Origin of the sequence: Kribbella sp. NPDC023855 (assembly GCF_040639475.1) — a bacterium.
Taxonomy (GTDB): Bacteria; Actinomycetota; Actinomycetes; order Propionibacteriales; family Kribbellaceae; genus Kribbella.
On the sequence record NZ_JBFAAA010000004.1, the window covers coordinates 680,690 to 793,784 of the forward strand.

At 67.6% G+C, this 113,095-nt stretch carries 102 protein-coding genes and 3 pseudogenes (2 of these 105 cut by a window edge); 53 read left to right on the forward strand and 52 right to left on the reverse strand.

Translation table 11 applies throughout. From position 1 onward, the window contains the following. The 3 genes in view from AB0F51_RS18455 to AB0F51_RS18465 are tightly spaced (at most 28 nt apart) and all read right to left on the reverse strand, a layout consistent with a single transcriptional unit that may run on beyond the window. On the reverse strand, positions 1–318 hold the start of the coding sequence (locus tag AB0F51_RS18455) for an FAD-binding oxidoreductase (RefSeq protein WP_360281303.1). The gene continues 1,089 nt to the left of window position 1, outside the view; the window shows 318 of its 1,407 coding nt (coding positions 1–318); the start codon lies at positions 316–318; its stop codon lies beyond the left edge, outside the window. A gap of 28 nt (positions 319–346) precedes the next feature. Continuing rightward, complete coding sequence (locus AB0F51_RS18460; protein WP_360281305.1) at positions 347–1,723, reverse strand: TrpB-like pyridoxal phosphate-dependent enzyme; 1,377 nt, start codon at positions 1,721–1,723, stop codon at positions 347–349. Positions 1,724–1,734: 11 nt separating this feature from the next. Beyond that, positions 1,735–2,229, reverse strand: coding sequence for a thioesterase family protein (locus AB0F51_RS18465; protein ID WP_360281307.1), 495 nt, complete (start codon positions 2,227–2,229; stop codon positions 1,735–1,737). Positions 2,230–2,547: 318 nt separating this feature from the next. Between AB0F51_RS18465 and AB0F51_RS18470 the strand changes: the two genes are divergently transcribed. The 15 genes from AB0F51_RS18470 to AB0F51_RS18540 all read left to right on the forward strand — a co-directional run bounded on the left by AB0F51_RS18470 (position 2,548) and on the right by AB0F51_RS18540 (position 18,015). Next, entirely contained in the window at positions 2,548–3,045 is a 498-nt protein-coding gene (locus AB0F51_RS18470) for a 4'-phosphopantetheinyl transferase superfamily protein (RefSeq protein ID WP_360281309.1), read from the forward strand. Beyond that, positions 3,042–4,001 carry an ACP S-malonyltransferase gene (locus AB0F51_RS18475; RefSeq protein WP_360281311.1) on the forward strand — a complete coding sequence of 320 codons (960 nt, stop codon included), beginning with the start codon at positions 3,042–3,044 and terminating at the stop codon, positions 3,999–4,001. The genes AB0F51_RS18470 and AB0F51_RS18475 overlap by 4 nt, the downstream gene beginning before the upstream one ends. Then, the gene (locus tag AB0F51_RS18480) at positions 3,998–4,753 is read left to right on the forward strand and encodes an SDR family NAD(P)-dependent oxidoreductase (protein WP_360281313.1); all 756 of its coding nucleotides are present in this window, start codon (positions 3,998–4,000) and stop codon (positions 4,751–4,753) included. Before AB0F51_RS18475 ends, AB0F51_RS18480 begins: the two co-directional genes overlap by 4 nt. A gap of 60 nt (positions 4,754–4,813) precedes the next feature. After that, positions 4,814–5,101: a phosphopantetheine-binding protein gene (locus tag AB0F51_RS18485; protein ID WP_360281315.1), complete on the forward strand. Its 288-nt coding sequence runs from the start codon at positions 4,814–4,816 to the stop codon at positions 5,099–5,101. Next, a complete protein-coding gene (fabZ, locus tag AB0F51_RS18490) occupies positions 5,098–5,625 on the forward strand; it encodes a 3-hydroxyacyl-ACP dehydratase FabZ (protein WP_360281317.1) in 528 nt (175 codons plus the stop codon). Before AB0F51_RS18485 ends, fabZ begins: the two co-directional genes overlap by 4 nt. A gap of 11 nt (positions 5,626–5,636) precedes the next feature. After that, a complete protein-coding gene (locus tag AB0F51_RS18495) occupies positions 5,637–6,659 on the forward strand; it encodes a glycine cleavage T C-terminal barrel domain-containing protein (RefSeq protein WP_360281319.1) in 1,023 nt (340 codons plus the stop codon). Between the two features lie 27 nt (positions 6,660–6,686). Continuing rightward, complete coding sequence (locus AB0F51_RS18500) at positions 6,687–9,179, forward strand: beta-ketoacyl-[acyl-carrier-protein] synthase family protein (protein ID WP_360281321.1); 2,493 nt, start codon at positions 6,687–6,689, stop codon at positions 9,177–9,179. Positions 9,180–9,259: 80 nt separating this feature from the next. Beyond that, the gene (locus AB0F51_RS18505; protein WP_360281323.1) at positions 9,260–9,598 is read left to right on the forward strand and encodes a hypothetical protein; all 339 of its coding nucleotides are present in this window, start codon (positions 9,260–9,262) and stop codon (positions 9,596–9,598) included. Beyond that, on the forward strand, positions 9,598–10,356 hold the full coding sequence (locus AB0F51_RS18510; protein ID WP_360281325.1) for an SDR family NAD(P)-dependent oxidoreductase: 759 nt from the start codon (positions 9,598–9,600) through the stop codon (positions 10,354–10,356). The genes AB0F51_RS18505 and AB0F51_RS18510 overlap by 1 nt, the downstream gene beginning before the upstream one ends. A 31-nt stretch (positions 10,357–10,387) precedes the next feature. Next, entirely contained in the window at positions 10,388–12,208 is a 1,821-nt protein-coding gene (asnB, locus tag AB0F51_RS18515; protein WP_360281327.1) for an asparagine synthase (glutamine-hydrolyzing), read from the forward strand. A 10-nt stretch (positions 12,209–12,218) separates the two neighbouring features. Then, on the forward strand, positions 12,219–12,452 hold the full coding sequence (locus AB0F51_RS18520) for a ferredoxin (RefSeq protein ID WP_360281329.1): 234 nt from the start codon (positions 12,219–12,221) through the stop codon (positions 12,450–12,452). A 22-nt stretch (positions 12,453–12,474) separates the two neighbouring features. Further along, positions 12,475–13,752: a hypothetical protein gene (locus tag AB0F51_RS18525; protein ID WP_360281331.1), complete on the forward strand. Its 1,278-nt coding sequence runs from the start codon at positions 12,475–12,477 to the stop codon at positions 13,750–13,752. Next, on the forward strand, positions 13,749–14,951 hold the full coding sequence (locus AB0F51_RS18530) for a carotenoid oxygenase family protein (protein ID WP_360281333.1): 1,203 nt from the start codon (positions 13,749–13,751) through the stop codon (positions 14,949–14,951). Before AB0F51_RS18525 ends, AB0F51_RS18530 begins: the two co-directional genes overlap by 4 nt. 133 nt (positions 14,952–15,084) lie before the next feature. Beyond that, complete coding sequence (locus tag AB0F51_RS18535; RefSeq protein WP_360281335.1) at positions 15,085–17,514, forward strand: LuxR C-terminal-related transcriptional regulator; 2,430 nt, start codon at positions 15,085–15,087, stop codon at positions 17,512–17,514. A 36-nt stretch (positions 17,515–17,550) separates the two neighbouring features. Further along, positions 17,551–18,015: a hypothetical protein gene (locus AB0F51_RS18540; protein ID WP_360281337.1), complete on the forward strand. Its 465-nt coding sequence runs from the start codon at positions 17,551–17,553 to the stop codon at positions 18,013–18,015. Positions 18,016–18,023: 8 nt separating this feature from the next. On the opposite strand, the gene AB0F51_RS18545 is transcribed toward AB0F51_RS18540, so the two are convergent. Next, entirely contained in the window at positions 18,024–21,674 is a 3,651-nt protein-coding gene (locus tag AB0F51_RS18545) for a hypothetical protein (RefSeq protein ID WP_360281339.1), read from the reverse strand. Then, the gene (locus tag AB0F51_RS18550) at positions 21,674–28,441 is read right to left on the reverse strand and encodes a DUF6603 domain-containing protein (protein WP_360281341.1); all 6,768 of its coding nucleotides are present in this window, start codon (positions 28,439–28,441) and stop codon (positions 21,674–21,676) included. Before AB0F51_RS18550 ends, AB0F51_RS18545 begins: the two co-directional genes overlap by 1 nt. 225 nt (positions 28,442–28,666) lie before the next feature. Here AB0F51_RS18550 and AB0F51_RS18555 point away from each other — a divergent pair, with 225 nt between their 5' ends. Further along, positions 28,667–31,945 carry a S8 family serine peptidase gene (locus tag AB0F51_RS18555; RefSeq protein WP_360281343.1) on the forward strand — a complete coding sequence of 1,093 codons (3,279 nt, stop codon included), beginning with the start codon at positions 28,667–28,669 and terminating at the stop codon, positions 31,943–31,945. A 42-nt stretch (positions 31,946–31,987) separates the two neighbouring features. Here the strand turns inward: AB0F51_RS18555 and AB0F51_RS18560 are convergent, their stop codons facing one another. After that, positions 31,988–32,863, reverse strand: a complete 876-nt coding sequence (locus AB0F51_RS18560) for a LysR family transcriptional regulator (protein WP_360281345.1) — start codon at positions 32,861–32,863, stop codon at positions 31,988–31,990. 71 nt (positions 32,864–32,934) lie between these two features. Between AB0F51_RS18560 and AB0F51_RS18565 the strand changes: the two genes are divergently transcribed. Both AB0F51_RS18565 and AB0F51_RS18570 read left to right on the forward strand, forming a co-directional pair. Beyond that, entirely contained in the window at positions 32,935–34,134 is a 1,200-nt protein-coding gene (locus tag AB0F51_RS18565; protein WP_360281347.1) for an MFS transporter, read from the forward strand. Between the two features lie 18 nt (positions 34,135–34,152). Further along, the gene (locus AB0F51_RS18570) at positions 34,153–34,941 is read left to right on the forward strand and encodes an alpha/beta fold hydrolase (RefSeq protein ID WP_360281349.1); all 789 of its coding nucleotides are present in this window, start codon (positions 34,153–34,155) and stop codon (positions 34,939–34,941) included. Positions 34,942–35,191: 250 nt separating this feature from the next. Here the strand turns inward: AB0F51_RS18570 and AB0F51_RS18575 are convergent, their stop codons facing one another. Next, on the reverse strand, positions 35,192–35,785 hold the full coding sequence (locus tag AB0F51_RS18575) for a TetR/AcrR family transcriptional regulator (protein WP_360281351.1): 594 nt from the start codon (positions 35,783–35,785) through the stop codon (positions 35,192–35,194). Between the two features lie 83 nt (positions 35,786–35,868). On the opposite strand from AB0F51_RS18575, the gene AB0F51_RS18580 reads away from it, so the two are divergent. Beyond that, complete coding sequence (locus AB0F51_RS18580; protein ID WP_360281353.1) at positions 35,869–36,630, forward strand: SDR family oxidoreductase; 762 nt, start codon at positions 35,869–35,871, stop codon at positions 36,628–36,630. 56 nt (positions 36,631–36,686) lie between these two features. On the opposite strand, the gene AB0F51_RS18585 is transcribed toward AB0F51_RS18580, so the two are convergent. Beyond that, positions 36,687–37,208 (reverse strand): nuclear transport factor 2 family protein, encoded by a 522-nt coding sequence (locus tag AB0F51_RS18585; protein WP_360281355.1) that lies wholly within the window; start codon positions 37,206–37,208, stop codon positions 36,687–36,689. Positions 37,209–37,323: 115 nt separating this feature from the next. Between AB0F51_RS18585 and AB0F51_RS18590 the strand changes: the two genes are divergently transcribed. Next, on the forward strand, positions 37,324–38,247 hold the full coding sequence (locus AB0F51_RS18590; protein WP_360281357.1) for a LysR family transcriptional regulator: 924 nt from the start codon (positions 37,324–37,326) through the stop codon (positions 38,245–38,247). Here AB0F51_RS18590 and AB0F51_RS18595 read toward each other — a convergent pair. The 8 genes and pseudogenes from AB0F51_RS18595 to AB0F51_RS18630 all read right to left on the reverse strand — a co-directional run bounded on the left by AB0F51_RS18595 (position 38,232) and on the right by AB0F51_RS18630 (position 47,058). Continuing rightward, positions 38,232–39,122, reverse strand: a complete 891-nt coding sequence (locus tag AB0F51_RS18595) for an SDR family oxidoreductase (protein ID WP_360281359.1) — start codon at positions 39,120–39,122, stop codon at positions 38,232–38,234. The two genes, AB0F51_RS18590 and AB0F51_RS18595, sit on opposite strands and share 16 nt — an antisense overlap. A gap of 122 nt (positions 39,123–39,244) precedes the next feature. Next, positions 39,245–39,745: pseudogene (locus AB0F51_RS18600) on the reverse strand (family 43 glycosylhydrolase); the annotation flags it as partial. A gap of 13 nt (positions 39,746–39,758) precedes the next feature. Continuing rightward, positions 39,759–40,052 (reverse strand): annotated as a pseudogene (locus tag AB0F51_RS18605) (RICIN domain-containing protein); the annotation flags it as partial. Then, entirely contained in the window at positions 40,049–41,470 is a 1,422-nt protein-coding gene (locus AB0F51_RS18610; protein WP_360281361.1) for a family 43 glycosylhydrolase, read from the reverse strand. The pseudogene AB0F51_RS18605 and the gene AB0F51_RS18610, both read right to left, overlap by 4 nt. Positions 41,471–41,481: 11 nt before the next feature. Next, a complete protein-coding gene (locus tag AB0F51_RS18615) occupies positions 41,482–42,843 on the reverse strand; it encodes a glycoside hydrolase family 43 protein (protein WP_360281363.1) in 1,362 nt (453 codons plus the stop codon). 95 nt (positions 42,844–42,938) lie between these two features. Further along, positions 42,939–44,864 carry a S41 family peptidase gene (locus AB0F51_RS18620; RefSeq protein WP_360281365.1) on the reverse strand — a complete coding sequence of 642 codons (1,926 nt, stop codon included), beginning with the start codon at positions 44,862–44,864 and terminating at the stop codon, positions 42,939–42,941. 33 nt (positions 44,865–44,897) lie between these two features. Beyond that, entirely contained in the window at positions 44,898–45,704 is an 807-nt protein-coding gene (locus AB0F51_RS18625; protein ID WP_360281367.1) for a uracil-DNA glycosylase family protein, read from the reverse strand. Between the two features lie 85 nt (positions 45,705–45,789). Further along, positions 45,790–47,058 (reverse strand): amidohydrolase family protein, encoded by a 1,269-nt coding sequence (locus tag AB0F51_RS18630; protein WP_360281369.1) that lies wholly within the window; start codon positions 47,056–47,058, stop codon positions 45,790–45,792. A 371-nt stretch (positions 47,059–47,429) separates the two neighbouring features. On the opposite strand from AB0F51_RS18630, the gene AB0F51_RS18635 reads away from it, so the two are divergent. The 3 genes from AB0F51_RS18635 to AB0F51_RS18645 all read left to right on the forward strand — a co-directional run bounded on the left by AB0F51_RS18635 (position 47,430) and on the right by AB0F51_RS18645 (position 50,453). Further along, positions 47,430–48,653 (forward strand): glycoside hydrolase family 6 protein, encoded by a 1,224-nt coding sequence (locus AB0F51_RS18635; protein WP_360281371.1) that lies wholly within the window; start codon positions 47,430–47,432, stop codon positions 48,651–48,653. 67 nt (positions 48,654–48,720) lie between these two features. After that, positions 48,721–49,659 carry an ABC transporter ATP-binding protein gene (locus AB0F51_RS18640; RefSeq protein WP_360281373.1) on the forward strand — a complete coding sequence of 313 codons (939 nt, stop codon included), beginning with the start codon at positions 48,721–48,723 and terminating at the stop codon, positions 49,657–49,659. After that, positions 49,656–50,453, forward strand: a complete 798-nt coding sequence (locus AB0F51_RS18645) for a hypothetical protein (RefSeq protein WP_360281375.1) — start codon at positions 49,656–49,658, stop codon at positions 50,451–50,453. The genes AB0F51_RS18640 and AB0F51_RS18645 overlap by 4 nt, the downstream gene beginning before the upstream one ends. Here the strand turns inward: AB0F51_RS18645 and AB0F51_RS18650 are convergent. The 6 genes from AB0F51_RS18650 to AB0F51_RS18675 all read right to left on the reverse strand — a co-directional run bounded on the left by AB0F51_RS18650 (position 50,450) and on the right by AB0F51_RS18675 (position 54,615). Continuing rightward, positions 50,450–50,803 (reverse strand): hypothetical protein, encoded by a 354-nt coding sequence (locus AB0F51_RS18650; RefSeq protein ID WP_360281377.1) that lies wholly within the window; start codon positions 50,801–50,803, stop codon positions 50,450–50,452. The two genes, AB0F51_RS18645 and AB0F51_RS18650, sit on opposite strands and share 4 nt — an antisense overlap. After that, entirely contained in the window at positions 50,803–51,699 is an 897-nt protein-coding gene (locus tag AB0F51_RS18655) for an RNA polymerase sigma-70 factor (RefSeq protein WP_360281379.1), read from the reverse strand. The genes AB0F51_RS18650 and AB0F51_RS18655 overlap by 1 nt, the downstream gene beginning before the upstream one ends. Positions 51,700–51,716: 17 nt before the next feature. Next, positions 51,717–51,962 carry a hypothetical protein gene (locus tag AB0F51_RS18660; protein WP_360281381.1) on the reverse strand — a complete coding sequence of 82 codons (246 nt, stop codon included), beginning with the start codon at positions 51,960–51,962 and terminating at the stop codon, positions 51,717–51,719. Continuing rightward, positions 51,959–52,711 carry an SDR family oxidoreductase gene (locus AB0F51_RS18665; RefSeq protein WP_360281383.1) on the reverse strand — a complete coding sequence of 251 codons (753 nt, stop codon included), beginning with the start codon at positions 52,709–52,711 and terminating at the stop codon, positions 51,959–51,961. The genes AB0F51_RS18660 and AB0F51_RS18665 overlap by 4 nt, the downstream gene beginning before the upstream one ends. Before the next feature lie 105 nt (positions 52,712–52,816). Next, positions 52,817–53,959 (reverse strand): ATP-binding protein, encoded by a 1,143-nt coding sequence (locus tag AB0F51_RS18670; RefSeq protein WP_360281385.1) that lies wholly within the window; start codon positions 53,957–53,959, stop codon positions 52,817–52,819. A gap of 2 nt (positions 53,960–53,961) precedes the next feature. Next, positions 53,962–54,615, reverse strand: a complete 654-nt coding sequence (locus AB0F51_RS18675) for a response regulator transcription factor (protein ID WP_360281387.1) — start codon at positions 54,613–54,615, stop codon at positions 53,962–53,964. Between the two features lie 160 nt (positions 54,616–54,775). Here AB0F51_RS18675 and AB0F51_RS18680 point away from each other — a divergent pair, with 160 nt between their 5' ends. Next, entirely contained in the window at positions 54,776–55,267 is a 492-nt protein-coding gene (locus AB0F51_RS18680) for a hypothetical protein (protein WP_360281389.1), read from the forward strand. Positions 55,268–55,327: 60 nt separating this feature from the next. Here AB0F51_RS18680 and AB0F51_RS18685 read toward each other — a convergent pair whose 3' ends face one another. Then, on the reverse strand, positions 55,328–56,095 hold the full coding sequence (locus tag AB0F51_RS18685) for an SDR family oxidoreductase (protein WP_360281391.1): 768 nt from the start codon (positions 56,093–56,095) through the stop codon (positions 55,328–55,330). Then, on the reverse strand, positions 56,092–56,898 hold the full coding sequence (locus AB0F51_RS18690) for an alpha/beta fold hydrolase (protein ID WP_360281393.1): 807 nt from the start codon (positions 56,896–56,898) through the stop codon (positions 56,092–56,094). The genes AB0F51_RS18685 and AB0F51_RS18690 overlap by 4 nt, the downstream gene beginning before the upstream one ends. A 106-nt stretch (positions 56,899–57,004) precedes the next feature. Between AB0F51_RS18690 and AB0F51_RS18695 the strand changes: the two genes are divergently transcribed. Then, positions 57,005–58,330 (forward strand): PLP-dependent aminotransferase family protein, encoded by a 1,326-nt coding sequence (locus tag AB0F51_RS18695; protein WP_360281395.1) that lies wholly within the window; start codon positions 57,005–57,007, stop codon positions 58,328–58,330. Between the two features lie 116 nt (positions 58,331–58,446). Here AB0F51_RS18695 and AB0F51_RS18700 read toward each other — a convergent pair whose 3' ends face one another. Both AB0F51_RS18700 and AB0F51_RS18705 read right to left on the reverse strand, forming a co-directional pair. Further along, a complete protein-coding gene (locus tag AB0F51_RS18700) occupies positions 58,447–59,382 on the reverse strand; it encodes a hypothetical protein (protein WP_360281397.1) in 936 nt (311 codons plus the stop codon). Between the two features lie 112 nt (positions 59,383–59,494). Next, on the reverse strand, positions 59,495–60,049 hold the full coding sequence (locus AB0F51_RS18705; RefSeq protein ID WP_360281399.1) for a CGNR zinc finger domain-containing protein: 555 nt from the start codon (positions 60,047–60,049) through the stop codon (positions 59,495–59,497). 95 nt (positions 60,050–60,144) lie between these two features. On the opposite strand from AB0F51_RS18705, the gene AB0F51_RS18710 reads away from it, so the two are divergent. The 4 genes from AB0F51_RS18710 to AB0F51_RS18725 are packed head-to-tail and all read left to right on the forward strand — an operon-like array spanning position 60,145 to position 62,874. Further along, a complete protein-coding gene (locus AB0F51_RS18710; RefSeq protein ID WP_360281401.1) occupies positions 60,145–60,612 on the forward strand; it encodes a VOC family protein in 468 nt (155 codons plus the stop codon). A 20-nt stretch (positions 60,613–60,632) separates the two neighbouring features. After that, positions 60,633–61,544, forward strand: coding sequence for a pyridoxamine 5'-phosphate oxidase family protein (locus tag AB0F51_RS18715; RefSeq protein ID WP_360281403.1), 912 nt, complete (start codon positions 60,633–60,635; stop codon positions 61,542–61,544). Continuing rightward, positions 61,544–61,735 (forward strand): ferredoxin, encoded by a 192-nt coding sequence (locus AB0F51_RS18720; protein WP_360281405.1) that lies wholly within the window; start codon positions 61,544–61,546, stop codon positions 61,733–61,735. Before AB0F51_RS18715 ends, AB0F51_RS18720 begins: the two co-directional genes overlap by 1 nt. Next, entirely contained in the window at positions 61,735–62,874 is a 1,140-nt protein-coding gene (locus AB0F51_RS18725) for an FAD-dependent oxidoreductase (protein ID WP_360281407.1), read from the forward strand. The genes AB0F51_RS18720 and AB0F51_RS18725 overlap by 1 nt, the downstream gene beginning before the upstream one ends. 4 nt (positions 62,875–62,878) lie before the next feature. On the opposite strand, the gene AB0F51_RS18730 is transcribed toward AB0F51_RS18725, so the two are convergent. Beyond that, on the reverse strand, positions 62,879–63,421 hold the full coding sequence (locus tag AB0F51_RS18730) for a CGNR zinc finger domain-containing protein (protein WP_360281409.1): 543 nt from the start codon (positions 63,419–63,421) through the stop codon (positions 62,879–62,881). A 79-nt stretch (positions 63,422–63,500) separates the two neighbouring features. Here AB0F51_RS18730 and AB0F51_RS18735 point away from each other — a divergent pair, with 79 nt between their 5' ends. From AB0F51_RS18735 to AB0F51_RS18750, 4 genes are all read left to right on the forward strand, one after another. After that, positions 63,501–64,706 (forward strand): MFS transporter, encoded by a 1,206-nt coding sequence (locus AB0F51_RS18735; RefSeq protein ID WP_360281411.1) that lies wholly within the window; start codon positions 63,501–63,503, stop codon positions 64,704–64,706. 56 nt (positions 64,707–64,762) lie between these two features. Continuing rightward, positions 64,763–65,347, forward strand: a complete 585-nt coding sequence (locus tag AB0F51_RS18740) for a TetR/AcrR family transcriptional regulator (protein ID WP_360281413.1) — start codon at positions 64,763–64,765, stop codon at positions 65,345–65,347. A gap of 39 nt (positions 65,348–65,386) precedes the next feature. Then, a complete protein-coding gene (locus tag AB0F51_RS18745) occupies positions 65,387–65,932 on the forward strand; it encodes a carboxymuconolactone decarboxylase family protein (RefSeq protein WP_360281415.1) in 546 nt (181 codons plus the stop codon). A gap of 98 nt (positions 65,933–66,030) precedes the next feature. Then, a complete protein-coding gene (locus AB0F51_RS18750) occupies positions 66,031–66,408 on the forward strand; it encodes an HPP family protein (RefSeq protein ID WP_360281416.1) in 378 nt (125 codons plus the stop codon). A gap of 8 nt (positions 66,409–66,416) precedes the next feature. Here AB0F51_RS18750 and sigJ read toward each other — a convergent pair whose 3' ends face one another. Beyond that, complete coding sequence (gene sigJ / locus AB0F51_RS18755; RefSeq protein WP_360281418.1) at positions 66,417–67,352, reverse strand: RNA polymerase sigma factor SigJ; 936 nt, start codon at positions 67,350–67,352, stop codon at positions 66,417–66,419. A 126-nt stretch (positions 67,353–67,478) separates the two neighbouring features. On the opposite strand from sigJ, the gene wrbA reads away from it, so the two are divergent. Next, positions 67,479–68,093, forward strand: a complete 615-nt coding sequence (gene wrbA, locus AB0F51_RS18760; protein WP_360281420.1) for an NAD(P)H:quinone oxidoreductase — start codon at positions 67,479–67,481, stop codon at positions 68,091–68,093. 82 nt (positions 68,094–68,175) lie between these two features. Beyond that, positions 68,176–69,165, forward strand: coding sequence for a helix-turn-helix domain-containing protein (locus AB0F51_RS18765; RefSeq protein ID WP_360281422.1), 990 nt, complete (start codon positions 68,176–68,178; stop codon positions 69,163–69,165). Positions 69,166–69,472: 307 nt separating this feature from the next. Here AB0F51_RS18765 and AB0F51_RS18770 read toward each other — a convergent pair whose 3' ends face one another. The 3 genes from AB0F51_RS18770 to AB0F51_RS18780 all read right to left on the reverse strand — a co-directional run bounded on the left by AB0F51_RS18770 (position 69,473) and on the right by AB0F51_RS18780 (position 72,639). Further along, entirely contained in the window at positions 69,473–70,453 is a 981-nt protein-coding gene (locus tag AB0F51_RS18770; RefSeq protein ID WP_360281424.1) for an LLM class flavin-dependent oxidoreductase, read from the reverse strand. Positions 70,454–70,519: 66 nt separating this feature from the next. Beyond that, positions 70,520–71,707 (reverse strand): MFS transporter, encoded by a 1,188-nt coding sequence (locus tag AB0F51_RS18775; RefSeq protein WP_360281426.1) that lies wholly within the window; start codon positions 71,705–71,707, stop codon positions 70,520–70,522. Continuing rightward, complete coding sequence (locus tag AB0F51_RS18780; protein WP_360281428.1) at positions 71,704–72,639, reverse strand: NAD(P)/FAD-dependent oxidoreductase; 936 nt, start codon at positions 72,637–72,639, stop codon at positions 71,704–71,706. The genes AB0F51_RS18775 and AB0F51_RS18780 overlap by 4 nt, the downstream gene beginning before the upstream one ends. A 91-nt stretch (positions 72,640–72,730) precedes the next feature. Here AB0F51_RS18780 and AB0F51_RS18785 point away from each other — a divergent pair, with 91 nt between their 5' ends. Beyond that, the gene (locus AB0F51_RS18785) at positions 72,731–73,357 is read left to right on the forward strand and encodes a helix-turn-helix domain-containing protein (protein ID WP_360281430.1); all 627 of its coding nucleotides are present in this window, start codon (positions 72,731–72,733) and stop codon (positions 73,355–73,357) included. A gap of 3 nt (positions 73,358–73,360) precedes the next feature. Here the strand turns inward: AB0F51_RS18785 and AB0F51_RS18790 are convergent, their stop codons facing one another. Further along, a complete protein-coding gene (locus AB0F51_RS18790; RefSeq protein ID WP_360281432.1) occupies positions 73,361–74,251 on the reverse strand; it encodes an NAD(P)-dependent oxidoreductase in 891 nt (296 codons plus the stop codon). A 74-nt stretch (positions 74,252–74,325) separates the two neighbouring features. Here AB0F51_RS18790 and AB0F51_RS18795 point away from each other — a divergent pair, with 74 nt between their 5' ends. Continuing rightward, entirely contained in the window at positions 74,326–75,273 is a 948-nt protein-coding gene (locus tag AB0F51_RS18795) for an NADP-dependent oxidoreductase (protein ID WP_360281434.1), read from the forward strand. On the opposite strand, the gene AB0F51_RS18800 is transcribed toward AB0F51_RS18795, so the two are convergent. The 7 genes from AB0F51_RS18800 to AB0F51_RS18830 all read right to left on the reverse strand — a co-directional run bounded on the left by AB0F51_RS18800 (position 75,260) and on the right by AB0F51_RS18830 (position 84,314). Further along, positions 75,260–75,667 carry a nuclear transport factor 2 family protein gene (locus AB0F51_RS18800; protein WP_360281436.1) on the reverse strand — a complete coding sequence of 136 codons (408 nt, stop codon included), beginning with the start codon at positions 75,665–75,667 and terminating at the stop codon, positions 75,260–75,262. The genes AB0F51_RS18795 and AB0F51_RS18800 overlap by 14 nt on opposite strands. A gap of 30 nt (positions 75,668–75,697) precedes the next feature. Then, positions 75,698–76,417: a respiratory nitrate reductase subunit gamma gene (narI, locus tag AB0F51_RS18805; protein ID WP_360281438.1), complete on the reverse strand. Its 720-nt coding sequence runs from the start codon at positions 76,415–76,417 to the stop codon at positions 75,698–75,700. After that, complete coding sequence (narJ, locus tag AB0F51_RS18810) at positions 76,414–77,115, reverse strand: nitrate reductase molybdenum cofactor assembly chaperone (protein WP_360281440.1); 702 nt, start codon at positions 77,113–77,115, stop codon at positions 76,414–76,416. The genes narI and narJ overlap by 4 nt, the downstream gene beginning before the upstream one ends. Beyond that, entirely contained in the window at positions 77,112–78,761 is a 1,650-nt protein-coding gene (gene narH, locus AB0F51_RS18815; protein ID WP_360281442.1) for a nitrate reductase subunit beta, read from the reverse strand. The genes narJ and narH overlap by 4 nt, the downstream gene beginning before the upstream one ends. Beyond that, positions 78,761–82,477, reverse strand: a complete 3,717-nt coding sequence (locus AB0F51_RS18820) for a nitrate reductase subunit alpha (protein ID WP_360281568.1) — start codon at positions 82,475–82,477, stop codon at positions 78,761–78,763. The genes narH and AB0F51_RS18820 overlap by 1 nt, the downstream gene beginning before the upstream one ends. 35 nt (positions 82,478–82,512) lie before the next feature. Further along, complete coding sequence (locus AB0F51_RS18825) at positions 82,513–83,748, reverse strand: MFS transporter (protein WP_360281444.1); 1,236 nt, start codon at positions 83,746–83,748, stop codon at positions 82,513–82,515. 128 nt (positions 83,749–83,876) lie between these two features. Then, on the reverse strand, positions 83,877–84,314 hold the full coding sequence (locus AB0F51_RS18830) for a universal stress protein (protein WP_360281446.1): 438 nt from the start codon (positions 84,312–84,314) through the stop codon (positions 83,877–83,879). 182 nt (positions 84,315–84,496) lie between these two features. Between AB0F51_RS18830 and AB0F51_RS18835 the strand changes: the two genes are divergently transcribed. Further along, positions 84,497–85,303, forward strand: a complete 807-nt coding sequence (locus AB0F51_RS18835; RefSeq protein WP_360281448.1) for a universal stress protein — start codon at positions 84,497–84,499, stop codon at positions 85,301–85,303. Next, positions 85,293–86,012 (forward strand): universal stress protein, encoded by a 720-nt coding sequence (locus AB0F51_RS18840; RefSeq protein ID WP_360281450.1) that lies wholly within the window; start codon positions 85,293–85,295, stop codon positions 86,010–86,012. Before AB0F51_RS18835 ends, AB0F51_RS18840 begins: the two co-directional genes overlap by 11 nt. Here the strand turns inward: AB0F51_RS18840 and AB0F51_RS18845 are convergent. Next, the gene (locus tag AB0F51_RS18845; protein WP_360281452.1) at positions 86,002–86,775 is read right to left on the reverse strand and encodes a carboxylesterase family protein; all 774 of its coding nucleotides are present in this window, start codon (positions 86,773–86,775) and stop codon (positions 86,002–86,004) included. The genes AB0F51_RS18840 and AB0F51_RS18845 overlap by 11 nt on opposite strands. A gap of 7 nt (positions 86,776–86,782) precedes the next feature. Next, entirely contained in the window at positions 86,783–87,454 is a 672-nt protein-coding gene (locus AB0F51_RS18850; protein WP_360281454.1) for a hypothetical protein, read from the reverse strand. Positions 87,455–87,591: 137 nt separating this feature from the next. Between AB0F51_RS18850 and AB0F51_RS18855 the strand changes: the two genes are divergently transcribed. Continuing rightward, a complete protein-coding gene (locus AB0F51_RS18855) occupies positions 87,592–89,655 on the forward strand; it encodes a histidine kinase (protein WP_360281456.1) in 2,064 nt (687 codons plus the stop codon). Then, on the forward strand, positions 89,652–90,302 hold the full coding sequence (locus tag AB0F51_RS18860; RefSeq protein WP_360281458.1) for a response regulator transcription factor: 651 nt from the start codon (positions 89,652–89,654) through the stop codon (positions 90,300–90,302). The genes AB0F51_RS18855 and AB0F51_RS18860 overlap by 4 nt, the downstream gene beginning before the upstream one ends. On the opposite strand, the gene AB0F51_RS18865 is transcribed toward AB0F51_RS18860, so the two are convergent. The 3 genes from AB0F51_RS18865 to AB0F51_RS18875 all read right to left on the reverse strand — a co-directional run bounded on the left by AB0F51_RS18865 (position 90,220) and on the right by AB0F51_RS18875 (position 94,482). Beyond that, a complete protein-coding gene (locus tag AB0F51_RS18865; protein WP_360281460.1) occupies positions 90,220–92,742 on the reverse strand; it encodes a YfhO family protein in 2,523 nt (840 codons plus the stop codon). The two genes, AB0F51_RS18860 and AB0F51_RS18865, sit on opposite strands and share 83 nt — an antisense overlap. Further along, complete coding sequence (locus AB0F51_RS18870; RefSeq protein ID WP_360281462.1) at positions 92,739–93,701, reverse strand: glycosyltransferase family 2 protein; 963 nt, start codon at positions 93,699–93,701, stop codon at positions 92,739–92,741. The genes AB0F51_RS18865 and AB0F51_RS18870 overlap by 4 nt, the downstream gene beginning before the upstream one ends. A gap of 172 nt (positions 93,702–93,873) precedes the next feature. After that, positions 93,874–94,482 (reverse strand): hypothetical protein, encoded by a 609-nt coding sequence (locus tag AB0F51_RS18875; RefSeq protein ID WP_360281464.1) that lies wholly within the window; start codon positions 94,480–94,482, stop codon positions 93,874–93,876. Between the two features lie 103 nt (positions 94,483–94,585). Between AB0F51_RS18875 and AB0F51_RS18880 the strand changes: the two genes are divergently transcribed. Beyond that, entirely contained in the window at positions 94,586–95,275 is a 690-nt protein-coding gene (locus tag AB0F51_RS18880; protein ID WP_360281466.1) for a hypothetical protein, read from the forward strand. A 143-nt stretch (positions 95,276–95,418) separates the two neighbouring features. Further along, positions 95,419–96,393, forward strand: coding sequence for a hypothetical protein (locus tag AB0F51_RS18885; protein WP_360281468.1), 975 nt, complete (start codon positions 95,419–95,421; stop codon positions 96,391–96,393). Positions 96,394–96,491: 98 nt separating this feature from the next. On the opposite strand, the gene AB0F51_RS18890 is transcribed toward AB0F51_RS18885, so the two are convergent. After that, entirely contained in the window at positions 96,492–96,926 is a 435-nt protein-coding gene (locus AB0F51_RS18890; protein ID WP_360281470.1) for a hypothetical protein, read from the reverse strand. A 621-nt stretch (positions 96,927–97,547) separates the two neighbouring features. Between AB0F51_RS18890 and AB0F51_RS18895 the strand changes: the two genes are divergently transcribed. From AB0F51_RS18895 to fusA, 3 genes are all read left to right on the forward strand, one after another. Further along, positions 97,548–98,057, forward strand: a complete 510-nt coding sequence (locus AB0F51_RS18895; RefSeq protein WP_360281472.1) for a SigE family RNA polymerase sigma factor — start codon at positions 97,548–97,550, stop codon at positions 98,055–98,057. A gap of 11 nt (positions 98,058–98,068) precedes the next feature. After that, positions 98,069–99,091: a hypothetical protein gene (locus AB0F51_RS18900; protein ID WP_360281474.1), complete on the forward strand. Its 1,023-nt coding sequence runs from the start codon at positions 98,069–98,071 to the stop codon at positions 99,089–99,091. A gap of 454 nt (positions 99,092–99,545) precedes the next feature. After that, positions 99,546–101,603, forward strand: a complete 2,058-nt coding sequence (gene fusA / locus AB0F51_RS18905) for an elongation factor G (protein WP_360281476.1) — start codon at positions 99,546–99,548, stop codon at positions 101,601–101,603. 52 nt (positions 101,604–101,655) lie between these two features. Here the strand turns inward: fusA and AB0F51_RS18910 are convergent, their stop codons facing one another. Continuing rightward, positions 101,656–102,441, reverse strand: coding sequence for a TIM barrel protein (locus AB0F51_RS18910; protein WP_360281478.1), 786 nt, complete (start codon positions 102,439–102,441; stop codon positions 101,656–101,658). Positions 102,442–102,679: 238 nt separating this feature from the next. On the opposite strand from AB0F51_RS18910, the pseudogene AB0F51_RS18915 reads away from it, so the two are divergent. Beyond that, positions 102,680–103,393 (forward strand): annotated as a pseudogene (locus AB0F51_RS18915) (DUF6624 domain-containing protein). Here AB0F51_RS18915 and AB0F51_RS18920 read toward each other — a convergent pair. Next, positions 103,359–104,165 (reverse strand): phosphatase PAP2 family protein, encoded by an 807-nt coding sequence (locus tag AB0F51_RS18920; RefSeq protein ID WP_360281480.1) that lies wholly within the window; start codon positions 104,163–104,165, stop codon positions 103,359–103,361. The pseudogene AB0F51_RS18915 and the gene AB0F51_RS18920 sit on opposite strands and share 35 nt — an antisense overlap. A gap of 193 nt (positions 104,166–104,358) precedes the next feature. Between AB0F51_RS18920 and AB0F51_RS18925 the strand changes: the two genes are divergently transcribed. Together AB0F51_RS18925 and AB0F51_RS18930 are read left to right on the forward strand one after the other, a co-directional pair. Continuing rightward, entirely contained in the window at positions 104,359–105,282 is a 924-nt protein-coding gene (locus AB0F51_RS18925) for a lysylphosphatidylglycerol synthase domain-containing protein (protein ID WP_360281482.1), read from the forward strand. After that, the gene (locus tag AB0F51_RS18930) at positions 105,279–105,911 is read left to right on the forward strand and encodes a hypothetical protein (protein ID WP_360281484.1); all 633 of its coding nucleotides are present in this window, start codon (positions 105,279–105,281) and stop codon (positions 105,909–105,911) included. The genes AB0F51_RS18925 and AB0F51_RS18930 overlap by 4 nt, the downstream gene beginning before the upstream one ends. 202 nt (positions 105,912–106,113) lie before the next feature. Here the strand turns inward: AB0F51_RS18930 and AB0F51_RS18935 are convergent, their stop codons facing one another. Beyond that, complete coding sequence (locus AB0F51_RS18935) at positions 106,114–106,401, reverse strand: DUF6343 family protein (protein WP_360281486.1); 288 nt, start codon at positions 106,399–106,401, stop codon at positions 106,114–106,116. A 212-nt stretch (positions 106,402–106,613) separates the two neighbouring features. Here AB0F51_RS18935 and AB0F51_RS18940 point away from each other — a divergent pair, with 212 nt between their 5' ends. Further along, positions 106,614–107,243, forward strand: coding sequence for a protein-L-isoaspartate(D-aspartate) O-methyltransferase (locus AB0F51_RS18940; protein WP_360281488.1), 630 nt, complete (start codon positions 106,614–106,616; stop codon positions 107,241–107,243). Between the two features lie 75 nt (positions 107,244–107,318). Here the strand turns inward: AB0F51_RS18940 and AB0F51_RS18945 are convergent, their stop codons facing one another. Beyond that, positions 107,319–107,744: a DUF1801 domain-containing protein gene (locus AB0F51_RS18945; protein ID WP_360281490.1), complete on the reverse strand. Its 426-nt coding sequence runs from the start codon at positions 107,742–107,744 to the stop codon at positions 107,319–107,321. 131 nt (positions 107,745–107,875) lie between these two features. After that, positions 107,876–108,724: an aminoglycoside phosphotransferase family protein gene (locus tag AB0F51_RS18950; RefSeq protein WP_360281492.1), complete on the reverse strand. Its 849-nt coding sequence runs from the start codon at positions 108,722–108,724 to the stop codon at positions 107,876–107,878. A 192-nt stretch (positions 108,725–108,916) separates the two neighbouring features. Between AB0F51_RS18950 and AB0F51_RS18955 the strand changes: the two genes are divergently transcribed. Then, a complete protein-coding gene (locus AB0F51_RS18955) occupies positions 108,917–109,300 on the forward strand; it encodes a hypothetical protein (protein WP_360281494.1) in 384 nt (127 codons plus the stop codon). Beyond that, complete coding sequence (locus AB0F51_RS18960) at positions 109,297–110,589, forward strand: caspase family protein (RefSeq protein WP_360281496.1); 1,293 nt, start codon at positions 109,297–109,299, stop codon at positions 110,587–110,589. Before AB0F51_RS18955 ends, AB0F51_RS18960 begins: the two co-directional genes overlap by 4 nt. On the opposite strand, the gene AB0F51_RS18965 is transcribed toward AB0F51_RS18960, so the two are convergent. After that, positions 110,576–111,352: a hypothetical protein gene (locus AB0F51_RS18965; protein ID WP_360281498.1), complete on the reverse strand. Its 777-nt coding sequence runs from the start codon at positions 111,350–111,352 to the stop codon at positions 110,576–110,578. The two genes, AB0F51_RS18960 and AB0F51_RS18965, sit on opposite strands and share 14 nt — an antisense overlap. Further along, a complete protein-coding gene (locus tag AB0F51_RS18970; protein ID WP_360281500.1) occupies positions 111,352–112,308 on the reverse strand; it encodes a hypothetical protein in 957 nt (318 codons plus the stop codon). Before AB0F51_RS18970 ends, AB0F51_RS18965 begins: the two co-directional genes overlap by 1 nt. 171 nt (positions 112,309–112,479) lie before the next feature. Here AB0F51_RS18970 and AB0F51_RS18975 point away from each other — a divergent pair, with 171 nt between their 5' ends. Next, on the forward strand, positions 112,480–113,095 hold the 5' portion of the coding sequence (locus AB0F51_RS18975) for a PRC and DUF2382 domain-containing protein (protein ID WP_360281502.1). 149 nt of this gene lie beyond the right edge of the window; only the first 616 of its 765 coding nucleotides appear in the window; its start codon is at positions 112,480–112,482; its stop codon lies beyond the right edge, outside the window.

Here is a 113,095-nt window from a genome sequence, read left to right on the forward strand (position 1 = left end):
GGTCGGCCCATCAGGGCCGGCCGGATCGACGCGGACACCGCGCATCAGCGACAGGTCGACGAGCGCGCCGCCGTCACAGGTGCCGTGCCCGGCGACGCTGTGGCCGCCACCGCGGATCGCGACGGGCAGGCCGTTGTCGCGCGCGAACTGCACGGTCTTCACCACGTCGGCGACGCCCTGGCAGCGGGCAATCAGCGCCGGCCGGCGGTCGATCATGCCGTTGTAGACCCGCCGGGCGCTGTCGTAGCCGGGATGGTCGGGTAGGACCAGCTCACCGCGAAGAGCCAGGTCCAGCTGGTCGGTCGGTAGCTGACTCATGCGAGAGCCTCCCAGAACGGTCTTGGTGTCAGCGGGGTGAGACGACGGGGAGCTGGTTCAGGAAGACTTCCAGCTGCTCGTCGGACAGCTCGTCGTCGGTGATCTCTCCGGCCTGGAAGGCCGTGTAGGCGCCGAGGTCGAAGTGCGCATGGCCGGTGACGAGCACCAGAATCGCCCGCTCTGTACCGGTTTCCCGGCAGCGGATGGCCTCGTCGATGCAGGCGGCGAGACCGTGGGTGGCCTCGGGCGCGGGCATGATCCCTTCGGTGCGGGCGAACCTCAGGCCGGCCGCGAAGCATTCGGTCTGCGGCTTGGCCACCGGCTCGATCAGCCCTTTGTGGACGGCGTACGAGACGAGCGTCGAGACACCGTGGTAGCGCAGTCCGCCGGCGTGGATCGCGGCGGGGACGAACGAGTGGCCGACCGTGTACATCTTCATCAACGGCGTGAGGCCTTCCATATCGCCGTAGTCCCAGGCATAGCGGCCACGCGTCATGGCCGGGCAGGCGGTCGGCTCGACGGCGACGACGCGGAGGTCGCGGTTGCCGGTCAGCTTCTCGCGCAAGAACGGGAAGGCCAGGCCGCCCATCGACGAGCCGCCGCCGACGCAGCTGATCAGTACGTCGGGATAGTCCTCGGCCAACTCGAACTGCTTGAGCGCCTCTTCGCCGATGACGGTCTGGTGCAGCAGGGTGTGGCCGGCGGTGCTGCCGAGCGCGTAGCCGACGCTCTCGTCGGCGAGGGCAACCTCGACCGCCTCGCTGACGGCCAGCCCGATGCTGCCGAGCGGCTTGCTGCCGGTTGGCTCGGCTGCCAGCGCCTTGCGGCCGACCTCGGTCTGCGGGGTGGGACTGCGGTGCACGGTCGCGCCGAACGCCTCCATCATCGTTTTGCGGTAGGGCTTCTGGTCGTACGACGCACCGACCCAGAACACCTCGCAGTCGACGCCGAACTGGGCGCAGGCGAAGGCAAGCGCGGAACCCCACTGGCCGGCGCCCGTCTCGGTGGTGAGCTTCTTGATGCCCTGAGCGGCGTTGTAGTAGACCTGCGGTACGGCGGTGTTGACCTTGTGCGAGCCGGTCGGGCCGAGACCTTCGTACTTGTAGTAGATGCGGGCCGGCGTCTGGAGATCGCGTTCGAGGTTGCGCGCGCGGTACAGCGGGCTCGGCCGGAACATCCGGTAGACGTCGCGCACTTCGTCGGGGATGCCGATGAACCGCTCGGTCGAGCCGTCCTGGCGAAGGAGCGCGGCCGCCGACAGCGAACCCATCTCGGCGGCCGACATCGGCTCGTGGGTACGCGGGTGCAGCGGCCGCGGCGGCCGCTCGGGCAGGTCCGCGACGAGGTTGTACCAGTGGGTGGGAATGTCTTTCTCGTCCAGCAGGTATTTGATCTGGCCGCTCATCGTCATCCCTGTCAGCCGGCGGTCTCGGTGGTGACAGCCAGTGGTCTCGCGGGGTTTCCCTGCCGGACACGTTGGCTGTCGAGAAATGCCTCGAACTTCTCGTGGAAGGAATCCGGCGCCCGCATCCGGAGACCCTTTTTCAGGTCGACCAGCGCATGGCCGGACTTCGCCTCGGCAATCAGCTGTCCGCCTTTTTTGCGGTAGATCTCGTAGAAACAGTCCAGCCGCGCCGTCGGGGTCGTCGCCCAGGTGCGGATGAGCAGGTCGTCGAGGTAGACCGCGGGGCTGTGGAAGCGGATGTGGAACTCGGTGGTGGTGATCTGGTAGTTCCAGTAGTCGACGCCGGCCGCCAGTGCGAAGGCTTCCCGGCCGAGGTCACACCAGGCCATGTAGTTGCCGTAGTAGGCGTGGCGCTGCCCGTCGCACTCCGACCAGCGCACCCGGGCGGCCGTCTCGACGTACCCCCAGCGCATCACCCGAGGTGCCGTCTCTACCCAGCGGGGCATAGGCCGTCATTCCTTCCGTTCGGTGTTCACGGCGTGACCCAGGCTGCTGTCCCGCAGATGCGGGTGTCAAGGCGTCTGAAGCCAAGTAGCTGATTACTGCTATACCGCGGGTGATAGATATTTCAATTGTCATTCGCGTCGGGCCGAGAATGCCGGGTCTCGCATTTCCCATGGCTGGGATCAGCTAATGCCGGAGAACTCCTTGACAGCTCAGGTTCTGCATTCGTAGCGTCGGCGCCGACTGACCGGAATATCTCCGGCGTCAATTCTTTGCTTACCGTCCGAGCAGCACAACAGGTGTTTGTGGGGAGCTTCGTCATGAGTCGTTCGACTGCCGTGGCAGCGGTGGATGAAGTGCTGACGGTGGCGCGGGTACCGGCCGGGCAGTTGTGGGGCGCCGGCGTCGACGTCATCGACCACGACCGCTTCGCGCTGGCTTTCCGGCGTACCGGTCCTGCGTTGTTGCGCCGGGTTTTCGACGACAGCGAGCGGTCCGGGACGGACTGGTCGCGCGACGGCGACGAGCTGACCCGGCTGGGTCGCCTGTTCGGCATCAAGGAGAGCGTCATCAAGATCGCAGGTGGTCTCCCGGCCGGTGCCGGCTATCGCTCAATCGTGGTCGGGAAGCCTGGCGACGACGGCGTCCGGACGATCGAGTTGCGCGATGCGCTCGCCCGCTGGGCCAGCCGCGAGCAGGTGAAACTGGTCGGTGGTGTGCTGCCTGCAGGACAGGTGCTGCCGACAGGCACGCCACACCTCGACCTGTGCTGGGCCGCCGCGACGTGTGCGGAGACCGGTGCGGGGGAGCGATGGTGAGCACCAGAGCGGGTGCGCGCAACCTCGCGTTCGTCTTCCCCGGACAGGGAAGTCAGCGGCCTGCGATGGGCCGGGAGCTGTCCCGATGTGGTGACGAGGCCCGCGCGCTGATCGACCGGGCGGAGGAGCTGTCCGGCGTACCGGTCGGTGAACTGATGACGCGGGCGGACGCGGCCACGCTGGCCGATCCCGAGATCGCGCAGCTCACCATCTTCGTGTGGTCGAGTGTGCTGGCGGCCGAGCTCGCCACCACCGGGCTACGTCCGGATGTGGTAGCTGGGCACAGCCTCGGTGAATACCCGGCGCTGGTCGAGGCCGGCTGCCTGAGTTGGGAGTCGGCGCTTGCGCTGGTGGCACGCCGCGGCCGGGCGATGGCAGAGGCCGCGCGCCGACAGCCGGGCGCGATGGCTGCTATCGCCGGCCTGTCGCTGGAGCAGGTCACCAACCTCTGCCGGCAGTTCTCGAACAAGCGGAACGGTGCGGTCCTCGTCGTGGCGAACTTGAACGCGCCCCGCCAGGCGGTCATCTCCGGGACCAGCGAGCAGGTGGACGAGGCAGCCGAAGCAGCGCGGTCCGCGGGAGCGTTCCGGGTGAAGCGGCTGCCGGTCGGTGGCGCGTATCACTCGCCGCTGATGGCCGAAGCCGAACGAGAGCTGGCTCCGCTGGTAGCGGCAGCTGACCTGCGCCCGCCGCGGGTGCCGTTCGTATCGAGTGTGACCGGAAGTGTCGTCGATGACATCGAGCGGTACCGCCGGGTGCTCGCGACCCAGATCACTCGCCCGGTGCGCTGGGCGGACACGGTCGAGAGGCTCGGCCGGCTCGGCGCGACAACGTTCGTCGAGGTGGGCCCCGGACGGGTGCTCAGCGGGCTCGGCCGGAACATGCTGCGAACCGCCGAACATCTCGCCGGAACCGAAGCCCTCGGGACCCTCGTCGCCGCGGGGCAACAGCTATGAGTCCGACCAAGAGCATGGACGGACAGGTCGTTCTGGTGACCGGGGCGACGAAGGGGATCGGGCTGGGCATCGCGACCGGCCTGGCCGAAGCCGGCGCCAAGGTCTTGCTCAACTACCGCCGCGACACCGAGCAGGCCAAGGAGGCGCTCCGCCAGGTGCGCCTGCACCAGGCCGACGCCGAGCTGGTCCAGGCCGACATCGCGCAGGCGGCCGAGGTCGACAAGATGTTTCGCCAGCTCCGTGCGGATCACGGCCGGCTGGACGGCCTGGTGAGCAACGCCGGGATCGCCAATGACGGCTATGCCCTGATGATGGGCGAGCAGAAGTGGCGCACCGTCGTTGACACCAACCTCACCGGATCGTTTCTGGTCTGCCGCGCGGCCGCGCGGCTGATGGCCTCCCAACGGTCCGGCGCGATCGTCGCGGTCGCCTCGACCAGTGGCGTGAACGCGCCCGAGGGGCAGGCGAACTACGCCGCGTCCAAGGCCGGCCTGCTCGCGCTGGTCCGGGTGCTGGCCAAGGAGCTCGGCAGCCGCGGCGTACGGGTCAACGCGGTCCTGCCCGGTTTCGTCGACACCGCGATGACCCGGTCGATGCCGCAGAGCCAGCTCAAGGCCTTCGTCGATCGCGTGCCGCTGGGCCGGATCGGCGCACCCGGGGACGTGGCGCCGGTGGTCCGGTTCCTGCTGAGTGCCGAGGCGGCGTACGTGACCGGAGCCTCCGTCGTGATCGACGGCGGCCTGACCTGCTGAGCCACTCAGCCACTGACGACCGACATCCCGACGACTGGAAAAGACGACAGGAGAAGCCAGATGGTGGCAACGCTGGAAGAGACCAAGCAGGCGGTCAAGGCCCGCCAGGAGCTGTGCGGCGAGATGAAACACCTGCTGGTGGACAGGCTCGCCCTCTCGGTCGACGCCGACATGATCGGTGACGACCAGCCGCTGTTCGGGCGCGGGCTGGAGCTCGACTCGATCGACACGCTCGAGCTGGCGATGGCGGTCGAGGAGAAGTTCGGCGTGGTGATCACCGACGACGACACCGAGAGCCTGCTCTCGCTCAACCGTCTCGTCGACCACGTGGTGGCCAACCGATCATGAGTGCCCCGGCCGCAGAGCGGCAACAGACCGCAGTCCAGGCGGGCGACGGTCAGCCGGCCAGTCTGTCCGCGGACGACATCGCCCGGCTGCTCCCGCATCGGTACCCGTTCTTCCTGCTGGACAAGGTGGTCTCGGTCGAGCCGGGCGTTCGCGCGGAGGCGATCAAGAACATCACCTCGTCCGATCCGGTGCTCGCCGGGCACTTTCCGGGCCGGATGCTCTATCCCGGTGTGCTGCTGGTCGAGTGCGTGGCCCAGCTCGCCGCGGTGATCTACGGCAGTGCGGCGGCCTCGCGGGCCACTGGCGAGCTGGTCGCCGACGTCGCGGACCGGGTCGGCTACCTGGCCGAGATCAAGCAGGCGAAGTTCCTGCGCACGGTGCTGCCCGGCGACCAGGTCGTCATCCGCGCGCACACCGGACCCCGGATGGGCAGCTTGATGTCGGTGACCGGACAGGCGTCGGTCGGCCGTGACGTCGTGATGACGACCCGGCTCGTCGTCACCGAACGGAACGAAAGCGAATGAAGGAGAGCACGATGCAGAACGTCTATTCCGGCACCGACGCAGAGTACGAGCAGCTGCGCGGCGCCTGCGGTCTCGTCGACTACACCGGCGTGGGCCTGATCCGGGTCGGCGGCGCCGAGGCGGCCGCGTTCCTGGGCCAGGTCTCGACCCGCAGCGTCGACTTCCTGCTCGAAGGTCAGATCTCGGCCTCCCTGCTGCTGAAGCAGGACGGCACGGTGCTTGCGGAGGCACTGATCCATTGCCGCGACGCCGACTATCTCGTCGAGGTGTGGCCGGCGCAGGCGGGCGCGGCGGTGGAGCACCTGACCGCGGCAGCGGCCGGCGGGTCCCACGACGTGACGGTGCAGGATGTGTCCCAGGAGTTCCGGGTCTTCGGCATCGAGGGGCCGCAGTCGCCGGCGATCGCGCAGAAATTCCTGCCCTTCCCGATCTCGTCCCTGTCGTACGCCAGCTTCATCACGTCGACGTGGCGCGATGATCTGGAGCTGCTGGTGAGCCGCTCCGGCGTCACCGGCGAGTACGGCTACAAGCTGCACGTGCCGGCCGCTGCCGGGGATGGACTGCGCGAGCACCTGCTCAGCCTCGGTGCTTCCGAGGTCGGACTCGACGCGGTGGACATCTGCCGGATGGAGATGCGGTTCGCGAACCTGGAGCGGGAAGCCGACGGAGCAACGCCGTTCGAGGTCGGCCTGCAGTGGATGGTCGACTTCGGTCACGCGTTCACCGGTCAGGAAGCCCTGACGGAGCAGTGGAAGGCCGGACTCGACCGGCGCCCGGTCTGCTGGCTCGCGGCCGACGGGCTCGAGGCGGCCCCCGAACGCGGTACGCCGCTCACGATCGACGGTGAGCAGGTAGGAGCCGTCACGCACGCGGTCTACTCACCGCGCCTCTCCCGGGTGATCGGTACCGCGCGGGTCGAGTCCGAGGTGGCGGCGGCCGGGATCGACTTCACGCTCGACGAGCTCAACCACCCGGTCCAGACCGTCGCCGCGCCGTTCCTCGTCGCGACCAGCTTCGGCGTACCGCTCGAGTAGCGGCAGCAGCCGCAGGAGGAGTAACCCATGAACACTACGGGGGTCAGCCCAGCCGGTGAGCCGGCACCGCCGACAGCCGTCGCCATTACGGGCGTCGCGATGACGTGTGCGCTCGGAACGGGCACCGACGCCGTCTGGACCGGAGTACGCGATGGTGCGACCGGGATCGGGCGGACCCGCCGGCTGGACACGTCGACGTTGAGTTGCCAGTACTCCGGTGAGGTGGCCGAGATTCCGGTACCACCGCAGCGGGGCCGGGGCCGGGTCGACCGCGCGATCGGTATGGCGCTGGGCGTGGCGGCCGAGGCCATCGAGCATTCCAAGCTGGACATCGCCTCACTCGATCCGTACCGGATCGGTATCGCGATGGGTACGTCGGTCGGCGGCCTGGACGCGGGGGAGCAGTACCACTGGGAGCTCCTCCGCGGTGGCGGGCGAGTAGAAGCGGCGTCGAGACATCACCTGCTCACCTATCCGCTGTACACCTCGACCGATGCGGTGAGCGCGGCCTTCGGGCTCAAGGGGCCCAAGGTCGTGATCTCCAACGCGTGCGCGGCCGGGGCGAACTCGATCGGCTGGGCGATCGACGCGATCCGCGACGGCCGGGCCGACGTGATGCTGGCCGGTGGCGTGGACGTGCTCGACATCCTCTCGCTGGCCGGATTCGACAGCCTCAAGGCGCTCGACGGCCAGCCCTGCGCGCCGTACTCCCGCAGTAGCGGCCTCAACATCGGCGAAGGCGCGGCCATGCTGGTGCTCGAGTCCGAGCAGGCCGCAAGGGCCCGTGGTGCGCAGGTGCTCGCCTACGTTCTCGGCTACGCGCTCAGCAGCGATGCGCACCACGCAACAGCACCGGATCCGGTGGGTAGCGGTGCGTTGCGCGCGATGCGGCGAGCGTTGGAGCAGGCCGGCTTCGAGGTCGGCGATGTCGACTACGTCAACGGCCACGGCACCGGTACGCCGGCCAACGACAGCGCCGAACCCAAAGCCGTCGCCGCTCTCTTCGGCGAGACAGGCATTCCGCCGATGAGCAGCACCAAGTCGCAGGTCGGGCACATGCTGGGTGCGGCCGGGGCGCTGGAGGCCGCCGTTTGTGCGATGGCGTTGCGCGACCAGGTGCTGCCGCCGACGGTGAACGTCGACGAATCAGTAGTACAGGACAGTGCCGCGGCCAAGCAGGGCCACGACATCGTGCCGAACCGGTCACGGCCGGCGGAGCTTGACGTCGTGGTGTCGAACTCGTTCGCCTTTGGTGGCAACAACTGCGCGCTCGTGCTGGGTCGTTCGCCCGGCAAGGCGCCGGTCCGGCCCGACCGCCGGGTGGTGCTGACCGGCGCCGGGGTCGTCTCGCCCATCGGTCTGGGACGCGACGGGTTCATCACCGCGCTGAAGGACGGCAAGGTCGGGATCGCCCAGGCGACGAGCATCGACACCAGCCAGGCCGCGAGCAAACTCACGGCCGAAATCACCGACCAGGACTACCGGCGCTGGATCAATCCGGCGTACGCGCGCCGGCTCGACCAGCTGGGGCTGCTCGTCCTGGCGGCGACGCGGAGCGCCTTCTCCGACGCGGGCTACCAGATCACCCGGCAGAACTCCGCGCAGGTCGGCATGGTCTTCGGTACCTTCACCGGGCCGCTGGAGACCGTGGCGCAGCTGACCGAAACGATCGGCAGCGAAGGTCCGCACCGGGTCAACCCGCGCCTGTTCCCCAACTCGGTGATGAACGCGGCGCCCGGTCACGCCTGCCTTTCGCTGCAGATCAAGGGCCCGCTGTCGACGCTTGCGATCGGCACCGCGTCGGGCATCGCCGGCCTCGGCTACGCCGCTGACCTGGTACGCCGCGGCGAAGCCGAAGTGATGGCCGCAGTCAGCGCGGACGAACTCACGCCTCTGCTCCATCTCGGCTACGACCACTTGGGACTGCTCTCGTCTGACGTGGTGCGCCCGTATGACCGCGACGCCAGCGGATGCGTGATCGGCGCGGGCGCGGCAGCGCTCGTGGTGGAGTCGCTGGAGCACGCGCAAGCGCGGGGAGCGACGATCCTCGCGGAGATCCGCGGCCACGGCGGTACCGGCGACGCCTACCGGGTCGCGGGCAACGACCCGTCCGGCGAGGCATGGGCACAGAGCCATCGCAACGCGCTTGCCCACGCGGGCCTGACCGCCGGCGACGTCGGTGTCGTGTACGGCGACGCCCGAGGTACGGCGGCCATCGACCAGGCCGAGGCGAATGCGGTCGCGGCCGTGTTCCCGGCCGGCTCGACGCGGCTGGCCAACCTCAGTGGGCAGGTCGGTCACATCCACTCCACGACAGCACTGATGTCGGTGCTCAGTGCGGTGGAGAGCATGCAGACCGGCTGGGTTCCGCCGATCAACGGGCTGCGCGATCCGCTGCCCGGTCTCGAACCGTACGTCGGGTCCGACCACGATCCCGCCGGCCGGGCCGCGCTCGTGACGGCGGCCAACTGGGGCGGTACGTACGCCTCGGTGCTGCTGACCCCCTGGCCGTCGCAGTGAACCCGGCCGGCGCCCACCACCGTCTCGATGGTGATCTCGTCGACGACTCGACGGCACCAGCAGTCCTTCAGGTGTCCGCGATGCAGGCGCCGACGGACCCGGGCTGGCGGCAGTTGGTCAGCCCGGCCGAGCTGGCGTACTGCCTCGACCTCGAGTTGGTCGGTGAGCACGTGGCGGCTCGGTTGGCGGCGAAACGTGCGGTCGCCGAGGCGCTGCGCTGGCCCGGACCGGTGCCGTGGTCCGGGATCGAGATCCTGCGGATGCCACCTGGCAGACCCGCGGTCCGGTTGAGCGGTGAGGTCGAGCAGTGGCGTCGCCAGCTCGGGTTGCCGGTGCCGCGGGTCTCTCTCAGCCACGCCGCCGGGTACGCCGCTGCGCTCGCCTGGCTACCCGCCCGGCGTGACGCGGAGGACCGCTGATGTCGTCGACACGGCTGGCGGGTCGGGTTGCTCTGGTCTCGGGTGCGGCCAGCGGTATCGGCCGGGCCGTGGCCGAAGTACTGGTGAGCGCGGGCGCCGGCGTCGTACTGGGCGATATCGACCGTGGGCGGTGCGAAGCGGTGGCGAAAGAGCTTGCCGCCGATGACCTGCCGGGTCGGGTCGTCGCGACCGAGCTGGACGTCACCGACGCCGCAGCCTGGTCCCGCTTCACCCGGACCGCACGCCGGTACTTCGGCTACCCCGACCTGCTGGTCAACAACGCCGGTGTGCTCGGGATCCACGGCCTGGAAGGCGTCACCGAGGCCGAGTGGAACCACGTCGTCGATGTCTGCCAGCGCGGCACCTGGCTGGGGTTGCAAGCAGCTGTGCCGTCCATGCATCTGGCAGGACGCGGCGCAATCGTCAACGTGTGCTCGGTATTCGGGCAGATCGGTTCCGGCGCGGCTTTTGCGTACCACGGCGCCAAGGGCGCGGTCGCTGCGATGACGCGGGCGGCGGCCGTCGAACTCGCCGCTTCCCGCATCCGAGTCAACGCGGTCTCGCCGGGCATGGTCGAGACGCCGATGACCACCGGCCTGCCGGAGCAGTTCGTCAGCGACTTCGTGGCCGCCACACCGATGAACCGGATGGCGACACCGCACGAGGTCGCCGCTGCCGTGCTGTTCCTGCTGTCCGACGACGCGTCGTTCATCACCGGGACCGACCTGCTGGTCGACGGCGGATACGCGGCCCGATGAAACCCATGACAGAACCAGGGAGGTCGTAGCCATGTGCGGCATCACCGGATGGGTCGACTGGGAGCGGCGCCTCGCCAGCGAGCCGGCCGTCCTCGAGGCCATGACCGACACGCTCGCGTGTCGTGGCCCGGACGCGGGCGGGACCTGGCTCAGCGAGCAGGCCGCGATCGGTCACCGCCGGCTGGCCGTCATCGACGTGGAAGGTGGAGCGCAGCCGATGGTCGCGCACCGTCAACCGGGTGGCCGGCCGGTCGTCCTCACCTTCAGCGGCGAGGTGTACAACTTCACCGAGCTGCGCAGCGAGCTTCGGACCCGTGGCCATCACTTCGCCACCAGATCGGACACCGAGGTCGTACTCCGGGCGTATCTCGAATGGGGCGCGGACTGCGTCGAGCGCCTGGAGGGGATGTTCGCGTTCGCGATCTTCGACGACGAGACCCAGCGACTTCTGCTCGCCCGCGACCGGCTCGGGATCAAACCGCTGTACTACTACCTCTACGCCGAGGGCATCGTCTTCGGTTCCGAGCCGAAGGCACTGCTGGCTAGTCCGGTTTTCGAAGCCGCGCTGGACGACCAGGGCGTGCTCGAGTTGTTCGCGATGTTCGGCACGCACACGCCGGGCAGCGGCGTACTGCGTGACCTGCGCGAGCTGCGGCCCGGGACGTTGCTGGAGTTCGACCGCAACGGCGTCGAGGCTCGCGCGTACTGGCGTCTTGCCAGCGCCCCGCACACCGATGACCTCCATACCACGGTCGAGACGGTTCGCGGGCTGCTCTCGGACGCGGTGACCCGCCAGCTGGTCTCCGACGTACCGCTGTGTGCTCTTGTCTCCGGTGGTCTCGACTCCAGCCTCATCGGGGTGATGGCCAGTCGGGCGACCGGGTCGCTGTCCACATTCGCCGTCGACTTCGCGGGAAGCGCCACCGACTTCCGGGCGGACGCGAACCGGCCGACCCTCGACGCGCCGTACGTCCGGACCCTGGTCGAGCAGATCAAGTCGGAGCACACCGATGTCGTGCTCGAGGTACCGGATCTGCTGGGCACCTTCGAGCGCGCCACCCGCGCGCGGGACCTGCCGTGCCTCGGTGAGCTCGACGCTTCGCTTTATCTGTTGTTCGAAGCGATCGCCGGCCGCTCGACAGTCGCGCTGTCCGGTGAGTCCGCGGACGAAGTGTTTGGCGGCTACGCGTGGTTCCACGACCAGCAAGCGGTGGCCCGGAACGGCTTCCCCTGGAACCTCGACGACACCGGCTTCGCCAACGTCCTGGCGCCGGGACTGAAGGAACGCTTGCGACCGCAGGAGTACGCGGCCGACCGGTACGCCGAAGCGCTCGCCGAGGTCCCGCGGCTGCCTGGCGAAGAGGGCCCCGACCGACGGATGCGCGAGGTGTCGTACCTCGCGCTGACCCGTTTCCTTCCGGTGCTGCTCGACCGCAAGGACAGGATGAGCATGGCGGTCGGACTGGAGGTCCGGGTGCCGTTCTGCGACACCCGGCTGGTCGAGTACCTCTGGAACGTGCCCTGGGCAACCAAAGCGATCGACGGTACGCCGAAAGGCCTGCTCCGGCGGGTCGCTGCCGGACTGCTGCCGCGCGAGCTTGTCGAGCGGCCCAAGACGATGTACCCGACCGCGCCCGATCCGCAGTACGACGCGGCCGTGCGTGCGGCGGCGCGATCGCTGCTCGACGGCGACTCGGCCATCGGGCCGCTGCTGGACGCCGAACGAGTCACGGCCCTCATCGACGGCGACAGCCGGCGTCCCGCGTGGATGCAGCGAATGGCCCTGGCGTACCTCACCCAGATCGAGCTCTGGCTGCGGCAGTACGAGGTGAAACTCATGGTCTCGGTGTGATGGAGGTCAGATGGCCAAGTGGAAGGTGACGGTCGACCAGGACGCCTGCACTGGAAGCGGAATGTGCCTCGGCGTGGCACCCGGACACTTCGAGTTCGGCCCCGACCGGCGATCGCGGCCGCGCGCCGAGCTGATCCACCCGGACGATGCCGCAGCCAGTGCGGCGGAGTGCTGCCCGATGGCGGCGATCACCATTGCCGACGCGGACTCCGGCCGGCAGCTCGTCCCCGAACCGGCCGAATGAGCCGGATAATCAGGAGGTTCCCGTGCGACCTGTTGTGATGCTCCTGCTGGGCACCCGGGGGATCCGGGTCACCGAAACCGTGCTGCAGTTGCGGCCGGTCGGCGATGTCGTGGTGGTCACCAGTGCCGGCATCCTCGATGCCCGGGCCGATCGGCTCGACGACGACCTGCCGGCCACCGTGGTGGTCGCCGAACACGGCGACGACCTGGTCGACCGTGCGGTGGGTTACGCGGCCGAGCACCGAGTGGACGGAGTACTGACCTTCTCCGACGACTTGGTCGAGGCGGCGGCCGTCGTTGCCCAACGGCTCGGTCTGCCGGGGCAACCACCCGAGACCATGGCGGCTTTCCGCGACAAGTACGTTCAGCGCGGTACGTTGGCCGCCGCTGGGGTTCCGACGCCGCGGTTCGCCCGACTCGCGAACGCGGACGACGTACCGGCGGCTTTGGCCGAGGTTCCGCTGCCGGCGATCCTCAAACCGACCCGGGGGAGTGGCGGCGCTCTGGCCTCCATCGTCACAGCGCCAGACCAGTTGGCCGACCGAGTGGCGGAAGCGTTCGACGATGCGGCCAGGGCCGGTGGAGCAGTGGACCCCGGGACCGAGTTCATCCTGGAGGAACTGCTGGTGGGCGACCCGGCCAGGGCGACACCGGGTTTCGCGCCGTACGTCAGCGTCGAGTCGGTCGCGGTCACCGGTGTGGTGACCCATCTGGCGGTCACCGACCGGTTCCCGACCGCGCCCCCGGTGCTGGAGACCGGCATGATGCTGCCATCCGGACTGGCTGCCCGCGAGCGAACCGAGGTGCTCGCGATGGCCGACCAGGCGCTCAAAGCATTGGGCTTCTCCTGCGGCCTCGCGCACACAGAACTGATGTTGACCGCCGACGGACCACGCATCATCGAGGTGAACGGCCGGGCCGGCGGGGCGCTGCCGTACCTCTTCCCGATGGTGTCTGGCGTGAACCTGATCGCCCGGGCAGGTCAAGCGGCACTGGGCATCGACAGCGGCGAACTGCCGTCGTTCACCGGGCACTCGGTGTTCGTCAGCCCGCAACACCCGGTCGGCGTGGAGATCGAGAAGGTCGAAGGCCTCGACGAGATCGCCGCGCTTCCGGCAGTCCGTGCAGTGATTCCCCTCTCGGTCGGGCCAGGTCGCACGGACGCGCACCGGGACACCCTCATCGCCGCGATCCTCGCCACGGTGCCGACGCCGGATGCTGCCGTCGAGGTGTGGCGGGAGGCGATGGCACTGGTCCGGCCGCAGTACGCCGGGTCGGCAGCTTCGGAAGTGACCGCATGACCGGACGGGACGCGACGGGCGCCGCGCCGTACGCGATCGGTTTTGCGGACCTCGACAGTGAGGTCAGCATCGACGAGCTGCCGGTGGAGGGCGAGCTGCCCGAGTGGTTGTCCGGCACGCTGATCCGCAACGGCCCGGCCCGGTACGGCGTGGGCAACGGCCGGTCGTTGCGGCACTGGTTCGTCGACACCCCCAACTACCGATCGGTGCGGGACCAGGGCCGGATCGGCTATCCCGAGTTCGCCACCGATCCGTGCGGCAGTCTGTTCAGTCGTTTCTTCACGCGTTTCTTCGGTGCTCCCGGTGTCAATCCGGTGGTCAACATCCAGCCGTTCGGTGAATCCGCGGTGGCCGTGACGGAAAGGCCGTTGGCGGTCGAGTTCGACCCCGCCACGCTGGCTACGCTGCGCGTTACCGGCTATCGCGACAAACTGAGCGGTAATGTCACTACTGCGCATCCGCACGCGGACCCGAACGACAATTCAGTGATCAACTATCTTTTGAAATTCGGCCGCCGCAGCAGCTATCAGCTGCACCGCCAGGAGGCCGCCCGGAGTGACCGGCGACTGATCAGTTCGGTCCCCGTCGACCAGCCCGGCTACATGCACGACGGCAGGGTTCGCGGGAGCTACCAAACCGAAGCCTGCTTCGTGTTTCACCACATCAATGCCTGGGACAACGAGGACGAGGTCGTCTTCGACCTCTGCGGCTACCCGGACGCGAGCGTGATCGACGCGCTCTACCTCGACGCGCTGCGCGAGAACCGTGGCATCCCGCTCGCCCTGCCGACCCGGTTCCGCGTGCAGCTCGCGAGCGGAACCGTGACGCGCGAAACCCTGAGCGACGAGCCACTGGAGCTGCCGAACATCGCCTACTCCCACCACAACGGCCGTCCGTACCAGTTCGGGTACGGCGCCGGCGCACGTGATCGTCGAGGGCTCAACTTCCTTGATCAGTTGGTGAAACTCGACACCCCGACCGGCGCCACCAAGAGCTGGTATCAGGACGGCTGCTACCCGAGCGAGCCGGTCTTCGTCCCGCGACCCGCGGCCGTCGACGAGGATGACGGCGTCGTGCTGTCGGTCGTCCTGGACACGAACGACACCACGTCATTCCTGCTGGTACTTGCCGCCGGAACCTTTGCCGAGCTGGGGTCGTGCTCACGTTCCGCACGCAATTCCGTTCGGATTTCACGGTAGGTATACCGGTCCGCCCGGGCATTAGTCCTTACTTGGCAGGAACGGCGGAGATCGATGCGATCGTGGCGTCTGCCAGTGGCCCGGCGTGCTGTTACCGTGCATATACGCCATATTCGGAAAAGCATGGGGGAACATGACCGGGGGGCGCAGGACAAGGAGCACGAACGGCCGTGACGAGGACCATCAGGTCAAGGGTTTGAAACATTCGCCGGCGATCAATTCGGGGACCGCGCTGCCGTGGGTGGTGGGTCTGCCGCCGCCGACACCGCTGGTCGGCCGCGACAGCGAACGCGCCGCGTTGCAGCGGATCGTCCTTGGCCCCGCCCGGCTCGTCACGCTGACCGGATCAGGCGGCACCGGCAAGACCCGGCTCGCGCAGGCCGTCGTCGGCGACGTGCGGTCGGGATTCCGCGACGGTGTCTGGCCGGTGGAGCTGGCCTCGCTGTCCGAGCCCTCCCAGGTCGCCGGCGCTGTCGCGGCCGCCTGCCGGGCCGCATCGGGCAGCGACACCCAGCCCGCGAACGATCTGCGCGATCGCCTGCGCGACCGCGAGCTCCTGCTGGTGCTCGACAACTGCGAGCATGTGGCCGACGGGGTGGCCGAGCTGCTGAGCTTCCTGCTCCCGGAATGTCCTGGCCTGACGGTGCTGGCGACCAGCCGGCAACCGCTGCAGATCTACGGGGAGCGGCTGTATCCCGTCCTGCCACTGCCACTGGTCAGCTCGCTCCAGGTGCCGCTGGCCGAGATCGCGGAGATCCCGTCCATCGCGCTGTTCGTGCAGCGGGCCCGGGCCGTCGTACCGGATTTCGCGCTGACCGCCAAGAACGTCGCCGACGTCGCCGAGATCTGCCGGCTGGTCGACGGTCTGCCGCTGGCGATCGAGCTGGCCGCGTCGAGGCTGCGGCTGTTCAGCCCGCGTGCGCTGCTGGCCCGGTTGCGCGACGGCATCGACATCCTGCGGCGCGGCCTCGCGGACGTGCCGCCGCGCCAGCAGACGATGCGGGCGACCATCCTGTGGAGTTTCCAGCTGCTGACCGAGCAGGAACGCAACCTGCTCACCAGCCTGGGGGTTTTCGTCGACGGCTTCAGTGTGGCCGCCGCGATGGCCGTCGGTGAACTGTCCCAGGAGGATGCGGAGAACCTGCTGGAATCCCTGCTGGACAAGGGAATGCTGACGACCTCGGTCGGCGTCGACGGCGAGCCCAGGTTCCATCCGCTGCACATGATCCAGGCGTTCTGCGTCGAACAGCTTCGGGAGACCAGCAACGAGGACGTCGTCCGGAGCAGGCATGCCGACTTCTTCCGTGGTGTGGTGGCCGAGGCGGAGAAGGAGCTCACCGGAGCTCGGCACGCGGCATGCGCGGCGCGGCTGGTCAGCGAGCTGTCCAACCTACGTGCGGCGTACCGGCATCTGCGGGCTCGTGGTGACGCGAACGGCGCGCTGATCTTCGCCACCGGACTTTGGCGGTTCATGTTCGGGCACGGCCGCCTGCGCGAGGGTCTGCAGCTCCTGGAAGATGCGCTCGCCGACGAGTCCGTCCACACGCAGGACCGCCGGTACGCCGACGCGTTGCACGCGGCCGGGACGCTCGCGGCGGCCGTCGGCGACTATCAGGCTGCTGAGGACTACCAGCGCCGGGCCGCGGAAACCTATCGCGGTCTCGGGCAGCTGGCCGGGCTCGCCGCGGCGGTCAATCACCTCGGCAACCTGGCCCGGATCCGCGGCGATTTCGCCGAGGCCCGCAAACTGTGCGAGCAGAGTCTCTCGCTCTGGCAGGGAGCCGAGGACCGTCGTGGTGCGGCGGTCGTGCTGATCGACCTGGCGATGATCTCGCTGAGTCGTGGCGACGTGGCGGCGGCCGACGAGGCGGTGAACTTCGCCTTGCCCCTGGTGGAGGCGCACGGCGACGAACGCAACACCCGGAACGTTCGCGCGCTGGCGGGTCTGGTCGCCTTCCGGCGCGGCGAACAGGAGGAGGCGGAGCGCACCTGCCGTGCTGCGGCGGCGGGCGTTGTCGACGTGGGCACGGACCCTGACACGCCGTTCGCGTTGGAGGCGCTGGGTCTGGTCCTGGCCGGTCGCAAACAGCCGGACACCGATCTGGCTGCCGTCCGCCTGCTGGCGGCGGCGAGCGCCATGCGTGCCGAGACCCACAGCTTCGCCTGCGCGGAGGTGCTCCCGTTCGTCGATCGCGCACTGCAGAACCTGCGCGGCCGGCTCGGCGATGTCGCGTTCGACAACGCCTGTATCGCCGGCAAGGCGCTGCCGCTCGGCACGTTGCTCGACGAAGAGGTCGGGGTGGTCGAAACTCCCACGCCGGCCGAAGCGACGGAAGCAGTTTCGGATCAGCAACTGGCCGATGCAGAGCTCGAGTCCGCTCTCACCGCCCGCGAACGCGAGGTCGTCGTCCTGGTCGCCGAGGGGATGACCAACCGCCAGATCGCCAGCACCTTGCAGATCTCGGAGTGGACGGCGATCAACCACGTCCGGCACGCGATGCGGAAGCTCGGGGTGCCGTCCCGGGTTCACGTCGCCCAGTGGGCCACCCGGCACCGGCTATGACAAGTTTCGTCGAATCTCAGTAAGGAGGCCACAACCATGTGGCATACCGTGTTCATCGTGCTGCACGCCACCGCCGGGGTGGTCGCGTTCGCCACCGGTTGCTTCGCGGTCCGGCGGCAGGGCTTGTTTCCTTACTACTTCTGGTCACTCGCGCTGCTCGACCTCTTCATGGTGGTCGCGGTCTCGATCGGCTGGCGCGACATGGGTACGGCGGCCCGGGTGGTGTTCTCCGGCCTCATCGTGCTGGGCGGCTACATGATGTGGCGCGCGATCCAGGCGTCGCGGACGCGTCCCTCGGCCGGCAACCCGCCGTCGGCGAAGTACCTGGACCACCTCGGCTTCACGCTGATCGCGCTGTTCGAGGGCTTCGCCATCGTCGCGGCCATCGACCTCGGCGCCCCCACCTGGCTGGTGGTCGCCCTCGCCGTCGGCGGCGTCCTCGCCGGCCACCTGACACTCAACCACCTGAAGTCCAGCCTGACCGTTCCCGAGGCCGCCTGACCGCGTGTTTAGGTAGGCACCTCGACGACTTCCTGCGTCTGCGCGCCGTCGGGGGCTCGGAGGACGAAGGTGATGACCATCGGGGGCGCCAGTCGGATCAGGATCTGGTACTCGTGCGGTGGGTCCTCAGTAGTCCGGACCGCCTGGATGATGTCGGCACTCGGGAACGGGCCCGTGCGGGTCGGCAGATCATCGAGTTCGAAGCGGGCGCGAACCGGTGGTGGCAGTGGGCCGATGGGGAAGGGGCGGCGGGTTCGTTGCGCCTGAATCGCCAGCACGTAAGGCGGTTGGGCTTCGACGTCCGCGTCCGAGCGCAGTCGCGCCACCACGCCACGACCGGTGATCGTGAAGACGTCGAGCACCTCTAGGTTCGGCGGTTCGGCGACGAAGGCCGGGACCGTGATCCGCTGTTCGGTGAGTCGGCCGAGCGGGTCGACCAGCCGTACCGAAACGTCGACCGGCTGTCCGCTGTCGGGCCGCGTGAGCCAGAGGCCGAGCGGAGTCCGGCCTGCCGCCCGCGGTCCGCGGACGAGCGCGACGCCCGGATCGGCGTTGGCCGGCGACGGCCCGGACACCGGTCCTTCCGGCACCTCTTGAAGCGCCACCGGATCGACGTCGACCACACCGGCAGCACCCTGTACTGCGACCGACACCCGATGATTGCCCAGAGCAACCTCACGGGCCGGGGCGGACGTGGAGGTCGTGACCCTGATCAGCTCACCCGTCCCGAGGGGAGTGGCCAGGAGCGGGGCCAGGTCGGGCGCGGTTCCGGGGAGGACTGTCACGGCAACTGGTTCGCAAGCAGTCGATGGCAGGCCGCGCACCGCTTCGACCGGAACAGTATCAACCGGTACTGCGACAGCGCGCACGAACCAGTCGTCCCAGGACGGAGCAAAGGCGCCTGTCCAGTTAGCCGTGTAGGTCAGCTCGCCGGTGACCGGGTCAGGCGGCTGCCCAGCACCGGGCGGAAGTGCCGGTACGACGGCGAACGCCGGTCCCATCGACTCGAACGATCGCGCGGCCACCTCGGAGCGGGTCCGGAACAGCCGGAACTCGCGGACCGGTACCCGGCTCGCCGAGGTCAGCGTGAGCGCGACGCTGCCGGCGACCCCGATGACCGAGCTGACGACGGGCGCCGCCGGCCGGCGCAGTCTGGGGGCAGCAACGGCCTGCAGGTGTTCGTGCGCCGGCGAGCCGCCTGGCCAGGCCGACTCGATGCCTGAGGTCGAGAGCGTCGTGACGGTGAACAAGTGGATGTCCGTCGACCCCTTCGGCAGGGCAACGTCAGCTTCGCGCGCCGATCCGGGCAGCACCATCAGCCGGCGGAAGATCGACCGGCGGCGGTCAGCCGAAAGAGCGTCGTACGAGTCCCAGAGTTGTTGGAGGCGGACGCCGGGCAGCGTGCCTTCGGCTGCTCTCGCCGGCAGACCGACGGACTGCCGAAGCGCAGTCTCCGCGATCTCCCAGACGATGATCCCCTTGTCTGTTTGAAGTTGGGCGCCAGCCGGGACGGACCAGTGCACGCGGGCATGCGAACAGCCCTGCGCATCGGGCGCGCTGCCCATCGGAACACCCGGCGGCAAAGGCGGCGGAATCGGCGCGACTGGCACAGGTGACGCGGCACTTGTGAGCGCGGGACTTGCCGCATCCGGTGTCAGGCCGGACGTGACTCCGATCAGTAGGTGAGACCGCGTCCACAGCGCCGCACCCCAGCGCGCCGTCGCCCCGAAGTCCAGAACTGGTATCGAAATCTGCAACCTGTACCGACGCCCTTCCTCACCCTGCGCGGACCCAGCCGGTACTACGTTCTCGCCAGCCGAATCCAGGTGCTCAACCTGTACTCCGGCGCCGCCCTGCAGCTCCTGACCCGCGAAGCTCAGCGACACGTCCCGCCGGAAACAACCAGCCGGCGCGGCACCAAAGGGGGTGACACCGGTCGGCGGCGCGCTGTTCGGCGACGTCATCGGAAACATGACCAGGCGCAGGTCGACCCCGACCGGCGTACGGTCTTCCCAACTCACCGCGAGCTCGACTTCGAGCGTGGCCGGGCATGACGTCGAACCGGTGAAGGTGGACCTCAATGCCAGCGCGATGATGCGCGGCCGGGGCGGTGCCGGTTCGTCGCCGGCATAGAGCGCGTCCTCCCACTTCGACCAGACGCCGAAGACGTCCTGCACCGCGACCGGATAGCCGGGATTGCGGCCGCCGCTGCCGATCGGGATCTCGGCGGCGGCATCCACGATGCTCGTCCGGCGGAAGTCCTCGTGGTTCTCCGGGCCATCGGGGACCGGTAAGAGCGGCCGGAAGTCGCCCGCGGGCCGCAGCGGCAGCAAGCACTCGGCAGTGGTGTCGGCAGGCGACTCGAAGCGAGCCAGCGATCCGCCCGTTCCCTGGCCCAGTGCCGCCGTCGCGGGCGGCCGGTACCACGAGATGCGGACGGTCTCGCGCCACGCCTGATCCGGTACTCCGGGCGCGACCAGCCCGTCGCGTACGGCCGCCACGTCGACCGGCGTCCGGGTGTTGGCATGCTGCGGGAAGGACGGGAGGTAGGCCGCCATCGTGACCGAACCCATCCGGTTGGGCGTGTCCGAGTACTCGGCGGTGACCATCAGGTCGTCAGCACCTACACCCGGCAGGTCGTGACTGCGTTCCTCCAGATAGCTCGTGCCGAAACCAAGACCGAGCGCCAGGAACGGGTCAGCACTCGCCGGGAGCGTCAGCAGGGAGAGCGACGGCAACTCGGCAGTGGCTGTCAAAGACGAGCCACTCGGGCCGTCGACCGGTCCACTGTCGAGGACGTTGTGCTGTTCGTACGGCGGAAGGGCCGGGCGGTAGATCCGCTCGATCCGGGGCAGGGTCTCGTTCCGGATCTCCTTGAGCAACATCTTGTAGTCCGGCGGAGCCCACAGTGGCGCAGTACGGCCGGTGGCTGTGACTGGGTACCAGCCGACCGGGGGACCGCCTCGCTCGAGTCGCTGCAGGGCTGCCTCGACCGGGTCGACCAGGTTGTCGAACAGCCCCTGCGGCCCAGTCTCGTACGACGTACCGGGCCAGGGGTCGTCCACCGGCAGACCTACTCGTTCGAGCGGCTTCCACTCGTCGCTCTCGAGCACCTGCTCGAGCAACTCGATCCGGAGGTCAGGGCTGTGGCCGTTGACCAAGAGCGCTCTCGTGCCACCCGGGCAGCGGACCACGAGTCTTACCCGAGCACCGTTGACGCTGCTGACGGCGGCCGCTCCCACAGTGGAGTCGAGGCCCAGACCGCCACCACGGGAGACCAGCAGTCCGACCGGGCGACCCGGGTCGATCGGGTCGCACTCGACCTCGACGTACGACGCGACTCTGCCCCAGAACAACGCGAGGCCGCCCTTGACTGGGAACTGGTCGAAGTCGGCTCGCTCCGGCTCGTCGTCCCGTCGCGGCCTCTGCCACACGATGAAGGGCTCAGCCGGTACGCCGAGCTCCTTGGCGCAGCTCCACCGCAGTTGGATCTCGGTGGGACGCTTCTCCCGGATGGTCTTCAGGTGCTCCAGCAGCCGGTCGTCGACCACCACGTGGTGCTGACGAATCTGCTGCAGGTGCTGCTGGGCAATGACCGGCCAGGGAACCTTGGCGGCCTCGGCCCGGAACCAGTAGGGCCAGGCGATTCGACGAGCCATCAGTCCTCCACCTCCCAAGGCGCCCGGTCCAGGGCGATCCGCAAGGCCTCGGCCCGCTGTTCCGGAGTACCGGCGAGTGCGTCACCGGCTAGTACGAGGTCCAGGCGCAGCTCGGAGCCGCGGGTGCCTGGGTTGAGCAGGACGACGGCTCTGGTGCCGCCGGCGCCCTTGACCAGCCGCGTAATGCTGGCTCTCGGTGGATCGCCGGCGGCAGGTGCGGCTGTGCTCGGCTGGAGCGACAGCCAGTCAGCTTCAACCGCAGCCCACCACTTGTGACCAGGTCCGGCCGACGGATCTGGTGGACCGGCAACAACAGTAGGCATCGGCCGCGAGCGCCACATCGACTCGCTGCACTCCACGACGACCGCAACCGGCTGCGGCACGGCGTCCCCGGACCACAGCACTTCCACAGCGGGATAGCGGGGCACTTGCGGTACGGCGAGCCCCGCGGCCTGGTACGTCGTATCGAGCACGGCACCGGCCGGCGCGACCGGCAGGGCGGCCAGAGCGGCGGGTGTGGGCACATGGCGGTGTGCGCGGGGTGCGAGCAGTACGAGCCTGGCCAGGTCCGACACGGTGTTGAAGCGGGAGGTAGTGAAGCCGACTCGGAATACGCGTCTGCCGTGAGCGTTGGCAGGTGCACCCTTCGGGACGGCTTCTATGTCGACCAGGTAGTCGGTGAGCGGCTGCAGGTCGTAGGGCAGTTCCAGGATCGTGCCGTGCGTGCTGCTGCCGCTGCCATCGGTGCAGGGCAGCTCGTCGAGCAGCTCGGTCACCGTCTGCTGCCATGGGGTCATCACTGCACCCAGGGCCGGTGTCAGGGCGCCCATCACTCCACCTTGGCCTGTCAGCTGATACGGCAAGGTGAGTGAGGCACCTGGCAGGCCGCCACCTGGCGGCTCGGGATGGAAGCCCGACGAGGCCTGCACGCTGACGCGCAGCTCCTCGCCGTACGCGTCGAACAAGGCGGTGACGTTCTGGGTGGCGAGTGCGATCCGGATCGGTTCGGCGCAGAAGATGCCGGTCTCGTTCATTGCCGGAGCAGTGGCCAGCAACCAGGGCCCGAGGTCGGCCGGTACCTCGTCCGGACCGTCCGCCGCGAACCGGAAGGTCCGTTGGGCCTCCTGCCCCCAGTTCTCCGGCTCGGTCGCCGGCGGCTTGTTCTCGCCGGCCACCGACTGCGCGCGGTACTTCACCGTGACCGTGTAGGACTCCGACGGCACGAGCAGCGCGACATCGGTCGGGTCCTGCTGGAGAGTGGACTCGAGCAGATCGCGATCGGTGGTGATGACCTGGCTGTCGTAGTCGAAACGCCACCGCTCGGCGGTGGTGACCCCGGCGGCGGCCAGCAGCCAGTACGGCGTACCGATCAGGGACTTCTCGCGGCGATCGGCACCAAGCTCCACTGCGGCGACACTGCCCGGTACGTCGACGACAACGCGACACAGCAACAGGTCGCGCTCCCCGGCGACGACCCGGGCAGCGATCCGGCCGGCGCGCTCGATCGGGTCCGCCCAGGGACCGGCCGAATCGGTCCACTCGCCCGGCAACGGGTTGCTCGAGGTCACCATGCTGTCCGGAGTCACCGGCTGCTGTGCGACCACCGAGCCGTCGCTCTTGCGGCAGGTGATGAACAATCCCTCGTTCAGCATCCGTTCGGACACCAGAAGCAGCAGCTCGAGAGACTCCAAACCGCCGTCGACGGTGAGCCGCAGGGTGTTGCCGAAGTCCGACGGCTTGAACCCGGTCTCCTCCCACACCTTCCTGACCAGCTCGCGTTCTTCCTCGGTGCCGTACGGCGCGGGGTCGGGTTCGTCACCCGAGGGGGAACGCAGGATCCGGCCCTGGCATCCCAGCGGCTTGTCGGAAAGCTCCTTGTCCCAAGCGGTTTCCACCCAGGCCGCGCCGACATCGGCCAGCGAAGTACCGGTTGCCAACAGGTCGACGACCTCCTGCAGGGCCTCGCCGTTCATCGGTAGCGCGGCGTTGCTGAAGGTCAACGGGTTGCCACTCTGCCAGACCTGGATCGAGTCGACCTGATCGATCCGACCGGTCGGACAGGGCACCGAGTCCCCGACGACGACCGCGGGATCCGTGCCCTGCAGGAGATCCGCGATGGGGTGATGGGTTCGCCAGGTCTCGGTGACCTCGAGCTTGGCGTCGATCGGCGTACTGCGGAAGTCGCCCGGCTGGTCGGGCCACGGGACGCCCGTCAGGCGCCAGCCGGCCGGACTCGGGCCGGTCGGCTTGTTGTCGAAGGTCCACAGCACGGGCGCGGGTCGGGCGGCATCGCTGCAGATGTGTCCCCAGCGGTCCTTCACCGTGGTGGTGAGGCTTTCGCCGTACGGGACGGCCCGTGGTGCGGGTGTTGGCAACCAGCTGAGCAGGGCAAGGGCGGGGTCGAGCTGGGACTGCCCGGCCGCACTGCGGGCCCACCACGTCGCCGGAGTCTTGCCCGCGGGTGGATCGGGTTGCAGATCCCCGGTCAGTTCGACGCCGGTGATCTGGAAGCGCCACCAGTTGTCGCCGTGGCGCTCCCAGGGATCGGCGCCGGCTCCGGACGTACCGCGCGCCTCGCCGCCGAGGATGATGTTGCCGGGTGCAACCATCGGTGCCGACTTGAACAGCACCACGGGAACCGCGTCCAGTGGCACGGTCGGTACCGGGTCTTCGGCCTTCGCGGCCGCGTCACCGAGGGCGCCGTCGACCGCTCGATCGGTGGCGCTGCCCTCGACCAGGGCAGGGGACCGGCTGACGAGTTTCACCCCGGCCACCAGTTCCGGCGGCGCGGGCGGATCCGGCGGACCGTCACCGATCTCCAGCTTGACGCAGCCCTCGATGTCGAAGAAGAAGAACTCGACCTTGCCGCAGACCCGGCCGGTGATGCTGGTCGTGTCGGTGTCACCGCGGCGGCCGACCAGCACGGTGAGCTCGGCCCGCGCCGAGATGCCGACGATCCACAGCCGCAGTTCGCCGCGGGCGTAGATCATCCCGCCCAGGCCGAACGGCTCGAACGAGATCAGCGCGTCGAACCCGGCCGCGACCTCGAAGTACAGGCCGATCGACTTGCTGCCCATCAGCACGCACTGCAGGTGGAAGCCGACCGCGATCGCCAGGCCGTTGGTGCTGATCGGCAGCTTCGGATTGGCCAGCGTGGTGCCGTCGCCGTGGATCATCAGATAGCCGGTGCCGCGGAAGACGTCGAGGATCGAGACCGTCACCGGGTCGGTGTAGGTGCCCAGGTCGATGAACCAGTTCTGTGCCTGCGACAGGTGGAAGAACGCGGTCACCGGCACCCGGATCTTCAGCAGCTTCAGGATGCTGTACTCCGCGACGATGCCGATCGTGATCGTGCCGCGGCCGAAGTCGAGATCCAGCACGGCCAGGAAGGTCGCGCTGCTCTGCGCCTTCAGCACCGGCGGCATCTTCAGCACGTCGGCCTTCATCACCAGCAACAGCCGCGGGCCGGGGACCTCGACCAGCACGATCCCCTTGAGATGAATGAGGAAGCCGCCCTCGGCGGTGCCGAGCATCATGCCCGCGGCGATCGCGAAGCTGCCCGGGTTGAGCTCCCAGCCCGCCGGGTGCATCACGTTGAACCCGCGGGCCGGCGTGAGTTGACTCTCCAGCCACTTCAACGCCGGTGCCTGTACGCCGGTCTGCTCGAGCCGGCGATAGTTGACCCCGACCCCGCCCAGGAACCCGAAGATCCCCAGACCCGAGTTGCCCAACGGCAACGGCACCGGGAACTCAACTTCAGCACCAACCAGTACTCCGGTCGTCCCGGCCCGGCTCTCCAACGCCAGTGTCGCGCTCGCACGCAGCCCGATGGACGGGAAGGTGAGATCGAAAGCGCCCTTGAACCCGAGGTCGGTGATCTCCAGGTAGCCAGTGCCGTGGATCGCGCCCGGGATGTCGAGGGTGGCGCCGAGCTTGGTGAGTTGTGGCGTCTCGAAGGCATCCAGCCGGAGGCGGACCCGGACGGTGTCCACGGTCACGATGCCGAGATCGACCCCGAGTCCCACCTCCACTTCCAGGTACGTCGGATTGAGCCGGCTCACCCGGACCCCGAGCACCCGGAGCAAGGAGTCCAGCGGGGGCGCGGCCATGAGCGACCCGGCCGGTACGTCGAGCGTGTAGCCGCGACTGGGGTCGAACACGGGCAGCGGCACGTACTCGACCGTCCCGTCGCCGTTGTCCTCGGTGTCCCAGGTGCTGCGGATGCCGACCGCCTGATAGCGGGTGACGATCGGCTTCTGCGGATCCACCTTGATGAAGCCGAGGTCGAACGAGAAGGCCGTCTCGAGATCGAGCAGGATGCTCACCTGGGTGGTCGTCGGGCCGCTACCGGTGGCCGGGTCGACGAGTCCATCGGTGACCACGAGTTGGCCGCCACGGAGTACGACGTACTGGGTCTGGATCTGGCCGCCGGCGCCGAGGCCGACCGCGGCGCTGCCGAGAACGACGAGTGGCACCAACTCGCCCGCGGTCGGGCTGGGCGGCGTGACCGCAGCCAGCAGCGGCGAGAGGGCGGAGACGGCGCCGAGGATGTTGAGGGCGGTGTTCGAACCGGCCGCTGCCCGCTCGACTTTGGCGAGGCCGTCGAGATCGCCTTGGATGGCGCGGAACTCGGCGCTCGTCTCCCACGAGGACCGGTCCTCGGCGACCTTCAGCCGGACCAGGAAGGTGCAGATTCCGTCGCTGGGGTTGGTTCTGGCCGGGAGTTCCTCGTCCGTGTGCTCGTCCAGCCGGGCTTCGGCCGCGGTGCGGACGTCGAACTCGCCGTAGATCTCCGCCCGCACGAAGGTGCCGCGAATCAGCTCGACCCGGACGCCGATCTTGCGGAAACAGTCGGGGACAAGTTGACGGGTTGGCTCGGGGTCGACCTCGGTGGTGGTCGCGGCCGCTGGGCGGGTCAATTCCGCGGTCACGGTTTCGGTGATCGGTGTTGCCAGCGCCGGCGTTGCCGTCGCCCGCCACCAAGACGGGGAGCGGGGCGCCGTGTCGCCATCGGCGGCATCTTGGCCGTGCGCAGTGCCGGGAGTCACGGCGGTGAATCCCAGTTCCGTTTTCAGCAACTGGACCATGGCATCCCGTCGCCGCTGGCTGAGCTCGAGGTTGTGCTCGACCTTGCCGGGATCGGTCGCACCCTCAAACGATGCGAAGCCCTCGACGACGAGTGGTGTCGACGTCGGGATCTGCGCCAGGCGGGCGCGCGAATCCGGGCCGAGAAACGGTTGCGCGTTCCCCCATTCCTGCTTGGACGACGCGGGGGAGGTGCGGATGTTGCCTTCGACGGTGGTCCAGTTGGTGCTGGGCGTACTGGGGAACTCGGTCGCCTTCGGATGGTCGAACAACATGTAGGCACTGAACGGTTCGATCGCGGCCGGCGTGACCGTCCTGGTGGCTGTCACCGCCACAGTCGCGCCGGCCGCCACCGGGATCTCGGCAGTGTCGCCGGTGGCGGAACCACCGGGCCATGACCAGGCGATGTCGCCGCCGTCGTCCGGACTCAACCTGACCGTCGCGTGGCTGGCCGTTTGACCGGTCACGACGATTCGGCGGCCGGTTGTGGTGACGGTTCGCGGGACGACTTCGCCACCTGGCGGGGGAGGCGGAGTGGCCGGCGCGGCGGTTGCCTTCCGGACCGTGATGGTCCTGATCAGCTCGTGCAGGCCGGCGTCGGTGACCTTGATGTCCAGCGTCATGGTCCCGGTGGCGGGGAGCAGGATGGTCCGCCGGTCGAGCGTGGTCGGGTCGCTCCCGTCGACGGTGACGCGATACGTGTACGGCGCGAGTCCGCCGCCGGCCGCGACGTACAGGGTCGCGCTGTCGGGCAGCTCGACCGGACTTGGTACCGGGTCGGTGTCGGGCACCGAGTACCACTCGCCGGCCGGACCCTGGAATGCCAGCCGGACCGTTGGCGACTGGCCGCGATTCACCACCTCGGCCTCGAAGAGTCCGGTCACGCCGGCATGCTGGCCGAGCCCAATCCAGAGGTCGCGAACGCCGGCACTGACCGCGAGACCTTCCAGCCCGGTCGGTGCGACGAAGAGCCTGACCTCGGGCAGGTACAAGCCTTGCCAGTCGGTCGGCTGCGTCCGCGCGTTCGCCGGTACGCCGGCCGGGCCGGCGTCGCCGGTCAGGTCGAGGGTGGCGCTCCGAAAAGCGAAGCCGACCACCTCGCCCGGACCGATCAACGCATGGGCCGGCTCCATCCTGATGAAGTCGAAGATCTGATCCTGCGGCGGCCGGCCACCGACCGTGCTGCTGAGCAGCTTCACCTCGAGTCCCTGCCCGGCGGGCCGCAACAGCCGGACTTTCAACGCAGGCAGGTGAAACCGGACGTCCGGGTTGGCCGGATCGGCGCGCAACTGTCCCTGGGCGTCGAGTTTCGCGCCGCGCAGGAACGGCAGCCGCGCGATCGCCCGCGGCGTCTCGAGGACCAGCCGCACGGTCCCGTCCGGATCACCACCCGGCGCGTCCAGGCGCAGGGCGAACTCGATGCCGACCCGCGGATCGGGGAACGTGATCGGCGTACCGGTGCTGTTCACCGCCGCCGGACTCCGGCTGAACGAGCCCGTCGCCGGGTCGAGACTGAGCGGCAGATCGCCGCCGGCGGTCGTCTTCCACACCCGCCAGGTGAACCCGTCGTCCTCGACGCGTTCTTCCTGGGTCGGTGTGTCGACGCTGTCCAGGACCGGCTCGAGCGCGTCGAGCGCGCCCCCGTTCTTCACCGACGCAGGAGTGTCATCCCAAAGACTCATCCGCACTTCCCCCCAAGAAAGCCCCCGGATATAGGACAGCAGGTCCCGGCTCCGGAGGAAACCCTTCGCGACCGGCGATCTTGCTCGCCGCTGCGTGACGGTGACGACACCCATGGTGACATTTGCATTGGGGTGTGATGCTTCGAAAATCCGGGCTCTTGCGCTACCTGACAGGGAGGTAGTCCACTGCCCCTAGGCCAATCGGCCAGGGGAGGGGACCGAATCATGACTTTGTCGGATACGCCTGCGCTCAATCGCAGGTCTCGCAGCAAGACGCGGCCAGTTGCCGTGCTCGCCGCCGTACTCGGGCTGGCGACCGCGACTCTCGTCGCGCTTCCAGGAGCGTCCGCGCAGCCAGGGGGAATCGACGCGGCGAGCCGGCCGGAACCGAAGTCCGACAAGGGCATCGGCGAGGCGGACCGGGCCAGGATCGCCGCGGCGCAGTCCGCCGGGAAGAAGACGGTGACGCTGCTGGTCGCCGCGGAGCCCGGCAAGCTGGCGAGTGCCGCCAGCCAGTTGCGCGCGCTCGGTGGCGTAGTACTGAAGTCCGATGGAGCTGTCGACTACCTCAAGGTCGAAATGCCGACCGGCAAGGCCGAGCAGGCTGGGCAGCTGAGCTCCGTCGAGGCCGTGGACGTCGATGGGCTGGTCCCGATCGACGACCCGCAGCCGGAGGGCGCCCAGCTGCCCACCCCGCAGACACCGCCCAGCGCGAGTACGCCGCGGATCAACCCGTATCTGCCGACCGGCGACACCCAGGCGGCGCAGTTCGCGCTGGCGAACCCGCAGTGGGACGGTCGCGGCACCACGATCGCGATCCTGGACTCGGGGATCGACCTCGACGTACCGGCGCTGCAGACCACGACGACCGGAGCGCTGAAGATTGTCGACTGGTACAACGCGAACTCTCCGACGTCGGGTGACGCCACCTGGATCACCACGACCGGACGATTCACCGGCAGCTTCACCTCCGGCGGCCGGGCCTGGATCGCGCCCGCGACCGGTGGGCCGTACGCTCACGGTCTGCTGCGTGAGGCAGCCGGGGAACTCGCCGCGGGCGAACTCGGTGGCGACATCGACCGCGACGGCGTGACCGCCGAGTCGATCGGCGTCCTGCAGGACCGCACCACCAAGCAGGTGTACGTCGACCTCGACCAGGACGGCGACTTCACCGACCAGACCCCGATGATCGACTTCAAGGTCAACCGGGACACCCAGTTCCTGGGCACCGACAATCCCGCGACCGCGGTCACCGAGCGCGTCCCGTTCGTCGTGGTGACCGACCGATCCGTCTACAACCCCAGCACGGACGCGGGCTCGGTCGTGAACCTGGGCATCGCCGGCGCGCAGCACGGCACTCACGTCGCCGGCATCACCTCCGCCAACGGCCTGTTCGGCGGAGCGATGAGCGGTGCGGCTCCAGGTGCGCAGCTGATGGCCGTCAAGGTCTGCCTGACCACCACGTCCTGCACCAGCAGCGGCCTGATCGACGGTGTCCTGTACGCCGCCCACAACGGCGCCGACGTGGTCAACATCTCGATCGGCGGCCTGCCCGGCCTGAACGACGGCAACAACGCCCGGGCGACGCTGTACAACCGCACGATCGACGAGTTCAACATGCAGATCTTCATCTCGGCCGGCAACAGCGGCGCCGGCGCGAACACGGTCGGCGACCCGTCGGTGGCGACCAACTCGATCAGCGTGGGTTCGTACATCACCCGGGCGACCTGGCTGGCGAACTACGGCTCCGACCCGTTGAACGACAAGGGACTGCACCCGTTCTCCTCGCGTGGCCCGCGGGAGGACGGCGGCTTCAAGCCGGACATCATCGCGCCCGGTTCGGCGATCTCCACCACGCCGCGCTGGCAACCGGGTGGCCCGGTGACCGGCACGTACACCCTGCCGCCCGGCTACTCGATGCTGAACGGCACCTCGATGGCAGCACCGCAAGCCGCCGGTGCCGGTGCGCTGCTGATCAGTGCGTACAAGGCGACCTTCGGCAGCCGGCCGACCGCTGCCGCACTGCGGAGCGCGATCCGTTCGAGCGCTGCCTATCAGCCGCAGCTCGGCGCTTACGAGCAGGGGACAGGCCTGTTCGCGGTGACGGCGGCCTGGGACCAGCTTCGCGCCGGACAGCGGCCGAACGCGATCACTACGTCCGTGCCGGTGAGCACGGTCCTCAGTGGCCAGCTGGCGACGCCGAACGTCGGTGTCGGCATCCACGATCGCGAGGGCGTCACCCTCGGGGTCAAGTACAACCGCACGTACACCCTGACCCGGACGAGCGGCGCGGCCAAGCCGGTACCGCACGACGTGCGCTGGGTGGGGAACGACGGCACGTTCAGCTCGCGGACGAAGGTCACGCTGCCCTTGAACGAGCCGGTCGACTTCGCAGTACAGGTCAATCCGTCCAGTCCCGGCGCGCACTCCGCCGTACTGCAGCTCGACGACCCGACCACACCAGGTGTCGACCTGCACACGATGAACACGGTGTTCGTGCCGAACGACCTCGTTGCCGCCAATGCGTACCAGTTCCAAACCAGCGGCACGGTCGGCCGCAACGCCACTCGGCACTACTTCGTCCGGGTGCCGGTCGGTGCCAGCGCGCTCAAGGTCGACATGACCGGTGGCGGGGACGCCGCGCGCGCGGGCCAGATCCGGTTCCTGCGGTACACCCCACAGGGGCTGCCGCTGGACAGCACCTCGAGCCTGAGCTGCTACGACCCGGACGCGGGCGCGGGCTGTGCCAACGGCACGGCGCACAGCCGGACTGTGGTGAACCCACAGCCAGGCGTCTGGGAGCTTGTGGTCGAGGCACGCCGTACGTCTGACGCACTGTCGGCGCCATTCGGGCTCTCGGCAACTGTTCTCAGTACGACGATCGCGCCGAACCCGGACGTGGTGCCGTCAGCGACCCTCGGTACGCCGCAGGTCCGCAACTACACGGTCACCAACCAGCTCGCCGCCTTCACCGGCCGGCTGGTCGGCGGGGGAGCGTTGGGCAGTACGCAGACCCAGCGTCCGACCATCGCGCACCAGGCGTCGCAGACCTTCGACGTCACCCTGCCGGCCGGAGTCACGTCGTACACGGTGCGAACCGGGAACGCATCCGACCTCCGGGCGGACATCGACCTGGTCGTCTCCCGCTGCGCGCCCACCTGCGTGACCGTCGGGTCCAGCGCCGGCGCAACGGCTGTCGAACTGGTGACGCTCACCAACCCGCCAGCCGGCCTCTACCGCTTGAGGATCGACGGCTTCTCAGTACCGGACGGCAGTACGGCGTACGACCTCGTCGACACCTACGTGTCTGCGGCACTGGGCAGCCTGACCACCAGCGACCCCGATGCCAACCATCCCTCCGGTTCCTCCTGGAACCCGACCGCAACACTGACCGCCACCGGTCAACCGGGTGTGGGCCGCAAACTCACCGGCACCCTGACCGTCCAAACCGACACCGGCGTCACCGTCGGCGCCGGAACCCTGGTCGTCGACACAGTCAACTAGGACGGCTGGCCTCCTGGCGCACCTCGAGCGCCAGGAGGTCAGTCATTGTTGCTGAGCCACGAAGTCGCGGAATCTCGAGGCGGCCGGTGACAGCTCCCGTCCCAGCCGCCACGTCAGTCCGATGTCGCGACGAGCTCTGACACCGGCCAACGGAACCGGAGTCGCACCACTGTCACTCCCGCGAACAGCTCCAGCAGGCAGTACTGCGACGCCGAGGCCGGCGCCGACAAGGCGGTCGATGGTCGAGAGGTCGGTGGACTCGAAGGCGATCGCCGGAGTGAAGCCGGCCGCTTGGCACAGCTCGTCGGAGACGCGGCGGAAGCCGAATCCCGGGCGAAGTCCGATGAACGGCTCGGCTGCCGCCTCTGCGAGCCGGACCCGCTTCCGGCCGGCCAGCGGATGGTCTGGTGGAACGTAAAGACAGAGCCGTTGGCGCTCCAGCAGGTGCCAGCCGAAGGTGTCCGGGGCCGGGCGGGACCCGGTGATGCCGAGCTCGGCTTCACCGGATTCGAGGTCGCGGACGATGTCGTGCGACGGCTCCTCCCGCAGAGCGAAGCGGATCCGGGGAGATGTCGTGCGGAACGATTTCAGCAGGTCTGGGACCAGTCCGGTGGCCACCGAATGGAGGAAGGCGAGCCGGACCGTGCCGGACTCCGGATCCTGCTGGGCGTCGATCTGCGACTTGGCCGTGTCGACGGCGGCGATGCTTGCCCGGGCCGCTTCGAGGACCAGCCGCCCAGCGGGGTTGAGCTGCAGGCCGCGGTGCTCGCGCTCGAACAGGCGCGCGCCGAACGCAGCCTCGACCCGGCGGAGCGATCGAGACAGCGTCGGCTGACTGGTCCCGAGAACAGCGGCCGCGTCGGTCAGGTGTTCGGTGTCCGCGAGCACGACGAACCAGCGGAGATCCTCGACATGCATGCGGATAGCGTATCGATCTTGCTCGCTTGCGACATTTTACGTATGCGGGAAGCTCTGACACCGTCCTGAGGGTGCAGACAATTGTTGCCCGCGGCTACCTGCCCGGCGAGGCCGGTTATCGGCGGCTGTCGGTCGCGTTGTTCGCGGCGGGGATGGCGACTTTCGCCATGCTCTACAGCACCCAGGCGCTACTGCCCGAGCTGGCTCGGGTGTTTCGGGTGTCGCCCAGCCAGAGCGCCTTCAGCGTGTCCTTCGCCACGATGGGTCTTGGGATCGCGCTACTGATCGCAGGTCCGGCCTCTGAGGCGCTCGGCCGCACCAGGCTCATGCGCTGGTCGGTGACGGCGGCAGCCGCGATCGCTGTCCTCTGTGCGATCGCCCCGGACTGGCAGACCCTGCTTGCGCTCAGAGGTCTGCAGGGCATCGCGATGGCCGGTCTGCCCGCTGTCGCCATGGCCTACCTGCGCGAGGAGGTCCACCAGGACAGCCACGCGAGAGCGAGCGGCCTCTACATCGCAGGCACGGCGGTCGGCGGCATGACCGGTCGCCTGGTCGCCGGCGGTCTCGCCGACCTCGGCGGTTGGCGCGTTGCTATGAGCGGCGTCGCCTTGCTCGGAGTCGTGTGCGCAGTACTGGTGGCCAGGTTGTTGCCGGACTCGCGGAACTTCGTCCGCTCGACAGGTGGTCGCCAGACCCTGCGGGTGCTCAGGGACCCGGCACTGCTCGCTCTGTATGGCATAGCGGCTACCGCGATGGGTGCCTTCGTCGCCGTCTACAACGCGACTGGCTTCAGGCTCGCCGGAGCGCCGTACGGGCTGGGGCCTGGGTTGGCCGGTCTGGTGTTTGGTGTCTATCTGGTCGGCTCCGCGGGGTCGGCCTGGGCAGGCAGGTTGGCCGATACGTATGGCCGACGCGCGGTCGTGCCGGTGGGCTGCCTGGTCACATTGGCCGGCGTGGGGCTCACTCTCGTCTCGCCGCTGCCCTTGGTCGTCGCTGGACTGGCGGTGATGACCGCGGGCTTCTTCGCCGTTCACGGCGTGGCCAGCGGGTGGGTCGCAGTACGGGCTCATGCGGGTGGTGGCGGTACCGGCCAGGCAGCAAGCTTCTACCTCTTCGCCTACTACCTGGGCTCCTCAGTCTTCGGCGGCCTAGCCGGTACTGCGTGGACGCACGCGGCGTGGCCCGGAGTCGTCGCGGAAGCGGGCACTCTCCTCCTCATCACCTTGCTCTTGGCGCTGCTCTTGAGACGTAGCGCCAAGCTGGCCAGGTGAGTGGTGCAGACTCGGGACATGCCAGAGTCGTTTGCCGTCGCTTCGGACGGGGTCAGGATCGCCTGCCAAGTGGAGGGGGCCGAGGGCAACGATCCGCCGCTGGTGCTGCTGGCCGGGCAGTCGAACAACCACCACTGGTGGGATCCGGTGCGCGACGACTTCGCTCGGCGTACGGTGACCATCGACTACCGCGGCACCGGCGCTAGCGACAAACCGGACGAGCCGTATTCGACACCAGGCTTCGCGGCAGACGCGCTTGCGGTTCTTGACCACCTCGGCCTCGACCAGGTCGACCTGTACGGAACGTCGATGGGCGGACGGGTCGCGCAGTGGTTCGCCGTCCTGTACCCCGACCGCGTCCGCGGTCTGATCCTCGGCTGCACGTCACCGGGGAAGGCCCACGGGTTCGAACGCAGCCCGGAGATCCGCCGAGCTCTCGGCCAGTCCGACCAGGCTGCCCGCGACGAGGTCTTGGCCGACCTGATGTACACACCGCAGTGGCGACGGGAACATCCGGGCCCATATCCGGTCCTGGGCGACCCTTCCATGCCGGCGTACGCCAAGGGCCGCCACCTAGTCGCAAGCAACACCCACGAGGCCTGGGCAGAACTCCCATCGATCAAGGCGCCCACCCTGATCCTGCACGGCACCGACGACATCTTCAGCCCAGCCGCAAACGCCCAACTCCTGGCCGACCGCATCCCCAACGCCCACCCCGAACTCCTCAACGGCGCCCGCCACGCCTACTTCCACGAGTTCCAGCCCATCGCGAGCCCGCTGGTCACCAACTTCCTCGACGCGCTCTGACTCACCCTGCAGACCCGAGCCGAGTCCCTGACCATCGGGCTCTTGTAGAAGCGTCAGCAGAAGGTCGGTGTGATGTCCTCGGGGGTGCCTGCTCTTCGGTCGTGGGTGACGCTTCTTCAGAGTCAGCCAGGATGTCGACCCAGACGGCGACGCGAGCGCATCCCGATCGATGTCGCACGATCGGTTGTAACCGCGCAGTCCACGTGCTAGCGCGGGCAGGCGATTAGGGAGAGCCTCGTGGACTGCCGTCTCAGGCGGAGGTGCGGATGTGGCTGTCGAGGATTGTCTTCGCGAGGGTGTGGTTGTGGGAGGCGGGGCCGGTGGGGCCTAGGGCTTGGACTGAGGCGTAGGCGCCTTCGAAGATGAGGGTCAGGTGGTCGGCTAGGGCGGACGGGTCTGGCACGTCGAGGGCTGCGGTCAGGGTGGCGAACTGGTCGCGGACCCAGCGCTTCATGGTGACGGCTTCCTGGTGGCTGGGGAGGGCTTCGTCCGGGAACTCCGTGAGGACCATCAGGAAGGGGCAGCCGCGGCAGATGTCCGGCTGGAGCATCACGGTCTGCGCCTCGAACAGGGCGAGGATCCGGGCTTGCGGGTCGTCGCCGCCGCTCTCGAGTGCGGTCTGGAACCAGTCGCGGTAGGCGACGTGGGCGCGTTCGACGTACGCCGCAATCAGGTCGTCCTTCGACGCGAAGAGCCGGTACAGGGTGGTCGGTGCGACGCCCGCTTCCGCGGCGATCTTGTCGACGCCGACCGCGCGGATGCCCTGCCAGTAGAAGAGTTCGTGCGCGACCTCGAGCACGTGTTCGCGCGTCTCGGCGGAACTGCGCCGGTGTGAGCCTGCCATGAGACCAGTCTAGCGATGTTAGGAATCGTTCCCTATCATCGAGTTTGTTAGGGATCGTTCCATCTTCGAGAAGGACCGGACATATGAGCTTGAACGGCAAGACGGCACTGGTGACGGGCGGCTCCCGCGGGATCGGCAGGGCGGCGGCTGTGCGACTGGCGGCCGAGGGCGCGCGGGTCGCAGTCCACTACGGCACGAATGAAGCGGCGGCGAAGGAGACCGTCGAAACCATCGTTGCCGCCGGCGGGGAGGCGTTCGCGGTCGGCGCCGAGCTCGGAGTGGACGGCGACGTCGACACCCTGTTCGAGGGACTGCAGGCGGGACTCGATGGCGCCGCCCTGGACATCCTGGTCAACAACGCCGCCGTCATCGACTACGCCGACAACATCCACGACGTGACCCGGGAGTCCTACGACCGGGTGATGGCGATCAACTTGCGCGCACCGCTGTTCATCACGCAGCGAGCGTTGCCGCTGATGCAGGACGGCGGCCGGATCGTGAACGTGTCGTCCGGCGTGACCTGGTTCGCCCAGCCGGAGATCGTGTACGCCATGACGAAGGGCGCGTTGAACGTCTTCACCCGCTCACTGGCCAAGACCCTAGGCCCGCGGCAGATCACGGTGAACACCGTGTCGCCGGGCATCACCGAGACCGACATGAACTCCTGGCTGCAGGACCCCGACTCGGCCGCGAAGGTCGCCGCAATGGTGGCCCTCGGCCGCCACGGCCAGTCCCCGGACATCGGCGACGTCATCGCCTTCTTCGCCTCGGACGACGCCCGCTGGATCACCGGCCAAACCCTCGAAGTCAACGGCGGCCTCTGGCTAGGCCCCAACGACCGCTGAGGCCCCAGGCCCCGTGGGTGGCCTCCCAGGAGAGGCCACCCACGCACGGCTCGGAGCTACTGGGCGAGACGGGTGGGGATGGGCGCCAGGGGATAGATCTTCCAGAAGAATGCGTCGGCGGCGTGTTGGTCGGCGGGGTAGTTGATGGCTTCGGCGATACGGCCTGAGTGGATGCGGAAGGCTAAGGCCCAGGTGAGGTCTAGGCCGGCCGGGGTGGTGCTCCAGCCGCGGTGGAGGTCGACTACCCAGTCGCCGTCGGCGGCCAGGAAGATGGGGTCGGCGCGGAAGCCGGCCTTGGCCAGCTGGGCGAAGAAGGCCAGTACTTCGTCGGCGCCGTGCTTGGTGCCGGCCAGGGGGTGATGTCCGGGGATCGTCCAGCGGATGTCGGGAGCGAAGTACTTGGTGCGGAGTGCCGCGAGATCGTTCGCGGCGTAGGCCTCGTAGTAGCCGCGGATCAACCGGACGTTGGGATGTTCGCGACCGTGCGCGCTAGCCGACGCAGTACCGGGGACGGCCAGGGCGGCGACAGTGGTGACAGCCGCTCCTCGCAGGAGGGCGTTGCGGGAGATCTCAGGCATCGGGAAAGCTCCTTGGATCACAGGGGGAGGACAACTTCTCGCTCCATCAGCAGACCCCGGCGGCGCGGTGGGCGTCCAATATCTGTGGTCATGCCATCAGGGCATGATGGAGTCCATGGATGTGGACACCCGGTTGCTGCGGTACTTCGTGGCTGTCGCCGAGGAGCTGAGCTTCACCCGCGCGGCCGAGCGGCTGTTCGTCTCCCAGCCGGCCTTGAGCAAGCAGATTCGCCAACTGGAGAACGAGTTGCGGACGCCGGTCTTCGTACGGACCAAGCGTGACGTGTCGTTGACCCCGGCCGGTCATGCTTTGTTGCCAGTGGCCCGGAAAGTACTCGACGTGTGGCAGGCAGGTCTGCGCGACACCCGAACGGCGGCGTCAACCGCAGCAAGGGTGGTGCGGGTCGGCTTCCAGGCGACGGCGGCCGGGCCGCTGACCACCGCTGCGCGGACGGAGTTCGCGCGCCTCCAACCCGGCGTGGTGGTGGAACCCAAGCGCTTCGACTGGGGTGGCGAGGCCGATGCCCTCCGGGATGGCCTCGCCGACGTCGCGTTCGTCTGGCTGCCGGCCGACACCAGCGGGCTGGATCTCGAGGTGGTGAGAGTCGAACAACGCATGGTGGGCATGGCCGCGGCCCACCACCTCGCCAACCAGGAAACGGTCTCCATCATGGACCTGCTCACCGAGCCGATCATGTGGACGCCGCTTGCCCCACGTCCTTGGGTCGACTGGTGGGCGGTCAATCCACGTCCGGACGGCTCCGAACCTGTCTGGGGACCACAGAACGCGAACGTCGAGGAAATGCTGGAAAACGTCGCCTCCGGCCTCGGCATCTGCATCTCCCCACAATCAATGGCCGCGTACTACGGCCGCCCCGACCTCGTCTGGCGCCCGATCCCCGACATCGAGCCACTCCGCATCGCCCTGGCCTGGCCGGAGACGTCCAGCAGCCAGTTGGTGGCTGCCTACGTCGAAGTCGTCCGAACGCTGGCCGAGGGGATGTCGGCTGACGGTGACGAGGCTCAGCCGGTCAGGTAGCCGCCGGAGGCGTCGACGTCGGTACCGGTGACGGCGCTGGATCGGTCGGAGCTGAGCCACATGACCACAGTCGCCATCTCTTCCGGGCGGACGATCCGCTTGATCGGGTAGTCTTGGGCGATCTGCTCGTAGGTCACCCCGAACGCTTCCGCGGCTCGGCGCAGCATGGGCGTGTCGACGGCGCCGGGAGCGAAGGCGTTGACGCGGATGTTGTCGGCGGCGTACTCGAGGGCGGCGACCTTGGTCAGTGATGCGACCGCGTGCTTGCTGGAGTTGTACGGCGCGATGGTGGCGAAGCCGACCTCGGAGGAGATCGACGCGGTGTTGACGATGACACCGCCACCCTGCTTGAGCATCTGGGGGAGCTCGTACTTCATGCCGAGGAAGACGCCGCCGGCGTTGGTGCGCCAGACGGACTCCATGTCGGCCATCGACTGCTCGTGCAGCCGGGCAGCCCGGGGACTCTCGATCCCCGCGTTGTTCACCGCCACATCAAGGCGTCCGTAGCGTTTCACGCAGGCGTTGACGAGTTCCCGTACTTCGCTTTCGTTGCGGACGTCGGCTCGCCGGTAGGTCGCCTCGCCGCCGGTCGAGCGAATACTCGCTTCGACCTTCCGCCCCAGCTGAACCCGGCGGCCGCAGAAGAACACCCGGGCGCCGGCGGCTGCCATTGCCCGGGCGGTCGCTTCGCCGATCCCCGAGGTCGCACCTGTGATGAGAACGGTCTTATCCGCGAACTCCTGCGCTTGCGGGTTCGAGCCGGCTGTTGCGGTCTGGGTCGCGGCCGGGAGTAGCGCGGCCGAACCGGCGGCTACTCCCAACGCTCCGATCGCCAGAGCCTGCCGCCGGGAATGCCGGGGGGCTGGTGAAGACACGATGGTGCACCTCTCGTCTGAGCCGGGGGCGAGCCAATTGCTCGATCGCCTCAACGAAATCAGCGGCACAATCCACCGTCCAATACCTCCCGTCATTCCCGTCAGGCATCACTCGTCAGGCATCACCCGATCGGCTCTCCCGACGGGGCTGCGAGCTGGGTGCCAAGGCGCACCGGCGTACCGAAGTTGGGTGTTCCGTCGGCGTTCCAGGTGAACTTCTGGGCGCGGGTCGAGCGGTTCATGTCGCAACCGCCCGAGGCGCTGTCGTTGGCGTGGTACACGATCCAGTCCTCAGTGCCGTCGGGCGACTTGAAGAAGCCATTGTGGCCGGGGGCAAAGACTCCGTTGCCGTCGTTGCGCTGGAACACCGGGTTCGGCGACTTGGTCCAGTGCGAGCGGTTGAGCGGGTCGGACCCGGTCAGGGTGAGCAGGCCGAGCTTGTAGTCGGGGCCCCAACAGGCGCTGGCGGAGTACACGATCATCACGCGGCCGTTGTGGTACAGCGGTTCCGCGCCCTCGTTGACCGGCGCGGTCTGCCGCTCCCACGCCAGTGTGGGTTGGGAGATGGTACGCCGTGCGCCGCTGATCGTGTACGGGTTCGACAGCGGGGTGATGGTCAGACTCTGGGTCGAAGTCCAGGACCTTGCCGCTGTGCCGGGACTTCAGCCGGTAGTACCCGCCACCCGAGTCCATGAACTGCCATTGCTGCCAGGCGCCGTCGTTGCGCGACCACTGCACGATCGGCGCGCCGTCGTTCGTGGCCAGGTTGTACACGTCCAACGCCTTGCCGCTGTTCTGGTTGACCAGGACATAGGAGGCGTTGGTGTCCACTGTGGCCGCCTGGGCGGCCTGTGGTGCGGCCACCGCGGCGGCGACGAGCACGACGGCGGTGGTGAGCAAGGCGGTTATACGCGTCATAGTGCTTCTCATTCCAGTACGAATGTGGCGTCGGAGCGGCCCTGCGCATCGGCTATCGCTTGCAGGTAGAGCAGGCCGCTGCTGTGCCGGATGTAGCGGCCGGGGAAGTTCAGAGACTCGTACGACGTGGCCGAGCTCGCCGCGAGGCCGGCGCGTTGGGTGAAGCTGGCGTCGTTTCGGAACAGCGTGCTGCCGTCGCTGCGCTCGACCCAGAGCTCGTTGTTGCGGTGACGCAGGTAGTAGCCGGGGAAGTTGGTCGACTCGAACGACACCGTGCCCGACCCGGCCAGACCCGTCACCTGCTTGAACTGCGAGTCGGCCAGCGGAGCCACGCTGGCTTCGAGCCGCGCGCGGTACTCCCAGTGCCGCACGAAACGCTCACTGTTGTACGACTTGAGCCGGACCGGTGTCGGGCCGTCGGCGACGGGGATGCCGAAGTCCGGTGAGCCGTCGGCCTTGTAGTAGACCTTCTGCACCCGGGTACGCCGGTTCGGGTCGTTGAGCGGGTCACCGACGATGTCGCGGTAGTTGCGGTCGTGGTAGACCATGATGTCGCTCTGGCCATCCTCGGACACCGTGAACGAGTTGTGCCCGGGCCCGTACTGACCGGTCTTGTCGTTGCTGGTGAACACGGGATTCGGGCTCTTGGTCCAGGACGCCGCGTTGAGCGGGTCCGACGAGGCCGACGCGGTCAGCATGCCGAGGCAGTAGTTCGCGTCAGTGGCACTGGCGGAGTACGTCAGGAAGAGTTTTCCGTTGCGCTGCAGGACTGCCGGCCCTTCCGCGACCTTGTACCCACGCGTCTCCCAGGTGAGCGTCGGCACTGCCAGTCGGGTCGCCGAGCCGGTGATCGTCCACGGGTTCGCGCCCATCCGGGCGACGTACACGTTGGAGTTGGTTGAGATCCCCGGCTCCTGCTGTGCCCAGGTCAGGTACCGCACGCCGTTGTTGACGAAGGTGGAGGCGTCCAGCGAGAAGGTGTCCCACGGCGTCGTGATGCGGCCGCGTTCCGTCCAGGCTCCGGTCAACGGGTTGGCGCTCGAGCTCTCCAGCACGTACATCCGGATCCGCCAGATGTCGTCGGCGCGGCCGGCCGCGAAGTACACGTACCACTTGCCGTTGATGAAGTGGATCTCCGGCGCCCAGATGTGGGCGCCCATCTCACCGCTGGAGTGCTTGCGCCAGATCACCGTCTCCGCCGCGGTGGCCAGACCTTGGATCGTGGTCGCGCGCCGCAGGATGATCCGGTCGTACTCCGGGACGGTGGCCGTGAAGTAGTAGAAGCCGTCGGTGTGTTTGAAGATGTGCGGGTCGGCACGCCGCTCCGCGATCGGGTTGGTGTTCCGCACCGCCGGCGTCGCGCTCGCCGGTGGGGTGGGCAGCACGGCAGCACAGGTGATCAGTAGCAGTACCAGTAAACGACGGATCATCGACTGTCCTCTCAAGCTAGCGGCGCGGAAAGGGTGAACGACGCGTCCCGCGCGAACGCCGCGTCGGAGGTACGCCAGTCGACCCGAACCTCGTAGTTGTAGTGGCGCAGGTAGCGACCGGGATGGGAGTAGGACTCGAAGCTGGTGCCACCGGCCAGACCGGCGCGGCCGCAGAAGGTGGCATCGCGGGCGAACACCGAGTCGCCGGAGTTGATGTCCAGCCGGACGCGGAAGGCGTAGTGGCGCAGGTAGCGGCCCGGGAAGTTCACCGAGCGGAACGAGTAGCAGTTGCCGTTAGCGAGTCCCGGCACGATGGTGAACGTCGCGTCCTGGCGAGTTGTGAGGCTGCTGGACGAGCTCACCGGCTCGACGTAGGCCAGGTTGTCGCGGTGCCGGACGTAGCGGTCGGGATCGCTGACCGAGCGCAGGGATCGGTTGCCCGTCGGTACTACGGTGCTGTCGCCGGAATCCTCCCGCAGTACGGTGAAGTGCCGCGCGACGCCGGACAGGCCGGGCAGTTCGACCTTGCCGCCGAAGGAGTTCAGGTTCGAGCTGTCGGCGTAGAAGTAGCGCTTCTGGCCGTACTGGTCGAAATAGATCCGCCAGCGACCGTCGGGGAGGCGGACGACCGCGGGTCCTTCCAGGCCGGCACCCCAGCCCGCCCAGTTGCCGGTGCCAACAAAAGTCCACGGGCCGTTCAACGAGGTGGCAGTGGCGTGCTCGATGTACTTCGTCGTCTCGTTCTTGAGGAAGTTGTGATAGGTACTGCCGACCTTGACCACGAAGCTGTCGATGAAGTTGGCCGGGATGCCGAGGGCAACGGGGCTGGTCCACGCGGACAGGTCGGAGTTCGTCGCGGTGATCCGGTACGGCCGGAACTGACCCGCGGTCCCCGCCGTGGACGCGGAGAAGATTACGTGCACGCTGCCGTCGGAGTCCTTGAACCACTCCGGCGCCCAAGTGCTGCCGGTGGCTCCGTTCAGGCCGACCCGGACGGTGCGCAGGAAGGTCCAGTTGACGTAGTCGGTGCTGCGGGCGAAGCCGATCGTGTCGCCGGTCCAGTTCGTCGTGTAGACGATGTAGTAGTAGCCATCGGTGTGCCTGATCACGCTGGGATCGCGGATGAGACCCGACGGCGGGGTGTACGCGTTCGCTCGGACCTGGGTGAAGTTGGTCGCGTTCGCCGAGTCGTAGACGTACATGTTCGACTCGCTGCTGTTGGTGAACGCCGTCATCAGGTAGTGCGGCGCCGGACCGGCGGCCGAGGCGACCGTGGGGACGGCGAGGATGCTCGCCACGGCGGCCAAGACGGTCGCGACCGCGGTCAGCGCGAACCGGCGGAAGCGGGCATGACGGGGTAGGGGCGGGTGCATGGCAGTAGATCCTTACGTTGGGGCGGCACGTAAAGTTAGCGCTAACATTCTGTTGGACAACAGGCCATCTGGCAATGGCCCCGGCGCAGCTGCTGCTAGAGGCGCTGCTGGGTGGCCGCGATCAGGGTCCCGCCGGAGTCGTAGCCTTCGATCCGGATGAGGTTGCCCGTGGTCGCGGGAATCGTGAGCTGCGTGGTGCCGTCGTCGGTGGAGGTGGTCGCGACCGGTCGGCCGTTGACGTAGACGTCGACGCCGGCGACGGCGGCCGTGGTGATGGTGAGTTTGCGCTTCTTGGTGCCGGCCGCGGCCGAGGTGAAGCGCAGTACCCGCGGTTGTCCTTGGGCGAGCAAGGCGCCGGCGGCGGCCATCAGGTCGGCGTTCTCCTCGAGGAGATCGCGCTTGGTGAGATCGTGCCGTGCGTCCGGTACTACGCCGAGGTCTTCCACCGGCTGGCCCATCCGGGTGCCGACCCGCAGGCAGCGGCGCAGCGCGACGCGCATCTGTACGCCTTTGGGGAGCGGCTTGAGTTCGCCGTCGGTCCACTCGGTGCGCAGTTCCTCGTGCGTGACAACGTTCGCGCCGCCGGCGCCGGTGTTGGCCTCGACCCCGAGCACCGGGCCGATCTGGTGGTCCTGGAAACCCGCGGCGAAGATGTCGCAGGCGCTGTAGCACTGCGCATCGGTCACCAGCACGACCGGACCTTGGTAGAGCTGCCCGACGCTGTTGACCACGTCGATCGGATAGAGCGGAAACGCCGTCGAGTACGCCGATCCGGTGGTGACCGACTCCTCGAGGGAAGCCTTCCATTCCTGGTAGTCGGCCACTGTGGTGGCGAGTCCCGTAGTACCGGGGGTGCTCACGAACTGGAAGGGCTCTGGCGTGATGCGGTGCGGGCTGAGGAACTGCAGCAGAAACTCCGCCGCGATCACGTAGCCACCACCGTTGCCGCGGACATCGAGTACCAGACCTTCGGACGGGAGGACGGACAGCAGACGGGCCACCTCGTTGAGGAAGGCGTTGATGTCCTGGTCCTGCATGTGGAAGGTGAAGATCCGGAGGTGCCCGAAGGTGCCACTCGGGGTGTCGACGATCCGGGCCTTGAGCTCGTCGGGTCGGCTGCTCGGGACCGGTCCGGCCGCGAGCGGTGGCGCAGTACGGGCCCTGGCGGCGCGGCCCTTTGCGCTGGTGGCGATAGGCGTTTCCGTCAGGGTGGCCGGGGCGAACAGCCGGCGCTTCATCCGCCGGGTCAGTTCGGTGCGCAGATCCATGCCGACCAGGTGATGGGCCGCGGCGTCGACGTCGGTCGGCAGTGAGGGCAGGCTTCCAGGGGTGGTCACCTCGGCGGCGGACTCGAAGACCCGCCACGGTGTCCGGGTCTCATGGGTCGACCCGTCGACCTTGTAGGTGACGTCGACCCAGTCCTCGTCGGGTGGCAGCGACATGTTGATCGATCGCAACGTCATGTTCTGCAGGCCTTGCGCGAGTTGGGCCGCCTTGTTGCTGCCGGCCTCGCGGGCGGCGTTGGCCTCGACGGCCAGGTGGATCGGCGTACCGTTCCAGTGGGTGACTTCGACGCCTGGCTCGAGTTGCGGGTCACCGGTGATGTGGTCGAAGGTCTTGGTCACCAGGTAGGCCGTGCGGCCGTTGTCGACGCAGCGCTCGAGGAAGATGCCGAGGAACGCGAAACCGGCGTACCGCGAGGGCAGGATGTAGTTGGTGTGCAGATCGTGCAGGCCGAGGAAGATCCGCTGCAACCGCGCATGGAACTCGGTTTCGGTGAGGTCGGCAAGCTGGTGCCGCAGGAGTCGGAGTGCCTGCAGCGGGTCGATGGCATGCATGGCGCGTTTCAGCGGCAGATGCGCGTAGACCTCGCCGATCAGGATCTCGGCCTGGCTCAGTACGATGCGGCGCTGGGCGTCGGTGAGCGGACCCTGCGCGATGTGGCGACGGAACTGCGGCATGGTGCGGACGGTGCCCAGGTCATGGTCCGCGGTGAGGACGACGGTATCGGGGTGGGACATGGCTGACCTCTCGTGAGTGGTCCGACCGGTGGCCTACGACCTGGGCGCTTGCCAGATCATCGTGTGGTCGAGGTCGGCACCGGAGCGTTCGATGGTGTTGTTGTGCCGGGGTGAGCCGGTGCGTCCCCAGCGGTCGTCGCCGATCCAGATCGGTTGCCCGTAAGGGAGGTCAGCGTGCGGGATCCGGGCGTAGTCGCTTTCGGTGAGCTTGACTCCGTAGTTGGGGCCGGTCTGGTCACCGCCGGGGTCCGGGGTGACAGCGGCGCGGGCGGCGGGGATCGCGGCAGCCCAGCGGGCGGCGAGATCGGCGGCGTCGTGTGCGGACGGGTGAGGGATTCTGAAGATCGGGACGTCAGGTGCGGTGTCCCAGAGCTTGAGGGCTGCCTGGGCGTTGCCGCCGAAGGCGATGATGGCTTCCAGCCGGGAGTCGGTGATCAGGTCGTAGAAGCGGTTGCGCCAGGCAAGCTGAGCCGGATCGGACAACAGCGGGCGTGCGCTGTTGGACTTGCTCGGATGGACTGCGAGGGGGAAGGCGTTGACCAGCGCGTAGTTGGTGGTCAACCCCAGTTTGGTCAGGAAGCCCTGGACCCGCTGGCCGGCGTCTCCGACCAGGGTGCGGCCGACGAGACGTTCGGTGGGTCCTGGGTCCGAGGCGATTCCGAGCACCTTGGCGGCGCCGTTGAGCCGGCCGCGGTAGAACACCGGGCCCCAGTCGTACCAGAACAGGTCCCGGTCTTCGGGGGCGATCGGTGGCAGCGCGGCGAAGTGCCGGGCGATGGCCGTGGGCGGCCCTTTGTCGAACTCGATGCTGGGTGGAGCGCCTGGGTCGAAGTCGAGCATGGTGGCCCCCTTGGTCACTGCTGTCGGTATGACCCACCAAGGGGGCGGTCGGGCAGGTCGGTGGTCTGGATGGTCAGGGTCAGGGTCAGGCGAAGATCGGGCCGACGGCGGGGTAGCGCGCGATCAGCTTGGCGCGCATCTCCGCGAGCCGGCGGGGTGGTCCGTCGGTACCGGCGTCCTCGGGGGAGCCGAAGCGGGTGTCGAGCAGCATCGGGCGTCCCCAGGCGGTGACCGGTTCGTAGGGGACCGGGGTGGAGATCTCGGCGATCCAGTCGGGCCGCCCGTAGATGATGTCTCCGCCGATCATCACCAGGTCGACCCAGGACGGGTACGCCGCAACCACGCTGTCGTACGGGTCGTCGAGGCGTTTCTGGATGATCGTCAGGTCGGCCGAGCGTCCTGCCTCGAGCGTTCCGAGTTTGTCCGCGAGGCCCGCGATTCCGGCAGCGTCGCTGGTGACCATCCGCACCAGGTCGTCAGGCTTCACCGTGACGCCAGGGGATTGCTGGAGGACCTGCCAGGCCACTTTCATTTCGTGCAGCAGGCTCGGGCTGCCAGACGGCATCCAGTCCGCGCCCAACGCGACCGGTACGCCGGCAGCCAGTACTGCGCCGATGTCGGTCGTCTCGTTGTACAGCCGCAGGTTGGACTGCGGTGACCAGACCAGCTTTCCACCCGCCGCGGCGAGCTGCTCGAAATGCACCCGAGCCAGAGCGGTCCCGTGAATGACCACGGTGGCAGGCCCGAACAACGGGGACGCGGTGAACTTGAGGAACTCGTTCACCGAGGTCTGGTTGGTTTTCTGCCCTTCGGCGAGATGGACGTAGTGCGCCTTGACCGTGCCGGTGTCGAAGATGCCTTTGCGGATGCTTTCGACGTCAGCGTCGTCGAGGCGGTCGAAATCCACCGTACTGCGAGCGATCTGGGTGCCGAAGATCCGCAGGTCGACGTTGCGCACCAGCGCCTCGGCCTTGTTCGGGTAGTCCTGCGAGGCACCCTGGATGGCGGTCACCCCGCCGACCACCGCGCGGACCTCCGCATAGCGAGTCATCGCGGTCTTGACCGACATCGACTTCCCGCCCGCGGTCAACACGGCCCACGGCTTCTTGATGAGCTGGTCGTACTCGTTGCTGTCTCGCCAGCGACCGCGGTTGACGTAGACGTTCGGTGGCTCCCAGGCGGCGAACACGTTGTACTCCGGGTGTCCGTGCAGGTCGATCATCCCCGGCAGGATCACGCCCCCGGTGTTGATCGCGTGCTGGACGTCGCGCGGTTTGGTCGAGCGCACGGCCACGATCTGCCCGTCCTGGATCACCACCCAGCCACGGGCCAGCGATCCGTCGCTCTTCAGCACCGACCCGCCAAGAGCTGTCGGCTGGGACGGGGTGATCTCCGCGCCCTCGAGGGGCCCGCCGGGCGCCGCGGCTTCGAACGGATCGCGCGTCCGTTGTCGTGTAGTTGGTCGGACAGGTCCTCGAACGGCACGTGGCACACCACGCCCGTACGCCTCGTCGAATGCGTCTCGCCCCGCCACAGCGTCCACCCCCCGGAAGATCTACCCCAGCATGCTCCCGTGCCGCCCCGGCAGCAACCACCAAGGACCGGTTGTCTGCAGGACTGCCGTCAACTTTGTTCGGACCTTGAAGGGTTTGTTATCCGGGTGTGATCAACTAGCGTTCGTGGCGGGCCGCGGGAAATCCGCCGCGCCTCGAGCTGGGAGATGAGATGTGGCTGCCTGACACCCGGCGGTCCAGGGCGGTGGTCGCGATTGCCGCCACCTGCGCGATCGCCGCCGCCGGCGTGACGGTCGCCTTGGCGAGAGGCGGTACTGCGGATCCGTCCGCCGGTACTACGCCTGCCGGTACCGGCGTCAACGGGCCTGGCGGATCAGGCCCGGTCTCGACCAGTGCGACGCCTCCGGTCAGCAAACCGCCAACCACCAAGCCGCCTGGCCCTTCAACGGCAGCGCCTTCGAAGCGACCGACCACGAAGACCACCGCGAACACCGCTAAGTCCACGGTGCAGCCCACCGCGACGCCCACCAGGAAGCCGCCGACGAAGCCGGATCCGGTCCCGCAGCAGGGCAATCCGCTCTCGCAGACCAGCGGCTTGTACGTCGACCAGGAATCCCAGCCGGCCTATTGGGTCGAGACGCATGCCGGCGACTCGCGGCGGACCACGATCAAGGCTGGGATCGCCGATCGTCCGATCGCGCGCTGGTTCAACGGTGATGGCGCGGATGCGTCCGATGCCCAGTCTTATGTGTCGGCGGCGTCGCGAGTCGGCAAGCTTCCGGTGCTCGTCTTCTACCACGTCCCGGAGCGCGGTTGCGATGGCGGCTCGGGTGCCGCTAGCGCAGCGGCGTACCGGTCGTGGATCGATGCGCTGGCTGCGTCGATCGGCAAGCGTCCCGCCGTCGTGATCCTCGAGCCGGATGCGTTGCCTCAGCTCGATTGTCTGAGCCCGGCGGCGCAGACCACGCGGCTGTCGCTGCTCAGCTATGCGGTCGATCGGCTGCGGACGTCCGCGCCGAACACCTGGACGTATCTGGACGCGGGCCACGACGACTGGACGCCGGCCGCCACGATGGCCAAGCGACTCCAGGCCGCCGGTATCGCACACGCTCGCGGGATCGCGCTGAACGTCTCGAACTACCAGTCCACAGCCCGCAACGTCAGCTACGCCCAGGCCGTCAACGCGGCGCTGGCCTCGGCCAAACACTTCGTCATCGACACCAGCCGCAACGGCAAACCGCTGAACGGCGACGACTGGTGCAACCCGACAGGCCAACGCATCGGTGTCACCCCTCGCGTGGGTGGCGCAAGCGGCCTCGATCTTCAACTCTGGGTCAAGCCGCCAGGTGAATCCGACGGTGACTGCGGCATCGGCACCGGCACCAACGCCGGCGACTTCAGCCCCGCCATCGCCATGAAGCTGCTGGGCCACTAGCCGATCTGCACAGAACCTTCGCAAATCGTCCGCACAATCTGACCAGCCGGGCTCTTAGGGTCGCCGCATGATTCAGGTACGCGGACTGACCAAGCGGTACGGCGAGGTGCTGGCCGTCGACGAGTTGAGCTTCGAGGTGGAGCCGGGCAAGGTCACCGGGTTCCTCGGGCCGAACGGGGCCGGGAAGTCGACCACGATGCGGATGATGCTCGGGCTCGACCGGCCGACTGCGGGGGAGGTGCTGGTCAACGGGCGGCCGTTCTCGGCGTACGCCGAACCGCTCCGTGAGGTGGGGGCACTCCTCGACCCGGGCTCGGTCCATCCCGGCCGCACCGGTCGCAGTCATCTCCGGGTGGCGGCACAGACGATCGGCCTGCCCAGGAGCCGCGTCGAGGAGGTGATTGAGCAGGTAGGTATCGAAGGGGCCGCGCGTCGGCGGATCAAGGGCTACTCGCTGGGTATGCGGCAGCGGCTCGGCATCGCGGCGGCGCTGCTGGGCGATCCACGGGTGCTGCTCTTCGACGAACCGATCAACGGGCTGGATCTCGACGGCGTCCGCTGGATCCGCGAACTGCTCCGTCGTCTCGCCGACGAGGGCCGCACGGTGCTGGTGTCCAGTCACCTGATGAGCGAGATGCAGCAGACGGCCGACCGGCTGGTCGTCATCGGCCGCGGCCGGTTGATCGCCGACGCGACCACCGAAGAGATCCTGCGCGGCCTGGGCCGGCGGCTGGTGCGAGTGCGCAGTCCGCAGTCCGGCGAACTGCTCGAACGACTGCAGGAGCGCGGCATCTCGGTGCAGCGGTGCGGCGACCAGGAGTTGGAGGTCGAGAATCTGGCCGCCGAGGAACTGGGCGAATTCGCTTGGCAGGAAGGCATTCCGCTGCATCACCTGTCCGATGCCGAGCAGTCGCTCGAGCAGGCCTTCATCGAGCTCACCGGCGACAGCGTCGAGTACCACGGTCGCAACGCTGTCGCCCGCACGACCACGGAGGTGGCGCCATGACGACCTTGGAACTTTCGAGCAACCGCGTGTCGGCCGGCCAGATCTTTCTCCGCACCTGCGCTGCCGAGTGGACCCGCCTGTGGACGGTGAAAGCCACCTGGTGGTTCCTGGCTGCGGCGGCCGCGATCATGATCGGGTTCGGCGCCATCGCCGGCTTCGAGGCGGGCAGCGATCCCACCCCGACCCCGGACGCCTCAGCCTGGCAAGCTGCGCACTTCACCGGCTTCCCGGCCCAGTTCGCATTTCTCGCGCTGGTCCTGATCGCGGTGACCGCGGACTACGCGACCGGTGGGATCATCCCCACCTTGCAGTGGACACCGCGTCGTACGGTCCTCTTCTTCGCTCGCACCGTCGTCACAGTAGGAACCGCCACCCTCGCCGGCATCCTGCTGGCGGTGGCCTCCGCTCTGGCGGCTTTCATCGCAGCAGGCCAGGTGCTCACACTGTCACTGGACGACGGCATCGACACCCTCGCAACCGTAGCCTTCGTCTTCGCAGCAGGAACGGGCCTGGCAGCAGGCTTGGGCTTCGTACTGCGCAACACGGCAGGCGGCCTGGTCGCGGTCTTCCTGCTGATCCTGTTGCTCCCACTGATCCTGCCCCAGTTCGGCTACGACTGGCTGACCACCGTCGCCGACCTACTCCCAGGCTCCCGCTCCATCTACCTCCTGACCGGCGAACCCAACGACCGAGGATTCACCACCACGTCCTCAGTCATCACCATGCTGACCTGGGCGGTTGCCCTCCTCCTCACCGGCTACGTACGCCTCAACCGAGCCGACGCCAACCGCTAACCGCTTTGGCCCGCCGGCCGGACCTGGTTCCAGGCGGCGAGTTTGGTCGGGTTGAGGATCAGCCAGAGGTGGGTGACTCGGAGGTCGGTGCCGTCGGCGCAGAGCACGGCCTGGGTCCGGCCGGCCCGGCGTACGACGATCGCTTGGTTGCTGTTGGCATCTTCCACGGACAGGTCCGCCCAGGGGGCGGTGCAATGCAGGGTCAGCAGCCGGGCGATCTCCGCGGCGTCGCGGACCGGATGGAGAGGAGCGGCGACATGCCCACCACCGTCGCAGACCAGTACTGCGTCCGGAGCGAGCAGGGGTTCCACCTGTCCGGACCGCAGGGCGGTGAGGAGCTGGTCGATCATCAGCTCACACCGGCGAGCTTGGTCGGGTTCATCTGCCAGTAGATCCGGTTGATGCCCTCGGGCGATCCGGCCACCGTGACCGCGGCGAAGACCGCTCCGTCGATGCTGAGCAGGCCCATCGCCTCACCGTTGACTGTGGTGAGCTCGACGTCGACACCAGCCCAGAAGCGGTCGGCGAAGGCCCGGTAGTACTTCGCGACCCGCTCGACTCCGTGCACGGGGATCCTGGAGGCCCGGACGAGCCCGCCGCCGTCGGAGTAGCTCGACACGTCTGCCGCGAACAGGTTCTCCAGCGCGGTCAGATCGCCCGACCGGGCCGCGCTGATGAAGGCGCTGAGCAGCTCGCGTTGCTCGGCCCCGCTGACCTGCGTACGGCGCTCGCCGGTGACCCGCTTGCGGGCGCGGCTGACGAGTTGCCGGACGGCGGGTTCGTTGAGCTGGAGAATCTCCGCGATCTGCGGATACGGGTAGTCGAACGCCTCTCGCAGTACGTACGCCGCCCGCTCGTTCGGCTTCAGCCGCTCCAGCAGGATCAGTACTGCGAACTCCAGCGCCTCGCCGCGTTCGGCTCCGAGGTACGGGTCGGCGCTGGTGTCGACCGGCTCTGGCAACCAGGGCCCGACGTACGTCTCCCGGCGAACCCGTGCCGACTGGACCGCGTTGATGGCCAGCCGGGTCGTGGTGGTGGCCAGGTACGCCGCCGGAGTCGTCACCGTGCTTCGGTCGCACGCCTGCCAGCGCAGCCACACCTCCTGGACCAAGTCCTCGGCCTCGGTGGCACTGGACAACATCCGGTAGGCGATGCCGAACAACCGCGGCCGCACCTCACCAAACACCCGAGCAGCCTCGTCGAGATCCGCCCTGTCTGCCGCGGCTCCAGCCGCCGGTTCGCGCATCGCCTCCAGCTCCTTCCTCAGCTGCCGTTCGGATGAGGCGTTTCGTTCTCCATCGCCTCGACCGCGCCGAGGAGGCTTCGTAGGGCTACCTGGTCGCGTTCCACCTCGGTCGGATCGACCAGCCACTCACTGACCGGCAAGACGCGGTCCGGTTCGCTTGCGGTGATCATGGCCAGGTCGAGTTCGACCTCGTGGTGCAACTCGTGCAGCATCTCCGGCCCCTGCGTGCTCCCAGGGTGTGGCGCGTCGCCCGGCGTGCTCATCGGCGCTCGTCTCCCTTGGCCCAATCGGCGTACCGGATGTGGCCGAGCTGCGCCTCGCCCTCGGGGACCAGGCTGCCGTCGAGCAGCTCCGAGCCGAAGTACGTAGCGTGCGGATCGGCAACCACCTCGCGGGGGTCGCCGTGCAGCGCGAGCGCCTCGCGGATGAACTCGTCCATCTGGTACTGCTCCGGCCCGGCGATCTCGAGCCGGCCGTTCAGCGGCGTACCGACCGCGACCTTGGCCACCGCGTCGGCCACGTCGTCGCCGGCTATCGGCTGGAACTTGACCGGCGCGATCCGGACCTCGGAGCCGGTGGTTGCCGCGTCCGCGATCCCGATCGCGAACTCGAAGAACTGCGTCGCGTGCACCAGCGAGTACGGCACACCCGACTTCTCGATCAGCTGCTCCTGGGCGATCTTCGCCGCGAAGTACCCGTTGTCGGGCAGTCGCTCGGTGCCGACGATGGACACCGCGACATGATGCCCCACACCGGCCTCGGCCTCGGCGGCCAGCACGTTGCCGGTCGAGGTGGTGAAGAACTCCATCACCGCGGCCGGCTCGAACGACGGCGAGTTCGACACGTCAACCACCACATCGGCCCCGACCAGCACCTCAGCCAGCCCCTCGCCGGTCAACGTATTGACCCCGGTGTTCGGAGCCGCCGCAACCGCCTCATGCCCGTGCGCCGAGAACCGCCGAATCAACTTGGACCCGATCAGCCCAGTCCCACCAACAACAACGATCTTCATCCCAGCCTCCTGTCCCACCGGCGGCCCACCGCCACCCGATCACCAACAAAGACAGAACAGCCCCGCCCCCTGTGACAGCCCCCGCGACTTTTTCTTCCCAGCCGATCAGAGGGGGCTTGGACGGGCGAACTCGACCAGGACGGTGAGGCCGCCGGTGGGGTTGGGGGTGGTGGTGAGGGTTGCGTTGTGGGCGGTGGTTATGGCGGCCACGATGGAGAGGCCGAGGCCCACGCCGTACTGGTTCTGAATGCGGGTGGTGTCTAGGCGGCGGAATGGTTGGAGGAGGTCGTCGACCTGGTTTGGGGGGATGATGGGGCCGGTGTTGGTCACGCGGATTGATGGGCGGCTGTTTGACTGGCCTGCCCAGATGTGGACCTCGCCGTTGTCGACGTTGTGACGGATTGCGTTGTCCACCAGGTTCTTGATCAGTCGTTCGATCAGCGGGGCGTCCCCGGCGGTGACGGTCGGGGTCAGGTCGGTCAGGACGCGGAGGTCTCTGGGTTCGGCGGTTCGTACGACGGTTTCGGCGACGGCAGCGAGGTCCACTGGCTCGCGTCGTTCGAGTCCGCGTTGGCTGCGGGCCAGTGTGAGCAGTGCCTCGATGATCGTCTCCTGGTGCTCGTTGTTCACCAGCAGTCGTTCGCAGGCGGCGCGCAACGCGGCCGGGTCTGGATCGGACAGGGCGACTTCGAGCAGGCTGCGTTCGAAGGTCAGGGGACTCCTCAGCTCGTGCGAAGCGTTGGCGACGAAGCGGCGTTGCGCCTCGAAGGCGTGCTCCAGCCGGGCGAGCAATCCGTCGAAGGTGTCGGCGAGGTCTTTGATCTCATCCCGCGGCCCCTTCATCGCCAGCCTCTGGTGCAGACTGCGCGACGAGATGTCGTTGGCCGTGACCGCCATCGCCCGCAACGGGCGCAGTACCCGGCCGGCCATCAGCCACGCCAGACCGGCCGAGACGAAGGCCATCAGCACCAGACCGATCCCGGACGCGACCCGGAACTGTCGCAGGTCCTCGGCCCGCTGCTCCGCGAGCCGACGCTGCAGGTCTGTGTCGGGAGCCGGTACTTCGGGCGCCGGAAGGCCTCCCTGTACTTCGATGGCCGGGGGAGACGGCGGATCGACATCCAGGCCAGGCAATGCGTGGACGACCAAGAGATACGTGACGAACAGCAGCGCAGCGCCGGCGGCTAGGAACAGCGCGCCGAACAGCATCGTCAACCGCAGCCGGATCGTCCAGCGAGGCGTGGTCACCTTCAGATCCGGTAGCCGGCTTGGGGAATCGTCTCGACGATCGGTGGCTCGCCGAGCTTGCGGCGCAACCGGCTGATCGTCACCTTCACCGTGCCGGTGAACGGATCGGCCGCCTCGTCCCACGCACGTTCGAGCAGTTCCTCGGCCGACACCACCCGGCTCCGGGCGGCCAGAAGCAACTCCAGTACGGCGAACTCCTTCGGGCTCAGGTCGAGCCGACGGCCGGCCCGGCTGGCCACTCGCAGGCCGGCATCCAAACGGAGATCTCCGTGCACCAGTACCGGCGGTACTGCGGGCTGCGAACGCCGGGCCAATGCGCGCACCCGGGCCACGAGTTCGGCGAAGGCGAAGGGCTTGGGCAGGTAGTCGTCCGCGCCGAACCTCAGTCCGTCAACCCGGTCCTCGATGGTCGCGGCCGCGGTCAGCATCAGCACTCGGCTGTCCGCCCCCGACGCCACAATCGAGCGGCACACGTCATCGCCGTGCATCCCAGGCAGATCGCGATCCAGCACCACCACCTCGTACCGGTTCACTGCGGTCCGCTCTAGTGCGGTCAGACCATCGCCGACCACATCGACCGCGAAACCTTCCCGGCGCAGGCCGACGGCCAACGTCTCGGCCAGATCGTGGTGATCCTCGACCACGAGCACCCGCATCGGCGGCTCCCTGTTCGGCGTACGGCATCAGGCGCTTTGCGTCCAGCATTCCAGACCACCCGGTTACACCGGCGTAACAGCGGACGTTGCGGCCCGGTAACCGGCCGGCCCGTTGACTTCTCGGTGTCAGGAGAACCCAACCAGCACAGGAGATTCACCGATGCCCACCGCACACTCCACTCCACCGAAGCACAGGCTGGGCGCGACCCTCGTGGTCGCCGCCGCGGCTCTACTGTCCGGCCTCGTGGTCGCTTTCGGGCCCTCCCTCGCCCAAGGCGCCAACGCCGGCCCCGCTCTCAATGGGCCGAAGCCTCCAGCAATTACGATCGGAACGGCCACCGGTACTACGGCCGAGCGGTCGGCCCAGGCCAAGGCGTTCACCGCCTGCATGCGCCAGAACGGCGTACCGGACTTCCCAGGTGTCACGGTCACGGCCAACGGCACCCTGCAGTTGGTGCCAGGCACCAACATCAACCCGATCTCGAAGACCTACCAGGCAGCAGCCCGCAAGTGCGCTTCAACCCTCCCGTCCGGTACGACGCTGCCGGCCGAACCGTCGCTGCCCACCCCTTCAGTCCCGGCACTCTCCAACCTGAACTGCACCGGAACAGCCTGCCCAGCCGCCCCCAAGCCCCCAACCATCCCGAACTAACCCTCGACCGGCCGGGTGCGCCACCCCTGGTACACCCGGCCGCCGCCGCGACCGAACTGTTCAGTCGCGGTGGACGAGGAACGGGGCGAAGCTCTGTGCCACTGGCATCAGTTCGATGGCGTTCACGTTGACGTGCCGTGGCTGCGAGGTGGCCCAGTGAACGGTCTCGGCGATATCGTCGGGGGTCAGCGGCTGCGTGCCGTCGTAGACGTTCGCGGCGCGCACCTCGTCCCCGCCGAAGCGAACGACGGAGAACTCGGTGCCGCCGCACAGACCCGGCTCGATCGAGGTCACCCGGACGCCGGTACCGTGCAGATCGCTGCGCAGGTTGAGGCTGAACTGGTGCACGAAGGCCTTCGTCGCGCCGTACACGTTGCCGCCCGGGTACGGGTAGGTGCCGGCCACAGAGCCGAGGTTCACCACGTGCCCGGTTCCCCGCTCCACCATCCCGGGCAGCAGGGCGCGCGTGCAGCGCACGAGTCCGGTGCAGTTGGTCGCGATCATCTGCTCCCACTGGTCGAGGTCGGCCTCCTGCGCCGGTCCCAGTCCGAGGGCAAGGCCGGCGTTGTTCACCAGGACGTCGACAGCGGCGAAGTCGGACGGCAGCTTCGCCACGGTTTCCACCACGGCCTCGTTGTCGCGTACGTCGAGGGCGACCGGCAGGACGGCCGGTCCGAGCTCGGCCGCGAGGTCGTCGAGCTTCTCGATCCGGCGCGCGGCCGCGATGACGCGGTGCCCGTCGGCAGCGAACCGGCGGGCGATGGCGGCGCCGAATCCGCTGCTGGCGCCGGTGACGAAGATGGTCTTGCGCGGATCCGTGGTGTTCATCGCTGCTCCAGCGACAGGAGGAAGGTGTCCAGCGCCGCGTTGAACTCGTCTTCGCGCTCCAGGTTCGGCATATGTGCAGCGCCCTTGATGATGGCCAGCGTCGAGCTCGGGAGCGTGTTGTGCATCAGCTCGGCGTCCGCGATCGGAGTGAAGTCGTCCTCGCTCCCGACGACCACCAGGGCCGGAACGGTGGCGCTCTTCAGCGTCTCGAGGTAGTCCGGCCGATCGGAGCGACCGCGCATTGCGGCGGCCGCTCCGGCGGATGGCGTCTGCTGCATCATCAGCATGACCTTGTCGGCCACCTCGGGCAGCCGGGCAATGTTGCTAGGCGCAACCATTTTGGTCAGCACCTCCTCGGCGTACGGGCCCATGCCCTCGGTCTCCAGCCGGTCGGCCAGTTGGCGCCGGGCTGTGCGGCTCGCCGGCGTCTCGGCCTGGGCCGACGTGTCGGCCAGGATCAGGCCGGTGATGCGCTCCGGAAAGAGCCGGTACGTCTCCATCACGATCTGGCCGCCCATCGACAGCCCGCCGAGCGCGAAGCTGCCGAGGTTCAGGTGATCGGCCAGGCCGATCACGTCGCGGGCGAACGTCTCGAACGTCGTCGTTCCCGGAACCACCGAAGTGGCCCCGTAGCCACGGAGGTCGGCTGCGACCACCCGGAGGCCCGGTCGGCCGAAGCGCTCTAGCTGGGGCTGCCACATGCTGCGGTTGAACGGGTGTCCGTGCACCAGGACGAGCGCCTGGTCGCCATCGCCCGCCTCGTCATAGCCGACGGTGATGTCGCCGATCGATGCTGTCGGCATCGTTTTCTCCTTGCTCCTGAGGGGACCGAGCACCACAATATGCACCGAGACGATTCGGATCAATGATAACTTTGATCTCGGTACAATCCTGGTTCAAGGAGCTGGCGTGACACAGGACTATGGGGACATCGCGGACTTGGTCGCTGCGGACATCACTGCCGGGCGGCTGCGACCAGGGCAACAATTGCCGACCCAGCGCCGCTTCGCGCGGGACCACGGGATCGCGGTCTCGACGGCCAGTCGGGTGTACAGCGAGCTCGTACGCCGCGGCCTGGTGGTCGGCGAGGTAGGCCGGGGGACGTTCGTCCGCACCGCCGAACCGGCGACCGATGCGCTGGCCGAACCGGCGCGGGCCACCGTCGACCTGGAACTCAACTTCCCGATCCTGCCCGGCCAGACGGAGCTCCTGACGTCAGGCATCGAAGGATTGCTCCGACCTGACGCTCTGGCCGCTGCGCTGCGTCCGGCCACAGTGAGGGGGACGAGCGAAGCGCGGGAGGCGACCGCTGCACTGCTGGCCCGGCCGCACTGGGTCCCGGTCCCGGAGGACGTCCTCTTCGCGGGGAACGGCCGCCAAGCGCTCGCAGCGGCCCTTGCCGCACTGGCAAAGCCAGGGGAGCGGCTCGGCGTCGATGCCCTGACCTACCCGGTCATGAAGACCATCGCCGGCCGGCTCGGCGTGACGCTGGTACCGCTGGCGATGGATGCCCATGGCGTCGAGCCTGCCGCCCTGCGGACCGCGGGTGTTCGCGCCGTCTACCTTCAGCCGACCCTGCACAATCCACTGGGCATCACCATGCCCCAACGCCGTCGCACCGAACTGGCCGATCTGCTCACCGAGCTGGACATCGTGGCGATCGAGGACATGGTCAACGGATTCCTCGATCCCACCGCGACCCCGATCGCCGCCATGGCACCGGACCATACGGTCGTGGTGGACAGCCTGACCAAACGACTGGCCCCCGGCCTGACCGCCGGCTTCCTCGTGGGACCCCGTCGGCTCGCGAGTGACTTGTCGTCAGCATTGCGCTCCGGCGGCTGGACGGCTACCGCCTTCCCGCTAGCGGCTGCCACTCGGTGGATCACCAGCGGCGCGGTGGCAACCATCGTGCAGGCGAAGGTGGACGATGCGCAGGCGCGACAGCGGATGGCCGCCGATCGGCTTGCCGGTATGACCGTGACAGCCAACCCGCGCGCCTACCATCTGTGGTGGTCGCTTCCGGCGCCGTGGCGGGCCGAGACCTTCGTCAGCGCCGCCGCGAGGCGCGGTATCGCCGTCACGCCGGCGGCGGCGTTCACCGTAGGTTCGAGCCAAGCGCCGAACGCGATCCGGCTGGCGCTTGCCTCACCCCCGATCGAAGTGCTCGACCAAGCCCTGGAAACCCTGGCAGAGCTGGCCAACTCCAACCCGGACGACACCGACCACGAGTAGCCCAGGACCGGTACGGCGTACTGATCGCGGGTGGTGTGCAGGTGGGGGCTTCGTGGCCCCCCGAATCGACCCGTGCCCCCACCACCGCTGAAGTGAGCCGGTGGTGGGGCGGTTGCCTACTCGCCGACGTGTGGGTCGTTGAGTGGGGCGAAGCGGAAGTAGGTCGGGTCGTTGAAGGTGCCGGGGACCTTGCCGAGGCCTTGGATGACGGTGGCGGTGCCGTTGGCGTGGCCGACGGCGTACAGGTGGGCCGTTTTGGTGTCTTTGTCGATGCCGAGCAGCAGGGTGCCGTTGTTGCCGCACTTGCTGGCGAGCAGCAGTTCGAATCCCTGCCAGGTGCGCTCGCGGACGCGTTTGACCACTGGTTTCATCGGTGAAGCGGTCGGGATGTGGATCGTGTAGAGCGCGCCGCGCTGGGTGTTGGCGAGGAACGTGTCGTAGTACCGGGTCTTGCTGATCAGCGTCATCGCCTTCACCGGCGCGAAGCCCGGGGATGCGCCGGTGACCTGCCAGTCCCCGGGGATGGACTTCCATCGGAGCAGCACGCCGTCGTCGCGCAGCCCGTAGAGCGCTCCTCGGGGGACGGAGTTTCCCTCTCGATAGAGCGCCTTGTCCAACGCGACGATGTCGCCGTACTGGCTGAAGTAGGTCTCCCCGCGGATCGAGTCCGGGTCGAGTACGCGGCCCCCGACGAGCGTGTAGCCGGTGTAGCTCATGGCGGCGCCGCTGATCACGATGCCCCCGACGTAAACCCCTTCCGGATCCGGGGACGTGGACATCGAAGTGCTGAGGCGCACCGGATCACTGAACAAGCCGCGCGCCACCACGTGGTCGTTCGTTCTCGTCGGCGGCGAGCCGGCTGTGATGCGTTGTGACCTGTGGTCACCTCCAGCCGTGACGGATCCGAGTTCCATCGTGCACCAGCCGGCGCTTGCTTCGCCGGCGGTTGTCGTTTCAGCGTCCGCGGCTCCGGGGGCCAAGCCGACGGCCAGCAGGGCAGCCGCGCTCAGTACTACGGAACCTCGACGGACGAGCTTTTGCTTACTGCGCATGTCGCAACCTCTCGTGACCTTCCCCCCCAGGTTGCGGGCGCCATGCCAGCAGCAGATCGTCACCCAGCTTGATGCGCCTGACCCGACGAATGTTGCGCAGTGCCGGCCTCGATCAGTCGGCATCCTTCGATCGGGCATAGTGGCGCGCGGCCTTGGCCCGGTTGCCGCATCCGGCCATCGAGCACCACCGCCGGTTCGCCTTGCGGCTCGTGTCGTAGAAGTGCAGGACGCAGTCCGGATGCGCACACGCACGAATGCGAGTCGGGTCCTGCTCGAGCAGACCCAGATAGTTGTCGGCGGCAATCCAGGCGAGCAGATCCGCAGGATCGTCGACTTCGGGTCTGACTTCAGGCCCGCTCGGTCCGAGTCGCCGGACGAGACGTCCTCGGTCGAGTAGCAGGTTCAGCTGCGCCTCGGCCGCAGCATCCGGTTGCCCTTCGACGTGAGCTTCGACGACCGCTCGCAGCGCCTCCCGTGTTTCGACGAGTCGCCGGCGCGCGGCTTCGGTCGTCGGGTAGCGCTGACCGTCGCCCAGGGCAGGGCTGGTCAGCCAGGTCTTGAGCCCGTCGACGGTCTCCAGCAGGTCGTGGCGCTGCCCGCCGTCCACCCAGACGGTGTTGAGCAGATCCATGCTCACCGGTTCACCGGTCAGGGGGCGCGGGTCCATGGCTCAGATTCTAACCCATGGCGCGGGCTTGACAAGTTAGAGATGTTCTATCCAGTATTGAGCCCAATATCGGTTAGAACTTGGAGGAACTGCGCATGACCACGACCACCGCCGTACCGACCGCGCTGAAGACCGGGCACATCGGTCTGAACGTGACAGAGCTGGACCGGTCGCTCGCGTTCTACCAGCGGGTGCTGGGCTTCGACGTCCAGGCCCAGGGGACCGAGGCCGATCGCCGTTGGGCGTTTCTCGGGCGGGACGGCAAGTTGCTGGTGACCTTGTGGCAGCAGGCCGACGGCGAGTTCGCCGGCGGGCGAGCCGGTCTGCATCACTTGTCGTTCCAGGTAGAGACGATCGAGGAGGTGCAGGGCGTTCAGGCCGTCCTCGAAGAGCTCGGGGCGAGTTTCCTGTACGACGGCGTGGTGCCACACGGCGAAGGGGTGTCGTCGGGCGGCATCTTCTTCACCGACCCTGATGGCATCCGCTTGGAGGTGTACGCACCGAGCGGTGCGGACTCCGCCCCGGCGCCCTCCGGCGCGGCACCGACCTGCGGTTTCTTCTGAGTCGATCGCCGGACGACGAAATGACCATCCAGTACCACGCGGGGGAGCGGCGGGCCCAGGAGCTCGCCGGTCTCCGGCCCCAGGCCGAGCACGCACGTCCCGCGATCGGCACGAGCATCCCGGCCGTCGCCGCACGATTCGTTGCCGAACAGCATTTCCTGGTCCTCGGAGCAGCAGACCCTGAAGGGCGCATGTGGGCCTCATTGCTGGTCGGCGAACCTGGTTTCGCTGCGGCCCCCGATGAGTTCACGCTGGATATTGCGGCTGTTCCCGTCGAAGGGGATCCGCTCCGTTCGGTGTTGACGCAATCAGCTTCCGTGGGGGCGATTCTGATCGACCCCGCGACTCGCCGCCGGATGCGGGTCAATGGGGACGCCGAGCCGACCGCCACCGGCCAGCGGGTCGCAGTACGGCAGGTTTATGCCAACTGCCCGAAGTACATTCAGCAGCGCCGGATCGACCACGCCGAGCCTGCTGGGTCCGGTCCGGCGCGTGTTGCGGAAGCGCTGGACGAAGCCCAGCAAATGCTGATCGCGTCGGCGGACACGTTCTTCGTCGCGACCAGATCGGCGAGCGGTGAGGCGGACGCCTCGCATCGCGGCGGGAACAGCGGTTTCGTCGAAGTGCTCGGCGAGCGTTCGTTGCGATGGCCGGACTATGTCGGCAACGCGATGATGATGACGCTCGGCAATCTGCAGGAGGACCCGGCGGCCGGTCTGTTGTTCGTCGACTGGAAGACCGGCGTGACGCTCCAGGTGTCCGGCCGGGCGAAGGTCGAATGGCAGGCGGATCCGGCGATCCCCGGAGCGCAACGTCAGGTCACGTTCGCCATTGACCGAGTGGTCCAGCTCGATCGGGGGAGTCCGCTGGCGTGGTCCGCGCCCGTGCCGTCCCGCTTCAATCCACCTTTGCCCGAAGGAACTCAGAACTGATGCGCATCGAAGTCGATCGAGCCACCTGTGAAAACCATGGACAGTGTGTGTTCGCGGCGCCAGAAGTCTTCGCCTTCGACGACGACGAACAGTTGACGTACGACGCTCATCCCGCGACCGGACTTGCCGAGGCTGTGCGCGCCGCCGCCGCGGCTTGTCCGGTGCGGGCGATCACCCTCGTCGAGCAGTGATGCGCCACGTTGTCGTCGTCGGCGCTTCGCTGGCGGGTTCGCGAGCTTCCGAGGCGCTGCGCCGGCATGGGTACCGGGGGCGGATCACCCTCGTCGGCGCCGAACCCCAGTTGCCCTACGATCGTCCGCCGTTGTCCAAGGACCTGCTCGTCGGCCGAACCACTGCCGACCGACTTCAGTTGCCACAAGCAACAGAACCGAAGCTTGTCCTGGGCGCGCGAGCTGTGAGCCTGGACCGCGGCAACCGCGAGATCGGACTCGCGGACGGACGAAAGCTCCCGTACGACGGACTCGTGATCGCGACCGGTGCGCGGGCCAACGTCGATGGGCTCGACACCCGGGGAACCGAACCGCATCCGCGGACCCTCCGCTCGCTCGATGATGCGGTCGCCCTGCGGGACCGTCTCCTGCCGCGGCACCGGATCAGAGTTGTCGGCGGCGGCTTTCTCGGCAACGAGATCGCGGCCGCCGCCCGACAGCGCGGTTGCGAAGTCGAATTGGTGACGAGAGAGGAGCTGCCACTGCTGGCGGCAGCCGGTCAGCCAGTGGGGAGCTTGGTTGCCGAACTGCACCGCCGTGCCGGCGTAACCCTGCACACGAAGACTCCAGAAAGTCGCGCGGATCTCATCGTCGCGGCCATCGGTGCGAGGCCGAATGTCGAATGGCTGTCCGGCGCGGGACTGCAGATAACCGACGGCCTGCTGTGCGATCGATGGTTGCGCCCAGTTGCCCAGAGCGGAGAAGTTGCCGAGGGCATCGTTGCTGCAGGCGATGTGGTCCGCTGGCCCCACGACCTGGCTGGCGGCCGTGCGATCACCGTCGGCCATTGGAGCAACGCGGTCGACCAGGCAGACATCGCTGCCCGGAACCTGCTGTTCCCGGAGCGGCCGGTCCCCTTCACCGCAGTACCGTCGTTCTGGTCCGATCTGTACGACGCGCGACTGCGAGCCGTCGGGCTGCCCCATCTCGGCTCACCCGTCGTCGAAGAACAAGACCTCACCGCGATGCGCCTCGTCGTCACCTACTGGCGGGACTCCGAACTGGTCGGCGCGCTCACGGTCAATCGGACCAGCCGGCTCGCGCAGTACCGTGCTGTGCTTGCAAAGCGGATGCTCGCACCGGAGCCGGCGGCGTACTGAGTGGTTATTGGCGGGCCTGGCGCGCCCGGTAGGCCGTCATCTTGGCGCGGGAACTACAGGCGTCGCTGCAATATCGGCGGGCTCCGTTGCGGGTGAGGTCCACGTAGACCCGGTCGCACTCCGCCGCTTCGCAGACGCCGAAGCGCATCTCACCATAGGTGTCGACCACCAGCGCGAGCGCGCTCGCGAACTCACCACCGAACGTCTCGACCCCGCCGACGTCGCCATGGAAGTGCAGGTGGAACGGCTGACCGACATCCTCTGTCAGGTACGGCCGAGCCTGGTATCGCCGCAGCAGTTCGTTGATCACACCTGCTGCGGCCCGCACGTCAGCGGCAGTGAAGACCGGTTGGAACGAGTACGCCAGCTTCGCGAGCGCAGTACCGGCATCCGGGTCCGCGACCAGTGACTCGGCGGCTTCCGCGCTGATCAGGGCCGCGAACGCGGGCACGAGGTCGCCGGCGTCGGGCTGGTAACTGCGGCCGCGCGCCAGGCCGGGCACGGTCAGGTTGATCAGCTCGACCACCAAGCGCGCCTGACGCTGCATGTTACAGGCAAGAAGCATTTGACAGGTAACCTCATCTTTCCTACGGTCGTTACCAGCATACTCACTTTGAGAGGTAACGATGAGCGCCTACCCAGATCTGCTCAAGGTTCGGGGTGTGCCTCGCCTGCTCACGTCGGCGACCCTCAGCAGACTGAGTACGTCGATGGTCAGCCTGACGGTCGCGCTGGGGGTCGCTCAAATCCATGGTTCGGTGGCCGCAGCGGGTCTGGCGCTCACGGCCCAGGCGATCGCTATCGCCGTCAACGCACCGCTGGCCGGGCGGTTGGCTGATCGTTTCGGGCCGCGTCGGGTGCTGCTGAGTTATCTGGCGGCGCACGCCGTCGCCTACGTGGTCCTGGTGACCGTTCTGCTGACGGGCGACGTTGTCACGCTCATCTTCGCCGCTGTTGCGTACGGCGTCACACTGCCACCGGCAGGCGCGGTACTGCGAGGCCACTGGCCGGTCGTTGTGCCGCCCGCGCAACTACGCACGGCCTATGCGGTGGATTCGATCACGAACTCCTCGACGTTCGTCGTCGGGCCGCCGCTCGCGGGCTTGCTGACCGTGCTGGTATCGCCGGGGGTCGCCCTCGCGTTCTGCGCGGTCACCAAGATCTCTGGTGATCTCCTGTTGGCGACCTCGCCAGGTTTGCCGGGGCGCAGTACCCGTCCGTCGAGTGGCGGCAAGGGTGCCCGGTGGCTAGGCGCACTCGGGGATCGCCAGGTGCGCCTCCTCCTCTGCATCGTTGCCTTGGACACCTTTGGCTACGGCTGCCTTGACATCGCAGCTGTTGCCCTGGGCATCGGTCACGGCGCGACAGCAGGTTGGCTGATGGGTGCGGTGGCGGTCGGTGAGGTGATCGGGGGTCTTGTCTACGGAGCGCGCCCGTGGACTGCTACGGCACGGCGGCAACTGACCGTCCTGCATGCCGTGACGGCGGTTGTTCTCGTCGCGGTCGGAGCAATCTCGGCTCTTCCGCTGATCGGCGTCTTCTTCCTGGCCGCGGGCTTGGTCGGCGGCGTCAGGGACACCGTCAACCAGGTTGTCCTGACCGAGACCGCGCCGGCGGCGTACCGCACCGAGGCATTCGCCTGGCTCTCCACCTGCATGTGGCTGGGCTTCGGCCTCGGCACAACAGTCGCCGGGTACCTCCAGTCCCGACTCGGCACACCATCGACCTTCCTGGCCGGAGCAACCTCAGCCGCCATCGCCGCAACCTGCACCCTGGCAATCCGCCCAGCGCCCCAGCCCCTGACAACAACCTCGAAGGATACTGCGCGATAGAGCGGCAAGACAGATCTGTCTTGTAATGAGACAGATCTGTCTGTAGGGTGGCTGATGTGAGCGAGCTTGTGGAAGTGCCCAAGGATCAGTTGTCGCCGCGGCAGCGGTTGGTGGAGACGGCTTTTCGGCTGTTCTACGAGCACGGCATCAATGCGGTCGGTATCGACCGGGTGCTGGCCGAGGCCGGAGTGTCGAAGGCGACGTTGTATCGGCACTTCGCGACCAAGGACGGCCTGATCGTCGAGTTCGTCCGACTGCGGGATGCGCGGTATCGCGCCTGGTTGAAGGATCGCGTCGATGCGCTGGGGAGCGATCCCGAGAGTCGCGTCCTGGCGGTCTTCGCGGCGATCAAGGAGCGCTGCCAAGCCGGTGACTTCCGCGGTTGCGCGTTCGGCAACACGGTCGCTGAGTTGGCGGACCCCGACCACCCGGCGCATCAGGCCGCGCGCGAGCACAAAGCGGCGATCCGTGCCTATTTGGCCGAGCTGCTGACGCAAGCCGGAGTACGGGAGCCGGAGCAACTGGCCGGCCGATTCCTGCTGCTGATCGACGGGGCCGTCACGACCGCCGTACGCGACGGTTGTGCGGATGCCGCCGACGAGGCGCGCGAGATCGCTTCCACCTTGCTACGGGCCGGCTGAACAGCAGCCGGCTCCAACCGACTATCAAAGGTTCCGAACATGCCCAGAATCACCCAGGTGTCCGACGAGACCGCGACGCCCCGGGCGGCCGAGTTGCTCGCCGACACCCGCCGCCAGCTCGGCCGGACGCCGAACCTGTACCGCACCCTGGTCAACTCGCCCGCCGCCTTGCGTGGGTACCTCGATTTTCGTGAGGCTCTGACCAAGGGCGTCCTACCGCCGGCCACCCGCGAGAAGCTCGCCCTGCTGGTTGCTCAACGCAACGACTGCGACTACTGCATCGCTGCCCACAACGCTCGCGGAAAGGCGCTCGGCCTGACCGCCGAGGAGTTACAGCGAGTACGGCGGGCCGACGATGCCGACCCTCACACGGCTGCGTTGCTGACACTTGCCGCGCACATCGTCGACCGGCGCGGTGCGGTCGATGACGCGGACGTGGAGGCTGCCCGGGCGGCCGGCGTCACCGATGAGGAGATTGCCGAGACCGTCGCCCATGTTGCCCTGAACACCTACTCGAACATGGTCAACCACCTGGCCGAGCCAGATCTGGACTTCCCAGTGGCCGAGCCTTTGAGCCGGGAATGAGCGCCGCCCCGGGAACTACGCAGGACTCCCGTCGCGGAGGATGGCGGCAGGACGTAACTACTGCCGCCATCCTGCTAGCGCTGGCCGCGATCGGACTGATGACGAACCAGCCCGTGCTGCTGGCTCCCTTTGCCGCCAGCGCGGTGTCGATAGCGATGACGCCGCAGGCGGCAGGCGCGGCGCCGCGGACTGTGTTGCTGGCGTACCTGATTGCCATGGCGGCCGGCGTCATCGTGCTGGTGCCGGAATGGGATGCTGTCGAAGGGCATTGGCTGGCCGCGACTGCGGCAACTGTGCTGGCTCTGCGGGTGATGCGTTTGTCCAAGGCCGTTCATCTGCCGGCGACGGCGATGCCGGTGTTGATCGGTGCAAGCAGCGCTCCCGCCCTCACCATGATGGTGCCCGTTGCCTTGGGCACCGTAGTACTGGTGGCGCTGTCCGGAGTTGCGAGACGACTCGCATCCCCCATGGAATAGAACCTGTACTACGCGGTCGTCCAGGGCCGGAGTTTCTCGGGGTTGCGGACCGCCCAGATGTGCTTGATCCGGTCGCCGGTGATTCCGAACGCCATCACCGTCACGGTGACACCGTCCAGCTGAGCCACCAGGCCGGGCTGGCCGTTGACCGCCCGCTCCAGGAACGTCATCTGGGGAGCCTTGTGGACGACGTCGACGAGGAAGCGCGCGATCTGCTCGCTGCCCTCGACCGGGCGAGGCACGGACGTCGCGGCGCCACCGCCGTCGCCGGTCGCCGTCGCCTCGGGGTCCAGGAGGCTGATGAGGCCATCGATGTCTTTGGCTTCCCAGGCCTGCTTGAAGCTCCTGACGAGGTCGGCCTGCCGGCTGGTCGGGGTGTGGACGACCTGTGAGGCGTCAATGCGACGGCGTGCCGACCAGGCCAGCTGGCGACAGGCGGCCGGCGTACGGCCGACGATCTCGGCCACTTCGGCGAAGGGGTAGTGGAACACGTCATGCGGGATGAACGCGACGCGCTCGGCCGGCGTCATCGATTCGAGTACGACGAGGAAGGCCATGTTGATCGACTCGTCGAGGGTGATCCGGTCCGCCGGGTCAGCCGTCGTGCTGCCCGCCCACCCGCTGATCCACTCCGTACGGTCGGGCAGCGGCTCCGGGATCCAGACTCCCACGTAGCTCTCCCGGCGTACCCGGGCCGAGCCCAGCAGGTCGAGGCAAATGCGACTAGCGACCTTGTTCAGCCAGGCGCCGGGGGAGTCGATGGCGCGCTGGTCCTGTGGGGACATGGCGTACCAGCGCGCATACGTCTCCTGTACTACGTCCTCAGCGTCGGCCAGGGAACCGAGCAGCCGGTAGGCGAGGTTGATGAGCCGGCGCCGCTCGCTCATGATCTCGCTCAGGCTCGGATCTGGCCGGTCGTCTGCCGGTCCGGATCTGGTGGTCATGGTGTCGACTCCTTGGATCACAGTTGCCCCACCTTGTTCGACGAGACAGCCCTCCGCAATGTCAGGCCTAACTTTCCGCGGGCTTGTGTCGTCGAACAAGTGAGACGAACACCTTGAGGAAGGGCAATGGACGTGGAGCGTGTGAACGCCGCAATCATCTACTACAGCGCCACCGGCACGGTGCACGCTTTGGCGAGCGCTGCCGCCGAGGGTGCGGAGAAGGCCGGCGCGCAGGTCCGGCTGCGCAGGGTCGCCGAGCTGGCCCCGGCGGAGGTGATCAAGGGCAACCCTGCCTGGGAGCAACACCTCCAGGACACCGCCGACGTCGCGGTGGCCGGCCTTGACGACCTGGAGTGGGCTGACGTGGTCCTCTTCGGTACGCCGACCCGGTTCGGCAACCCAGCCAGCCCGCTCAGGGCGTTCATCGAGGCCACCGGGGGGCTCTGGGGAGAAGGCAAGCTCGCTGACAAGGTCTACTCGGCCTTCACCGCCAGTAACACTGCTCATGGCGGCCAGGAGTCCACCCTGCTGGCGTTGGGAAACACGTTCTACCACTGGGGCGGCATCATCGTGCCTCCCGGCTACACCGATCCAATCCAGTTCACCTCCGGCAACCCCTACGGCACTTCGCATGTCTCTGGCGGCGGTGCGCCCGATGCGGTGGCACTGGAGGCGGCCCGTTTCCAAGCTCGGCGCGCTGTCGACACTGCGGCCCTGCTCAAGGCCGGCCGCGCCGCCTGACCACGGCCGGCCGCGCCGCCTGACCACGGCCGGCCGCGTCGCGGACGTCAGTGGCCGGAGGCCAACCACAAGGGGGATGGGAATGCTGCGAATCCACTTCACCGGCGAGGATCTCGCCCGGACCACGCTCCGCGCCGAGCCCGACCCGCTGTGGGAGGCGCTGCTCAGCCTGCACATGTTGCAGGTTGACGACGGGCCTGTCCCGTACGGCGCCTGGCGGCGCCGGCAGCGTCGGCAACTGCCGAAGGACGTCGTCCGGCCGCTGACGGCACTCGCTCCGCCGGTTGGGTATTCGCCCGACTTCCTGACGCCCTCGGTCGACTCCGGGTCGGTGGGCGAGGCGATCGATGCGGTGCTGTCGACGCCGAAGAGCCGGGTCCGAAGCGACCTGGCCAGACTGTCGCCACGGACGGGACTGAGCTGGGTGCGTCAGCTCGCCGAGGCGCAGTCCGAGACGATGGAGCGGCTGGGGCACGCCCTGCGCGTCTACCACCGATCCGCGCTGGCGCCGTACTGGTCGTCGATCGAGGAGGCCATCAAGACCGATCGCAGGCAGCGGCAGGCCCAGTTCGTCAGCGGCGGGCTCGGGGCAGTGCTGGAGAACATCCACCCCGAGGCGCGCTGGCGGAACGGGGTTCTCGAGATCGCGTCGCTGCCGGACGAGGTGTTGCGGCTGGAGGGCCGCGGGCTGCGCCTTCAGCCGTCGTACTTCTGCTGGCAACAGCCGACGAAGCTGCTGGACACCAACCTGCCGCCAGTGCTGGTGTTCCCGATCGAGGGAGCTAGCGGCTTGCTCCGCTTGGCCGACCAAGAAGCGGACTCCCTCACGAGACTAGTCGCAGTACTGGGCCGGACCCGCGCACTGATGCTCGCCAGCACGGTCAAGGAGATGACGACGTCGGACCTAGCCACCGCCTGCGGAATCGCCGTGGGAACCGCGAGCTACCAAACCGGCGTACTGCGCGAAGCCGGCCTGATCACTTCGCGCCGAGACGGCAAGGCGGTGGTCCACTCGATCTCCAACCTCGGCCGAGCCCTCCTCACCGCCCGCCCCCTCGAAAAAGAATGCTAACGGCAACTTCTTTGACCCTGAAAAGAGTGGCCGGCGTCCTGGGGTGGGAACGCCGGCCAGTTGGTCAGTAGTCGCGGTTTGCGCGCATGGCGGGTCCTTTCGTCGGGTCAGGGGAGGCGCAAGTGCCGGATCAGTACGGCGCTTGGAAGATTTGAGGTGTGATCGCCATGGCTGCGGCGCCGAGCAGGGTGGCTGTGACGAATAGTCGTTTGAGGCTTTGCATGTGTTCTCCTCAATTGGTTAGGGGTGACGAGTGGGGAGGTTAGTCGGGTGGGGCGGTGGAATGCCTTCTTCTCGATCTCAGGGGTTAGTGTTTGACAATTGTGGGCAGTACGTCGGTGGCGAAGAGGGTTAGTTGTTCGGTTAGGTGGTGGGGTGGGAAAAGCCAGAGGGCGACGGAGTCGGCGCCGGCGGCGAGGAGGGTGGAGATTCTGGTGGTGACGGTGGGGGCGTCTCCGGCTACGGCGAATTCGTCGATCCAGGCATCTTCGACCACCAAGGTCTCGCCCGGGGCGAGCTTGTCGATGCGGTTGCGGATCTCGGTGCCGTGGGCAGACTTGCCGACCAGAGCCGACTCCGACTCGGCCTGCAGGAAGAACCCGACGGCATCCCGTACTGCGTCGCGAGCGACCTGCGGGTCGTCATCGATCGCCGCAAGAACGAATGCGGTGATAGGCGGCTTCACGCCCGCGGCGGCGACCTGCTCGGCCGCCCACGAGATATAGGCGGGACCGGCGAGAACCGACAGCAGAACTCCGTCCGCCACGGCTCCGGCGGCTGCGAGTGCGCGCGAGTTGACGGCGCCGATCCACAACTCCGGCGGATGATCCGGTGGGTACTCAAGCCGAATCCCGTTGAACTCGGAGATCACTGTGTGGCGGTCGACCGAGTCCCCGGCGAGCAGCTCGCGGAGCGCCTCGAAGGTCTGGGTGACCGCGGTGAGCGGGCGTTCGGGCATCAACCCCATCTGCTGCAGCCAGTGGCGGTTGCCGAGGCCGATGGCTGCCCGGCTGCGGCCGGGGTGCATGCGGGCCAGACCCGCGAGCTCCATCGCGAGAATCGCGGGATGCCGCGTCATCACGCTCGCGAGACCCAGCCCGGCAGGAATCTCTGACGTGGCGGCCAGCATCTGGGTCAACCCCGACAGGCCACCTGTGAAGAAGCAGTCCTCCGAGAACCACAGCTCGCCGAAGCCGAGCTCTTCGGCAAGGCGTGCGCCTCGAGTGAGTTCCTCGGGCGGGGTCAGACTGCCGAACACCACCCCGACCCGGCTCCTGGCCGTCTTCATCTCCATCACCTCGCTATTCGGACCATGGTCCGAATAGACGTTACCGGACCACGGTCCAGTTGACAATCACCGCTGATCCACCGCGCGCTCGGCGAACACGACGGGGATGGTCAGCACGGCCAGCCCTGCGCCGATCCAGGACACGGCAGTGATGGATGTCCCGGAGTTGAGAGCGAAGCCGGCCAGAACGGGGACGAGGCTGATGCCCAGCTGGAATGCCGACACAGTCGTCGCACCGGCCAGCGTGGGTGCGTCAGCGGCGATGGTGAACACCCGGCCGTAGATCGCTGGATTCAGCACGAACCCCGCCACCCCAAGGAGCAGTACAAGCGGAACAACGGCCAGCGCATACTCGGCGAAAATAGCGATCAACACCGAGCAGACGACGATTCCCACTGCGCCGACCACAAGGGCGTAGTACGGGCGTTGGTCAGAGATCCGGCCGCCGACCGCTAGGCCGGCAAAGGCCCCGACACCGAAGAGCACCAGGATCGGACCAACCCAGATGTCTGCGATCCCTGCGACGCCGGTCAACAATGCGGCGAGGTAATTGAAGGTGATCATGTACGCCGCGGTGCTGAGCAACGTGGCCGCGTACACCAGCCACAGTTGCGGCCGCCGCATCGCCTGGAGTTCGCGCCTGACGCTGGGATCTTCTGTCGTTGCCGTCTTGGGCATCGCGACGATCACGGCGGCTGCTCCGGCGAGTGTGAGAGCGACGACCAGCCAGAACCCGCCTTCCCAGGCGGTGAGGTATCCGATGAGCGTTCCAGCGGGTCCGCCGAAGATCATGGCCAGGCTGAGTCCGCTGACCACGACGCCCGAGGCGCGTGCCTTTCGATCGGGCGTGACCAGGCTGACGGCGGTGACGGCCGCGACCGCCCAGAATCCGGCGTACGCGACGCCTGCGACGAAACGCGTGATCAGCAAGGGACCGTAGCTGTCGAAGATCAGACCGACCGCAATGGAGGCGGCGAACGCGGCCTGGGTCAGCGCCAACGCCGTACGCCGCGGCCATCGCAAGCCGATGACTGCGAGGGGCGGACCGCCGAGGACGACCCCCACGGCGAACGCTGAGATGAGTCCACCCGCTGTCGCCAGGGTCACGTCAAGATCGGCCGCGACCGCGGGCAGGACCCCGGCGAGGAGAAACTCGGCGCTACCCATCGAGAACAGGCTGAACGCCAGCAGATACACCCCGAGGGGGAGCCGGCGACCGGCGACCGGCGTCTGGGCCGCGACTTCGGAGGTCATCGCCCGGCCCCCTCAAACGCTGCGGTCAGGTCGTTTTCGACAAGCCAGGCCGTCATCGCGATGGCAGCGGCAGATCCTTCGCCCGCGGCCGTGATGACCTGAGCACGCGGGTTCACCACATTGCCTGCCGCCCAGACTCCCGGTACGCCGGTAGCGCCGCCCGGTGTGGTCACTACCAATCCCGTGGTGGCATCGGTTTCGCAGCCGAGCGCCCGCAGTACCGTGTCGTTCGGCGATGGCCGCGGGGCGATGAACGCAGTCTCACAGCGGATGACGCTGCCGTCGGCGAGCTGCGCGCCGGTCAGCGAGCCTTTGTCGTGCACGAGGCGAGTAATGGTGCCGTCGACAATGCGGACGCCGACTGCACGCAGTCGAGCAGCCTCGGTATCCGTGATCGCCATCCCGTTGGGGCACAGGGTCACCCGGTCGCTGTAGCGGCGTAGCAAGGCCGCGTGGTGCAAGGAGACAGCAGGCATCGCCCCGCCGATCACGAGCATCTCGTCGCCGAGCACTTCGTACCCATGGCAGTGCGGGCAATGGTGCACCCGTGATCCCCACAGCTCGCGGACTCCGGGAATCTCCGGCAATTCATCGGTCAGTCCTGTCGCGACCAACACGGCCCGGGACTGCACCACGGTCCCATCGGCCAGAGTGAAGGCAAACCTGCCGTCCGGCACCCTGGTCGCGTCGACGACGCGCGCTCTAGTGAACTCGCCCCCATATCGGGCAACCTCCTCCCGCCCAGTGGCCAGGAACTCCGAGGGCGCAACACCGTCCCGCGAGACGAACCCGTGCATGTGCGCCGCAGCCGCGTTTCTCGGCCGGCCGTCGTCGATCACCAAGACGTCTGCCTGCGCCCTGGTGAGGACGATTCCCGCTGTCAGGCCGGCCGCTCCGGCGCCGACGATCACTACATCCCAGTGGTTTTCCATCAATGACCACCTCCGGGACGAAGATGGCTCGCGGCATCCAGCAACAGCAACTTTCGTTGCCGAAACTGGAACCCTCTGCTGTCATGGGCGGATGGAGTCCTTTCCCGCGATTGCTGCCACCCTCGAACAGATCTCACCCCGCCTGCGCAGGCTCCGCGAGAAGAAGAACATCTCGCTCGCGGAGCTGAGCGGAACGACCGGTATTTCCAAAAGCACCCTGTCGCGCCTCGAGTCCGGCCAACGCAAGCCGAGCCTGGAGTTGCTGCTGCCGATCGCGGCCGCGCTCGCCGTCCCGCTGGACGAGATCGTCGCCGCGCCGCAGATCGTCGATCCCCGGATGCCGCAGGAGCCATCACGTTCCAACGGCCGCGTCATCGTCCCGCTCTCCCGGAGTCAGGGTGAGCCGAAGGCGTTCAAGCTGATCATTCCCGCGACCGAGACCGAGCCTGTTCCTCGGACCCACGCCGGGTACGAGTGGCTTTACGTCCTGAGTGGCAGCCTTCGGTTGATCCTGGGCGACTACGACCTGGTCCTCGGGCCGGGCGAGGTCGCCGAGTTCGACACCCAGCACTCGCATTGGTTCGGTTCCAGCGGGCGCGGCAGTGTCGAAGTACTCAGTCTGTTCGGCAAGCAGGGCGAGCGGATCCACGTCCGCGCACGCTCGAAGCAGCCCGCCGACGCCCCGCCCCGTCGTCAGCACCCGAAGCGCACCACCTGACAGTCATTGGCTCAGGCCGGTCCGGAAACCCTCGCGCCAGCTGGCGAAGTGCGGTTTCCATCCGCGGGATCGGGCCAGACTGTTGTCAGCACCGCGTTGCCATTCCCGACGACCGGAAACGCGAGTGGGAACAGGTGCCCCGATTTCTTCTGCGAAGGCGGTGAGCCATTCGCCGGCCGGAGCGGGTTCGTCGTCGACGATGTTGACCGGCCCACTCGGCCACTGCAGCGCCTGTACTGCGGCCCGCGCGGCGTCGTCGATGTGGACGAACGAAGTCACTCCGTCGTCGGCAACCATCCCACCGAGGAGGCCGGCCGCTGGATGTTCGCTCGGCGTGGGGCTCCGCAGGACTTCGGCAGCGAGCCCGTCGCGGTGGTACCACGTGCCAGGACCGTAGAACAGGCCATAGCGCAGTACGACGTGCTCTTCGAGCGTTGCGGCGGCGTCCTCGAGAGCGCGGATCCCATCCACGGTCGATCCGCGCGGTGGTGGGGCGTTCACGTCGAGAGGTGTGGTCTCGGTGGCCGGCCCGTCGCCGGGTAGGTAGGCCCACGCCATGGACTGAGCGACGATCCGCCGTACGCCGGCCTGCCGGGCAGCCGTGATCAAGTTGCGCGTGCCGACCCGCCGGATCCGGCCGTTGTCGGCCGGTGAGCCGCGTTGCAGGTCGGTCAGTTGGTGAACGACGACATCCGGTTCGGCTGCGATCAGCGCGTCCCTGACCGCCGCCACCTCGAAGACATCAACCTGTACGCCGCGGGCGCCGTAGCTCCGCAAGAGCTTCAGGCCCGCCTCGCTTCGGGTCGATCCGGTGACCTCGTGGCCCTCGGCAACGAGCTGGGGAACCAGCCGACGCCCGATCGCCCCGGTCGCACCGGCGACGAAGACACGCATTGGCTTCTCCTTTCCAGAAAGATGGGGGTCAGTTGTAGTCCTGTGGTGCCCCGCCTCCGGTCGATACTGTCTCCATGACAGCAGCGAGCGGCCGGATGAGGCGGGTCACGCAGCAGCAGTTCGGTGGTGCTGAGGTGTTGGAGGTCGTGGAAGTCGACCGCCCGGAACCCGGCCCGACCGAGGCACTGGTCCGTGTGCACGCGGCCGGCGTCAATCCCGTGGACTGGGCGAGCAGGGCCGAGGAGATCTTCCTCGGTCAGCCGCCGTTCACACTCGGCTGGGATGTCTCCGGTGTGGTCGAGGAGATCGGCGACGGCGCGACCGGGGTGGCGGTCGGCGACCACGTCGTTGGCCTGCCGTGGTTTCCCAGGGAAGCAGCCGCCTACGCCGACTACGTCACGGCACCGTCGCGCCAGTTCGTGCCCAAGCCGGCGAACATGTCGCACGTCCAGGCGGCCGGTCTCCCGCTGGCTGGTCTGACCGCGTGGCAGTGCCTCGTCGATGTCGCCGAGGTGTCGCCCGGGCAGCGAGTGCTGATCGACGCTGCCGCCGGAGGTGTCGGACATCTCGCCGTTCAGATCGCGAAAGCACGAGGTGCGTATGTCCTCGGTACGGCCAGCGAAGCCAAGCACACGCTCCTGCGCTCAATCGGTGTCGACGAACCCATCGACTACCGTGACGCGACGGCCGACCCGGGCGGTCTGGACCTTGTCGTGGGGCTGGTCGGTGAAGACAGTGACCGGCGATGGCTGGACTTCATCAAACCCGACGGGCTCCTCGTGGGTGTGCTGAGCGGTGTTCCCGCCGACCTGGAGGCACTAGCTCACTCACGCGGCATCCGGACCGCGCGCATGCTGGTCGAGCCGGACCGGGTAGGCCTTCTGGGCCTGACCGAGCTGGTCGAATCTGGTGCGTTGACCGTGCAGATTCAGCAGACGTTCCCGCTCGAGCAGGTGGCCGAGGCACACCGGACCGGAGAAAGCGGCCGTACGACGGGGAAGCTCGTCCTCACGATGACATGACCGGCCACTTGCCGGGCAGGGAGATGTGTTCGTGGGTGATCAGCCACTGGTCGTTCGTCCGCTGGAAGCACACGGTTGACTGGATCCAGACGGCGTCGTCCAGACCCGTCTTGCGAGCGCCACTGTCGATGTGGAGCATGCGGGCGAAGGCGACATCCGCCCCGGTCGCGAGCTTCAGGTCATGCGTCTCGAGACCGATGGGTCCGTCGTACTCGTCGAACCAGCGGACGAAGTTCCGGCGTACCGCGTCGGCTCCGATGAACTGGACGGGGAGCACGACGTCGTAGTACGTGATGTCGGGGGAGTAGAGGGACATCAGCCGATCGATGTCCTTGTCCCGGCAGGCCTCCACCCGGAGGTCCAGCAGCGCGGTGATTGCTTGGTATTCGTTCACAACAGTTCGACGACACAGCGGGCTTTGATGTCAGTCCCAGCCGGGGCGGCGGCGGTGGGCGCCCAGTCGGGCGTCGTCGCGGCTGCGGTAGACGATGTAGGGCCGGGTCAGGTAACCGAGTGGGGCGCTGAAGACGTGGACCAGGCGGGTGAAAGGCCAGAGGGCGAAGAGGCCGAAGGCGACCAGGGCGTGGAGTTGGAAGCCCAGGGGTGCGTCGGCCATCAGGGCGGCGTCGGGGTTGAAGGCCAGGAACGAGCGGTACCAGACCGACACGCCTTCGCGGTAGTTGTACTCACCGCCGATGGTCAGGATCGAGCCGGCGATGGTGTTCCACATGCCGAGGACGATCGCCACCGCCAGGAAGGCGTACATCACCTTGTCCATCACGGTTGTGGCTGAGAACACGGGGCCGACGGTCCGGCGGCGGTAGATGAGGATGGCCATGCCGACCACCGTCATGACGCCGGCCAGCAGACCGCCGGTGACTGCCACCACGTGGTACGCGTGTTCGCTGACCCCCACGGCGTCTGTCCACGACTGCGGGATCAGCAGGCCGACGACGTGTCCACCGACGACGCCCAGCATGCCGAAGTGGAACAGCGGGCTGCCGATCCGGAGCAGCCGGTTCTCGTAGAGCTGGGACGACCTGGTGGTCCAGCCGAACTTGTCGTAGCGATAGCGCCACAGGTGGCCGACCACGAAGATCGTCAGGCAGAGATACGGCACGATGACGAACAGGAACTCGCTCATGGGCGGGCTCCGGGGAACGACGGCATCGGCAACAGCGTGGTCCCGGGCGCGGAAGCGGCAGGACTGAACTGCGGGCTGGCGAACGGCGCGAGCCCCACCTCTTCCTCGGGCGGTCCCTCGGCAGCCAGGCGCCGTACGGCGTCGCGCTCGTCGCCGCGGAGTGGGGGCAGCGTGGCGGTGACAGCGTCGAGCAAGTGCGCCCAAGGAGAGCCCTTGTCGCGCAGGGAGAGCCGCAGCAGTTCCAACCCGGCGCGGTGGTCGAGCATGAGATCGCGGCCGAGTGTCTGGTCGATGGTGGCGGCGAACTCGAGGACGACGCAGAGATGGTCGGGCAGTTCGGCATCGTCGAGTTCGAACCCGGCGCGGAGGTAGGACTGCTTGAAGCGCAGCAGGGCCATCCCGCGCTTGCGGGTGTCGCCGTGAGCGAAGTACGTGAGGAACAGGTTGCAGCGGCGCCGGGTGTCGAAGGTGTCGACGTAGTCGGCCTGGAGCTCCGGCAGCGGCGTGGTGTCGAGGTGGTCGAGGAAACCTCGGATCGACTCACCGATCGCCACCGGCAGACCGCGCGACGCCGACCTCAGCATCCCGCTGCGCCCGAGGAGATCCTCCGAGGGATAGTCGAGAAGCAGCGAGACCGACTGCCATGCGACGGTGAGCTGGTCCGGTGCCAGCGCTGGTTTGGGTCGTCGGTCACTCACGAGTCGGAATCCTTCGGAGGGAACAGCCCGGGGGGCGAGCCTTTGCCGTCCCAGTTGAGCAGGTTGACGCGGCTGCCCTTGCTCTCCGGGCCGGCCAGGTTGTCGGAGGTCTGGCGGTCCTGGAGCATCTGGAAGTTTTCGACCGCGATCGGCGTCGGCGTACCGGAGCCCTCGCCGAACACGTCGTGCTGGCCGCCGCCGTACTCCGAGACCGAGCACTCCGTGGACAGCTCCTCCAGCGAGTGGGCCTGCTCGGCGTGCGCGGACGGGATCACGTACCGCTCGTCGTACTTCGCGATCGCCAGCAGCCGGTACATGTCGTACATCTCCTCCTCGCTCATCCCGACCGCGGCGGGAATCGAGGCGTCCGGATCGCGGCCGAGGTTGATGTCGCGCATGTAGCAGCGCATCGCGGCGAGCTTCTTGAGCACGGCATCGACCGGTACGACGTCCCCGGCCGTGAACAGCTCGGCAAGGTACTCGACCGGGATCCGCAGCGCGTCGATCGCCGCGAAGAGATTGCCCTTGTCCTCGGCATCCTCGCCGGTCTCCGCGACGACCTCGACCACGGGCGACAGCGGTGGGATGTACCAGACCATGGGCATCGTCCGGTACTCCGGATGCAGCGGCAGCGCGACCTTGAACGTGTTGATCAGCGCGTAGATCGGGGAGCGCTGGGCGGCGTCGATCCAGTCGCGGGCGATGCCGGCCTGCTCGGCCGCGCGGATCACCTCGGGATCGTGGGGATCGAGAAACACCTCGCGCTGGGCTTCGTAGAGTCCTTCGTCGTCGGTCGTCGACGCGGCCGCCAGGACCTTGTCCGCGTCGTACAGCATCAGGCCGATGTAGCGCAGTCGTCCGACGCACGTCTCGGCGCAGACGGTCGGCAGGCCGACCTCGATCCGCGGGAAGCAGAACGTGCACTTCTCGGCCTTGCCGGTGCGGTGGTTGAAGTAGACCTTCTTGTAGGGACAGCCCGAGACGCACTTCCGCCAACCGCGGCACCGGTCCTGGTCCACCAGGACGATGCCGTCCTCCGCGCGCTTGTAGATCGCGCCGCTGGGGCACGAGGCCGCGCAGGACGGGTTGAGACAGTGCTCGCAGATCCGGGGCAGGTAGAACATGAAGGTCTGCTCGAACTCGAACTTCACCTTGTCGGCGATCTTCGCCAGCATCGGGTCCCGGTGCGCGGTGGCGGTCGAGCCGCCGAGGTCGTCGTCCCAGTTGGCCGACCACTCGATCTTCATGTTCTGGCCACTGATCAGCGACTTGGGCCGGGCGACCGGCGTGTGCTCCTGCGCGGGCGCGTCGGTGAGCGTGGAGTAGTCGTACGTCCAGGGCTCGTAGTACTCGTTGATCGATGGCAGCTTGGGGTTGGAGAAGATCGTCATCAGGTTCTTCAGCCGCCCACCGCCCTTGAGCTTCATCCGGCCGCGCTTGGTGAGCTCCCAGCCGCCCTGCCACTTCTCCTGGTCCTCGTAGGTGCGCGGGTAACCGAGTCCCGGCCTGGTCTCGACATTGTTGAACCAGATGTACTCCGTGCCGGAACGGTTGGTCCAAGCCTGTTTGCAGGTGACCGAGCAGGTGTGGCACCCGATGCACTTGTCCAGGTTCATCACCATCGCCATCTGCGCCATGACCTTCATCAGTACGTCACGTCCTGACTGCGCTTGCGGATGATCGTGACCTCGTCACGCTGGTTTCCGGTGGGCCCGAGGTAGTTGAACGCGAAGGTCAGCTGGGCGTAGCCGCCGATCAGGTGGGACGGCTTCACCAGCAGCCTGGTCAGCGAGTTGTGGATGCCGCCGCGCTTGCCGGAGGTCTCCGCGATCGGTACGTCGATCAGCCGGTCCTGGGCGTGGTACATGTACACGGTGCCCTCCGGCATCCGGTGCGAGACGATCGCCCGGGCGACCACGACCCCGTTGCGGTTGACGGCTTCGATCCAGTCGTTGTCCTCGATCCCGACCTTGGCCGCGTCGCGATCGCTCATCCAGATGTTCTGGCCACCCCGCGACAGCGAGAGCATGAAGAGGTTGTCCTGGTACTCCGAGTGGATCGACCACTTGTTGTGTGGGGTCAGGTATCGCACCGCCAGTCCTTCGACCTGCCCGGCCGAGCCGTCGGACACCGTGCCGAGGGCCGGTTCCGCGAACAGTGCGGCCATGTTGAGTGGCGGCCGGTAGACGGGAAGGCCTTCGCCGAGTTCGTTCATCCAGTCGTGGTCGAGGTAGAAGTGCATCCGCCCGGTGAGGGTGTGCCAGGGCTTCTTGCGTTCCACGTTGATGGTGAAGGGGGAGTAGCGGCGGCCGCCGGTCTCGGAGCCCGACCACTCGGGTGACGTGATCACCGGTACGGGCGGGCCCTGGGTGTCGGCGAAGGTGATCTGCTTGCCCTGGTGCTCCTCGGCCAGATCGGCCAAGGGGATGCCGGTGCGTTTCTCGAGGGTCTTGAAACCCTGGGTCGCCAGCTGTCCGTTGGTGGTCCCGGACAGCGCGAGGATCGCCTCGCAGACGTTGACGTCCTTCTTCAGCGACGGCCGGCCGTCAGCTACGCCGCCCCGGACCTCGCCGTTCTTGGCCCGGAGGTAGTCGACCTGCTTGCTCAGTTCGAAGGTGACGCCCTTCGTGGTCGCGCCGAGGGTGTCGACCAGCGGGCCAAGGGCATTCATCTTCGCCGCGACCGCGCCGTAGTCACGCTCGACCTCGACGAGCTTGGGCATGGTGACGCCGGGGATCGGTTCGCACTCACCCTTCTTCCAGTCACGGACGACGCCGTGCGGATTGGCCATCGCGTCCGGGGTGTCGTGAGTGAGCGGCACCGCGACGACATCCTTGCGGACGCCGAGGTGGGTCGCGGCCAGCTGGCTGAACTTCTCCGCGATCGTCTGCCAGGCGTCCCAGTCGGTGCGGGTCTGCCAGGGCGGTGCGATGGCGGGGTTGAAGGAGTGCACGAACGGGTGCATGTCGGTGGTGTTGAGGTCGTGCTTCTCGTACCAGGTCGCGGCCGGCAGGACGACGTCGGAGAAGATCGTCGTACTGGTCTGGCGGAAGTCGATCGTCATCAGCAGGTCGAGCTTGCCCTCGGGAGCCTGGTCGCGCCACGTCACGTCGACAGGACGGCGGTCCGGCGGCGTCTCGGTGGCGCGCACCGAGGAGTCGGTGCCGAGCAGGTGCTTGAGGAAGTACTCGTTGCCCTTGCCCGACGAACCGAGCAGGTTGGCCCGCCAGATCGAGAGCACCCGCGGATAGTTGCCGGGGGCATCGGGATCCTCGCCGGCTAAACCGAGGTCACCGGACTTGAGTTGGTCGACGACGTACTCGCCGACCGGCTTGCCCGCGGCCACCGCGTCGTCGCTGAGGTCGAGCGGATTGCGGTCGAAGGTGGGATAGGACGGCATCCAGCCCATCCGGGCGCTCTGCGCGATCACGTCGGCCGTGGACTTGCCCGCGAACTGCCCCTCGCCGGTCGTGGCGGAGAGGGTGTCGGCACCGAACTGGTCATAGCGGAACTGGTTCGTGTGCAGGTACCAGTACGCCGTCTGAATCATGTTGCGGGGCGGGCGGTTCCAGTCGAGCGCGTTGGCGATCTGGGTGTAGCCGGTGATCGGCCGGACCTTCTCCTGGCCGACGTAATGGGCCCAGCCGCCGCCGTTGACGCCTTGGCAGCCGGTGAGATTGGTCAGGGTGAGGAAGGAGCGGTAGATCGTGTCGGAGTGAAACCAGTGATTCGTGCCGGCGCCCATGACGATCATGGACCGTCCCTTGGAGTCCTCGGCGTTCTGGGCGAACTCCCGGCCGATCCGCGCCGCGGTGGCGGCCGGCACCCCGGTAATTGTCTCCTGCCAAGCAGGCGTGTACGGCGATTGCGCGTCGTCGTAGCCCTTGTTGTCTCCGGTCGGCCAGGTTCCGGGAAGGACTTGGCCCTGGTGGGTCCGGCTCACGCCGTACTGGGCCAGTAGGAGGTCGAACACGGTGGTGACCAGGTGGCCGTCGACCCGGCGTACCGGTACGCCGCGTGGGAGGTCGGCGGCAGCGCCGTCGGGGGTGTCGAAGCGTGGCATCCGGACGGTGGCCGTTTCGGTCGCCGTGTGGAGCAGGGAGAGGACCGGGTCGACCTCGCCGAGGTCGAGGTTCCAGGTGCCGACGCCGGCTTCGCCGTACCGGTGCCCGAGGCAACCGTTCGGGACGACGGCGTCGCCGGTGCGGGAGTCGATCAGCACGGTCTTGAAGGCGGCGTTTTGATCCCCGGAGTGCTCGGTGAGGTCAGCGGCGGTGAGGAACTTGCCGGCCGTGTACTCACCATCGGCGGCCTCCTCGAGACGGACCAGATGGGGCAGATCGGTGTAGGTCTTCACGTATTCGGTGAAGTAGGGCGTCTCCCGGTCGACGAAGAACTCCTTGAGGACGACGTGCCCCATCGCCATCGCGAGCGCGGCGTCGGTACCCGGTTTGGCCGGCAGCCACTCGTCGGCGAACTTGACGTTGTCGGCGTAGTCGGGGGCGACGGCAACGACCTTCTGGCCGCGGTAGCGGGCCTCGGTCATCCAGTGCGCGTCGGGTGTGCGGGTGACCGGCAGGTTGGAGCCCCACATGATGAGATAGCCGGCGTTCCACCAGTCACCGGATTCGGGGACGTCGGTCTGATCGCCGAAGACCTGCGGTGACGCCACGGGCAGGTCGGCGTACCAGTCGTAGAAGCTCAGCATCGAGCCGCCGATGAGGTTGACGAACCTGGCACCGGAGGCGTGCGACACCATCGACATCGCGGGAATCGGTGAGAAGCCCGCGACCCGGTCCGGCCCGTACTTCTTGATCGTGTGGACGTGGGCCGCGGCAACGATCTCGCTGGCCTCGTCCCAGGTCGCCCGGACCAGCCCGCCTTTGCCGCGCGCTGACTTGTAGGCCTTGGCCCGCTGCGGATTCTCGACGATGTGCTCCCAGGCCTTCACCGGATCACCACCGTGCTGGCTCTTGGCCTCCCGGAACATCTGCAGCAGAACGCCGCGCACGTAGGGGTAGCGGACCCGAGTGGGGGAGTAGGTGTACCAGGAGAACGCCGCACCCCGGGGACAGCCTCGCGGCTCGTACTCCGGGGAGTCCGGGCCGACCGAGGGATAGTCGGTCTGCTGGGTCTCCCAGGTGATGATGCCGTCCTTGACATACACCTTCCACGAGCAGGAGCCGGTGCAGTTGACGCCGTGGGTGGACCGCACGACCTTGTCGTGGCTCCAGCGGTCGCGGTAGAAGTCGTCGGCCTCGCGTCCGCCGACCTTCGAGAGGGTCCGCAGGTCGTCGGAGACGGTTCCACGGGTGAAGAACCTCCTGCTCCGGACGAGCGCCTCCGTGAGCGAACCGTCCATCCCGGGAACTGCTGCGGGCTTCTTGTGCGACGGGGTCACCGTGATTCCTGTCCTTGGTGTGCGGTACGCCGGACCAGAGTGATCGTGAGAAGTAAGGCCAGGAGCGCGGTGCCGCTCAGCATCCACAGTCCGATGGCGTAGGAGTCGGTTTGGCCGTAGACGTAGCCCATGATCAGCGGCGGAACGAAGCCGCCCAGTCCACCGGCGGCGCCGACGAGTCCGGTCACTCCGCCGACTCGGGACGGATCAGTGACCTGGGCAATCAGGGCGAACGTCGCGCCGCTGCCGGAGCCCAGCGCCGCGGCCATGGCCAGGAACGCGACGGTTCCCACCCCGTCCAGCGGAGGTGTACCGGCCGAGATGCCGGCGCAGACGACCACTATGCCGAAGCCGGTGGCAAGGACCGGGATTGCTCCGAGCTTGTCGGCGAGCCATCCTCCGACCGGCCGCATGACGACGGCGACGAGAACGAAGCCGGCCATCCGGTTGGCCGCATCGGCGGGTGCGAGCTGGTGGGCGGTCTTGAGGTACGCCGGCAGGTAGACCGAGAACGCGACGTACCCACCGAAGGCAACGGCGTACAGCAAGCAGGCCTGCCAGGTGATAGTGAGCCGGGCGTTGGCCGAGATCCGCGCTGCCAAAGAGGTGGTGGGCACGACCCGACCTGGGGCGTCGCGCAGTACGAGCCATGAACCGAGCGCGTAGCAGGCCAGTACTGCGCCGGTGATGAGAAAGGGGGCCTTGGCACCCAGCTGGTCGGTGAGCTTGACGGTGGTCAAAGCGCTGATCGCCGTACCGCCCATACCGGCGCCAAAGATGCCGATCGCGAGGCCGCGCTGGTCGGGTGGGAACCACGCGTTGACGAACGGAACGCCAACCGCGAACGCAGTGCCCGCGATGCCGAGGAAGAAGCCGCCGACCAGCAGCAGCGTGTAGGAGTCGAGGGCGAAGAAGGCGAGGAACAGGATCGGCAGGATGGTGACGCCCGAGATGATCGGGAACATCACCCGGCCACCGAACCTGTCGGTCAGCCCGCCCACGATGATCCGGCCGAGCGAGCCGACGACCACCGGTACGGCGACCAGCAGCGCGACGTCGGACTCGGTGAGTGCGCCCAGCGTGCCCGTCGTCCGGAACAACGGGCCGAGTGGGCTGATCAGCGCCCAGGCCCAGAAGTTCACCGCGAACCCGATGGTCGCGACGGCCAGCATCAGCCAGGGGGATCGGACCGCGGCATGCCTCGGTTGCTCCGAGGTCAACGGAGTCGTCACTTTCGTGCCCGTACCGCGGGGCTCACCTTTCCCACCATGGCCCCCGGAGGACTTGTTGGCAACTGGAGGTGTTGATGGTTCCTGGTCAGTCATTGCTTGCATACCTGACGTTTCGTGAGGGGTGACGGTCAGCGGACGATGCAGACCGGGCCGGCCGCGTCGAGCAGGACGGCCAGGCTGACCGAGCCGAGCTGCGGTGCGGTGCCACCGTGACCACCGGATCCGACGACGATCAGCCGGGCTCCGGCCGACAGGCGGAGCAGCTCCTCGGCCGGGCGCCCGACGACCTGGCTGATCTCGACCGGCGGTCCATCGGGGATCAGATGGGTGAGAGCAGCCAGCTGGTCGGCCGGCACAGCCTCGTGCGGGGAGGCGCCAGACGGCTCGACAGAGACGACACGCACCACGAGCCCGCGCTGCCGGGCGTACTCGCGACCGAACCGGAAGGCCGCAACGCTCGGCGGCGACCCGTCGTACCCGATGACGACGTAACCCTCCGCCTTCTCGCTCGAGTCGATGGCGAGACCGGGATCGGCCTCGTTGGCAAGTTCGAGCGTCGTCGGCATGTCTTCTCCTTCGTGAAGGGGTCAGCCCCAGCCTCGCGGCACCCGGCGGTTCGGCGTACCGGGCATGAGTCCCGATCCGATGGGTCTTTCGGCACCTGCGTGGATGACCACAGGCTCTGCCTCCGGCCGGTGTCCGCGGGTCACGCTCGGACCAGACACCCCGAACCGGAAGGAACACCACCGTGTCCTCCACCACGCGTTCGCCCGAAATCGTCCACCCCGTGATCCAGGTCGGTATCGACGGCGCCTGGCGAGAGGCCGGCGCACTCGCCTGGGCCCTGCACGAGTCCCTGCTGCGGGGTGAACCACTGCATGCAGTCCACGTCGTCGAACGGAAGACACAACGCACCCGGTACTACGAGCCTGTCGTCACCTCCCAGGCCGAGTCCGAGCTGGTCGAAGACGTCCGTGCCTGGATGAAGCTCAATGGTGAGGACCTCGACCACGAGGCTGCGCTGATCGACGGCCCAGCCGCGACCGGACTGACGAGCGCGGCGCGGGGGAGCCGGATGCTCGTGGTCGGGCGCAGGGGGATGGGGAGTTTCAAACGACTGCTGCTCGGGTCCACCTCCGAGGCGGTCACGAGTCTGGGACAGGGGCCGGTGGTCGTCGTACCAGCCGGCTGGACCGCGGCAGCGGATCGGGCCCCGGTGATGGTCGCTCTGGACGACTCGGGTGAGAACGAGGCGGCGGTCGAGTTCGCGGTGGAACTGGCCGTCGAGCGGAACGTGCCTTTGTGGCTGGTTCACGTGTGGGACTTTCCCGCTGTCTATGGCGGGAATCCGGATGTGGAGATGGCCGTGGGAGAGGATTGGAGGGCGACCGCCGATCAGCATTACGCAGCTGTCGCGCAGCAGTGGCGTCACAAGTATCCAGAGCTGGAGATCGAGCTCGACTTGCGGCGTGGACATGCGGTCGAAAGCCTGCTGGAAGCGGCCGAAGCGATCCACGCTCAGGTGCTGGACCGGCCTGGTCCTCGTGAGTGCTGACGGCGCCGAGCGGGCCGAGGAGTTCTTGCGGATCGCGGCTGCTCATGTCCGCCGCCAGGTTGGTAACGCCCTCGAGGTGACCGTGGTCTGCGCGGCGGGGACGCGGATGAATGCGTTGTCCGCAACGGCCCGCGGTGCCCGAGCCCTGGTCATCGGGCGCCCCCGGCATCGCGGGCCTGAACGCATGGTCGGTGCCGGGAGCAACCTCTCGCTGGCTCGCCGGATCGAGTGCCCGCTGATCGTAGTACCGGGTTCGTGGAAGGTCGCACCGTCGCGGCGAGACGTGGCAGTCGGTGTCGACGGTACGGCGTTGTCGGCTGAGGCGGTCGGGTATGCGTTCGGTGCGGCGGCTGCGCGGGGTGGCAACCTGATCGCGATCCACGCCGCTCCCCGCCTCTCAGCTCCCGACGGTCTGTGGGTCCAGAAGGCAGAACTCGAACTGGCCGAGGTGCTCGGCAGTTGGTCGGCGAAGCATCCCGAGGTCAAGGTGACCCGCTACCTGACCTGTCGCCCAGTGGTCGCAGCACTCCTGAAGAAGTCCCGCGAGGTGAGCCTGGTCGTCCTGGGCGCCCACGCCGGCATCCTCCCCCTCGACGACCCCACCACCCGCCGAGCAATGGCCACCATGACCGGCCCGGTCGCGGTACTACCTCACCGCCCCCGCCTGCGAACCGAACCCACGCCGCCAGCCGCAGTGGTCACGAATTGATGGTTTTCCAGAAGGTGCATTGGTGGGTTGTGGTGCGGTTGGTCTGGGTGATGGGAGTTGCTAGGGACTGGACCCAACCGTTGTGCTGGAAGGGCATCCAGCGGGGTTGGTTGTTGCCGTTGGGGTTTCCGGTGGCGGCGAACTGGGTCCAGTAGCTGATCATGGTTTGGGAGAGCTGTTGCTGGGCGGGGGTTCGTGGGCCGGGGAGTTGCTCGTCGTCGAACAGGTACTGCAGCTCGGCTCCGTGGAAGGCACCGGTGGGGAAGTTGGGCTTGGGTAGGGTGCTGAACCACGGCGCCGTCTCGTCGGCGAACTCGTAGGCGTAGACCGGAGTGTGTGCGGCGAGCGCGCGGTCCCGGTCCTCGGCTGGGCATCCCCAGGCCCAGTCGGTGACGACCGTGGAGAGTGCTTCGCCGGCGGAGTGGAACTTGGCGACCGGGTATCGGGCCAGTACGCGCTGGAGGTCGGCCGGGCGGAACAGAGCGGCGAGTTGATCGCGGTAGCTTTCCGGCGTGGTCACCTCTCCCATGGCGACCTCGATCGCCGCGGTGAAGAGGTGGTGTTCGTCCCGAGTGGTTCCCTGCATGACCGGGACGCGATTGAAGTGACCGGTCGCGAAGGCGCGCTCCGGGCTGACCGGCAGGAAACCACCGCCGACGGTGGGACCTGATCCGATACCGGCGTCGGACCACTTGGCCAGTTCGCTGACGGGCTTGGCGCGCAGACAGGCTGCCGCGGTGACCGGCTTGGTGCAGCGAACCACGCTGATTTCAACGACGCGTGTGGTGTCGCCGCAGTAGTTCGATTGTGCCTACTGCGGCGGCCCACACGCCGATCAGCGAGCTGACGGGGAAGAGGAGGTCGAAGAGGTCGGTGAAGGCGATGGTGGCTGTGGCGAGGGCGAAGGTGAGGCCGCCGACTAGGCCTAGGACGAGGGTGATTCGGTTGCCTAGGGTGCGGGTTGTTCCGCCGGCCACGGCGAGGGTGGCGATGGCCAGGCCCCAGAGGGGGTTGACGATCGTTTCGTTCCAGGTGTGGAAGGCGATCAGGGCGGTTGAGTGACCGTGTTCGATCGCGTCAGCCTCGGTTGCGGCGAAGAGGTGGATCAGCATGGCTACGGTGGCGAGCACCGAGATCGCGGCTACTACGGTCATCAGCCGAGCCATGCGGTCGGGCAGGTCACCGCGTCGGCGGATCACGAGCAGCGCGGCCGTGATGAGCGCGATTGCCGCCAGGAAAACCACATGGGATGGGTACCAGAGTGGATCGACGAGCATGTCGTGGAGCTGCTCGAGCTTGGTTCCGCCCGAGCTGCTGTCCTTGGGATGAAGGGCGCCCCCGACGAAGAACGCGAGGCCGCCGAGGAGAAGGAAGACGGCTGCCGTGCGGTCGACGCGGCGGGAACGGTGAGGGGTGCTGGCGAGTGTGGTGGTCCTGGACATCGGAAGCTCCTGAGTCGGGCCGGCTGGATCTCCTCACGGTCCCGCTGTGGAAGGGGTGCCCACAGGAGTGCCGCCCCTTCACTCATCCAAGGGTTAACCCTGGTACGCCGTCGCCGGAGATCTGCGACCATGTCTGCATGTCAGGGCTGCGCTCGGCCCGTGCGGTCGAGCAGTACGACGAGAATCCGGCGCCCGCACGTGAGGCGCTGGTAGGGCTCGTTGGACTCGGCACGGCTCTGCTCATCGGGTACGGGTTCACGCTGGGCTTCCATCTCGACAACCTTCACAACGGACTTCTCGCGGCGGCGTTCACGGCCGTCGGCCTCTACGTACTGCGAGTGCGCCCCGGCCATCGCGAGGCCCGGTTGTTCGTGGCCACCGGGGTTGCGTCCGCGATCATGTTTTTCGGCCGTCAGTACGGCCTCCACGATGAACCGCTTCCGGGTGCGGCGTGGCTCGGCTGGATCGGCGTCTGGCCGCTGCCGTTGGTGATCGCGCTGACCGGCGTGACGGTGATGGCCTTTCCCGACGGCCGGTTCCTCTCCCGGCGATGGCGTATTGCGGCGCTCGCGATGCTCGTGGTCGCAGCGGCGCTCGCGGTGCCCTCGGCTCTGTGGCCGGTGGAGTACGACCGAGTGGGCATGGTCGCGCCGCACCCGTTCGACATGCCCGGTCGTGACATCGCAGAGAGCATCCTGACGACGGCCCGCTCGGTGTGCTACGCGCTGTTCCAGTTGCTGTTCACGATCGCTGTGGTGGCCCGGATGCTGCGCGCCAAGGGCGATGAGGCGCGGCAACTGCGGTGGTTCGTGTTCGCCGTCGCATTGGATCTCCTGGTTCTCCTGGGCGGCGTGCTGGTGTTCGACTCTCCGGTTCCCGGCCTGCTCGGTACGCCGGTGGTCGCCATCGCCGCGGGCGCCGCGATCCTGAAGTACCGCCTCTACGACATCGACCCCGTCATCAACAAAACCCTCGTCGTCGGCGTGATGGCCGCAGTCATCACCACCGGCTACCTGGTGGTCGTGGTCGGCATCGGCGCCCTCGTCCCCTTCCCGGAGGGTGTGATGACGCTGGTTGCGACCGCGCTGGTGGCGTGTGCGTTCGAACCGGCGCGGCGACGCGTCCAGCGCCTCGCGGACCAGCTTGTCTACGGTCACCGAGCGACGCCGTACGAGGCGTTGTCCAGTCTCTCGGCGCAGCTGCTCACTCCCAGAGGCGAGCTGCTGGACGGCCTCGCGGCGACCGTCGCGAACGCGGTCGGCGCCACCGAGGTTGTCGTGTGGGTAGGTGATGACCGGGTACTTCGCGCAGTCGCGGCCTGGCCGGATCCGTGCGATCGGCCACCGACGTCGCTGGCTCAGCTGGGGGAGGAACGCCAAATTGTGCGCCAGGTCGTGCACGACCTAGCGATTCGAGGCGCGGTCACGGTTCGCAAGCGTGCGGGGGAGCCGCTGACCGAGCCAGAGGACCGGCTTCTCACCGATCTGGTCGCCCAGACGGGCCTGGTGATCGACCACCAGGCGAAGGTGCAGCAGGTTGCCGACCAGGCCGCCGAGCTGCAGGCCGCGGCTCGCCGGATCGTGACCGCGCAGGACGCCGCTCGGCGCCGGATCGAGCGCAATCTCCACGACGGTGCCCAGCAGCGGCTCGTGACGCTTGGTCTCGAGCTCGGCGCGCTCGCGGGACGGGCCGCCGAGTCCGGCCACCCGGATCTTGCGGAGCGCGCGGAGTACGCACGTCAGCAGCTTCTCAATGCCACGGCAGCGCTGCGCGAGCTGGCTCGCGGGCTGCACCCCTCGGTACTCACCCAGGATGGGCTGGGCCCGGCGCTGGCCGATCTCGCCGACAGCTCTGCGATTCCTGTGCAGCTCCGCGTCGAGGTGGCACGGCGGCAGCCGGCCGAGGTGGAGGCGACGGCGTACTTCTTCGTCAGCGAGGCGATCACCAACGCCTGCCGGCATTCCGGCGCCGCGGTCGTCGAAGTGGTCGCACGGGACGACGAACAAGGGCTGTGGATCCAGGTCTCCGACGATGGCGCCGGTGGCGCCGATCTCGCCGCCGGGAGCGGACTGCAAGGCCTCGCGGACAGGCTCGGTGCACTCGGCGCGCAGCTGGAGATCGAGAGCCCAGCAGGGGCAGGAACCCGCGTGGGGGCTCTCATCCCCGTCGAACCGACGGCTCCGTCCAGGGAGGCTCCGTGAGAGTGGTGCTCGCCGACGACGCGGTGCTTTTCCGCGAGGGCATGGCGCGAATCCTCGCCGAGGCCGGATTCGAGGTCGTAGGTCAGGTGGGTGGAGGCGCCGAGCTCGTCGAACTGGTCCGGCGCGACCCGCCCGATGTGGCGGTGATCGACCTACGGATGCCACCCGGCTACAGCGCCGAAGGGATCGATGCGGCCGCCGAGATCCGGAGGATTGTGCCCACTGTCGGGCTGATGCTGCTGTCGCAGTACGTCGAAGTCCATCACGCCCTGCGGCTGATGACGGAGTTCGACGGGGGAGTCGGTTATCTGCTCAAGGACCGGGTCTCCGACCTCACGACGTTCGGCCTCGACGTACAGCGGGTCGCCCGGGGCGAGGTGGTGATCGACGCCGAACTGGTCAGCAGGCTCGTCGGCCGACGCCGGCAACGTGATCCACTGGCTGACCTCACCGACCGCGAGCGCCAGGTGCTGGATCTGATGGCGCAGGGCCTGTCCAACACGGCGCTGGCGGACAAGATGCACCTGAGCCTGAAGACCATCGAGGGCCACGTGAGCAGCATCTTCACCAAGCTCGAACTCGCTCCGGGGGAGCGTGACCATCACCGACGAGTACTGGCGGTACTGCGGTTTCTTCGGCAGGAGTGAGCGATGAGCCGGCGCGTCGGCGTCTCCGGACGGCTCCGGCGAGGGCCAGTGCGAGGGTGAGCAGTACGGCGCCGGCGCCGATTGAGAGGCCGAGGTTGAGGCCTGGTGGGCGATAGGTGCAGCTGACTTTGCGGGTGGGCCCGGGAAGTTCGACGGCGAGGAGACCGCCGTAGTTCGCCGGTTTCCTCCATGGCCCGTTGTCGGTGGAGCAGCGCCAGCCCGGCTGCTGAAGGGTGCCGATGACAACAATCCCGGTACTGCCGGGACGAAGCGTGGCGTACACGGAATGCCCGCCGACCTGTACTTTGGTTGCCCCGTTGGCGTTGAGGGTGGCGATGGCCTTGGCGAGCCGTGCTGGGTCGAGGCAGCCCAGTGCGCGCTTGCCGAGGTTGGAGCCAGGCGCGGTGAAGAGCTTGAGGTCGGCCGCGACCACACCGGAGGCCGGGACCTCGCCCAGCTTGATCATTGCGCTGCTGGTGTTGATCCCCGGTCGACGTGCCGCCGTGAGCTGAACCCAGTCTCCTCCCTCCAACCGCGCCTCACCCCAGACCCTTGGCAGGTGCAGGTACGCGATGGACCCCGGCTGACAGGTTGCAGTCAAGCGCAGCATGTCGTCGCCGGACTTGGTCGCCTTGTACTTCGGTACGGCGTACACCGCCGAGCCGAGGAGCCGTTCTTGGTTGGTGAAAGCCGAGCTGTTTTCGGGCGCGGCCGGGAGGGCGTTGGAGCGGACGGTCACCAGGGGTGGTACCTCGGAGTGGGTGACGGTGTTGTCGTCGGAGTTCAGTCTGGTGGCGATGGAGAAGATGGCATCGGTGACCGGGTTGCTCATGGTGTAGGACGCGCGTCCGAAGCTGGACCAGCCGAAGCCGAGCTCAGTGAGAGTGTGATTGAGCGTTTGGGGGAGCAGGCTGCTGTAGTAGCCAGGCCCTTGGCCGCCGAGCAGGAGTGGATCGTTGGGTGTGGTGGGGGTAGTGGGGTCGATGCGGGATCTGGGCCAGTTGTCATTGGTGGTGATGGTGTCGCGGAAGTCATGGTGTCGGGTGCCCCAAGGGCCGGTGGCGGCGCTCAGCACCTTGTTGCGTTGGGCATCGATCACCACGGCGGTGGAGGTGAGTTCGGCACCGATGACCGCGATCAGTCCGATTCCGGCCAGCAGGGTGAGCGTCCGGCGGCGGGGCAGATGTCGGATGGTGAGCATGGTGGCGATGACGGCCGCGGCGGACAAGGCGAGGACGAGTACGGAGTACCGGTTCAGCAGCGGGCTGTCCCGGGTCGCGAGCGCGAGTGCGACGAGTAGGGCGCTGGCGGCGGTGAGGGCGATCCAGTTGGGGGCCCGGTCGGCGGCGGAGAGCCAGGCGCAGATGACGAGGACGGCGCACAGGGTGAAGGCTTGGCGGTACTGCGAGCCGTTCGGGGTGTCGAAGCCGTGCCAGAGGACGTGGGTGGGTTCCCAGAGGAACGACGCGCCGAGCGCGACGGCCAGCACTGTCCAGACCGCGCGGGTGCGGGTGGCGACCGATCCGTTGAACGGAAGCGACAGGGCGAGGACCAGGGCGGCGGTTCCGACGTACAGGCTGGGCGAGCGGCCGACACCCTCGGACAAGGGGATGAGGCGGGCGAGCAGGCTCTCGACCGGAACGGGGGTGAAGATGCCCGGGGGTGACGGTGCGGCCAGGCTGTTCGCGTTGAAGATCGGCAGCAGGAGCGGCGCCGAGGCCGCTATTCCCAGGATCACGGACAGAGCGTGGCGAAGGACGGCGCGGAGGCGATCGAGCCAGGCCAGGTCGCTGGTGAGGACGCGGGCGAGCAGGATGAGCCCGCCGGCGAGGGTCGCCATGTAGGCGGTGTAGAAGTTGGAGATCCAGAAGACAGCGATGACGGCGATGCTGAGGATGCGGTGCTGGCGGCGTACCGACCATTCCGCGACCAGGCAGAACATGGGCAGCGCGATCAGGCCGTCGAGCCACATCGGGACATAGGCGCCGTCGTCGACGGCCCAGCCACACAAGGCGTAGGAAGCACCGAGCAGTGCGGCCAACCAGCGGGGGCCGCGGCGGATCCGGATCAGGTAGGCAGCCATCGCGGCCGCGGCCAGGGCCAGCTTGAGGACGGTGATGACGAACACCGCCAGGTCGACGCGCTCGCGCGGGAAGATCACGACGAGTAGGGACAGCGGACTGCCCAGGTCGACGCCGTAGTCGGCCCAGAACCCGACGCCGAAAGCGCTTTGCCAGTTGAAGAACATGTCGCCTTGCGCCTGGCCGTGCAGCACGTCCCAGAGATGGGCGAAGAACGGCACGTACTGGCTGCCCAGGTCGTTGGTACTGCGCGAGGCCGATCCGAACGGAAAAGTACCCCGCACCGCCCCTGCCACCGAGAACGCCGCTGCCACCATCACGCCGGCCAGCCACATCTCGAGCCCGCGACGCCCCTTCACAGCGAACGACCGGCAGCACTGCCCGGTACGACGTGGGTCTGGGTGAGGTTGGTTTCCTTGATCAGGTAGTGCGGGCGTTGCTTGGTCTCGAAGTAGATCCGGCCGATGTACTCACCGATGACCCCGAGCATCACCAGTTGCAACCCGCCCAGGCCGGCGATCGCGGCGATCAACGTGGCATAGCCCGGCATCTGCACGCCCTGGGTGGCTGCCACGACGACCACCCAGATCGCGTAGGCAACCGCGATCAGGCTGAGCATCAGGCCGATGTAGATCGCGGCGCGCAGTGGCTTGTTGTTGAACGAGAGCAACCCGTCCAGCCCGTACTCGAACAGCTTGCGGAACGACCAGCGGCTGCGGCCGTCCTCGCGCAGTACGTTCTCGTACTCGAACACGATCGACTCGAACCCGATCCAGGCGAACAAACCCTTGGAGAACCGGTTGTACTCCTGCAACTCCAGCAGGGCCTCCACCGCCCGGCGCGAGATCAACCGGAAGTCCCCGACCCCGTCCACCAGCTCCACGTCGGACCACTTGTTGATCAACCAGTAGTAGGCCCGCGCGGACATCGTTCGCGTCGCCGGATCGCCCGCCCTGGTTCGTCGCGCGATCACCTGATCGAATCCGCGCACCCGCAACTCGAGCATTCGCCGGATCAACTCCGGCGGATGCTGCAGGTCGGCGTCCATCAAGATGACCGCGTCACCTGCGGCATGCCGCAGGCCGGCGAGCATCGCGGACTCCTTGCCGAAGTTGCGGCTGAAGGACAGATACCGCACCGACGGATCCCCGGTGGCGATCTCGACCAGCACATCCAGCGTGCCGTCCGTACTTCCGTCGTCGACGTAGATGATCTCGTACGACTCACCGGTGGCCGCCAGCTCGTGACTGACCGCTGAATGAAACCGGGCGATCACGTCGATTTCGTTGTAACAAGGAACCACCAGCGTCAACCGCATTGCACTCCTCGCACGTCTCCAGCAACCGGCCAGTAACCGGCAGGGGGAGAGACTCCCCGTTAAGAGATGTGTCGAAAGGGGGTGAAAAGTTGCATCCCCTGACAGATTCCCCGGAAATCGCGGCATGTCGCCCGCCGATTTCCTGAATCCGGGAGCGGTTGGTGACTCTGTGCTACTTCTGGCCGCCCCTAAACAACACGATCGGCCGCCGCAAAGTACGCATGATCGACGACCTGCACGCGACCCACGTAGTTGTCGACCACATCCATCTGTACGACGAGGCAGTAGCTGCGCCCGGCCTGAGCACGTCGATCTTGGCGACGCCGTCGGCGGAACTGACCGGTGCGAAGACCTTGCCGTCCTTCACCCGGACCAGGTCCCGGCCCTGGAACTCATAGGGAAGCTCCAGTCGTTCGAGCATCAGCCGGTGCACCTGGTTGTGGATCGGTCCGCCGATCAGGATCAGGTTCCCCTCGAGCGCCTCGTCGAGCGGGAAGTTGATCGAGGCCCGCACCCGGGTGACGTTGATGCGCAGTGACTGCGCCAGATAGCCGGACAGTTCGGTGGCCGCGGCGAACTCGGCAGGATGGATGGTGGGCCGGTTCTTCTCGCTCAGCGGCCCGTCCGCGACGACGATCGAGAAGTCACCGCCGGCGGCCGCCCGCCACATCCGCACCGCCGGCCGGACGTCGCGCAGATACTTGTACAGGGTGCGCAACGTCCAACCCGCCACGAAGGCGATCACGGCCGCCAGCAGATTGATGGCGAGATCTTCGGTCATTCATTTCTCCCGGATTCGTTGAAGATCCAGCATGGCGGAACTGAGCTGATCTCGGGCGTGCGCCGGGTGTGGCGACTCGCGCTCGTGGGAGAGTTGCCGGACGATGACGATCTTTACGTTCCACCTCGCGGAGCTCCGGCCGGCGGTGACGGCGGGGGCCTTGTGGAAGGCACCTTCTGCTCCTGGGTTGCGGTATGCCGAGTGTCTGGCGTTGATGCGTCTCGGTGCGCCGACTGTCTCGCCGTCGCGGATGCAGTTGCGTCGGATGGCCATGTTCGCGCGATGGGAGGATGAGGCGGCGCTCGAGACGTTCCTGGCGGACCACCCTCTAGGCGCGGAGTTGGCGGCAGGTTGGCACGTGCGCATGGAGTTCCTGCGCCGCTGGTCGCGGCTTGCGGCGCTGCCCGACCTCCCGGCGAGAGCGGGCGAGTGGGACGCTGACGAGCCCGTCGTGGCGGTCACGCTGGCCCGGATGCGTCTCTTGGAGGTGCCGAGGTTCCTCAAGTGGGGCAAGCCTGTGGAACGGCTGGTTCGCGATCATCCGGGGACCACGCTGGCACTGGCCGCGATGCGTCCGCCCCGGACGATCTCCACCTTCTCGGTCTGGCGGTCCGTGCGGGAGATGGAAGAGATGGTGCACGGCCGCAGTACAGTCCCGGAACCCGACCGCCATGCCGTCGCGATGACGGAGCGCCGGCGCAGAGACTTCCACCACGAGTTCGCCACCCTGCGGTTCCGTCCGCTGTCGGAGCACGGCTTGTGGCAGGGCCGGAGCGGAATCGTTCCCCGATAAGTACAACTCCTTCCACTCCGGCGGTTCGGCGTTTAGGGTTCTGCACCAGCAGTAATTGACTGGTGACAGTACGCACCGGTTGACCGAACCTGTTTCCGTGAGGACGGCCGGTCCGCCACCGGCCGGGAAAGAGTGGCTGCATCATGAAGCGATTCCGCCTTCGTACCGCCCTGCTCGCATCCACCTGTGCCGTAGGGCTCGCCGTACCCCTTGCCGGAGCGGCCACCGCCGCGCCGGCGCCTGGCATCACCCATCGCGCCGCGGTGACGGCCGCCGAACAAGCCGCCGTCACCGGCTTCTGGACTCCGGAGCGGATGCGCTCGGCTGTCCCGATGGAGCAGTTGCTGAAGCCGAAACAGCGCTCCGCCGGCAAGATTGCGGCCGGCCAACCGACCACGCTCCAGCCCACCGGCCCGGATCAGGTCATCGGCCCGATGGCCTTTCCGAACGGTGGATCCGCCTGGACCGGCGGCGGCAAGATCGTGTCGACCGAGGGCCGGGTGTTCTTCACCTACCAGGGCCGGACCGCATCCTGTAGCGGTACCGCCGTCACCAGTACGAACAAGAGCACGGTGATCACCGCCGGGCACTGCGTGAAGCTGGACGGCGCCTTCCACACCAACTGGGCGTTCGTCCCGGCATACAACAACGGCAGCACGCCGCACGGCACGTGGACCGCTCGGCGACTGCTCGCCACGCCGCAGTGGGTGGCCAGCGAGGACATCAACTACGACATCGGCGCCGCGGCCGTCAACCCGCTCAACGGGGCCAGCCTCACTGACGTGGTCGGTGGGCAAGGCATTGCCTTCAACCAGCCACGAGCCCAGAGCATGTACGCCTTCGGCTACCCGGCAGCGTCGCCGTACGACGGATCGAAGCTGATCTACTGCAGCGGCACCACCTTCAACGCCTTCCTCTCCAACGGCATCGGCATGACCTGCAACATGACCGGCGGCGCCAGTGGCGGCGGCTGGTTCCAGCAGTTCAGTGAGTCGACCGGCGCCGGCATCGTGAACTCGGTCAACAGCTACAAGATCAACTTCATCCCCACCTGGATGTTCGGCCCGTACTTCGGCACCGACGCCCAAACCCTCTACAACACCGCCCAATCCGCCTAACCACCCCCTCCCAGGGTGGCTCCCCTCAGGCGGAGCCACCCTTCGTCATGTCCAGCCAAGCCAGCACGAACTCGGCCAGTGCCTGGGTGGTCCGTGGTTCAACAGATCCTGAGGAAGTTCGACCCCGCGGAGTAGGTCTGGCCGTAGAGCCGGCCATCGGGGTAATAGAGCCTCACCCTGAGGGAGATACAGGTCGAGCCCGGGGCGTACACCTGCTTGGTGTAGGTCATCTGCCACGTCGGCTGGTCGTATTCCTCACCGATGTCCGGCATCCCGTCGGACTTGATGTGTTTCCGCGACGCTCCGCCCACAGGATTGGTGACCTGCAGCCAGTTCGTTTGACAGCTTGGGGAGTAGTAGACCTCCACGTTTCCCGGGACCTGACCGTAGTCGTTCTGAAGCGGACGGTTCGCAATGTGCTGCGCGCCGATGGCGCAACCATTGCCACCTGGGGCCGATTGGGGATAGGTGCCATGGTGTTGGGGCCCGGCGTTAGCCGTGCCTGCGCCGCTGGTGAGCACCAATCCGGTCAATGCGAGGGCGATACCAGTTCGAGCCAACAGCCGAGTGATTCGCGGTCGGACACAACGGACGCGCATGTAAATCAGCTCCATCAGATCTAGGCAGAGTCGTTGGCAGACCGAGTCGAACTGCGGCCTGTTGTCAGGATCTGGCGAAACCTCCCTCTACGAGGCCAACTGTGCGGAAGAGGTCGACACACGCACGGACCGTTGCGATAGTCGCGGAGTTGTGCTGCCGGTAGCTGCGGCGAAGCGGAAGAGACTTGGCGCACTATTGGGACCGCGTGGTGGTGATGATGAAGAGGCCGCTGCGGGCGCTGGATGCGGACTGGGACCCGGCGGAGCTGCGTGAGTAGGACAACGCTGCTGTGGCTGAGGAGAAGGCCGCTTGGATCAGTTCGTGGTTGTCGCCATCGAGGTTGAGGACGCTCGCCACAGGCGGCGTGCGCTGTGGGCACCCGCGCGACGTAGGAGCGGTAGTCGCAGGAGGGTGGGTGGGAGCGGCCCAGAGCGGGAGCGACGGAGGAGCGAGTGCGGCGGGCGCGTGGGGGAGAAGTTCGGGGGAAAAATTGGATGCAACCCTGGGGTGCCGGTTTCCGTCTTGAGGGGGACTTGGAGAGCGGGAGGCGGGATATGGCGGATCTGGACCGGGAGTATGTGGAGTTCGTCGGGGCGGCGAGTGCGTCGTTGCGGCGGACGGCCTTCCTGGTTTGCGGAGAACGGCACAAGGCGGACGACATCGTCCAGGACACGCTGTGCAAGCTGTACGTGTCCTGGCCGAAGGTGCGCCGGGTGGGGAATCCGTTCTCGTACGTGCGCCGGATGGTCGTCAACGCGGCCTATGACCGGGGCCGGCTGCGTTCGCGGCGGGAGGTCACGGTCGCGGAGGTGCCGGATTCGGCGTACCGGCACGACTTCGCGGCCGGGCACGCCGATCGGGACGAAGTACTGGAGGCACTGCGCAGTCTCGGGCCGCGCCAACGGGCCTGTGTGGTGCTCCGGTACTACGAGGATCTGACCATCGAGGAGACCGCGGAAATCCTCGGCTGCAGCGAAGGCACGGTGAAGAGCCAAGCGTCACGCGGCCTCGACACTCTCCGGCAGGCCATCGATAGGGCGCGGCGAACCAGCCGGGCGTTGTGAAGGAGGACGTGATGGAAGACGTACGCGATGTGGGCGCGGAACTGCACCGGCTGGCGGAGGCTGAGGCACAGGATCCGTTCGACCCGCTGGAGCTGCTCCAGCAGGGCCGGCGAAGGAAACGGCGCCGCAAGATTCTCACCGCGGGCGGAGCGGTGGCCGGTGTGGCCGCGGTTGCTCTCGCCGCCACCTTGCTGCCCAACCTCGGGTCGGCCGGGAACCAGCCGCAGGTCGCGGGTGGTGAGTCCCAGGAAGCCCTGTTCGAACCGGTGCCAGGTGTCCCCCGGGGCGAGGAAAGCGCCGACCAGCCGTTGACCAAGGCGGAAGCCATCCGTCGATGCGCCCTGAGGTACCCAGAGGGAGGGCAGTTGCGCCTCGACTCGGGCACCAAGTCCGGGAAGATGCTGTCCTACCAAGGCAAGCGCGGGGACAAGGTCGAGGTTCAAATCTGCAATGTCCCCGGCGGCGACAAGCCGTCGGCGGCCCTGATCGCTGCCGCGGCCAAGGATCCGTTGCCCGACACACCGGCCGGCGTACTGCGCAACTGTTCGGTCCAGGCATGGGTCGATCTGACCGGTTGGCGGGTGATGGCGTTCGATCGCTACGAGTCCAAGCGTTTCGCCAGCGCGGTCGTGGTCGCCGTCTCGCCGTCCGGAAAGAAGGCGGTGGCCTGCAACCTGGTGCCGCCTCCGCCGCAAGAACCAGCGCCCAGAGGGAACGTAGCCAACAACCGCTTCTTCACCCTGGACGCGATCGACAAGGACGACCCGTATCTCCTGCCTGTCAAGGGTTCCGCCCGCGCCGATCTGTTCTCTGCGGGCGGCAGCAAATCCACCTACACCGGTTGGGGCCGAGTGGCGTCGAACGCCACTGAGGTACGGCTGCAGCTGGGCACCCGCCCGGGGTACAAGGTACCGGTCAACGACGGCTGGTTCGCCGTCGCCTGGGCGAAGCCGACCGAGACAGGCGGCGATTTCGGCGCACTGAAGGCCTACGACAAGAACGGAAAGCTCGTCAGAGTCATCAGCGAACCCTGAACGCAACCGCAGACCCGAGGGCCGCGACCTCCGCCAGGAGAGCCGCGGCCTTCGGCGTTCCTCGACCTTCCGCTGTCGTTGCCATCGGCATCTTTGGTGCACGCGGCCGGTCGAGCGGCAAAATCCGGTGGTCGCGGCAGCGCCGGCCCCTTTACGCTGGGAAGGCCGCCGCGAGATCGCGGCAGGCAACCGTTGACGAGTGAGGGGAGCCCGGCCGTGCGTTGCCGCGCCGCTGTGAGTGTTCCCCGGTCACGGTACGACGTGATCCTGGTGTCTTCGCGTGTCAGGTGCCGGCTGCGCGGCCGTCTCCTGTCCGTGACGAACTGACCCAGCCTGTACTGCGGGCGGCCGCGTTCTGAGCCGCCGCCGGAGGGCTGGCACTTGGCCTGACCACAGGCCGCTTCGTCCGCGAATCGCGCTGTCCCGATCCGGATCATCCGAAAGGCCATCGGCCATGCGCAAAAACCTCGACCACCGTCAACACCTGTCCGGCCTGCGCAACGTCGGCATTCTCGCCCATGTCGATGCAGGGAAGACCACTGTCACCGAACGGATCCTGTATCTGACCGGCACCACGCACAAGCGGGGTGAGGTCCACGACGGCACGACCGTCACCGACTTCGACTCGCAGGAACGCGATCGCGGGATCACGATCTTCGCCGCCGCCGTCAGTTGCGACTGGGACGGGCATTCGATCAACCTGATCGACACCCCGGGCCACGTCGACTTCTCCGACGAGGTGGAGCGCTCCCTGCGAGTGCTCGACGGTGCCGTCGCGCTGTTCGACGCTGTCGCGGGAGTCGAACCGCAGAGCGAGTCAGTATGGCGCCAGGCGGACCGGCACGGCGTACCGCGGATCGCGTTCGTCAACAAGATGGACCGCGCCGGGGCCGACCGTGACGTGGCGGTGCAGTCGATCCGCGAGCGGCTGCACGTGACTCCGCTTGTAGTCCAATTGCCGATCGGAAAGGAGACCGAGTTCAGCGGAATGATCGACCTGCTGAGGATGCGGGCGTACGTATGGGTCGACGACACCTTTGCGGAGGGCCCGGTGCCCGAAGCCCTTCTGGAGCAGGCAAAGCGACGACGCCGGTTGCTCGAGGAAACGGTCGCCGAGCTCCACCCGGTCGCGCTGGACGAGTACTACGCGCGGTCAACGGTCTCCGCGGAGACGCTGGCTGCCGCACTGCGAGACGTGACTCGGTCCGGTACCGGCGTGGTGGTGCTGTGCGGATCGGCGTACCGAAACCGCGGGATCGAGCCGCTGCTGGACGCCGTCGTTGCCTATCTGCCGTCGCCACAGGAGGTCCCGGCAGTGCGCGGCATGGCGGACGGCGCCGTACAGGAGCGAGTGGCCGACCCGGCAGCGCCGTTCGCGGCGCTCGTGTTCAAGGTCAACTCGACCGCCACCGGGCGGCTGACGTACCTGCGGGTGTATTCGGGAACGATTCGGAAGGGAGAAACGGTGATGGACGCGGGCGTGGGACGCACCGAGCGGATCAGCCGGATCCTGCGGGTGCAGGCCGACGAGCACGCGGAGGTCCAGCAGGCGGTCGCCGGCGACATCGCGGTCATCGGGCCGAAGTACGCACGCAGCGGCGCCACCCTCTGTACGCCGGCAGCGCCGTTGGTTCTCGAACCGCCGGCCGTGGCTGACCCAGTCGTGTCCGTGGCAGTCGAGGCTCGCAGGAGCACCGACACCGACCGGCTCGCGTCGGCACTGACGCGACTGGTCGAGGAGGACCCTTCGCTGACGGTACGGACCGATCCCGAGACAGGTCAGACGCTGCTGTCGGGTATGGGTGAGCTGCACCTCGAGGTCGCGGTGGAGAAGGTACGTCGTACTCACGGGCTGGAGGTCGGGGTCGGTCGACCGCAAGTGACTTATCGCGAGACGGTCGCGCGCGGCGTGTCCGGGTTCGTGTATCGGCACGTCAAGCAGGACGGCGGGGCCGGTCAGTTCGCCCACATCACCCTCGACGTGGAACCACTGGAGGTCACTGATGAGGCGAGTGACTTCGCGTTCCGGTCGGTTGTTGTTGGTGGGCGGGTGCCGCAGGAGTATGTCCGCGCGGTCGAGGCTGGCTGCCGGGATGCTCTGGCCGAGGGACCGCTCGGCGGGCACCCGGTGACCGGCGTACGGGTCACGCTGACGGATGGAGCCACCCATCCCAAGGACTCCTCGGAGATGGCGTTCCGTACGGCCGGCCGGCTGGGGCTCCGGGAAGCGCTGCGTGCCAGTGCGATGGTCCTCCTGGAACCGGTCGCCGAGGTCACGGCAACGGTGCCTGAAGATGCTGTGGGCGGCGTACTCGGTGACCTGGCAGCACGACGCGGCCAGATCTCCGGTACGACGGCGCGGCCGGGGACGATGGTGATCGTCGCCACCGTCCCACTGGCCGAGTTGTTCGGTTATGCAACGCAGTTGCGGAGCCGTACGCAAGGCCGCGGGACCTTCACCACTCGCACTACCGGCTATGTCCCAGCACCAAGCGCAACCCCGTCCCGGTAGATCGAAAGGTGGCTCCATAGGCCCGCCCGCCTATGGAGCCCACAGCCTGGGGTTACGCGAGCTTGTCGAGGACGTGCTGGATGTGATCGAGAGAGCTCGCCGTGTCGGTTGAGGCTGAGCATTCGAGGCCGATGCGTCCTCGATAGCCGAGGTCGTGAAGGATGCGGAGTTCGTGCTCCCAGTCGACCGTTCCGGTCCCGGGTTCGTGCCGACCCGGTACGTCGGCGGTCTGGACATGGCCGACCAGGTCGATCCGGCCGGCGAGCACGGATTCGGGCCGCTCGTCCATGACGAGGGAGTGGTAGTGGTCGTAGAGCATGCGGACGGTGGGGGAGTCCACCTCTTCGACGATGTCGAGGCATTCGACCGTGGAGTCGAGGAAGGTTCCGACGTGGTCGACGCGGGAGTTGAGGTTCTCCAGCAGGAGCACAACGTCGGAGCCCTCGAGCAGGCGTGCGGCTTTTGTCAGGGCTGCGACGATTGCTGAGTGCTGTTCCGATCGAGGAACGTCGGCTCGGTGGTCTCCGGCGGTGATGACGAGAAAGGGGCAGTTCAGGAGTTGCGCCGTGGCTGCTGACTCGGTGACGGCGGCGAGAAAGGTGCTGTGTGTCGCCGGGTCGACCAGAACTCCCATCGGGTCGACGCACATCGTCTGCAACTTGATGCCGGTCTCTTGGAGCGCATCGCTGAGGGCGGCGACGTCCTTCCCGCGCCAGCTCCAGATCTCGACAGCCGGCAGACCCAGCGCGGCGGCAGCACGAAGCCGAGCGGCGACATTCGCGTCACCCTCGCCGTGCTCGGTGAAGAGCAGCTCGATGTTGGCTGACAGTTCGTACATCGGCGTTGTCCTCCTGGGGGCGCAGTCGTCGAGCTCAGTGATGCGCCAGCGTAATCGAGTACTCGACCCGACCTCGCCGGCCGAGGCTCGTACGGGTGTGGCAACGAGACTCAGCGAGAGCACGGTCGCCCCACCACAGACCTCTTCACTTGTTGACTTCCGAAGGGGCGGAAGATGACGATCATGGCTGCTGTCCGTGCGCGAGAGGACGTTTCTGGTGCGGAGTGTGTGGCGCTGGATGGTGCCGGCCGTGGCTGCCGGTGGGCTGATCACTTCGTGCTCGCCCGACAGTGGCGCGAGACCGGATCCGAGCGCCAGTACGCCGAGTGTCGTATCGCCGGGTTCCGCGCCCACCGCATCGCCGTCCTGCTCGCCGGCCCCGGCTCCGGTCAAGATCGACCTGCCTCCGAAGGGTGCGCCGGTCGACAAGCCGGCGCTGCGCAAGGAGCTGCTCGCGATGCTCGTACAAGATCAGGCGGTCCGGACCGGCAAGGCACCGCCAGGCGACAAACGTACGCCGGAGGAGCTTGAGGCAGCGTGGTCGGCGACAGACCTGGCCAACGGTCGGCGGATGACCAAGATCCTCGACGAGTACGGCTGGCCGGGCTGGAAGCTGGTGGGCAGCGATGGTGCACATGCAGCGTAAGTCTTGATCCAGCACGCGGACCTGGATCTTCCGTTGCAGGAACGTGGACTTCCGCTGATGAAGGACGCCGTCGCAGCCGACGACGCCGACCCCAGCGACCTCGCCTACCTGGTGGACCGGGTCCGGGTGGCCAAGAACGAACCTCAGGTCTACGGCACGCAGTGGGGCAAGAACGAGGCGGGCAAGCTCACGCCGCGAACCCCGATCGAGGACGAGACGATGGTCGACGTCCGCCGGGCGGCGGTGGGGCTCGGGACGATCGACGCCTATCTCAAGGAACTTGCCAAGGCCTTCGGCGAGCGGTAGCTGACTCCTCTGGAGAACGGCGCGGGCCGCGTCCGTTGGCGATGCGGTTGCCGGCGGCCAGGCCGATCAGTGCGATGGTTCCGCCCGCGATGCCGTCGACGAGGTAGTGGTTGGCGGTCAGCACGATGGCGGCGAGCATCAGGACCGGCATGACCACGCCGAAGAGGCGCGCTGCGGCGCTGCCGGCCAGGGACGCCCAGGCGATACCCATCAAGAGGTTCCAGCCGAAGTGGAGGCTGGGCACAGCGGCGTACTGGTTCACGAAGGCGGGCGGCTGGAGCACCCGGTACGCCGAACTGTTCTCGGTGACCGTGTCGACGAAGCCGAACTCCGGCAGGAAGCGCGGCGGCGCGACCGGGAAGGCGGCGAAGATGACCAGGCCGATCGCCCCGGAGACGAGAATCGCGTTGCGGAATCTCGCGTACTCGTCACGGTGCCGGAGCAGCAACCAGGCGAGCGTGATGACCACGACCGGCCAGTGGCCGTAGATGTAGATGGCGTTGAGGGTCTCGACGAGCCAGGAGTGGTCGGTGGTGGCGGCCTGGAGTTGTGGCTCGACGAAGATGCCGGCCCAGCGCTCCAAGCCGATCACGCGGTCCGCGTTGCCGAAGGCGATCGCGACCCGGCCGTCGATCAGGCCGCGGACCACGAAGTACAGGATCACGGCGCTGGTGATCAGCCCGGCCTCCCGGGCGATCACGATCCGGCGGGTGCGTGTCGCCACGCGGCGGGCGGTGTCACCGGTCGCCGGGTACCTCGTTTGTTCCGCCATTTCGCTTGCCCTCCCCGCTCAAGCTTTCCCCACCCCGTACCCATCGATGATGCGGCGATCGGCCCGGGGGCAGTCTCGCCACGCGGAGCTCGTCCGCACGACGGCGGCGACACCTCTAGACTGACGGCGTCCACAGCGACCCCCACTGTGGAACGCAGCCTCTCCTCTGAGAGGCCCGATGGAGATTTCCGCTATGCCCCACACCCCTCAAGTTTCTGCCTCCACGGCTGCCCGGCCGTCGTCGACCCGCCTCCGCGCGGTGCGCGCGTTCGCAGCCCGCCCGGCCGTCCGGATCGGCGCCCTGCTCGCCGCCGTCGGCATCTCGGTCTGGAACGTCGACCGGATTCCGGACCTCAGCCTGCTGCCCGCCGTAGTCGGCCTGCTGCCGTTCGTGATCGGCAAGTACGTCGGTTGCCCGTTGCGCTGGCATGCGCTTTCCGCCAGCGGCCGGACCCGGCGGTGGCACCTTCGCGCGTACGCCGAGAGCGAGATCCTCGGCCTCATGTCGCCCTGGCACGCGGGTGCCGATCTCTGGCGGATCCACCGCCTCGAGACTGTCGGGGTACGCCGGACGCCTGCTGTCGCGGAGGTCGCGCTCGACCGGTTCGTCGGAGCGGTCGGCCTGGTCGTCGCCGTACTGCTGACGGGTGTGGCGATGCCCCCGATGGTGGCGGCGGTGGCGCTGGGAGGGGCGGCCGTTGTGGTGGGCGCCGCTGTCGTGGTCGGCCGGCGCAAGCCCGAGCTGCTGGACCGTTGGCCGCGGCCGACACCGAAGGTGTTCGCACTCGGCGTACTGCTGTCCATCGGTTACCAAATCACCATCGTCGGCTTCCTGGTCGGCGCGATCCACGCGGTCGGCGACTCGGTGTCCACGCTGCAGCTTCTCGCCGTCTTCGGCGCGAGCCAGATCGCCGGCGCTCTGCCGGGCATCCACGGCGCGAGCCCTCGGGAGGGTGCGCTGGTGGCAGGTCTTGCCGCGATCGGCGTGTCCTGGAGCGCGGCGCTGGGAGCGGTTGCCCTGACAGCACTGCTCACCTGGGTCCCCGCACTGCTTGCCGGTGGGACTTCTTTGGTACTGCGCTGGCGGGGCGGCCGGGCCGTCGGTGCTGCAGCATGATCTCGATCGCCCACCGGGCCGGGAATGACCTACGACTGCTCCGTTCGGCGCTGTCCAATGGCGTGGACCTCGTCGAGGCAGACATCCACCTGTTCCGTGGCCGACTGGAGGTCCGCCACCACAAGGCGATCGGCCGCTGGCTCCTGTGGGACGCCGGCCGCCTGAGTCGGCGATCCGCCACCGTAGTACCGCAGCTGTCTCACCTGATCGACGCGCTAGACGGCGACCACCGCTTGATGCTGGACCTCAAGGGCCTCCACCCCTGGCTGGCCCGCCGCGTGGCCCGAACACTGCACGAACTGGCCCCCGAAACCCCCTTCACCATCTGCACCCAACACTGGTGGATGCTGCGGACGTTCGAGCCGTATCCACACATCAAGGTCGTCTACTCGGCCGGCAGCAACCGGGGCCTGCGCCGTCTGCTTCGGCGGCTGGGGACGTCATCGGCGTACGGCGTTTCAGTGCACCGACGGTTACTCACATCGGCAACAGTGGCGCATCTGCGCGAGGCCACCGAGGTCGTGATGACCTGGCCAGTTGACACGACGGACTGCCTGACCCATGCGCGCCACCTAGGCGTCGGCGGCGTCATCAGCAAGAACACAACGGTCCTCGAAAGCCTCAGCTAGCGTCCGATCAGTCTGCTGAACCAGTTGCCACCTTTGCGTTCAGCCTTGGGATGGCCAGGACACCACTGGTCGTCGGGAACCATCGCCTTGACCTGCCCCACATGCTGGCCACAGCCCGCCCACGTGGTCTTGGAACAGGTCTTGCAGATAACAGGCCGGCACATACACGTCCTCCTTCGATTCTCGGGCCTCCCAGCATCCTCTAGCCGAGCCCGTCGCGCCGCATCCGACTGACGATGACCGCGATGTCGGCCAGCGCGATGACTGCGAACACCGCGGCGGTCACCATCAGAACAACCGGAATCGCCAGGACCGCGAAACTAGCAGCTGCGCTGGCGCAGACGATGAACCCGAAGATCGCCAGGACCAGCCGCAACTTCAGCGCACTGCGTGGCTCCAGTGGATCGCCGATCGGTCCCCGGCTGCCGTGTGGACGCAGTGGCCCATCGTGCCGCCCGGCGCGCGCGTCGTCGTCCGGCCGGTTCGTCATGGGCCCGGCGTCAGACGCTGGAGCCGGCACCTGGATGCGATGGAAAGTAACAACATCTCGACCTCCCAACGAAACTTCACTTCGTTGCGTCAGCCGGTCCGCGAGGGTTCTGACCGGCCGGTACCCACAACCCCGCACACCGCAACCGCGGTCGGGTACCGGGCGGGTAAGGCCATCGCCTGTTCACGCCCTGGAGGTGAATGATGAAATCCGTGGGGACCGATCGTAGTACTGAGCGTGACCGGCTGGTCCGGTCGATGGCAGCGCGCGGCGTGACCGATCGCCGGGTGCTGGCCGCGATGAACCAGATCCGGCGCGAGGCTTTCGTCCCGGCCCGCCTGGCCAAGTCCGCCTACCGCGATGTCGCCTTGCCGATCGAGGCGGGACAGTCCATCTCCCAGCCGTACGTCGTTGCGCTGATGACGCAGGCGCTGGAGCTGAACCGGCCGGATCGGGTCCTGGAAGTCGGCACCGGGTCCGGCTATGCGGCGGCCATCCTGTCCCAGGTCGCGGGCGAGGTGTTCACCGTCGAGCGGCACGCTCAGCTGGCTGCCACGGCACGTGAGCGGCTCGCGTCGCATGGCATCCGCAACGTGATGGTGAAGCATGGCGACGGACGCCTCGGCTGGCCTGAGTATGCGCCGTACGACGCGATCGTGGTGACCGCTGCGGCGGAAGCCGTGCCGGCGAGCCTTCGTGTGCAGCTGGCGATCGGTGGCCGCTTGGTCATGCCGGTTGGTGCACATGACGCCATCCATGAGCTGGTGCGGATTCGCCGTACCGGCGCCGACGACTACGAAGAGGAAACCCTCGAACAGGTCAGATTCGTCCCACTGCTGTGACGGCGCACCGGAGGAGGGTCACGGCGGCAGCCAGGCCTTCCCGCGGCCCTGGCTGCTGGCTGCGTCCGTTCGTTGTTACATGTTCTCGCCGGGTAGTTTGCTGGCCTGGTTGATCCAGGAGCGGAGCTGGCTCTCGTCCAGCTCGTCGCCTTCGTGAATGTCGAGATAGCGCATCTCGGCGTGCTTGGACTCCTTCGGCGGCACGGGATCGAGCGAAGTCCCTTTGAGGAACTGCAGTTGCACATAGTTCGTGTAGCAACGAAACGACAGGAACCAGCCGTCGCCCTCGTTGCCGTAGAACGGCTGGTTCCATTTCACCGCCTTGTGTACGTCGGGAACCGTGCGCACGATCAGGTCGTCGAGCCATCTCCCGATGTCTCGTTTCCAATCGGGCATGGCGCGGATGTAGTCCTGCACCGGGCCATCGCCCTCACCCTTGGGGATTTGCGGATTACCACCGGAGAGCAGCTTCGGCCCGCCATTCTTCCTCCGATCGGTCATCTGATCCCGCCTCCTCTGGATGCTTCACCCAACCTGGCCAAGACGCCGATGCAAACAATCGTAGAGGCCACCAGTAGTCGGCAGTTCGACCGAACTTGTGCCAGCTGGAGCAATGCACATGGCGAGATGGGTCAGGTGAGGCGCATGAGGTCGTGTAACCAGTGGTCGAGGCGTTCCAACTCTGTCGGCGACCCGAACATGGGCTCCCTTCCCGGTGGCGGGAGGAACCCGACCGCGTCCATCACCAACCAGTACTTCTCCATCCGCCGCCCGGTCAGCGCCGCGTAGCGCTCCAGGAAGGTCCAGGCCGGTTCGGGTCCGAAGGCCAGGGCAAGATTCGTCGCCGCATGCCCGGCATCCAGCCAGGCAGGTCCCGTGGAGGTCTCCACCCAGTCGACAACCCCGGTGATTTCGCCGCCGCTCCACAGGAGATTCCGGTGACTGTAGTCCCGGTGCAGGAACATCGGTTGGTACGACGGCGGCTCTTCCGCGAGTACGTCGAACGCGCGTTGCCACGAACCAGCGTGCTTCGTCCAGGCGGGCAAGATCCTCTTCGCTTCCCACGCCCACGATTGGTAGGAGCGGAAGGGTTTCGCCGGCTTGACCTCGTGGATGACGGCCAGGAGCTCTGCCATCGCAGTCACGTCGACGTCGTCGAACCTCGTTGCGGGATGGCCTGGCAGGCGCGACATCAGATGGGCAGCGACCCCTGTATGCCGACCTTCCGCGTCCAACCCCAAGCTCGTGGGAGCCGGCACGGGCGTGTCTTCCAGCGCCTGCAGGGCGGACGCTTCTCGCTCGGTGAGCGCCAACCCGTGTGCTTTCCAGGGTTCGTTGGTCATCAGCCGAAGGACGGACCGTCGCCCTGCTCCATCGGTCAGCGCGAGCATGGTGGAGGTCAGACCTCCCGAGAGCTCGGACACGTCGGTGATCCGCGCCCCCAGAACAACCTCGCTCCACGCCAGCCCGTCGCTACGCATGCACCGCAATCTAGCGGACCCGACCCGAGCCCCCAGGACTGTTTCTCACCGCGGTTTCCCCGGTGCGCGGATAACTCTGCGCCCTCTCGACGCATCAAATTGGTGTCCTGAGGGGCGGCCATTGGCTGCCGGGTCAGCGGGACGGCGGCCGATGAAGAGGTGGTGGGCTCGTCGCCTGCTAGCGTCCGCTTCATGACTGTCGATGAGACGACCGTTACCCTGCGCATCGTCGAAGGTGGGGGTTTGGATCAGTTGTTGTCGCTTCTCAAGGATCTTCGCCAGGACGACCAGGTGGGTGCGCGAGCCGAGCTCCAGCAAGGTGTTCCTCGGCAAGGTGAGCTCGGTGCGGTGCTGGACAGCATTACCGTCGTCGCCGGCAGCGGGGGAGCGTTGACGGCAGTGGTCGGCGCCGTCGCGGTCTGGTTGCGCACCAAAGGCGCGAAGGTGTCGGTGTCCGTGACCAAGGGCGATCGAAGCGTCCGGATCGACGGCGAACGCGTCAGTCGGCACGACCTGCACGACCTGCAGAAACTGACCGTCGCGCTCCTGCGCCAGCTCGACGAAGACCAGACGTGAGGCTGGCCGATCCGGCCGGGTCTCGGGTGATCCTGGTCGGCACCTCGGAGTACCAGGACGACAACCTGCCGGACATCGCGCCCGTTGCGAACAATGTCCGCGCGCTGGCCAGCATCTTCCGCGACCCGGAGTTCGGTGCGCTGGACGAGGCCAGCTGTCACACGCTGATCAACGCGAACCGTCATGAGGCGACTCTGCAGATCGCGCGATGGTGCCGCGAAGCCGACGACGTACTCGTTGTCTACTTCTCCGGCCACGGCCTGATTGGCAACAACGGTGAGCTGCTGCTCGCCTTCACCGACACCGACTACGGCCTGAGCGAGTTCAGCGCCCTTCCCGTCGAGCAACTCCGCCGGGCCTTGTTCGACAGCCCGGCGCGAACGAAGGTGCTCATCCTCGACTGCTGTTACTCCGGCCGCGCGATCCCCACCATGGCGGCCGCCGACGCGACCGTCCTCGGACAGGTCGAGGTCGCCGGCACCTACACACTCACGTCGGCGCCACGAGACCTTCAATCGCTGTACCGCGAGGGCGAGCGGTTCACCGTGTTCAGCGGAGCGCTGATCTCCGTACTCCGGAACGGCGTGAGCGGAGCGCCGGCCCTGTTGTCCGTGGACGTGATCTATCGCAACCTGTTGCGCCGGCTTCGGGCAGAGCAGTTGCCGGAGCCGCGCCAGCTGCACAGTGACACGGCCGGCGACCTCGCCCTGGTTCACAACGCAGCTTTCGACGCCAAGGAATCGCGAGCGCAGCTTCCCCAGCCGGCCACCGCTAAAGCGGGAGACATCTTCCGGGAGCTGGACGATCTGGTGAGCCTGGCGAGCAAGGACACCGAGCGCCAGGCGTTGGTCAACGCCAGTCGGGACAGCAAGTGGCCGCTGCTCGCCCGACTGCGGATGACCTACGAGTTGGCCCGGCTGGGCGACCTTCCCAGCGCCGTCACCTCGCTCAGCGCCCTTGGCAAGATCACCCAGCCAGCCGATGCCCTGAAGGCGCTCGTGGAGTTCGGCGGGCTCATGACCAGCAACAGACTCTGGTCATCGGCGTACCTGGACTCCTGGGACGTCAGCAATCTCGACGACGACCCAGTTGCTCTGTGGGGTCTGCTGATGGCCATGTGGCTGCGCACCAGCGGGTTGCCGTTCAAAGTCCGGATGGAGGCCGCGACGGACCTTGTCCGGTACGGCAAACGGCGGGAGGCCGGGGAGATCCTGCGGGGCATGGCAAGACAGCAAGGTCTGCTGAAAGTCGAGCGGGAGATGCTCAGCACCCGGATCAAGTCCGTCTGACCGGTCCCGGAGGCTTCTCGAGGAGTCCGGGCAGCAGCCGGTACGTCGGATCTGTCGCCGCCAGGTCCCGCAGCATCGCATCGGTCGACGCCAACGATCCGTAACGGCTGAACCGGGCCGCCACCCTCCGGATGCCGACGATGCTGGACACGGCCCTGAACGCAAGCAGAACGGGCAGCACAGCCAGGACCTGCCTGACCCACAAGGGGAGCGGGGCGGCCTGAATGCCGATGGCCATCGGAGTGAGCAGGGCTGTGGTCACCGTTCCCGCGAGGAGATGGGTGCTCACGGCATCGAATGTCCGCGACCTCTGATCGAGGAAGGCCGCACCGAACAGCGGACGACGCCACATCTGGATGCTGAGTACGCCGAACAGGGCGGCCCACACGACCGACATCGCCACGATCGTCTTCGTCACGACCACCGCCCAGCCGTGCTGCGGTCCGAGCAGCAAGGTCAACCCGATCAGGCCACCGATGACCGACCAGTTCGCCCTGCGCCAGAAGGACACCGCGGCATCCTGTAACTCGCCCGGACGCCGGCGAAACACCAACTCGACTGCCGATCGAACCGCGAAGCAGGCCAGCGCTGCGGATCCGTACACACAGTAGAGGCGAGCGTCACCGTGCTGGCTGAACGCCCACGCCGCGGCGGCGACAGCTCCCGGCAGCGTAACGACAAGCAACGCCCGGGGATGCCGGTTGAGAGCGAGCACCAGACCGGCGAAGCCGCCGATGAGGATGTCGCTGAGCGAGATCTCCATTACTCCTCCATCGGGAATGCCGGCAACAGCCGATACACCGGGTCGTCCAGGGCCGGCGGAACAAGGTTCGTCGACATCGCCCGCCGCATCAGCTCCCGTCGCGTCGAGTCGTAGCCCACCACCCTCGCCCGCATCCGCAACTGCAGTTGGGTCGCCATCACCAGGCAGAGCATTGCCGCGATCAGCAGTGCCGCTCTCAGCCCGGCCGGAATTGCGACCGGGCTCAGCGCCACGGCGAGTATCTCGAGCGCCAGCAGAGGAGCGGCCACACTCAGCGCCACGTCACGACCGAACGCCTGCCGCGTCGGCGACGGCTCCGCGCAGGCAAGAGCGAACGCCCGGTGACGACGTACCAGCAAGCAGGCGTTGACGACCTGTATCCCACCGGACAGTGCCAACGCGGAGATCGTCATGACGATCCAGACCAGCCACGAAGGCACGGCCAGGAAGGTCACGACAGCCTGACCGGGTACTGCGACGAGGAGCCCGGCGAGCACCCAGTTCCACCACTTCAGGAACAGCGGAACCTGCCGCGCCGTATTGAGCAGCAGGATTGTCTCGCCCAGCTTCATCAAAGCCACTACCGCTGCCATGGCCGCCGCGGTGAACAGGGCGAACTCATGAAAGTCACTGAACCGGAAGATCAGCGCGAGCAGCGTCAGTACGACGGCGCCGACCCCGGCAGTCATGACGGTCAGGATCGGGTCGAACCGCTGACTTCGAACGATCGGGAACGCACTGGCGAGTGCCACCAGGCCGAGGTGATCGACCGTGCCCTCCGGTAACCAGGCAACGACCGACTGGAGAACCAAGCCTGCCGTGCTGACGGCGAGAAAACCCCAACCGATACGAGCGGTCGGGCGTCCCGGCGTACCGAGAGACAACAGCAGGATGACTATGCAGCCCGCCACGACATCGGCGACCCCCGAAGCCGCACCCACACCCTGAAAATCCACACCCCGAACTCTAAGTGCCCGCACCGACACACTCGCCCTGCTCGGCAATTTCCGCGGGGCTGACCAGCCGGATCGCGACGAGCCGAAAACAAACTTGTGCAAGGCGACTGGGCGCCGATTCGGGGGGTACCGCCTCGATACACACCCGACGCACAGGTAAGGAAAACAGTGATGATCACCAGGGATCAGGTCCAAGAGCTAATCGGTCGGGACGCCTACGGCAGCGATGGCGACAAGATCGGCCGGATCGGCCAGGTCTTCCTCGACGACCAGACCGGAGAGCCGGAGTTCGCGACGGTGAACACCGGCCTGTTCGGCATGAGCGAGAGCTTCGTTCCGCTGGCCGAGGCGAGTGTGACCGGTGACGGATTGGCGGTGCCGTTCGGCAAGGATCGCGTCAAGGACGCGCCGAACGTCAGCACCGACGAAGGGCACCTGTCGGAGGCCGACGAACAGAGGCTGTACGAGTACTACGGCCTCGGCTACGACCAGCCCGTGGGGCGTCACCGCGACGACGGTGATGTCGGTGGCACGGTGGGGCACGACACTTCCGGCCCGACGACCGACGACGCGATGACCCGCTCGGAGGAGCGACTCGACGTCGGTACCAGGAGCGAGGAAGCCGGCCGGGTCCGGCTGCGCAAGTACGTCGAGACCGAGCAGGTCCAGACCACGGTGCCCGTTCGGCGCGAGCGCGCGGTCCTCGAGCGCGAACCGATCACCGACGAGAACATCGACGCCGCGACGTCGGGGCCGGAGATCTCCGAGGAGGAGCACGAGGTCGTTC

Excerpts from the sequence above, each read along its gene's own strand:
- AB0F51_RS18460 (WP_360281305.1), bottom strand. The coding sequence starts at position 1,723 with ATGAGCGGCCAGATCAAATACCTGCTGGACGAGAAAGACATTCCCACC.
- AB0F51_RS18465 (WP_360281307.1), bottom strand. The coding sequence starts at position 2,229 with ATGCCCCGCTGGGTAGAGACGGCACCTCGGGTGATGCGCTGGGGGTAC.
- AB0F51_RS18470 (WP_360281309.1), top strand. The coding sequence starts at position 2,548 with ATGAGTCGTTCGACTGCCGTGGCAGCGGTGGATGAAGTGCTGACGGTG.
- AB0F51_RS18480 (WP_360281313.1), top strand. The coding sequence starts at position 3,998 with ATGAGTCCGACCAAGAGCATGGACGGACAGGTCGTTCTGGTGACCGGG.
- AB0F51_RS18485 (WP_360281315.1), top strand. The coding sequence starts at position 4,814 with ATGGTGGCAACGCTGGAAGAGACCAAGCAGGCGGTCAAGGCCCGCCAG.
- fabZ (WP_360281317.1), top strand. The coding sequence starts at position 5,098 with ATGAGTGCCCCGGCCGCAGAGCGGCAACAGACCGCAGTCCAGGCGGGC.
- AB0F51_RS18495 (WP_360281319.1), top strand. The coding sequence starts at position 5,637 with ATGCAGAACGTCTATTCCGGCACCGACGCAGAGTACGAGCAGCTGCGC.
- AB0F51_RS18500 (WP_360281321.1), top strand. The coding sequence starts at position 6,687 with ATGAACACTACGGGGGTCAGCCCAGCCGGTGAGCCGGCACCGCCGACA.
- AB0F51_RS18505 (WP_360281323.1), top strand. The coding sequence starts at position 9,260 with ATGCAGGCGCCGACGGACCCGGGCTGGCGGCAGTTGGTCAGCCCGGCC.
- AB0F51_RS18510 (WP_360281325.1), top strand. The coding sequence starts at position 9,598 with ATGTCGTCGACACGGCTGGCGGGTCGGGTTGCTCTGGTCTCGGGTGCG.
- asnB (WP_360281327.1), top strand. The coding sequence starts at position 10,388 with ATGTGCGGCATCACCGGATGGGTCGACTGGGAGCGGCGCCTCGCCAGC.
- AB0F51_RS18520 (WP_360281329.1), top strand. The coding sequence starts at position 12,219 with ATGGCCAAGTGGAAGGTGACGGTCGACCAGGACGCCTGCACTGGAAGC.
- AB0F51_RS18530 (WP_360281333.1), top strand. The coding sequence starts at position 13,749 with ATGACCGGACGGGACGCGACGGGCGCCGCGCCGTACGCGATCGGTTTT.
- AB0F51_RS18535 (WP_360281335.1), top strand. The coding sequence starts at position 15,085 with ATGACCGGGGGGCGCAGGACAAGGAGCACGAACGGCCGTGACGAGGAC.
- AB0F51_RS18540 (WP_360281337.1), top strand. The coding sequence starts at position 17,551 with ATGTGGCATACCGTGTTCATCGTGCTGCACGCCACCGCCGGGGTGGTC.
- AB0F51_RS18545 (WP_360281339.1), bottom strand. The coding sequence starts at position 21,674 with ATGGCTCGTCGAATCGCCTGGCCCTACTGGTTCCGGGCCGAGGCCGCC.
- AB0F51_RS18550 (WP_360281341.1), bottom strand. The coding sequence starts at position 28,441 with ATGAGTCTTTGGGATGACACTCCTGCGTCGGTGAAGAACGGGGGCGCG.
- AB0F51_RS18555 (WP_360281343.1), top strand. The coding sequence starts at position 28,667 with ATGACTTTGTCGGATACGCCTGCGCTCAATCGCAGGTCTCGCAGCAAG.
- AB0F51_RS18560 (WP_360281345.1), bottom strand. The coding sequence starts at position 32,863 with ATGCATGTCGAGGATCTCCGCTGGTTCGTCGTGCTCGCGGACACCGAA.
- AB0F51_RS18570 (WP_360281349.1), top strand. The coding sequence starts at position 34,153 with ATGCCAGAGTCGTTTGCCGTCGCTTCGGACGGGGTCAGGATCGCCTGC.
- AB0F51_RS18575 (WP_360281351.1), bottom strand. The coding sequence starts at position 35,785 with ATGGCAGGCTCACACCGGCGCAGTTCCGCCGAGACGCGCGAACACGTG.
- AB0F51_RS18580 (WP_360281353.1), top strand. The coding sequence starts at position 35,869 with ATGAGCTTGAACGGCAAGACGGCACTGGTGACGGGCGGCTCCCGCGGG.
- AB0F51_RS18585 (WP_360281355.1), bottom strand. The coding sequence starts at position 37,208 with ATGCCTGAGATCTCCCGCAACGCCCTCCTGCGAGGAGCGGCTGTCACC.
- AB0F51_RS18590 (WP_360281357.1), top strand. The coding sequence starts at position 37,324 with ATGGATGTGGACACCCGGTTGCTGCGGTACTTCGTGGCTGTCGCCGAG.
- AB0F51_RS18610 (WP_360281361.1), bottom strand. The coding sequence starts at position 41,470 with ATGATCCGTCGTTTACTGGTACTGCTACTGATCACCTGTGCTGCCGTG.
- AB0F51_RS18615 (WP_360281363.1), bottom strand. The coding sequence starts at position 42,843 with ATGCACCCGCCCCTACCCCGTCATGCCCGCTTCCGCCGGTTCGCGCTG.
- AB0F51_RS18620 (WP_360281365.1), bottom strand. The coding sequence starts at position 44,864 with ATGTCCCACCCCGATACCGTCGTCCTCACCGCGGACCATGACCTGGGC.
- AB0F51_RS18625 (WP_360281367.1), bottom strand. The coding sequence starts at position 45,704 with ATGCTCGACTTCGACCCAGGCGCTCCACCCAGCATCGAGTTCGACAAA.
- AB0F51_RS18635 (WP_360281371.1), top strand. The coding sequence starts at position 47,430 with ATGTGGCTGCCTGACACCCGGCGGTCCAGGGCGGTGGTCGCGATTGCC.
- AB0F51_RS18640 (WP_360281373.1), top strand. The coding sequence starts at position 48,721 with ATGATTCAGGTACGCGGACTGACCAAGCGGTACGGCGAGGTGCTGGCC.
- AB0F51_RS18645 (WP_360281375.1), top strand. The coding sequence starts at position 49,656 with ATGACGACCTTGGAACTTTCGAGCAACCGCGTGTCGGCCGGCCAGATC.
- AB0F51_RS18650 (WP_360281377.1), bottom strand. The coding sequence starts at position 50,803 with ATGATCGACCAGCTCCTCACCGCCCTGCGGTCCGGACAGGTGGAACCC.
- AB0F51_RS18655 (WP_360281379.1), bottom strand. The coding sequence starts at position 51,699 with ATGCGCGAACCGGCGGCTGGAGCCGCGGCAGACAGGGCGGATCTCGAC.
- AB0F51_RS18660 (WP_360281381.1), bottom strand. The coding sequence starts at position 51,962 with ATGAGCACGCCGGGCGACGCGCCACACCCTGGGAGCACGCAGGGGCCG.
- AB0F51_RS18665 (WP_360281383.1), bottom strand. The coding sequence starts at position 52,711 with ATGAAGATCGTTGTTGTTGGTGGGACTGGGCTGATCGGGTCCAAGTTG.
- AB0F51_RS18675 (WP_360281387.1), bottom strand. The coding sequence starts at position 54,615 with ATGCGGGTGCTCGTGGTCGAGGATCACCACGATCTGGCCGAGACGTTG.
- AB0F51_RS18680 (WP_360281389.1), top strand. The coding sequence starts at position 54,776 with ATGCCCACCGCACACTCCACTCCACCGAAGCACAGGCTGGGCGCGACC.
- AB0F51_RS18685 (WP_360281391.1), bottom strand. The coding sequence starts at position 56,095 with ATGAACACCACGGATCCGCGCAAGACCATCTTCGTCACCGGCGCCAGC.
- AB0F51_RS18690 (WP_360281393.1), bottom strand. The coding sequence starts at position 56,898 with ATGCCGACAGCATCGATCGGCGACATCACCGTCGGCTATGACGAGGCG.
- AB0F51_RS18700 (WP_360281397.1), bottom strand. The coding sequence starts at position 59,382 with ATGCGCAGTAAGCAAAAGCTCGTCCGTCGAGGTTCCGTAGTACTGAGC.
- AB0F51_RS18705 (WP_360281399.1), bottom strand. The coding sequence starts at position 60,049 with ATGGACCCGCGCCCCCTGACCGGTGAACCGGTGAGCATGGATCTGCTC.
- AB0F51_RS18710 (WP_360281401.1), top strand. The coding sequence starts at position 60,145 with ATGACCACGACCACCGCCGTACCGACCGCGCTGAAGACCGGGCACATC.
- AB0F51_RS18715 (WP_360281403.1), top strand. The coding sequence starts at position 60,633 with ATGACCATCCAGTACCACGCGGGGGAGCGGCGGGCCCAGGAGCTCGCC.
- AB0F51_RS18720 (WP_360281405.1), top strand. The coding sequence starts at position 61,544 with ATGCGCATCGAAGTCGATCGAGCCACCTGTGAAAACCATGGACAGTGT.
- AB0F51_RS18725 (WP_360281407.1), top strand. The coding sequence starts at position 61,735 with ATGCGCCACGTTGTCGTCGTCGGCGCTTCGCTGGCGGGTTCGCGAGCT.
- AB0F51_RS18730 (WP_360281409.1), bottom strand. The coding sequence starts at position 63,421 with ATGCAGCGTCAGGCGCGCTTGGTGGTCGAGCTGATCAACCTGACCGTG.
- AB0F51_RS18735 (WP_360281411.1), top strand. The coding sequence starts at position 63,501 with ATGAGCGCCTACCCAGATCTGCTCAAGGTTCGGGGTGTGCCTCGCCTG.
- AB0F51_RS18745 (WP_360281415.1), top strand. The coding sequence starts at position 65,387 with ATGCCCAGAATCACCCAGGTGTCCGACGAGACCGCGACGCCCCGGGCG.
- AB0F51_RS18750 (WP_360281416.1), top strand. The coding sequence starts at position 66,031 with ATGACGAACCAGCCCGTGCTGCTGGCTCCCTTTGCCGCCAGCGCGGTG.
- sigJ (WP_360281418.1), bottom strand. The coding sequence starts at position 67,352 with ATGACCACCAGATCCGGACCGGCAGACGACCGGCCAGATCCGAGCCTG.
- wrbA (WP_360281420.1), top strand. The coding sequence starts at position 67,479 with ATGGACGTGGAGCGTGTGAACGCCGCAATCATCTACTACAGCGCCACC.
- AB0F51_RS18765 (WP_360281422.1), top strand. The coding sequence starts at position 68,176 with ATGCTGCGAATCCACTTCACCGGCGAGGATCTCGCCCGGACCACGCTC.
- AB0F51_RS18770 (WP_360281424.1), bottom strand. The coding sequence starts at position 70,453 with ATGAAGACGGCCAGGAGCCGGGTCGGGGTGGTGTTCGGCAGTCTGACC.
- AB0F51_RS18775 (WP_360281426.1), bottom strand. The coding sequence starts at position 71,707 with ATGACCTCCGAAGTCGCGGCCCAGACGCCGGTCGCCGGTCGCCGGCTC.
- AB0F51_RS18780 (WP_360281428.1), bottom strand. The coding sequence starts at position 72,639 with ATGGAAAACCACTGGGATGTAGTGATCGTCGGCGCCGGAGCGGCCGGC.
- AB0F51_RS18785 (WP_360281430.1), top strand. The coding sequence starts at position 72,731 with ATGGAGTCCTTTCCCGCGATTGCTGCCACCCTCGAACAGATCTCACCC.
- AB0F51_RS18790 (WP_360281432.1), bottom strand. The coding sequence starts at position 74,251 with ATGCGTGTCTTCGTCGCCGGTGCGACCGGGGCGATCGGGCGTCGGCTG.
- AB0F51_RS18795 (WP_360281434.1), top strand. The coding sequence starts at position 74,326 with ATGACAGCAGCGAGCGGCCGGATGAGGCGGGTCACGCAGCAGCAGTTC.
- narI (WP_360281438.1), bottom strand. The coding sequence starts at position 76,417 with ATGAGCGAGTTCCTGTTCGTCATCGTGCCGTATCTCTGCCTGACGATC.
- narH (WP_360281442.1), bottom strand. The coding sequence starts at position 78,761 with ATGAAGGTCATGGCGCAGATGGCGATGGTGATGAACCTGGACAAGTGC.
- AB0F51_RS18820 (WP_360281568.1), bottom strand. The coding sequence starts at position 82,477 with ATGGACGGTTCGCTCACGGAGGCGCTCGTCCGGAGCAGGAGGTTCTTC.
- AB0F51_RS18830 (WP_360281446.1), bottom strand. The coding sequence starts at position 84,314 with ATGCCGACGACGCTCGAACTTGCCAACGAGGCCGATCCCGGTCTCGCC.
- AB0F51_RS18850 (WP_360281454.1), bottom strand. The coding sequence starts at position 87,454 with ATGTCCAGGACCACCACACTCGCCAGCACCCCTCACCGTTCCCGCCGC.
- AB0F51_RS18855 (WP_360281456.1), top strand. The coding sequence starts at position 87,592 with ATGTCAGGGCTGCGCTCGGCCCGTGCGGTCGAGCAGTACGACGAGAAT.
- AB0F51_RS18870 (WP_360281462.1), bottom strand. The coding sequence starts at position 93,701 with ATGCGGTTGACGCTGGTGGTTCCTTGTTACAACGAAATCGACGTGATC.
- AB0F51_RS18875 (WP_360281464.1), bottom strand. The coding sequence starts at position 94,482 with ATGACCGAAGATCTCGCCATCAATCTGCTGGCGGCCGTGATCGCCTTC.
- AB0F51_RS18880 (WP_360281466.1), top strand. The coding sequence starts at position 94,586 with ATGACGATCTTTACGTTCCACCTCGCGGAGCTCCGGCCGGCGGTGACG.
- AB0F51_RS18885 (WP_360281468.1), top strand. The coding sequence starts at position 95,419 with ATGAAGCGATTCCGCCTTCGTACCGCCCTGCTCGCATCCACCTGTGCC.
- AB0F51_RS18895 (WP_360281472.1), top strand. The coding sequence starts at position 97,548 with ATGGCGGATCTGGACCGGGAGTATGTGGAGTTCGTCGGGGCGGCGAGT.
- AB0F51_RS18900 (WP_360281474.1), top strand. The coding sequence starts at position 98,069 with ATGGAAGACGTACGCGATGTGGGCGCGGAACTGCACCGGCTGGCGGAG.
- fusA (WP_360281476.1), top strand. The coding sequence starts at position 99,546 with ATGCGCAAAAACCTCGACCACCGTCAACACCTGTCCGGCCTGCGCAAC.
- AB0F51_RS18910 (WP_360281478.1), bottom strand. The coding sequence starts at position 102,441 with ATGTACGAACTGTCAGCCAACATCGAGCTGCTCTTCACCGAGCACGGC.
- AB0F51_RS18920 (WP_360281480.1), bottom strand. The coding sequence starts at position 104,165 with ATGGCGGAACAAACGAGGTACCCGGCGACCGGTGACACCGCCCGCCGC.
- AB0F51_RS18925 (WP_360281482.1), top strand. The coding sequence starts at position 104,359 with ATGCCCCACACCCCTCAAGTTTCTGCCTCCACGGCTGCCCGGCCGTCG.
- AB0F51_RS18930 (WP_360281484.1), top strand. The coding sequence starts at position 105,279 with ATGATCTCGATCGCCCACCGGGCCGGGAATGACCTACGACTGCTCCGT.
- AB0F51_RS18935 (WP_360281486.1), bottom strand. The coding sequence starts at position 106,401 with ATGACGAACCGGCCGGACGACGACGCGCGCGCCGGGCGGCACGATGGG.
- AB0F51_RS18945 (WP_360281490.1), bottom strand. The coding sequence starts at position 107,744 with ATGACCGATCGGAGGAAGAATGGCGGGCCGAAGCTGCTCTCCGGTGGT.
- AB0F51_RS18950 (WP_360281492.1), bottom strand. The coding sequence starts at position 108,724 with ATGCGTAGCGACGGGCTGGCGTGGAGCGAGGTTGTTCTGGGGGCGCGG.
- AB0F51_RS18955 (WP_360281494.1), top strand. The coding sequence starts at position 108,917 with ATGACTGTCGATGAGACGACCGTTACCCTGCGCATCGTCGAAGGTGGG.
- AB0F51_RS18965 (WP_360281498.1), bottom strand. The coding sequence starts at position 111,352 with ATGGAGATCTCGCTCAGCGACATCCTCATCGGCGGCTTCGCCGGTCTG.